The 115,343-nt window shown below is 31.4% G+C and carries 104 protein-coding genes, 1 tRNA gene and 1 pseudogene (2 of these 106 cut by a window edge); 79 read left to right on the forward strand and 27 right to left on the reverse strand.

Annotated elements, in window-relative coordinates:
• Both VDP25_RS08075 and VDP25_RS08080 read left to right on the forward strand, forming a co-directional pair.
• Positions 1 to 977: the 3' portion of a S8 family peptidase gene (locus VDP25_RS08075; protein WP_334468574.1), read on the forward strand. 628 nt of this gene lie to the left of the window's left edge; the window shows 977 of its 1,605 coding nt (coding positions 629-1,605); the start codon falls outside the window, past its left edge; the stop codon is at positions 975 to 977.
• Positions 978 to 979: 2 nt separating this feature from the next.
• Entirely contained in the window at positions 980 to 2,782 is a 1,803-nt protein-coding gene (locus tag VDP25_RS08080; RefSeq protein WP_334468576.1) for a M1 family metallopeptidase, read from the forward strand.
• Between the two features lie 92 nt (positions 2,783 to 2,874).
• On the opposite strand, the gene VDP25_RS08085 is transcribed toward VDP25_RS08080, so the two are convergent.
• Positions 2,875 to 7,770 carry a reprolysin-like metallopeptidase gene (locus VDP25_RS08085; RefSeq protein ID WP_334468578.1) on the reverse strand — a complete coding sequence of 1,632 codons (4,896 nt, stop codon included), beginning with the start codon at positions 7,768 to 7,770 and terminating at the stop codon, positions 2,875 to 2,877.
• A gap of 325 nt (positions 7,771 to 8,095) precedes the next feature.
• On the opposite strand from VDP25_RS08085, the gene rnpA reads away from it, so the two are divergent.
• The 3 genes from rnpA (at position 8,096) to VDP25_RS08100 (ending at position 11,001) form a co-directional block, all read left to right on the forward strand.
• Positions 8,096 to 8,473 (forward strand): ribonuclease P protein component, encoded by a 378-nt coding sequence (gene rnpA, locus VDP25_RS08090; RefSeq protein ID WP_334468580.1) that lies wholly within the window; start codon positions 8,096 to 8,098, stop codon positions 8,471 to 8,473.
• The gene (locus VDP25_RS08095) at positions 8,470 to 10,104 is read left to right on the forward strand and encodes a S41 family peptidase (RefSeq protein WP_334468582.1); all 1,635 of its coding nucleotides are present in this window, start codon (positions 8,470 to 8,472) and stop codon (positions 10,102 to 10,104) included. The genes rnpA and VDP25_RS08095 overlap by 4 nt, the downstream gene beginning before the upstream one ends.
• Before the next feature lie 123 nt (positions 10,105 to 10,227).
• Positions 10,228 to 11,001, forward strand: a complete 774-nt coding sequence (locus tag VDP25_RS08100; protein WP_252723659.1) for an OmpA family protein — start codon at positions 10,228 to 10,230, stop codon at positions 10,999 to 11,001.
• A 24-nt stretch (positions 11,002 to 11,025) separates the two neighbouring features.
• Here the strand turns inward: VDP25_RS08100 and VDP25_RS08105 are convergent, their stop codons facing one another.
• The 4 genes from VDP25_RS08105 to VDP25_RS08120 all read right to left on the reverse strand — a co-directional run bounded on the left by VDP25_RS08105 (position 11,026) and on the right by VDP25_RS08120 (position 14,475).
• A complete protein-coding gene (locus VDP25_RS08105) occupies positions 11,026 to 11,469 on the reverse strand; it encodes a GNAT family N-acetyltransferase (RefSeq protein WP_334468585.1) in 444 nt (147 codons plus the stop codon).
• 2 nt (positions 11,470 to 11,471) lie between these two features.
• On the reverse strand, positions 11,472 to 12,383 hold the full coding sequence (locus VDP25_RS08110) for a cation diffusion facilitator family transporter (protein WP_334468587.1): 912 nt from the start codon (positions 12,381 to 12,383) through the stop codon (positions 11,472 to 11,474).
• The gene (gene rpiB / locus VDP25_RS08115; RefSeq protein ID WP_115815480.1) at positions 12,384 to 12,818 is read right to left on the reverse strand and encodes a ribose 5-phosphate isomerase B; all 435 of its coding nucleotides are present in this window, start codon (positions 12,816 to 12,818) and stop codon (positions 12,384 to 12,386) included.
• A 226-nt stretch (positions 12,819 to 13,044) separates the two neighbouring features.
• Complete coding sequence (locus tag VDP25_RS08120; RefSeq protein WP_334468590.1) at positions 13,045 to 14,475, reverse strand: T9SS type A sorting domain-containing protein; 1,431 nt, start codon at positions 14,473 to 14,475, stop codon at positions 13,045 to 13,047.
• A gap of 1,340 nt (positions 14,476 to 15,815) precedes the next feature.
• Between VDP25_RS08120 and rnr the strand changes: the two genes are divergently transcribed.
• From rnr to VDP25_RS08145, 5 genes are all read left to right on the forward strand, one after another.
• Positions 15,816 to 18,062 carry a ribonuclease R gene (gene rnr, locus VDP25_RS08125; RefSeq protein ID WP_334468592.1) on the forward strand — a complete coding sequence of 749 codons (2,247 nt, stop codon included), beginning with the start codon at positions 15,816 to 15,818 and terminating at the stop codon, positions 18,060 to 18,062.
• Between the two features lie 104 nt (positions 18,063 to 18,166).
• Entirely contained in the window at positions 18,167 to 18,466 is a 300-nt protein-coding gene (locus VDP25_RS08130; RefSeq protein ID WP_334468594.1) for a YbjQ family protein, read from the forward strand.
• 2 nt (positions 18,467 to 18,468) lie between these two features.
• Entirely contained in the window at positions 18,469 to 18,705 is a 237-nt protein-coding gene (locus VDP25_RS08135; protein WP_334468596.1) for a hypothetical protein, read from the forward strand.
• A gap of 122 nt (positions 18,706 to 18,827) precedes the next feature.
• Entirely contained in the window at positions 18,828 to 19,511 is a 684-nt protein-coding gene (locus VDP25_RS08140; protein WP_215926363.1) for a LysE family translocator, read from the forward strand.
• Between the two features lie 396 nt (positions 19,512 to 19,907).
• Entirely contained in the window at positions 19,908 to 20,138 is a 231-nt protein-coding gene (locus tag VDP25_RS08145) for an ion channel (RefSeq protein ID WP_334468599.1), read from the forward strand.
• Positions 20,139 to 20,376: 238 nt separating this feature from the next.
• Here VDP25_RS08145 and VDP25_RS08150 read toward each other — a convergent pair.
• The 4 genes and pseudogenes from VDP25_RS08150 to VDP25_RS08165 all read right to left on the reverse strand — a co-directional run bounded on the left by VDP25_RS08150 (position 20,377) and on the right by VDP25_RS08165 (position 21,155).
• Positions 20,377 to 20,447: transfer RNA gene (locus tag VDP25_RS08150), tRNA-Cys, on the reverse strand.
• Between the two features lie 94 nt (positions 20,448 to 20,541).
• The gene (gene folB / locus VDP25_RS08155) at positions 20,542 to 20,904 is read right to left on the reverse strand and encodes a dihydroneopterin aldolase (protein ID WP_334468601.1); all 363 of its coding nucleotides are present in this window, start codon (positions 20,902 to 20,904) and stop codon (positions 20,542 to 20,544) included.
• A 51-nt stretch (positions 20,905 to 20,955) separates the two neighbouring features.
• Positions 20,956 to 21,012: pseudogene (locus VDP25_RS08160) on the reverse strand (zinc ribbon domain-containing protein); the annotation flags it as partial.
• 47 nt (positions 21,013 to 21,059) lie between these two features.
• Positions 21,060 to 21,155 carry a zinc ribbon domain-containing protein gene (locus VDP25_RS08165; protein WP_334468603.1) on the reverse strand — a complete coding sequence of 32 codons (96 nt, stop codon included), beginning with the start codon at positions 21,153 to 21,155 and terminating at the stop codon, positions 21,060 to 21,062.
• A 156-nt stretch (positions 21,156 to 21,311) separates the two neighbouring features.
• Here VDP25_RS08165 and VDP25_RS08170 point away from each other — a divergent pair, with 156 nt between their 5' ends.
• The 3 genes from VDP25_RS08170 to VDP25_RS08180 all read left to right on the forward strand — a co-directional run bounded on the left by VDP25_RS08170 (position 21,312) and on the right by VDP25_RS08180 (position 24,177).
• Positions 21,312 to 23,321, forward strand: coding sequence for a glutamine--tRNA ligase/YqeY domain fusion protein (locus VDP25_RS08170; protein WP_334468604.1), 2,010 nt, complete (start codon positions 21,312 to 21,314; stop codon positions 23,319 to 23,321).
• 60 nt (positions 23,322 to 23,381) lie between these two features.
• The gene (locus VDP25_RS08175; RefSeq protein ID WP_252723660.1) at positions 23,382 to 23,594 is read left to right on the forward strand and encodes a hypothetical protein; all 213 of its coding nucleotides are present in this window, start codon (positions 23,382 to 23,384) and stop codon (positions 23,592 to 23,594) included.
• 94 nt (positions 23,595 to 23,688) lie between these two features.
• A complete protein-coding gene (locus VDP25_RS08180; protein ID WP_334468606.1) occupies positions 23,689 to 24,177 on the forward strand; it encodes a DUF1761 domain-containing protein in 489 nt (162 codons plus the stop codon).
• Positions 24,178 to 24,241: 64 nt separating this feature from the next.
• Here the strand turns inward: VDP25_RS08180 and VDP25_RS08185 are convergent, their stop codons facing one another.
• A complete protein-coding gene (locus VDP25_RS08185; RefSeq protein ID WP_334468607.1) occupies positions 24,242 to 24,757 on the reverse strand; it encodes a hypothetical protein in 516 nt (171 codons plus the stop codon).
• Positions 24,750 to 25,682, reverse strand: a complete 933-nt coding sequence (locus VDP25_RS08190; protein WP_334468608.1) for an SPFH domain-containing protein — start codon at positions 25,680 to 25,682, stop codon at positions 24,750 to 24,752. Before VDP25_RS08190 ends, VDP25_RS08185 begins: the two co-directional genes overlap by 8 nt.
• A gap of 86 nt (positions 25,683 to 25,768) precedes the next feature.
• Between VDP25_RS08190 and VDP25_RS08195 the strand changes: the two genes are divergently transcribed.
• Entirely contained in the window at positions 25,769 to 26,446 is a 678-nt protein-coding gene (locus VDP25_RS08195) for a hypothetical protein (RefSeq protein ID WP_334468609.1), read from the forward strand.
• A gap of 49 nt (positions 26,447 to 26,495) precedes the next feature.
• On the opposite strand, the gene gltX is transcribed toward VDP25_RS08195, so the two are convergent.
• Positions 26,496 to 28,010, reverse strand: a complete 1,515-nt coding sequence (gltX, locus tag VDP25_RS08200; protein WP_334468610.1) for a glutamate--tRNA ligase — start codon at positions 28,008 to 28,010, stop codon at positions 26,496 to 26,498.
• Positions 28,011 to 28,512: 502 nt separating this feature from the next.
• Between gltX and VDP25_RS08205 the strand changes: the two genes are divergently transcribed.
• From VDP25_RS08205 to VDP25_RS08235, 7 genes are all read left to right on the forward strand, one after another.
• On the forward strand, positions 28,513 to 32,136 hold the full coding sequence (locus tag VDP25_RS08205) for a DUF4175 family protein (RefSeq protein WP_334468611.1): 3,624 nt from the start codon (positions 28,513 to 28,515) through the stop codon (positions 32,134 to 32,136).
• A gap of 61 nt (positions 32,137 to 32,197) precedes the next feature.
• Positions 32,198 to 33,607, forward strand: coding sequence for a hypothetical protein (locus VDP25_RS08210; RefSeq protein ID WP_334468613.1), 1,410 nt, complete (start codon positions 32,198 to 32,200; stop codon positions 33,605 to 33,607).
• Positions 33,608 to 34,018, forward strand: a complete 411-nt coding sequence (gene ybeY / locus VDP25_RS08215) for an rRNA maturation RNase YbeY (RefSeq protein WP_334468615.1) — start codon at positions 33,608 to 33,610, stop codon at positions 34,016 to 34,018.
• Positions 34,019 to 34,099: 81 nt separating this feature from the next.
• The gene (gene mnmG, locus VDP25_RS08220) at positions 34,100 to 35,971 is read left to right on the forward strand and encodes a tRNA uridine-5-carboxymethylaminomethyl(34) synthesis enzyme MnmG (protein ID WP_215926388.1); all 1,872 of its coding nucleotides are present in this window, start codon (positions 34,100 to 34,102) and stop codon (positions 35,969 to 35,971) included.
• 278 nt (positions 35,972 to 36,249) lie between these two features.
• Positions 36,250 to 36,750: a hypothetical protein gene (locus VDP25_RS08225; protein ID WP_215926390.1), complete on the forward strand. Its 501-nt coding sequence runs from the start codon at positions 36,250 to 36,252 to the stop codon at positions 36,748 to 36,750.
• 23 nt (positions 36,751 to 36,773) lie between these two features.
• Positions 36,774 to 37,634, forward strand: a complete 861-nt coding sequence (locus VDP25_RS08230; protein WP_334468620.1) for a class I SAM-dependent methyltransferase — start codon at positions 36,774 to 36,776, stop codon at positions 37,632 to 37,634.
• Positions 37,635 to 37,891: 257 nt separating this feature from the next.
• Positions 37,892 to 38,449: an OmpH family outer membrane protein gene (locus VDP25_RS08235; RefSeq protein WP_334468622.1), complete on the forward strand. Its 558-nt coding sequence runs from the start codon at positions 37,892 to 37,894 to the stop codon at positions 38,447 to 38,449.
• 35 nt (positions 38,450 to 38,484) lie between these two features.
• On the opposite strand, the gene VDP25_RS08240 is transcribed toward VDP25_RS08235, so the two are convergent.
• The gene (locus VDP25_RS08240; protein WP_334468624.1) at positions 38,485 to 39,645 is read right to left on the reverse strand and encodes a DNA polymerase III subunit; all 1,161 of its coding nucleotides are present in this window, start codon (positions 39,643 to 39,645) and stop codon (positions 38,485 to 38,487) included.
• Between the two features lie 64 nt (positions 39,646 to 39,709).
• On the opposite strand from VDP25_RS08240, the gene VDP25_RS08245 reads away from it, so the two are divergent.
• From VDP25_RS08245 to VDP25_RS08255, 3 genes are all read left to right on the forward strand, one after another.
• Positions 39,710 to 40,897 (forward strand): phosphoglycerate kinase, encoded by a 1,188-nt coding sequence (locus VDP25_RS08245; protein ID WP_334468627.1) that lies wholly within the window; start codon positions 39,710 to 39,712, stop codon positions 40,895 to 40,897.
• A 168-nt stretch (positions 40,898 to 41,065) separates the two neighbouring features.
• The gene (locus tag VDP25_RS08250; protein ID WP_334468629.1) at positions 41,066 to 42,625 is read left to right on the forward strand and encodes a LysM peptidoglycan-binding domain-containing protein; all 1,560 of its coding nucleotides are present in this window, start codon (positions 41,066 to 41,068) and stop codon (positions 42,623 to 42,625) included.
• A 22-nt stretch (positions 42,626 to 42,647) separates the two neighbouring features.
• The gene (locus VDP25_RS08255; protein ID WP_334468631.1) at positions 42,648 to 43,628 is read left to right on the forward strand and encodes a DUF4837 family protein; all 981 of its coding nucleotides are present in this window, start codon (positions 42,648 to 42,650) and stop codon (positions 43,626 to 43,628) included.
• Positions 43,629 to 43,683: 55 nt separating this feature from the next.
• On the opposite strand, the gene VDP25_RS08260 is transcribed toward VDP25_RS08255, so the two are convergent.
• Positions 43,684 to 43,860: a twin-arginine translocase TatA/TatE family subunit gene (locus tag VDP25_RS08260; RefSeq protein ID WP_215926404.1), complete on the reverse strand. Its 177-nt coding sequence runs from the start codon at positions 43,858 to 43,860 to the stop codon at positions 43,684 to 43,686.
• A 190-nt stretch (positions 43,861 to 44,050) separates the two neighbouring features.
• Here VDP25_RS08260 and VDP25_RS08265 point away from each other — a divergent pair, with 190 nt between their 5' ends.
• From VDP25_RS08265 to VDP25_RS08345, 17 genes are all read left to right on the forward strand, one after another.
• Positions 44,051 to 44,920, forward strand: coding sequence for a M23 family metallopeptidase (locus VDP25_RS08265; RefSeq protein WP_215926406.1), 870 nt, complete (start codon positions 44,051 to 44,053; stop codon positions 44,918 to 44,920).
• Complete coding sequence (locus tag VDP25_RS08270; RefSeq protein ID WP_334468635.1) at positions 44,920 to 46,422, forward strand: GH3 auxin-responsive promoter family protein; 1,503 nt, start codon at positions 44,920 to 44,922, stop codon at positions 46,420 to 46,422. The genes VDP25_RS08265 and VDP25_RS08270 overlap by 1 nt, the downstream gene beginning before the upstream one ends.
• Positions 46,423 to 46,449: 27 nt before the next feature.
• The gene (locus tag VDP25_RS08275) at positions 46,450 to 48,141 is read left to right on the forward strand and encodes a DUF6909 family protein (RefSeq protein WP_215926410.1); all 1,692 of its coding nucleotides are present in this window, start codon (positions 46,450 to 46,452) and stop codon (positions 48,139 to 48,141) included.
• A gap of 3 nt (positions 48,142 to 48,144) precedes the next feature.
• Positions 48,145 to 49,197, forward strand: coding sequence for a hypothetical protein (locus tag VDP25_RS08280; RefSeq protein ID WP_334468639.1), 1,053 nt, complete (start codon positions 48,145 to 48,147; stop codon positions 49,195 to 49,197).
• Positions 49,190 to 50,206, forward strand: coding sequence for a dTDP-glucose 4,6-dehydratase (gene rfbB, locus VDP25_RS08285; RefSeq protein WP_334468641.1), 1,017 nt, complete (start codon positions 49,190 to 49,192; stop codon positions 50,204 to 50,206). Before VDP25_RS08280 ends, rfbB begins: the two co-directional genes overlap by 8 nt.
• Positions 50,207 to 50,260: 54 nt before the next feature.
• Positions 50,261 to 51,124: a glucose-1-phosphate thymidylyltransferase RfbA gene (gene rfbA, locus VDP25_RS08290; protein ID WP_334468643.1), complete on the forward strand. Its 864-nt coding sequence runs from the start codon at positions 50,261 to 50,263 to the stop codon at positions 51,122 to 51,124.
• A 1-nt stretch (position 51,125) separates the two neighbouring features.
• Positions 51,126 to 51,671, forward strand: a complete 546-nt coding sequence (gene rfbC, locus VDP25_RS08295; RefSeq protein ID WP_334468645.1) for a dTDP-4-dehydrorhamnose 3,5-epimerase — start codon at positions 51,126 to 51,128, stop codon at positions 51,669 to 51,671.
• Positions 51,668 to 52,519: a dTDP-4-dehydrorhamnose reductase gene (rfbD, locus tag VDP25_RS08300; protein ID WP_334468647.1), complete on the forward strand. Its 852-nt coding sequence runs from the start codon at positions 51,668 to 51,670 to the stop codon at positions 52,517 to 52,519. The genes rfbC and rfbD overlap by 4 nt, the downstream gene beginning before the upstream one ends.
• A gap of 178 nt (positions 52,520 to 52,697) precedes the next feature.
• A complete protein-coding gene (locus tag VDP25_RS08305) occupies positions 52,698 to 54,170 on the forward strand; it encodes an MBOAT family O-acyltransferase (protein WP_334468649.1) in 1,473 nt (490 codons plus the stop codon).
• Between the two features lie 9 nt (positions 54,171 to 54,179).
• Positions 54,180 to 55,643 (forward strand): hypothetical protein, encoded by a 1,464-nt coding sequence (locus tag VDP25_RS08310; RefSeq protein WP_334468651.1) that lies wholly within the window; start codon positions 54,180 to 54,182, stop codon positions 55,641 to 55,643.
• A 337-nt stretch (positions 55,644 to 55,980) separates the two neighbouring features.
• The gene (locus tag VDP25_RS08315; RefSeq protein ID WP_334468653.1) at positions 55,981 to 57,285 is read left to right on the forward strand and encodes a flippase; all 1,305 of its coding nucleotides are present in this window, start codon (positions 55,981 to 55,983) and stop codon (positions 57,283 to 57,285) included.
• A 157-nt stretch (positions 57,286 to 57,442) separates the two neighbouring features.
• A complete protein-coding gene (locus tag VDP25_RS08320) occupies positions 57,443 to 58,843 on the forward strand; it encodes an O-antigen ligase family protein (protein WP_334468656.1) in 1,401 nt (466 codons plus the stop codon).
• Positions 58,830 to 59,633 (forward strand): glycosyltransferase, encoded by an 804-nt coding sequence (locus VDP25_RS08325; RefSeq protein ID WP_334468658.1) that lies wholly within the window; start codon positions 58,830 to 58,832, stop codon positions 59,631 to 59,633. Before VDP25_RS08320 ends, VDP25_RS08325 begins: the two co-directional genes overlap by 14 nt.
• Positions 59,630 to 60,835: an O-antigen ligase family protein gene (locus VDP25_RS08330; protein WP_334468660.1), complete on the forward strand. Its 1,206-nt coding sequence runs from the start codon at positions 59,630 to 59,632 to the stop codon at positions 60,833 to 60,835. Before VDP25_RS08325 ends, VDP25_RS08330 begins: the two co-directional genes overlap by 4 nt.
• Positions 60,828 to 61,964 (forward strand): glycosyltransferase, encoded by a 1,137-nt coding sequence (locus VDP25_RS08335; protein WP_334468662.1) that lies wholly within the window; start codon positions 60,828 to 60,830, stop codon positions 61,962 to 61,964. Before VDP25_RS08330 ends, VDP25_RS08335 begins: the two co-directional genes overlap by 8 nt.
• A gap of 198 nt (positions 61,965 to 62,162) precedes the next feature.
• Positions 62,163 to 63,509 (forward strand): exopolysaccharide biosynthesis polyprenyl glycosylphosphotransferase, encoded by a 1,347-nt coding sequence (locus tag VDP25_RS08340; RefSeq protein WP_334468665.1) that lies wholly within the window; start codon positions 62,163 to 62,165, stop codon positions 63,507 to 63,509.
• A gap of 88 nt (positions 63,510 to 63,597) precedes the next feature.
• Entirely contained in the window at positions 63,598 to 65,010 is a 1,413-nt protein-coding gene (locus tag VDP25_RS08345) for an exopolysaccharide biosynthesis polyprenyl glycosylphosphotransferase (RefSeq protein WP_334468667.1), read from the forward strand.
• Here the strand turns inward: VDP25_RS08345 and VDP25_RS08350 are convergent.
• The gene (locus VDP25_RS08350; protein ID WP_334468669.1) at positions 65,007 to 66,167 is read right to left on the reverse strand and encodes a glycosyltransferase family 4 protein; all 1,161 of its coding nucleotides are present in this window, start codon (positions 66,165 to 66,167) and stop codon (positions 65,007 to 65,009) included. The two genes, VDP25_RS08345 and VDP25_RS08350, sit on opposite strands and share 4 nt — an antisense overlap.
• Before the next feature lie 7 nt (positions 66,168 to 66,174).
• The gene (locus tag VDP25_RS08355) at positions 66,175 to 67,500 is read right to left on the reverse strand and encodes a phenylacetate--CoA ligase family protein (RefSeq protein ID WP_334468671.1); all 1,326 of its coding nucleotides are present in this window, start codon (positions 67,498 to 67,500) and stop codon (positions 66,175 to 66,177) included.
• Positions 67,501 to 67,592: 92 nt separating this feature from the next.
• Between VDP25_RS08355 and purD the strand changes: the two genes are divergently transcribed.
• Complete coding sequence (purD, locus tag VDP25_RS08360; RefSeq protein WP_334468673.1) at positions 67,593 to 68,864, forward strand: phosphoribosylamine--glycine ligase; 1,272 nt, start codon at positions 67,593 to 67,595, stop codon at positions 68,862 to 68,864.
• Here the strand turns inward: purD and VDP25_RS08365 are convergent.
• The gene (locus tag VDP25_RS08365) at positions 68,859 to 69,086 is read right to left on the reverse strand and encodes a DUF6341 family protein (RefSeq protein ID WP_215926449.1); all 228 of its coding nucleotides are present in this window, start codon (positions 69,084 to 69,086) and stop codon (positions 68,859 to 68,861) included. The two genes, purD and VDP25_RS08365, sit on opposite strands and share 6 nt — an antisense overlap.
• 69 nt (positions 69,087 to 69,155) lie before the next feature.
• On the opposite strand from VDP25_RS08365, the gene VDP25_RS08370 reads away from it, so the two are divergent.
• Positions 69,156 to 70,073: a DUF6427 family protein gene (locus tag VDP25_RS08370; RefSeq protein ID WP_334468676.1), complete on the forward strand. Its 918-nt coding sequence runs from the start codon at positions 69,156 to 69,158 to the stop codon at positions 70,071 to 70,073.
• Here the strand turns inward: VDP25_RS08370 and upp are convergent.
• A complete protein-coding gene (upp, locus tag VDP25_RS08375) occupies positions 70,062 to 70,721 on the reverse strand; it encodes a uracil phosphoribosyltransferase (protein ID WP_215926453.1) in 660 nt (219 codons plus the stop codon). The genes VDP25_RS08370 and upp overlap by 12 nt on opposite strands.
• Before the next feature lie 72 nt (positions 70,722 to 70,793).
• Between upp and VDP25_RS08380 the strand changes: the two genes are divergently transcribed.
• Both VDP25_RS08380 and VDP25_RS08385 read left to right on the forward strand, forming a co-directional pair.
• Entirely contained in the window at positions 70,794 to 71,402 is a 609-nt protein-coding gene (locus VDP25_RS08380; RefSeq protein ID WP_215926455.1) for a DUF4254 domain-containing protein, read from the forward strand.
• A 56-nt stretch (positions 71,403 to 71,458) separates the two neighbouring features.
• On the forward strand, positions 71,459 to 72,475 hold the full coding sequence (locus VDP25_RS08385) for a glycosyltransferase family 9 protein (protein ID WP_334468681.1): 1,017 nt from the start codon (positions 71,459 to 71,461) through the stop codon (positions 72,473 to 72,475).
• Positions 72,476 to 72,689: 214 nt separating this feature from the next.
• Here VDP25_RS08385 and VDP25_RS08390 read toward each other — a convergent pair whose 3' ends face one another.
• Positions 72,690 to 73,748, reverse strand: a complete 1,059-nt coding sequence (locus VDP25_RS08390; protein WP_334468683.1) for a ferredoxin--NADP reductase — start codon at positions 73,746 to 73,748, stop codon at positions 72,690 to 72,692.
• 139 nt (positions 73,749 to 73,887) lie between these two features.
• Here VDP25_RS08390 and VDP25_RS08395 point away from each other — a divergent pair, with 139 nt between their 5' ends.
• The 26 genes from VDP25_RS08395 to VDP25_RS08515 all read left to right on the forward strand — a co-directional run bounded on the left by VDP25_RS08395 (position 73,888) and on the right by VDP25_RS08515 (position 97,069).
• Entirely contained in the window at positions 73,888 to 74,220 is a 333-nt protein-coding gene (locus VDP25_RS08395) for a PadR family transcriptional regulator (protein ID WP_334468685.1), read from the forward strand.
• Between the two features lie 46 nt (positions 74,221 to 74,266).
• Entirely contained in the window at positions 74,267 to 74,914 is a 648-nt protein-coding gene (locus tag VDP25_RS08400) for a hypothetical protein (RefSeq protein WP_334468688.1), read from the forward strand.
• A gap of 61 nt (positions 74,915 to 74,975) precedes the next feature.
• Positions 74,976 to 75,695, forward strand: coding sequence for a hypothetical protein (locus VDP25_RS08405; RefSeq protein ID WP_334468690.1), 720 nt, complete (start codon positions 74,976 to 74,978; stop codon positions 75,693 to 75,695).
• Positions 75,692 to 76,381, forward strand: a complete 690-nt coding sequence (locus VDP25_RS08410; RefSeq protein WP_334468692.1) for a hypothetical protein — start codon at positions 75,692 to 75,694, stop codon at positions 76,379 to 76,381. The genes VDP25_RS08405 and VDP25_RS08410 overlap by 4 nt, the downstream gene beginning before the upstream one ends.
• A gap of 51 nt (positions 76,382 to 76,432) precedes the next feature.
• Entirely contained in the window at positions 76,433 to 77,911 is a 1,479-nt protein-coding gene (locus VDP25_RS08415; protein WP_334468694.1) for a DUF5687 family protein, read from the forward strand.
• Between the two features lie 22 nt (positions 77,912 to 77,933).
• Positions 77,934 to 78,656, forward strand: coding sequence for an ABC transporter ATP-binding protein (locus VDP25_RS08420; RefSeq protein ID WP_334468696.1), 723 nt, complete (start codon positions 77,934 to 77,936; stop codon positions 78,654 to 78,656).
• Between the two features lie 237 nt (positions 78,657 to 78,893).
• Positions 78,894 to 81,464: a type IX secretion system periplasmic lipoprotein PorW/SprE gene (porW, locus tag VDP25_RS08425; protein WP_443089856.1), complete on the forward strand. Its 2,571-nt coding sequence runs from the start codon at positions 78,894 to 78,896 to the stop codon at positions 81,462 to 81,464.
• Positions 81,465 to 81,481: 17 nt separating this feature from the next.
• Positions 81,482 to 81,913: a bactofilin family protein gene (locus VDP25_RS08430; protein WP_215926470.1), complete on the forward strand. Its 432-nt coding sequence runs from the start codon at positions 81,482 to 81,484 to the stop codon at positions 81,911 to 81,913.
• Entirely contained in the window at positions 81,867 to 82,118 is a 252-nt protein-coding gene (locus VDP25_RS08435; protein WP_334468701.1) for an AtpZ/AtpI family protein, read from the forward strand. The genes VDP25_RS08430 and VDP25_RS08435 overlap by 47 nt, the downstream gene beginning before the upstream one ends.
• 43 nt (positions 82,119 to 82,161) lie before the next feature.
• Complete coding sequence (locus VDP25_RS17790) at positions 82,162 to 82,509, forward strand: DUF6168 family protein (RefSeq protein ID WP_354667396.1); 348 nt, start codon at positions 82,162 to 82,164, stop codon at positions 82,507 to 82,509.
• An 81-nt stretch (positions 82,510 to 82,590) separates the two neighbouring features.
• Positions 82,591 to 83,757: a F0F1 ATP synthase subunit A gene (gene atpB / locus VDP25_RS08440; protein ID WP_334468703.1), complete on the forward strand. Its 1,167-nt coding sequence runs from the start codon at positions 82,591 to 82,593 to the stop codon at positions 83,755 to 83,757.
• Positions 83,758 to 83,795: 38 nt separating this feature from the next.
• Positions 83,796 to 83,996: an ATP synthase F0 subunit C gene (gene atpE, locus VDP25_RS08445; protein WP_020896353.1), complete on the forward strand. Its 201-nt coding sequence runs from the start codon at positions 83,796 to 83,798 to the stop codon at positions 83,994 to 83,996.
• Positions 83,997 to 84,095: 99 nt separating this feature from the next.
• Positions 84,096 to 84,596, forward strand: coding sequence for a F0F1 ATP synthase subunit B (locus VDP25_RS08450; protein WP_215926475.1), 501 nt, complete (start codon positions 84,096 to 84,098; stop codon positions 84,594 to 84,596).
• 6 nt (positions 84,597 to 84,602) lie between these two features.
• A complete protein-coding gene (atpH, locus tag VDP25_RS08455; RefSeq protein WP_334468715.1) occupies positions 84,603 to 85,139 on the forward strand; it encodes an ATP synthase F1 subunit delta in 537 nt (178 codons plus the stop codon).
• A gap of 57 nt (positions 85,140 to 85,196) precedes the next feature.
• On the forward strand, positions 85,197 to 86,777 hold the full coding sequence (gene atpA, locus VDP25_RS08460) for a F0F1 ATP synthase subunit alpha (RefSeq protein WP_215926479.1): 1,581 nt from the start codon (positions 85,197 to 85,199) through the stop codon (positions 86,775 to 86,777).
• Between the two features lie 105 nt (positions 86,778 to 86,882).
• Positions 86,883 to 87,743 carry an ATP synthase F1 subunit gamma gene (gene atpG / locus VDP25_RS08465; protein ID WP_215926480.1) on the forward strand — a complete coding sequence of 287 codons (861 nt, stop codon included), beginning with the start codon at positions 86,883 to 86,885 and terminating at the stop codon, positions 87,741 to 87,743.
• A 203-nt stretch (positions 87,744 to 87,946) separates the two neighbouring features.
• Positions 87,947 to 88,297: a hypothetical protein gene (locus tag VDP25_RS08470; protein ID WP_334468718.1), complete on the forward strand. Its 351-nt coding sequence runs from the start codon at positions 87,947 to 87,949 to the stop codon at positions 88,295 to 88,297.
• 130 nt (positions 88,298 to 88,427) lie between these two features.
• Positions 88,428 to 89,396: a hypothetical protein gene (locus tag VDP25_RS08475; RefSeq protein WP_334468720.1), complete on the forward strand. Its 969-nt coding sequence runs from the start codon at positions 88,428 to 88,430 to the stop codon at positions 89,394 to 89,396.
• 113 nt (positions 89,397 to 89,509) lie between these two features.
• Positions 89,510 to 90,040, forward strand: a complete 531-nt coding sequence (locus VDP25_RS08480) for a hypothetical protein (protein WP_334468722.1) — start codon at positions 89,510 to 89,512, stop codon at positions 90,038 to 90,040.
• 220 nt (positions 90,041 to 90,260) lie between these two features.
• Positions 90,261 to 91,721, forward strand: coding sequence for an oligosaccharide flippase family protein (locus VDP25_RS08485; RefSeq protein WP_334468724.1), 1,461 nt, complete (start codon positions 90,261 to 90,263; stop codon positions 91,719 to 91,721).
• 48 nt (positions 91,722 to 91,769) lie between these two features.
• Positions 91,770 to 92,204, forward strand: coding sequence for a dUTP diphosphatase (gene dut, locus VDP25_RS08490; RefSeq protein WP_215926490.1), 435 nt, complete (start codon positions 91,770 to 91,772; stop codon positions 92,202 to 92,204).
• Positions 92,205 to 92,321: 117 nt separating this feature from the next.
• Positions 92,322 to 93,341, forward strand: coding sequence for a sugar phosphate nucleotidyltransferase (locus VDP25_RS08495; protein ID WP_334468728.1), 1,020 nt, complete (start codon positions 92,322 to 92,324; stop codon positions 93,339 to 93,341).
• A gap of 41 nt (positions 93,342 to 93,382) precedes the next feature.
• The gene (locus VDP25_RS08500) at positions 93,383 to 93,697 is read left to right on the forward strand and encodes an antibiotic biosynthesis monooxygenase family protein (protein WP_215926494.1); all 315 of its coding nucleotides are present in this window, start codon (positions 93,383 to 93,385) and stop codon (positions 93,695 to 93,697) included.
• A complete protein-coding gene (locus VDP25_RS08505) occupies positions 93,690 to 95,051 on the forward strand; it encodes a tetratricopeptide repeat protein (protein WP_334468731.1) in 1,362 nt (453 codons plus the stop codon). The genes VDP25_RS08500 and VDP25_RS08505 overlap by 8 nt, the downstream gene beginning before the upstream one ends.
• A gap of 3 nt (positions 95,052 to 95,054) precedes the next feature.
• Complete coding sequence (locus tag VDP25_RS08510; RefSeq protein WP_215926496.1) at positions 95,055 to 95,846, forward strand: DUF4292 domain-containing protein; 792 nt, start codon at positions 95,055 to 95,057, stop codon at positions 95,844 to 95,846.
• A complete protein-coding gene (locus VDP25_RS08515; RefSeq protein WP_334468733.1) occupies positions 95,846 to 97,069 on the forward strand; it encodes a murein hydrolase activator EnvC family protein in 1,224 nt (407 codons plus the stop codon). The genes VDP25_RS08510 and VDP25_RS08515 overlap by 1 nt, the downstream gene beginning before the upstream one ends.
• Before the next feature lie 19 nt (positions 97,070 to 97,088).
• On the opposite strand, the gene VDP25_RS08520 is transcribed toward VDP25_RS08515, so the two are convergent.
• Positions 97,089 to 97,598 (reverse strand): acyl-CoA thioesterase, encoded by a 510-nt coding sequence (locus tag VDP25_RS08520; RefSeq protein ID WP_215926500.1) that lies wholly within the window; start codon positions 97,596 to 97,598, stop codon positions 97,089 to 97,091.
• Between the two features lie 157 nt (positions 97,599 to 97,755).
• Positions 97,756 to 98,694, reverse strand: coding sequence for an SPOR domain-containing protein (locus tag VDP25_RS08525; RefSeq protein WP_334468736.1), 939 nt, complete (start codon positions 98,692 to 98,694; stop codon positions 97,756 to 97,758).
• A 265-nt stretch (positions 98,695 to 98,959) separates the two neighbouring features.
• Between VDP25_RS08525 and dprA the strand changes: the two genes are divergently transcribed.
• A complete protein-coding gene (dprA, locus tag VDP25_RS08530; RefSeq protein WP_334468738.1) occupies positions 98,960 to 100,063 on the forward strand; it encodes a DNA-processing protein DprA in 1,104 nt (367 codons plus the stop codon).
• The gene (locus tag VDP25_RS08535) at positions 100,050 to 104,816 is read left to right on the forward strand and encodes a T9SS type A sorting domain-containing protein (RefSeq protein ID WP_334468741.1); all 4,767 of its coding nucleotides are present in this window, start codon (positions 100,050 to 100,052) and stop codon (positions 104,814 to 104,816) included. Before dprA ends, VDP25_RS08535 begins: the two co-directional genes overlap by 14 nt.
• A gap of 168 nt (positions 104,817 to 104,984) precedes the next feature.
• Here the strand turns inward: VDP25_RS08535 and VDP25_RS08540 are convergent, their stop codons facing one another.
• Together VDP25_RS08540 and trpS are read right to left on the reverse strand one after the other, a co-directional pair.
• Positions 104,985 to 105,110, reverse strand: a complete 126-nt coding sequence (locus VDP25_RS08540; RefSeq protein ID WP_334468743.1) for a hypothetical protein — start codon at positions 105,108 to 105,110, stop codon at positions 104,985 to 104,987.
• A gap of 53 nt (positions 105,111 to 105,163) precedes the next feature.
• Positions 105,164 to 106,132 carry a tryptophan--tRNA ligase gene (gene trpS, locus VDP25_RS08545; protein ID WP_215926510.1) on the reverse strand — a complete coding sequence of 323 codons (969 nt, stop codon included), beginning with the start codon at positions 106,130 to 106,132 and terminating at the stop codon, positions 105,164 to 105,166.
• A 115-nt stretch (positions 106,133 to 106,247) separates the two neighbouring features.
• Here trpS and VDP25_RS08550 point away from each other — a divergent pair, with 115 nt between their 5' ends.
• A complete protein-coding gene (locus VDP25_RS08550) occupies positions 106,248 to 107,012 on the forward strand; it encodes a lysophospholipid acyltransferase family protein (RefSeq protein ID WP_334468746.1) in 765 nt (254 codons plus the stop codon).
• A gap of 60 nt (positions 107,013 to 107,072) precedes the next feature.
• Here VDP25_RS08550 and VDP25_RS08555 read toward each other — a convergent pair whose 3' ends face one another.
• From VDP25_RS08555 to recA, 4 genes are all read right to left on the reverse strand, one after another.
• Positions 107,073 to 108,698, reverse strand: coding sequence for a hypothetical protein (locus tag VDP25_RS08555; RefSeq protein ID WP_334468748.1), 1,626 nt, complete (start codon positions 108,696 to 108,698; stop codon positions 107,073 to 107,075).
• Between the two features lie 3 nt (positions 108,699 to 108,701).
• Positions 108,702 to 109,247 carry an RNA polymerase sigma factor gene (locus VDP25_RS08560; RefSeq protein ID WP_334468750.1) on the reverse strand — a complete coding sequence of 182 codons (546 nt, stop codon included), beginning with the start codon at positions 109,245 to 109,247 and terminating at the stop codon, positions 108,702 to 108,704.
• Between the two features lie 49 nt (positions 109,248 to 109,296).
• On the reverse strand, positions 109,297 to 109,734 hold the full coding sequence (locus tag VDP25_RS08565; protein WP_334468751.1) for a hypothetical protein: 438 nt from the start codon (positions 109,732 to 109,734) through the stop codon (positions 109,297 to 109,299).
• A 104-nt stretch (positions 109,735 to 109,838) separates the two neighbouring features.
• Positions 109,839 to 110,843, reverse strand: coding sequence for a recombinase RecA (recA, locus tag VDP25_RS08570; RefSeq protein ID WP_334468752.1), 1,005 nt, complete (start codon positions 110,841 to 110,843; stop codon positions 109,839 to 109,841).
• Between the two features lie 448 nt (positions 110,844 to 111,291).
• On the opposite strand from recA, the gene trhO reads away from it, so the two are divergent.
• The 5 genes from trhO to VDP25_RS08595 form a co-directional block, all read left to right on the forward strand.
• Entirely contained in the window at positions 111,292 to 112,362 is a 1,071-nt protein-coding gene (gene trhO / locus VDP25_RS08575) for an oxygen-dependent tRNA uridine(34) hydroxylase TrhO (protein ID WP_334468754.1), read from the forward strand.
• Entirely contained in the window at positions 112,363 to 113,367 is a 1,005-nt protein-coding gene (locus VDP25_RS08580; RefSeq protein WP_215926525.1) for a radical SAM protein, read from the forward strand.
• A gap of 191 nt (positions 113,368 to 113,558) precedes the next feature.
• Positions 113,559 to 114,809 carry a PSP1 domain-containing protein gene (locus VDP25_RS08585; protein ID WP_334468758.1) on the forward strand — a complete coding sequence of 417 codons (1,251 nt, stop codon included), beginning with the start codon at positions 113,559 to 113,561 and terminating at the stop codon, positions 114,807 to 114,809.
• Positions 114,793 to 115,296 (forward strand): gliding motility lipoprotein GldH, encoded by a 504-nt coding sequence (locus VDP25_RS08590; RefSeq protein WP_215926529.1) that lies wholly within the window; start codon positions 114,793 to 114,795, stop codon positions 115,294 to 115,296. The genes VDP25_RS08585 and VDP25_RS08590 overlap by 17 nt, the downstream gene beginning before the upstream one ends.
• A 5-nt stretch (positions 115,297 to 115,301) precedes the next feature.
• Positions 115,302 to 115,343, forward strand: the start of a protein-coding gene (locus VDP25_RS08595; RefSeq protein ID WP_334468761.1) for a penicillin-binding protein 1A. It continues 2,316 nt past the right edge of the window; 42 of the gene's 2,358 nt are visible here — the first part of the coding sequence; the start codon lies at positions 115,302 to 115,304; its stop codon lies beyond the right edge, outside the window.

Genomic DNA, 115,343 nt, shown 5'->3' on the forward strand with positions numbered 1-115,343 from the left:
AAACAGAAGATCAAGCACTGTCTCAAGCGATTCAAATTGCAAATCAAATGAACAGTAATGGATTATCATTAGCTGAAGCAAAAAAAGAAATTAATAACGGTTTAGAAAGTATTAACGAACGTTTAAACTTTAATTTAAATAAAAACTTTTCGGGTCGTACAACAGGAGATGATATCAATGATTTTTCTGAAATAGGTTACGGAAACGGAAACGTAAAACCGGTAAAAAAATCAGAATCTCATGGTACTCACGTTGCTGGTATTATTGCTGCAGAACGCAACAATGGAAAAGGAGCTAATGGAGTAGCAAATAATGTAGAAATTATGTCTCTTAGAGCTGTACCTAATGGAGATGAATACGACAAAGATGTAGCTTTAGCTATACGATATGCTGTAGATAATGGCGCAAAAGTAATTAATGGTAGTTTTGGAAAGTCGTTTTCTCCACATGCAGATAAAGTGAGAGAAGCTATAAAATACGCATCAGATAATGATGTCATATTTGTACATGCAGCTGGTAACTCTAGTGAAAATGTAGACGTAGCACCTAATTTTCCAGATGATAATGTTGATTTTGTTGAAATATCAAATACTTATATTAGAGTTGGCTCTTTAACATCTAAATACGGATCTAAAATCGTTTCTGGTTTCTCTAATTATGGAAAAAAGAATGTAGATGTTTTTGCTCCTGGTTCTGACATTTATTCTACAACTCCAGAAAATGAATATGAGCCAAATAGTGGAACATCAATGGCATCTCCTGCGGTTGCTGGCGTTGCTGCTTTAGTACGTTCTTACTATCCAAAATTATCTGCTGCACAAGTTAAACAAGTGATTTTAGAGTCTGGATTACCATTAACAACTAAAGTCGTTGTGGGTGGAGATGCTTCTAACGTTAAGTCTTTTTCAGATATATCAAAATCTGGCAGAATAGTTAATGCTTACAATGCATTAATTATGGCTTCTAAATTAAAATAAACATGAAGAATTTTTTATTAAGCTTTTTTGTTATTGCATTAGTCTTTTCTTGTGGCGCCACAGGAAAAACAGTGCAAGATTCTAATCCAATAAAAGCTTCTACAAATAGCTATTGGCAACAACATGTAGATTATACTATGGAAATTGACATGAATGTCAATAACTATCAGTACAAAGGTAAGCAAAAGCTAGTGTACACTAATAACTCGCCAGATGTATTAAATCACGTGTATTACCATTTATATTTTAATGCCTTTCAACCTGGTAGTGAAATGGATGTTCGCTCACGTACTATTAACGATCCAGATCCTAGAGTTGGTGATCGTATTAGTAAACTTCAACCTAATGAAATTGGATATATAAAAGTCAATTCATTATTACAAAACGGAAAAGCTATTTCTTACGAAACTGTTGGTACTGTTTTAGAAGTAAAGTTAAATCAGCCTATTCAACCAGGAGAAAAAGTGACGTTTGATATGGATTTTGATGCCCAAGTCCCAGTTCAAATTCGTCGTTCTGGTAGAAATAATAAAGAAGGTGTTGCCTTATCCATGTCACAATGGTATCCTAAGTTAGCAGAATATGATGATGAAGGTTGGCATGCCGATCCTTACATAGGAAGAGAATTTCATGGTGTTTGGGGAGACTTTGATGTAAAGTTAACTATTGATGCAGCTTATGTCGTTGGTGGTACAGGGTATTTACAAGGTGAACCAACTTTAAAATCTGGAAAGAAAACCCATCATTTTAAAGCGCCAAAAGTGCATGATTTTACTTGGGCTGCAGATCCAGATTATATTCACGATACGTTACAAATGCCAAATGGGCCATTGCTTCATTTTTACTATAAGAAAACATTAGAGCAAAATTATTTAGACAACTGGAAAAAGTTACAATCTGATACTGCTTTATTAATGGATTTCTTTAACGAAAACATTGGAGACTATCCTTACGATCAGTATTCTGTAATCCAAGGTGGAGATGGAGGTATGGAATATGCTATGTGTACATTAATTACAGGCGAACGTAAATATGGAAGCTTATTAGGTGTAACAGCACACGAGTTAGCTCACAAATGGTTTCAATTTTTATTAGCTAGCAACGAATCTAAACACGAGTGGATGGATGAAGGTTTTACAAGTTATATTTCTAATTTAGCTATGAATTCTCTTAGTGAAAATAAGAAATCTAATCCGCTTTCTGGATCTTACAGAGGGTATTTAGCTTTAGCAAATTCTGGAGTTGAACAACCTTTAACAACACACTCTGATCGTTATGCATTAAATGGAGTTTATGGTGCGGCAGCTTATAGTAAAGGTGCTGTATTTTTAGCACAATTAGGCTATGTTATAGGAGAAGACAACTTAGATAAAACCATCAAAAAGTATTTTGAAGATTTTAAGTTTAAACACCCGAAACCATTTGATATTATAAGAACAGCCGAACGCATCACAGATTTAGAACTGGATTGGTATTTTATAGATTTTGCTCAAACTACAAATACAATAGATTATGGAGTAAAAGCTGTAGAAGGAAAAACAATCACTTTAGAGCGTATTGGTCTTATGCCAATGCCTATAGATCTTTCTGTAACTTATACAGATGGTTCAACAGAAGAATTTTATATTCCGCTACAAATGATGCGTGGAGAAAAGCCTACCTCAGCAACTATTATTAAAGATTGGGCCTGGGCAATACCAACCTATTCATTTGAAGCTAAAAAAGCCGTAAAATCGGTTGAGATTGATGCTTCTCAGATGATGGCAGATGTTAATCGTAAGAATAACACAATTACCAAGGAGTAACTTAAGTACTTTAGTGTAATAAACTATTATATACATTATAAAAAAAGCGCAACTTTCGTTGCGCTTTTTCTTTATAAATTAAGTTAGTGTACTTATTTTTTTATCACTTTATAAATATTAAATTGCTGGTTAGACCAAACTTTTACAAAATAAGTTCCAACGTCTAAAGGTGACATATCCAATTGATTTTTAGTGTTTTTTGAAGTGATAAACATTAATTTTTGTCCTAATATTGAGAAAACCTCAATAGACTCAATAGGTATTGCCGAATTAATGTTTAATACAGATTCTGTAGGATTAGGAAATATCTCAATTCCTTCAAGTTCATTCTCTTTCACATTTAAGTTTTCCCAAACAATGGTTTCAATATTAGAAGCTTCAGATTCTCCTTCACTAAATACAGAAGTAATATAGTAATCGTAAGTACCAAAACTTGGAAGCATATCTATGTATGTTGTTTCGGTTGTTGATGCTAAAAATTCGTTATTTCTATAAATGTTATACTCTAAAAAGCCAAATGCTGTTGATGTAATTGTTGATGTTATAGAAATATCCTCATTAACATTTGTATTAACCCATCCTAAACTAGATAAGTTTCCAATGACATAGCTAGTATAGTTAGAGTCTACTATTTTATCAGCATACCAACAACCATCGTTATCATTTGTTCCTTCCATATAATTTCCTGTTATAACACCTGAGTATTGAAAACCTTCATCATAAGTCCATATTACTTGATTATCAATCATTTCCCAAGTTCCATAGTTATCTTCTGATGGAATAAAAAACGTGTAATTCTCATAAAAAATAATTTCTATCTGAGAGTAACTACTATTACAATCGTGATTAAAGTTTAACAACCAACTGCCCGTAAAATTTGCAATTGCTCCCCAATTTAAAGTCACTTCACCTTGTAATTCATCTGTGAGTTCAGCAACTAAAATACCTGGACTTGTAATGTCTAGGGTTGTAAATGTTACTGGTCCAATCCAATTGCTATCTTCTTCACTTGAATTTATACCACAATTTCCACGAATATAAATATCGTAAGTAGTGTCTAGGTCTAAGTTATCTAAAGTATATGGACTTGCATTTAATATTAAACTAGTGCCATCGCCTTGGGTAAAACCTAATGGTCCATATTCTATTTCCCACGTTATTTCACTACCTCCAGCAATCCAACTTAGGTCTGCAGAACTCAAAGACACATTCTCTACTAAAAAGTCTGATACATCAGGACAAATAATAGTCTCACAAATCACCGTAGCATCCCAACCACTGCGCGTAACACTTCCATCTGAAGTAAATCTAAATGTTAAAGCTCCCGAAGGATTATTGGAAGTAAACGAATCTGGAATTGTAGAACCATTGTACTGACCAAGAAAAGGAGCATTAATGTCTAAGCCATCGTAAACTCTTAAATAGTCACAACAGTTTTCTAATTGAAATGAATTAAAACTAACTGTTACACTATTATAACCTTCAGAAGGAGCAATAACTGTTGTAATGTCTTCTCCACTTTGGTAGTTCAAATTTGCTCCTCCTGAATCATAAAAATGATCTCCACTACAAAAGTCTGACATCGTTGTAAAGGTTACTGGTCCTAACCAATTACTATCATCTTCTCCTGAGTTTGCACCACAATTGGCTCTAATATAAACATCATAACTAGTAGACGCATTTAAACCTGTTAAAGTTGTTGGATTAATACTTGTATTTATAAGAGTTCCTGTTCCTTGAGAGAAACCTGTTAAACCGTATTCAAGCTCCCAAGTTGTTTCATTACCAATAGCTGTCCAACTTAAATCGGCTGAATTGAACATCAAATTACTCACTATTAAGTCTATAGGATCTGGACATGTGATAAATTGACATGTAACCGTAGCATCCCAACCACTGCCTGTAACACTTCCATCTGAGAAAAACACAAATGTTAAAGCTCCTGAAGGATGTGACGAAGTAAAAGTTCCAGGGTTTGCAGTTCCTGTAAATTGCCCTAAAAATGATGCATTTATATCTGGGCCATCATAAATATATAAATAATCGTAACTATTTTCTAATTGAAACTCGTTAAAAGTAACGGTAACGCTATTATTTCCGGCAGAGGGTGCTATAACCGTAGTAATATATTCTCCACTTGAGTAATCACCATCTAAACCACCAGAATCATAAAAATGATCTCCATTACAAAAATTAGCTGCTGTAGTAAAACTTAAAGGACCTATCCAAGCACTATTATTATCACCTCCACATTCAGATCTTACATATATATCATAAGTTGTAAACGAGTTTAAACTACTTATGCTATATGGATTATTAGAAGTTAAAACACCAACACCTGTTGGTAAATCGCCATCCTCAACAATCTCTATTTCCCATGTGGTGGCATTACCGTTTTCTAGCCAGCTAACTTCAACAGAATCTGACATGATATCAGTTATAAGTATATTACTAGGGGCAACACAAAGCGTAATAAATTCATTAACATTAGAATAGTCGCTTATTCCACAATCATTTACACTTTTAACTCGCCAATAATAAACCGTACTGTAATCTAATCCTAAGACATTGTATGAATTAATTAGAGTAGTTTCGGATAAAACTATTGTATTAAAACTAGGATCTAAAGCTATATCAATGTTATAACTAGAGGCATTAATGTCTTCTTGCCACGTAAAAATGCTATTAACATCTACAGTGGTTTCATTATTCTCTGGAAATTGAAGCGAAGGTGCTAATAAATTAACATCATAGAGTTCTAATGTAATTATGGAGTTCTTTTGTGCAGAATCTGAAGTTCCGTTTATTGTTATATCATAAGAACCATTAGCAACTAACGCCGTATTACTTATAGTAATTTGTATATTAGTATTGTTACCTGATGCAGACGGTTGGCTAAAAGTAGCTGTTACACCTGCCGGAAGATTTAATGCTGAAAAAACAGTAGTTTCATTAAATCCTAGAAAGGTGTTATATGTAAAATTATAAACGGCATCGTTTGGTTTACAAACCGTCATATTTGATTCTGTAAAATTCATTACAAATTCAGATGCTTGTACTTCAAAATTAGAACTATTAATAGCATAAAAAATACTGTTTGCACCTCTAACCATAACTCTTGCCTCTGTTGTGGTTGGAACGTTTGGAATATTAATTATTTCTGACCCATCATTTGCTATCCCTGTTGCTATTGTGTAAGGATATGTAAAACCTCCATCAATAGATAAGAAAATATCAACTTCAGTAGCATTTACAGGAGCCACATTTGTATTAGCAACATCCCAAGTAACTGTTGTATTTTCTCCTACATTCCATACTTCGTTTGTCGTTTGAGACGTTACAATAAAAGGGCCTGCCGTATCGGTAACAGTAACTGTCATTTCATCTGAAGCGGTTTGTCCTACACTTGGATTATTATCTCTAACGGTAAGAACAAAATCCATTGTTCTTGCTACAGAAGGTACAACCTCCCAAGTTGGTGTTAAGTTACCATTAACGACATCTGATAATTGTGGCATATAACGGTTAGGACTTTCTACAGGAAGCTTTGAACGAAACATAGGGCCAAATTGCCTTGTTGGTTGTGGAGTATCACTACTAAAAGGGTTTTCTGGATCGTTTTCTTCCCAACAAAATGAAATTTGGTCTCCTTCAGGATCACTTCCTGTGCCTTCTAAAATAAATGCTGTTGACATAGGAATCGTAAAATCGTTACCTGCGCTAACAATAGGAGCAGTATTAGTTAATCCTGTAAGTTGTGCACAAGAACTATCATTTATAGTCCACTGCGCAACATCTCTAATATCTACATAATTAAAATAATCATCCGGATTATCTTGTACGCTAGGTGAACAGATACCAGCATATCCCATTATAGAACTCCCACTACCTGGTTCTACTTCTTGAAGTTCATTAGAACTTCTACAATTTAAGGTACTTTGCACATGCCAGCCACCATATTGATGTCCAAACTCATGACTTGCAATTAAATTAAAATGATCAGAATTAGGGTTGCTATGTACTGTATATGCACTTCCTTTAGAACCTGTTGTACATACACAAGCAATACAACCTGCGTTTCCGTATATAGAACCTTCATAGGCAAATAAATGACCTATATCATAATTAGAATCACCAATAATTGTATCTATTGTATTTTGAATTATTAAATTATCAACATTGTAAGGATCTGTAAAAGTATCTAAGAAAATTATCGCATCATTATTTGAAATTAACTGCATAGTCACTCCAAAATCTCTTTCAAAAATACCATTGATTCTCGTTAACGATTGGTTTATTGCAGCTAACACCTTTCCTTTTCGTTCTTCATCTGTTGTTTCAAAACCATCAAGATAGAATTGCGAATATTCTCCAGTTGTTGATATAGCCGCTCTGTAAAGTCTTAAATGACTATCATTTGCATTTCTATTTGTTAAACCAGATGATGTTATTTCTCTTCTTGCCGATTCTATGGTGGTACATTCAAAATCTGAACTTGACTCATCCAATTCATTTCTTGAAAAAACAGCATAAACACCATTATTATAATCTAATGGCTTTATAAGTGTTGTTGGTCTATCGAGATTAAAAATAGAAACGGATAATCCTAATGAAGGTGAATAACTAATACGCGCAGTAGCCCCATTATTTATACCTTTTCCAATATATGCTTTTATTTGAGGATATTTTGCTTCTAGTTCTGGATGAAAATTTGAAGCTTCAAATAGTTGATAGCTATTTAATTCTCCTTTTTCATTAGGTAAAGAAATCACTATTTGAGATCTTTTTTGTGTTAAGCGGTTAGGAGCCTTTTTAAAAAAATTAAGCAGAGATGCAGTATTTAAATTAAACTCTATATGCTCTAAAGGAACTTCATCTTTTGTAATATTTGAGTGTTTTGTTACGGTTTGAAACCAATAAGAATCTTGTGCGCTTATATTTATAGATAATACTATAAATACTATAAAAGCGAAGTAGTTTTTAGACATAAAAGTAGGAAAGGTTAGAATGGTGCGATTTAGTTTTCTCTCAAATATAGATGCTTTTGAAATAAAATGCTTTCAAAAAAAGTTTATTAGACGAAATGCTTTATAAACAGACCATGTGCATCTTTTATATACATTACCTTATAATTTAATAACTTACAAGGCCTAAGCACTACCTGTAGCTGTTAATTTATATCTATAATTGTCCTATGAGTTACAAATTAATCCCTAATAAGCACACCTTAGAGCTAATAAAAGCATTAATATGTGTATAAATTCGCATCAAATAGATGTGGTTTTCTATTTTTGCTAAATCGGATTTATATAAATGAGCTTTAAATATTCAAAAAAAGATAAATTAAAAAGCAAAAAGCTAATCGAACAGCTTTTTACAGAAGGAAAAGCAGTAACAGCTTACCCACTAAAATTGGTATATCTTAAAACCGAATTTGAAGATGGATCTCAACTTAAAACAGGTGTTTCTGTAAGTAAGCGTTTGCACAAAACAGCGGTTTCTAGAAACCAAATAAAACGTTTGTTACGCGAAGCTTACAGACTTAATAAACCATTATATTTTAACAATAGTTCTGCGTCTTTTGCGTTTATGATTTTGTACCTTAGTAAAGATGGAACAACTTTTGATAAACTAAATGATAGTATGAAATTATTGTTTAGGAAATTTACCGACAAAACTTCTAACAAATGAAAAAACTCCTACATAAAAAAATAATACTTCCAGTGTTGGCTGTGCTTATATTTACTAGCACTACAGCATTTAAAAACGATTTTTTTGAAATTGCTAAGCAAATAGAAATATTTACAACGCTTTTTAAAGAAATTAACATGAATTATGTAGATGATACTAATCCTGGCGACTTAATGGATACAGCCATTAAAAGCATGTTAGACGATTTAGATCCTTATACACAATTTTACAACGAACAAGATGTCGAGGCCTCTAGAATTAATAATGCAGGCGATTACACAGGTATTGGAGCAAAAGTATTAACCTTAAAAGATAAATTGGTAATCGTTGAACCTTACCAAGGTTATGCTGCAGATAAAGCTGGTCTTAAAGCTGGTGATGAAATTATTAAAGTAGATAAAGTTGCCGTAGCAGATTTTAAAGAAGATGCTGCAAATTTATTGCAAGGAGCTTCAGGTACTGAAGTTTCTTTAGTTTATAAACGTCAAGGAAAAACTAATACGGTAAAAATTATTAGAGAATCTTTAGAAATTAAAGCAGTCCCACACTACGCTATGGTAGATGAAAAAACGGGTTATGTTGTGTTAAGAAAATTTAATGATAAAGCGTCTTCCGAAACAATTAGAGCTATTAAAGCATTAAAAAACCAAGGAGCTACACAGTTAATTTTAGATTTAAGAGGAAATCCTGGTGGTTTACTTCACGAGGCTGTTAACGTGACTAATATTTTTGTTCCTAAAGATCAGTTGGTGGTAACAACTAAATCTAAAGTAAAAAAATATAATAAAACTTATTATACCAAACGCGAACCTATTGATACACAAATTCCATTAGTGGTTTTAATAGACGGAAGAAGTGCTTCTGCAAGTGAAATTGTATCTGGTGCTTTACAAGATATGGATCGTGCTGTGGTAGTTGGTACAAGAAGCTTTGGAAAAGGTCTTGTACAACGTCCAAAACCACTAACGTATGGTACACAAATGAAAATTACTATTTCTAGATATTATACTCCATCTGGCCGTTGTATTCAAGCATTAGATTATTGGAATAGAGATGAAAATGGAAAAGCTACAAGAACTCAAAAAGAAAATTACAATGCCTTTAAAACTAAAAATGGACGCGATGTTTTTGACGGTGGAGGTGTACAACCTGATATTGAAGTAGAATTTGCAAAACAAACACCAATTACTAAAGCAATATCAAATGAAAATTTAGTATTCAACTTTGCAACCAATTATTATTACAACAATAAAGTTGAAAATCTAAACAGCTTTGAGTTTTCCGATTCTGACTTCAAAAAATTTAAAAACTATATAAAAACAAGTGGTTTCAATTTTGAAACTAAAACTGAAAAAGCCTTAACAAACGCCATTAACGTAGCAAAAGAAGAAGAGCTTGATGCTGTAATTACATCAGAATATGCTAACTTAACTAAAGCATTACAAGCCTATAAATCTAATGCTATTGATGAAAACAAAACGCAATTAAAATCATTACTTACAGACGAAATTATTAAACGTTATTTCTACAGTGAAGGTTTATATACCTATTACACTGCTCACAATGCTGAAATTAAAAAAGCCATAAATATTCTTAATAATCCGCTACAATACGCAAGTATTTTGAGATAGAAATTTATTTTTTTTATATTTAACATCATAAATGTTTTCTGTAAGTAAGAAAATTATAATAAAATGAGACCCCTAATTATCCTTTTATGCCTATGCTTTCAATTCTCTTTTTCTCAAAAAGAAATGAAACACGAGGTTTATTTTGAAACTGATCAACACGATATACCAGAAACAGAACACAGTAGGTTATTACTTTTTCTATCTACAATTGAAGATATTGATATAGAAAAAGTTACAATTTATGGTTTTACAGATGATAGAGGTAGTGATAATTATAATCTCGTCTTATCTCAAAATCGTGCAGATGCCATAAAAGAAGTGTTTTCTAATAACGAATTTGATGAGTCTAAAATGACCAATGTTGATGGAAAAGGTAAAATTTTAGTCAATATTATTCGTGAAGATGACCTTAATAAAATACGAGGTTTAAATCGTAAAGTTGAAATCATTGTTACTCCTGTCTATCCTCCAAAGGAAAAAGAAGAAAAGCCTGAAAAAAATAATCCAGAAGACTTGTTAAAAGGAGATTTAAAAGAAGGAGATAAAATATTACTTGACAATTTACTATTTAGAACAGGCTATAGTTATTTAACAAAAGACTCGAAAAAAGTACTAGATAAAATTGCTGAAATATTAGCAGAACGTACTAACATTTACTTTACTATTGAAGGCCATGTATGTTGTACTCAAGGTAATAGAGATGCTGTAGATAGAAAAACAAAAAAACGTAATCTTTCTGTTGCGCGCGCTAAGTATATTTATGATTATTTAGCAGACAAAGGAGTAAAACATTACCGAATGAAATATGTTGGTATGCGACGTAAAGCTCCTTTGGGTGGTGAGCCTGAGTTAGATAGACGTGTAGAAATCTTAGTAACTAGAATTTACGATAAATAATAGTTTGTTTTCCTTAGTAAATAATTAAGAACGCAACATAGCAATATGAGGAATACCATCTTCGAGATATTCTTCTCCTACTTCCTTAAAATCTAAATTATTATAAAAACGTTTTAAATACGTTTGTGCAGAAATTCTAATGATGGTTTCATTATAATAAGTTTTAATAGCCTCTATAGAAGCGTTCATTATTGTATATCCATATTTATATTGCCGTTCTTTTTGTTCTACTACGACTCTACCAATACTAGCTTCTTTAAAATAATCTCCAGGTTTAAAAATTCTTGTATAAGCAACTAATTTTTCATTTTTATAACCTAAAACATGAAGTGCCTTTTGATCTTTACCATCAATGTCTTGATATACACAATCTTGTTCTACTACAAAGACTTCACTTCTTAATTGAAGTAAATCATATAACTCTACTATAGAAAGTTCGTTAAAAGCGCTTATTTTAGTTGTTATCATAGTTAATCTTGTACAATGACCTCTTTAGGGTCTTCTTTATTAAACTCTGGTTGAATGGTAACATGATTAATATTAAATTCATCATGTAAAACAGTTTCGATATCTAGAAGTAAATCATTAAACTCTGTAGTAGAAATGTCTTCTTTTAAGTCTAAATGGGCTTCTAAGTGCAACTCATCGTCACTCAAATTCCAAATATGTACATGATGTAATTTGCTAACTTTTGGTAGTTTATTAACTGTTCTTACAACCGCTTTAATATTAATATTATCTGGTGTAAACAGCATTAGCATTTTAGTAGATGTCTTTAACAAATCGTAACCTACCCAAATTAAATACAATGCAATTAATAAGGTTAGTAAACTATCTACCCAAAACAGTTGATAATATTTCATTAATAAACCACCAATGAGTACAGCTACACTAGCCAACATATCTGTAAGTAAATGCAGATAAGCAGAACGCATATTAATATTATTTTTAGCATCTTTTCTTAATAATAAAACACTAAGACCATTACCTATAATGGCGACAATGGCTAACCAAATAACTAAACCAGATTCTATTTCTTGTGGATTTTTAAAACGTTTTACAGCTTCAAAAATTAAGATTATTGCTACAATAATTAACGTACTAGCATTAATAAAGGCAGCTAAAATTTCGGCACGTTTATAACCAAAAGTTCTATCAATAGATGCTTTTTGCTTCGATAATTTAGCAGCTACATAACTAACTATTAAAGAAATAACATCGCTAAAATTATGTAAAGCATCGCTGAGTAATGAAAGACTACCAGAAACAAAACCACCAATAACTTGAGCTACAGTAATAACAATATTTAGAAGTATTGAAATTAAAAGCTTTTGACCCTTTAAGTCTTTAGAATTATGCGAATGGTTGTGTGAATGACTCATTTAACATGATAATGGAATCTTATCTACACGGTTTTGATGACGACCACCTTCAAATTTAGTTTCTAAAAAGGTATCTACCATTTTTATAGCTTGCGGAATTGATGTAAAACGTGCTGGAATACAAATAATATTAGCATTGTTATGCAAACGTGTTAATTCCGTTATTTCATTTGTCCAACAAACTCCAGCTCTTACATGCTGGTATTTATTAGCTGTCATTGCTACACCATTTGCACTGCCACAAATTAGTATCCCAAAATCTACTTTTTTAGCCTCAACATCTTTTGCTACAGGATGTACAAAATCTGGATAATCTACACTATCTAAAGTGTCTGTTCCATAGTTATTAATAGTATAACCTTTAGCTTCTAAATGCTTTACTATAGCAAATTTATAATCTGGTCCTGCGTGATCGTTTCCTATTGAGATTGTCATGTTGTATTGAATTAATTTAATACAACAAAGTTACGAATAAAAATAGCCCTATTGTTTTTGCTTTAAGACTTCTTTATAAAATTATCTTTCTCATTTTTTTTGCTATATATCTTAAATATTACACAGTTCCTAAACTATTAGTTTTATTTAGTATATGTATTATATAAAAAAACCTTGAGACATGTCTCAAGGTTTTTTAAGTATATTATTAATAGAGTGGTTATACTTATTTTATTAATTTTCTTGTAAAACTACCTTTATCCGTTGTAATTCTTACCAAGTACATACCAGATACTAAATGACTTGTTGCAATATTAGTACTCGTAGATTTTAGAATTAATTTTCCTGAAATATTGTATACACTTACGTCGTTTAGAACATCAGCATTGTTAAGTTTAATTTGTAATTGATCTTTTATTGGATTTGGTCCAACAAACACTTTAGTAGCATCAAATTCTATATCACTTAATGGAGCACTACAGTTTTCTCTATAACTACAAATTGCATCTTTTTGCCAATTAACATAAATACCAGAAACTGAAGTTGCATCTGCTTCATTTGCTACAGTAATACAATCTAAATTTGGAGTATTTAAGGCATTTAAAATATTTAAATTTGTATTTAAACTTACATTTAAATCACTAATTAAAGTGTTATTAACAAATAAGTCAGTTAATGCTATATTATTACTTACGTTTACATTAGTTACCGAAGTAAAAGAAACATCTAAAACAGTTAGTTCTACAAAATCTTCAATACCTGTTAAATCAGCTACACCAGTATTATTTAAATCTACAGAATTTACATGCTTTATATTAGCTGTAGGTACATAATTATCTATTGGTGCTACATCATAACCTTGATCAATTAAATACTGCTCAAAAACATTATCTGGTACATAAGTAAAATTACAGCTTTCACTATAATTACAAGCTTCATCTTTTTCCCATTGTAAATAAATTCCTGTACCTGCATTTGCTGCTGCTTCATCTGCTACAGTAATACAATATAAGTTATCAGTGCTTGTAGTTTTTAAAGTAGTTAAAACACTATTATTACTAACATCTAAACTACTTATTAATGTATTGTAAATAGATAAATAAGTTAAAGACGTATTATTACTTAAATCTAAACTAATTATTGGAGTATCAGAAACACCTAAAACCTCTAAAGACGTATTATTACTTACATCTAAACTATTAATTTCTGTATTAGTAATAAACAAAGTAGTTAATGCTGTATTTGCACTTACATCTAAACTATTTAAAAGTGTATTATCTGCATATAAATTAATTAATGCAGAATTATTACTAACATCTAAACTACTTATTGAAGTATCATAGATATTTAAAGTAGTTAATGCTGTATTTGCACTTACATCTATATTAAGTACTAAAGTACTAGAAATATTTAAATTAGTTAACGCTGCAAAATCTTCTATACCTGTTAAGTCTGTAACATTTTTATCATATAAGTTTACTGTATCTATGTTAGCAATATTAGCTGTTAATACATAATTGTCTAATACGGTATCATAACCTTCGTCTATTAAATATTGTTCAAAAACATCATCTGGGAGATATGTTTGTTGAGAATTAGAAAAGTTTAAAAATAATACACTAAATAAAAACGATAAATAAAATAATTTTAGTTTCATAATTGTAGGTTTTATAAATTAATAAATTTGGAATTTGGTACAATGATATATCAAGTTTTTCTATTTTGTATCAAATTAGTTTTTCATCGATTTTTTAAGCAAAAAAAAACATCAAATCGATAATTTTTGTATTTTATAGCTAGTAAAATACTAGCGTATAATGTGTTATGGAGATTGAAAATTTTAAAGAATAATTAAATTTTTATTAGACTTTTACTAATTATCTTCTAGAAATTCCTTTTTTGGTAAAACTATTTAATAGTTATAAATCTTACTTTTTATAGCTTGTAGAAATAATGGTATTTGAAGTTGTTAGAACTCATTTTCACGAAACATATAAAATGATTAATTCTGTTAAATTTTAAAGAATAATTTAATTACTAGCATCTAAATTACTTGGATCTATTAATAATGCTACTCATTATATAAGTATATAAAGTTCTATTCTAAACTTAATCTATTAAATACCACTCAAAAACATTATCTAGTATTTAGGTTTGTTAATAGTTATGATAACATATCTTATAACTTGTTAATAAGTGTTCACAAGTCTTTAAAACTAAAATTAGGTTTATTCATTAATTTTTTCAAACAAAAATAGAGATGAGATAACCAAATAAGTTAGTTGTTTTTTTCGCCGAAGTTATTAAACATCATTTGTAGTGAAATGAACAAGATTTTAAAATAAACATATCAGTCATTTCTATTAACATTCGTTATTAACAGTTGTTAATAGCTTTTTAATTTAGCTTAAAAATGAAGCGTTTAGATGTAAACTTAATGTTAACTAAAATGTTGTAAAATGTAAATTACGATTAATCAAAATAAAACTTCAAAAAGTTATACTAGCTATTAACAGACTATAATAACCATTATTTTATTTTTTAAATTTTAAAAGAAAAATGATAATATGTATATATATGTTGATAACATCGTTTTTTAGCAATAATGACTAATTATTAGAATTAAAAATCTAATAGATTTATACTTCTTAGATTTTCTTGTTTTGAAAAATAAATTTCCAACGTTTAAATTATCGCTATTTAAAAGTGTTTACTAAATACGTTAAAAATAAACTTCTGGTTTATATGCAGTAGAAATAGAAACTACCTAAAGAAAAAGGCGATAAAAAGTTGATTATAGACTAGTTTTAATACTATACTTTTAAAGCAAAGCTCTGTGAAATTTACAGTGCTTTTCCATTAATTTAACGTTCTATAAACATCATTAAAAAATTAAAACGTAACTTTGTAGCAAACTTAATAACCTCTCTTCGCCTTAATTAAGTTTTAAATTAGAATTCCTATCACTTATAGGAAATGAATATGATTACAAATTAAATGACAAAAAAGAAACACAGGAAACCTTCACATAACAAGATTTCCAACCTTACAAATACAATTCTTAGTATTTTAAAAAAAGAAAGAAACTCAACTTTTAACTATAAACAAATTGCAGCTAAACTAGGCGTTAATGATGCTAGTAGTCGCAACCAAATTATAAAGAAACTTCAACAACTTAAAGCAAAACAAGAGATTGAAGAAGTAGAACGTGGCAAATTTAAAGCTATAGTAAATACAGAATATCATACAGGTATTTTAGATTTAGCAGCTAAAGGAAACGGTTATATTATTTGCGATGATTTTGAAGAAGATATCTTCATCGCTTCAAACAATATTAATAAAGCTTTAAATGGAGACGAAGTAGAGTTCTATGCCTATAAACGAAAACATAGAGGCAAACAAGAAGGAGAAATTACTAACATTATAAAACGTGCAAAAACGGAATATGTTGGTACCATTCAAATTCATGAGAAAAAGAATTTTGCCTTTGTTGTAGCAGATAGCAATAAAATGTATACTGATATTTTTGTACCTATCAATAAAATTAATAAAGCCGAAGATGGTGATAAAGTATTGGTTGCTCTAGAAGATTGGCCAGAAAAATCAGATTCACCAAACGGTAAAGTTATTGAAGTACTTGGTAAACCAGGTGAACATGGTACTGAGATTAACTCTATTATGGCAGAATATGGATTACCAATGGAGTTTCCGCACGAAGTTGAAGCATATGCTAACAATATTGATTTAGAAATTAAACCTGAAGAAATAGCAAAACGTCGCGATATGCGTAAAGATTTAACCTTTACCATAGACCCTAAAGACGCTAAAGATTTTGATGATGCCTTATCCTTTAAAGTTCTAGATAATGGCTTATATGAGATTGGAATTCATATTGCAGACGTTTCTCACTATTTACAACCCGGAACTGTTTTAGATGATGAAGCTTACGAGCGTGCAACCTCTATTTATTTAGTAGATAGAGTAGTGCCTATGTTGCCAGAAGTTTTATCTAATGGAGCGTGTTCATTACGTCCACACGAAGAAAAATATACCTTTTCTGCAGTGTTTCAAATGAATGATAAATGCGAAATTAAAAACGAGTGGTTTGGTAGAACCGTAACCTACTCTGATGCGCGTTTTGCATACGAAGAAGCACAAGCTATTATTGAAAATAATGCAACAATTAATGAAGTTGATGTATTAAAACACAAAGAAAAAATTGATACAACTATTCCTGCTGAAGTATCGTTAACTGGAGAAGAATACCAAACTTCTGTAGAAGTAGCTCAAGCTACAATTAAAATGAACCAGCTGGCACGTAAAATGCGAAATGCACGTATGCGAGATGGTGCTATTTCTTTTGATAAGGTCGAAGTAAAATTCGATTTAGATGAAGAAGCAAATCCAGTAGGAGTATTTTTTAAGACTAGTAAGGATGCTAATAAAATGATTGAAGAGTTCATGTTATTAGCGAACAGAAAGGTGTCAGAATTTGTTGGAAAACAAAAGAAAACCTTTGTGTATCGTGTGCATGATGAACCAGATGAATCAAAATTAGCTCAGCTTCAAACTATTGTAGCGCGTTTTGGACATAAATTAAATTTTAAAGATAAAGGAAGTATTGCATCATCTTTAAATAACTTACTAAAAGATGTTGTTGGTAAAAAAGAACAAAATTTAGTAGATACACTTACTATAAGAACCATGTCTAAAGCCGAATATACCACACATAATATTGGTCATTACGGTTTGGCATTCGATTATTATAGTCACTTTACATCGCCAATTCGTCGTTATCCAGATGTGATGGCACATCGTTTATTACAACAGTATTTGGATGGCGAAAAATCTGCTAACGAAGAGATTTACGAAGAACGTTGTAAACATTCTAGTAATATGGAATATTTAGCTACAAAAGCAGAACGTGATTCTATTAAGTATATGCAAATTCGTTTTATGCAAGATCATCAAGACGAAGAGTTTTTAGGTGTAATTTCTGGAGTTACTGATTGGGGCATTTATATAGAAATAATTTCTAATAAATGTGAAGGTATGGTTAGTGTAAGGGATATGAAAGATGATCATTACCAATTTGATCAAGATCAATATGCTATGATTGGTAATAAATCAAAAACCATGTATCAACTCGGAGATGAAGTAATTGTAAAAGTTAAAAATGCAGATTTAACTAAAAAGCATTTAGATTTTTATATGGTTGGCAAACCAGAAATAAGCAATGAATAATTACAATTTTATACTGTTATGAAGAGGTTTTAAAAACTCATTAAAAACAATTAGAATTGTAACTTTACAGTATAAAACGTACTATTAAGAAAAATATTCAAATTATGATCCTGACCACAACCAATTCAATAGAAAACCATAACATAATAGATTACTTAGGCATAGTAACAGGAGTTGCAATTAATAAAGAAGCTATTTCAATGGGTTTTAGTATGTCTAAGTATTATACCAAACTGCAAAATAACATAGAAACTGTAAAAGAAGAAGCATTTCAAAGTTTACAAAATAATGCTGCAAAACTAAAAGCCAATGCAGTTGTTGGAATAAAAATAGAAATTGAACTCACAGCAAGTAATTATGCTATGGTTTCTGTAACAGGAACTGCTGTAAAAGTTGCCGTTTAATTATGCAAACAAGTACAAAAGCTAGTATTTATGTTTTCCTAATATTCTTAATCACTTATTTAATTTTAAGGTTTGGAATTCAAATGCTATTCGAAGATATTAACATCTATTTATTAACAGCTATTTCGGCTATATTAACTTTAATTTTATCACCACAAAGACGTATTGTAAGAAAGCGTTCTGGTGATGAAATTCAATTGAAATGGATATTTAGTAATAAGGTAATTGTCTTGAAATAAAATATTTAAGCACCTTCCTATATTTTTCGTTTAACCATTTATACCGTTTTACAAGGTGATGGACTAAAAACGTATGTAATATCAGTTGAGTTTCTTACATTTGTGTAAACCGCAAGTTTTACATGTTAGACGATATCTTAACAGCCATTCCCTTCGGAATAATCTTAGCCTTTACCATTGGTCCTGTGTTTTTTGTTTTATTAGAAACCAGTGTTACTAAGGGGTTTAGAAGCGCTATTGTATTTGATCTTGGTGTTATTTTTGCAGATATTGTTTTTATCCTCGTTATTTTTAAAAGTACAGATACCCTTTTAGATAAAATAAAAGACGATCCAAAATTATTGGTTTTTGGAGGAACTTTATTAGTTATTTACGGACTCATTAGTTTTGTAAAAACTTCAAAATCATTCCGATCTATAGTTAGAGAACATCACAAAATTGTACTTCCAAAGAAAGATTATGGTAAGCTTTTTATTAAAGGTTTTCTGCTCAATTTTATTAATATTGGTGTACTGTTAGGTTGGTTAGGTTTTATTGTTATTGGGACATCTATTACAACTTCAGATAATGGAGTTACCATATTTATTGTAACCATGTTAGTGTCTTATTTTTTAGCAGATCTTTTTAAGATTGCAGCTGCAAAACGTTTAAAAAGTAAATTAACACCTAGACGTATTTTTAAGACTAAAAAAATTGTATCTCTAATTATTTTAATTTTTGGTATTATACTTCTAAGTCAAGGCTTATTTCCCGAGCTTTATGAGAAAAGTATGGAACAAATTGAAAAGGTTAATCCTATAGATTAAGCATTTCCACAGATTTTGTTGGTGTATAAAATAAGTACTAAAGCTATTTTATAATATTATTAGTAAATTCAACGCCATTGTATTTCTGTTTTCTACTAATTCTTGGAATAAAATTAACCTCAATAGATATAATAAAGGCATCACACAATCCATCAATTATTTTACATCAGATGCTACTATTATTAAAGCGTATGAAATCGATGAAAATAAGCTACTTCAAAATGCCAACACAAAAGCAGCATTAGTTAAGAATAGCAATCATGTACCTAAAGTATTTTCATTTTTTCGCTGTTATTTATAAACACTCAAACGAAACTCATAGAAATTAAATTATCGTTTTGGAACTATCTTAATGTTGTAAAAAATAGCTGGCATGAGCTATCATCCTTCAAAAGGATGGTTTATAGTTTTTTAATAGGAGTCCTAATACTTGGGTATTTACTCATAAAAGTACTATCTATCCTGTTTAATGCGCTAACGCTTAGTATTAATTCATTTACAACCTTAGGTTTTGGGGAAATTCCTATTAAAGGAATCGGTAGATATTTAGCCATAGTAGAAGGCTTTATTGGTTGGATCTTTCTAACCTTATTCAGTGTGACTTTAATCTCTCAAATATTAAGTTAGATTAGTAAAACACCTTATAGAAGTTGAAGGTGTTTTGAGGTCATTAAAACGTTAGAATTCGAACCTCGTATCTATTAATCTAAGTTTCCTACTAAATTATAAATAGAAACGTCTCAACATAAATAGAAGGCTTTTTGAGGTCACTAAAGGTTAGGATTCGAATCGCGTATCTATTAATCTAAATTTTTTTAAAATTTAAAAATAAAAAAAGCTTCTAAGAAAACTTAGAAGCTTTTTGAGGTGTCGAGCGGATTCGAACCGCTGTAGATGGTGTTGCAGACCACTGCCTAGCCACTCGGCCACGACACCCTTTTTTTCCTTTGAAAAAGGAATCTCATCAATTTAAATTTGATTTAACGAGAGCGCAAATATAAAAATTATATATGTTTTAGCCTAAATAGCTTTACTTTTTTCGCTTCTGGCTCATTTTTATTGTAACCATTTCAACGTCACCACCTATTGGCGGATTAATTTTACTCACAGCAACTGTAGCTTTGGTAATTAATGCTTCTTCATTAAAAACACGATTCAAAATACGCTTAGCAACCGTTTCTAAAAGCTTAGATGGTTTAGCCATTTCTTCCCTCACAATTTTATTCAGTAATACATAATCTACAGTATCATTCAATTCATCAGATGCTGCGGAGGTTTGTAAATTAGCCTTTACTTCAATATCTACTCTGTAATCACTACCAATAGCGGTTTCTTCTTTTAAACAGCCATGATTAGCAAATACTCTTATATTTTCAACTTTTATAATTCCCATAAAGCAAAAATAATATAAAAGATAATAGAGCGAAGCAGTCTTTACGCTTTTCTAATTCGTAAACAAATCAAAAATATTACTCAATGCACCAGTTTTAGCTTTATAGAATTCAGTATACGTGCACTTTTTACAAGTAACAGATGTAAATTTTTGTTTTAAATATCAAAGATCTTTGAAAACGTGTCACCAGTGCTTTTCAATTGCTCTACTGTACAAATAGTATTATGACATTTCGGACATTTGTAATTCATAATGGTATTAGATTTTTGATTTATACTATCATTATAAAAACATAAATAAATGTTACAATTTGTTTAATTTTACCACCTGGAATAATGATGTTGAGAATTGTAGCTGTATAAGGGTTTTACCTAACAGCTAATACTTAACAGCTAACACCTAAAATAATGTCAGAAGAAATAAAGTCACTCAATTTTATTGAGCATATTATAGAAGAAGATTTAGCCAACGGTTTGTCAAAAGATAAATTGCGCTTTCGTTTTCCACCAGAGCCAAATGGGTATTTACACATTGGTCATACCAAAGCTATTGGTATTAGTTTTGGGTTAGGAGAGAAGTACAACGCACCTGTAAATTTAAGGTTCGATGATACCAATCCTGCCAAAGAAGAACAAGAATATGTAGATGCTATTAAAAAGGATGTTGCTTGGTTAGGTTATCAATGGGAAAATGAATTGTATTCTTCAGATTATTTTCAACAATTATACGATTGGGCTGTACAATTAATTAAAGATGGAAAGGCCTATGTAGATAGCCAGTCGTCTGAAGCTATGGCAGAACAAAAAGGGACACCAACACAACCTGGTGTAGATGGTCCATACAGAAATCGTTCTGTTGAAGAAAATTTAGACCTTTTTGAACGCATGAAAAATGGTGAGTTTGAAGAAGGTGCACATATTCTGCGTGCAAAAATAGACATGCAACATCCTAACATGTTAATGCGCGATCCTATTATGTATCGTGTTTTAAAGAAACATCATCACCGTACAGGTAATGATTGGTGTATTTATCCTATGTACGATTGGACACATGGAGAAAGCGATTATATAGAGCAAGTATCTCACAGTTTGTGTTCTTTAGAATTTAAGCCACATAGAGAACTTTATAACTGGTTTAAAGAGCATATCTATAGCTATGCTTCAGATACGCTTCCAATGTTACCTAAACAACGCGAATTTGCACGTCTTAACCTTAGTTATACTATAATGAGTAAGCGTAAATTACTTAAATTAGTAGAAGAAGGTATTGTGTCTGGTTGGGATGATCCGCGAATGCCTACGATTTCAGGTTTACGTCGCAGAGGTTATACACCAAATTCTATTAGAAAATTTATAGAAAAAGTTGGTGTAGCTAAACGCGAAAATGTCATTGATGTCTCACTTTTAGAATTCTGTATTCGCGAAGATTTAAACAAAACAGCCAATCGTGTAATGGCGGTTTTAGATCCTATAAAAGTAGTGATCACTAATTATCCTGAAGATAAAGAGGAATGGTTAGAAGCTGAAAATAATCAAGAAGATGATTCAGCAGGCTATAGAAAAGTACCATTTTCTAGAGAAGTTTATATAGAACGAGACGATTTTAAAGAAGAAGCCGGAAACAAGTATTTTAGGTTAAAACTTGGAGGAGAAGTCCGATTAAAAAATGCTTATATCATTAAAGCGAATAATGTGGTAAAAGATCAAAATGGAGCTATTCTTGAAGTGCATTGTACCTATGATGAAGATACATCTAAAAAGGTTAAAGGAACCTTACATTGGGTGTCTATAAAGCATGCTATTATAGCCGAAATTAGAGAGTATGATCGTTTGTTTAGTCATGAATCTCCTGATAGTGATAAAGACAAAGATTTTATGGAATTTATAAATCCGAAATCTTTAACCATTAAAACAGGTTATTTAGAACCAAGTTTAGCAACAGTTGAAGTAGGAGAGCAGTTTCAGTTTCAACGTTTAGGTTATTTTAATGTTGATGATGATTCTACAGCTGAAAAATTGGTATTTAATAAAACTGTAGGATTAAGAGATAGTTGGGCAAAGCAAAAACCAAAACCTCAGAATAATCAAAATCAGAATAAAGCAAAACCGCAACAACAAAAACGTTCGGCAATTAGTGTAATTCAACAGTTTGGAAAAAAATATACCAATTTATCTGAAGAAAAGCAGTTAAAAGTTAAATCTGAAATACAAGAGCTAGCTAAAGATGTTTCTTACGATGATTTAGAGCCTTTATTTGGCACTGCAGTAAAAAAAGCAGGTACTCGTATCGCAGTTTTAATTGCGTTAAAAGAGTTGCTTAAAAATGGCTTAGAGCGAAATGATGCAATTAACGAGTTTATTGAGAAGGCTAAAGCGGATAAAAATGAGGTGTTAGTTGCTGAAGCTTCTGAAATTTAACAATTTTTTGAGAGATATTTTGTCTTAAAATTCATAAATTTAGGGATATACCATATAATTATGAATATATCACAAAAATTACTTACAGAACTTTCAACAGTTACAAGAGACATTGAAGACAATTATCCTGAACTTCAAAAACATTTAGATGAAACTAGAAGTACATTGCCTCAAGGGGCTAATGGTACAGCAAGTATCAATGAAGAAGATTTGAAAAATTATTTAAATGAATTAAAAGAAATTCGAGATAAATATAAAGAAGAAGGGCATTAGCACTTTATATTATTTTAACTTTATTAGAAACCTCATAAGTCAAACTTATGAGGTTTTTTTGTACATTTAAATTCTAACTAACACACTAAAATTCATGGAATTACCAATTAACCCAATCGCTATTCCAATTGCAGCAGTAGCTGCTTTATTTGTAGGTGCTTTATGGTATAACCCAAAATTTGGATTCGGAATCGCTTGGATGCGAGAATCTGGAATGACAGAAGAGCGTATAAAAAGTGGAAATATTGCAATTATTTTTGGCTTAACACTTGTGTTTGCTACTATGTTGAGTTTTTTATTAATGCAATTTACTAATCATCAATGGGGAGCTTTAAGTATGGTAGGAGCAGAGCCAGAATTAGCAAAACCATCTTTTGAAGCGTTTATGGCCGATTATGGAAACACATTTAGAACGTTTAAGCATGGTGCCTTACATGGAGCTATGTTTGGAATACTAGGTGCACTTCCAATTATAGGAACTATCGCTTTATTTGAGCGTAAAAGCGCAAAATATATTTTTATAAATGCTGGTTACTGGATTGTAACGTTAGCAGTTATGGGAAGTATTATTTGCGGTATGTAATATGTGAATATAAAAAAACCTCTAAATATAATTTTAGAGGTTTTTTTAAGCTATAATACTCTATTTAGAGTTTTTCAACTTTTACATCATCTTCTGGGATGTCTAGTGCAGTTTCAAAATTTGGTAATATATTATCTGCTAAAGCCTTATTTTTAAGTTGCTTTGCTTCAATAAACCACCAATGTTTACCAGTTTCATTATAGATACCTAAAAGATAGCTTTTAGAAGAAATACGTTGTTCAGACATTTTCATCTGATTATAACCTTCAACGACACAACGAAATTGATCTTGTTCTTTTACAATTTCAGAAACACTAATGATATCAGCTTTTTCAAATACAAAACCTTGTGCTTTCATACCATCAAAAGTCGTTTTTAAAACTTGCATAGCACCATCTTTTCCTCCCATCATATCCAATACAGAAGGAAGTGTATAATTGAGAAGCGTTTCAAAATCCATATCTAATGTGGCTTTTGAAGTTGTTTTAGCATCCTTTAGAGCATCTGCTTTTGTTTGTGAAAACACATTTACACTTGCAGCTATTAAAACCAATAGCATTAATTTTTTTAATTTATTCATCGTTCTTTTTTTTGTTTTTAGCGGCTTTCATGGCTTCACCAATTTGGTTACTTGCAGTAAAACTAGCAACCATATCGTTTAGCATTTGACTTCCTGCTTGTGGTGAATTAGGTAATAATATTAAGTTACTATTGGTTTCTTGTCCAATAGCTTGTAATGTATCGTAATGTTGGGTAACAACAATTAGTGCAGAAGCTTCTTGTGAGTTAATACCAACTCTATTTAAAACATCTACAGATTCTTCTAATCCTCGAGCAATTTCACGACGCTGGTCTGCAATACCTTGACCTTGTAAGCGCTTACTTTCTGCTTCTGCTTTTGCTTTTTCTACAATTAAAATACGTTGCGCATCACCTTCATATTGTGCAGCAGTTTTTTCTCTATCGGCAGCATTAATACGATTCATTGCTATTTTTACTTGTGGATCAGGATCAATATCGGTAACTAAAGTTCTAATAATGTCAAACCCATAGTCCATCATTGCATCATTTAATTCTGCTTTTACCGCTAAGGCAATATCGTCTTTTTTAACAAAGACATCATCTAATTTCATTTTTGGTACTTCAGCACGTACCACATCAAAGACATAACTCGTAATCTGTTCATGTGGATAATCGAGTTTATAAAAAGCATCATAAACACTTTCCGTTACAACTTTGTATTGCACAGAAACTTTTAGTTTTACAAATACATCATCCAAAGTTTTAGTCTCAATAATAACATCTAATTGTTGAATCTTTAAACTTAATTTTCCAGCAATTTTATCTACTAACGGAATTTTAAGTTTTAATCCAGAATGTCTAATACTGTGAAATTTACCAAAACGCTCTATAATGGCTGCTGTTTGTTGTTTCACCACAAAAAATGATGAAACTAAAATGATAAGTCCAAAGAATATAATTGGAACGAAAATAAATTGACCCATAGCACGTTTTTTTAAGGTTAAACAATACGAGACTCTAAAAGTAAATTATTTTACTTAGGTTTGCCTCTATCAGCTTTAAAAATAGCATGAAAAACATACAATCTCTCTTATTAGTACTTATTTGTTTAACATTTGTTACAAATAGTTTTGCTCAGCGCAAAAATTATAAAATTCAAAATGGCATTGGTTTACAAGGTGGAATTACCCAATTTGATATTCAAACAGATAATTTTGAAACTAAAAAAAATTCAGGTTATATAGGTGGAATGTCAGCATCTGTAGATATTCCGCATCGATGGTATAATGTGAGCTATAACATTCAATTATCTGAAAATTATGTAGATATTAAAGCCTCAGCATTAGGAAACTTAACTGAAGAATTTGTTGAGTACAAACTATTTGTTGCTAACATTTCGTTTTTGTTTCATATAAAACTTATAAGTAATAATTTAACCTTAGATGTTGGTCCTATGTTACAATACAATAGTGAGTTAGAGCTTAAAGATGAAGCTAAAGAAGGATATTTTATTAAAGGTTACAACAATTTATTAACTGAAGATATAAGCGATATTTCAAACTTTAATGTTAATGGAGCTGTTGGTTTATCCTTAGGAGTAAGACGTTTATTGCTTAGAGCGCAGTATATGTATGGTTTTACCAATATGTTAGGTAATTTAAACAAGCAAGACCTTGATATTGGAACTAACAAAAAATTTAAAGGTAACCAGTCGCTATTAGCTATAACAGCTATGATTACCTTTTAAACTTTTTTTTAAAAAGTGTTATTAACAAAACGACGTATCGAAGTTGTTTTTAGATGTTTTTTATTAAAGCTTCAATACGATTAACCGTTTCTGTTTTCCCAATCATATACATAATATCAAAAACATCTGGTCCTTGTAATGCACCAACTAAAGCGAGTCTTAAAGGCATCATTACTTTTCCAAAACCAATGTCGTTATCTGTAATCCAACCTTTAATATTGGTCTGAAGGTTTTCAACTGTAAAGTCATCAGTGGCATTAACAAGCTCAATAACTTTAGTCATAATGTCTGCGGTTCCTTCTTTAAGTGCTTTTTTAGAGGCCTTTTCATCGTAAGCTGTTGGAGCTGTAAAAAAGAAATGACTCAAGTCCCAAAAATCATTAACAAACGTTGCACGCTCTTTTATTAAACCAATACTTAAAGCAATATAATTAACATCAATGTCTGCTAATTCGGGTCTAATGGCTTTAAACTGCTCAGCCAAATCTAAATCTAATTGCTGTTGCATATACTGATGGTTAAACCACTTGGTTTTATCTGGATCAAAACGTGCACCAGCTTTATTTACTCTCGCTAAATCAAAATCAGCAACTAATTGCTCTAAACTAAATAACTCTTGTTCGGTTCCAGGATTCCACCCTAAAAAAGCTAAGAAATTAACCACAGCTTCAGGGAAATAGCCATCTTCTTTATAACCTCTAGAAATGGTTCCATCAGGTGCTGTATATTCTAAAGGAAATACAGGAAAGCCCATCTTATCACCATCACGCTTGCTTAGTTTTCCTTTTCCTGTTGGTTTTAAAATCAATGGTAAATGCGCAAATTCTGGTGCTTCCCAACCAAAGGCATTATATAATAATTGGTGTAATGCTAAAGATGGTAACCATTCTTCACCACGAATGACGTGTGTAATTTCCATTAAATGGTCATCTACAATATTGGCTAGGTGATAGGTTGGCATACCATCACTCTTAAACAATATTTTATCGTCTAAAACATTGGTGTCAATTTTTATATTACCACGAATAATATCTGTAAGATGTAAGGTTTCATCTTGTGGAGATTTAAAACGAATTACAAAATCATCACCAGCTTCAATTTTAGCTTGTGTTTCTGCTTCAGTTAATACCAAAGAGTTTACTAAACGGCCTTTTTCACGGTTATGCCAGTTATAGATAAAAGTTTTACCATCGGCTTCATGACCTTTGCGTTCTGCATCTAATTGTTCAGCCGTATCAAAAGCATAATAAGCTTTACCATTGGCAATTAATTCATCAGCATATTGCTTGTATAAATTTTTACGTTCGCTTTGTCTGTAAGGACCAAATTTTTCGTTTTTATTTGGGCCTTCATCAAAAGAAATGCCACACCAATCTAATGATTTAACAATGTAATCTTCAGCACCTTCAACATAACGGTTTTGGTCTGTATCTTCAATTCTAAGAACAAAATCACCACCATGTTTTTTGGCAAATAAATAGTTGAATAAAGCGGTTCTTACACCACCAATATGTAATGGTCCTGTTGGACTTGGTGCAAAACGCACACGTACTTTTTTAGACATAATTGTATATTAAAGCGCAAAGATAGTTTGATAGAATTTTAGAACAAAGAAAATAAGCACTTGTTAAGTTTTACCGTATTTAACAGTAAATTCTTCTATATTAACAGAATCTTATTAGTTTTCAACTATTATCGATTAAAATAAATTTGTAGTTTAGTAAGTTAAAGGTAATATAGAGTGTAGTTTATCATTTTTAGAGGCCAATAAAGGTAACTCATAGATTGTTAGTGCCTTTAGTTCCGACAGCGTCGGACGCAACGATTTTCAGAAATAATGAGCAATAATCATTATTGAACTATAAAATCAAGGATTGAAAAAATAAGGTTTAAAGTGAAATAGAATTATCAATGTATCAGCGAATGGTGCTTGCAATTTCCTAATAAATCGTTTTGATTTTTTGGTTCGTTTTGTATCAAGACTACTGCGAAGCACATCATGAGTTCATCTATATATAATAGAAATAGACGAATAAAATGAACAGAAAAAATAGAATACATATTAAATGAGCAATTTCGAAACCATAAAACAAAAGCTAGAGCAATTCATTAAAAGGTATTACACCAATGAACTACTAAAAGGTGCTATCTTATTTTTCGCTATTGGTTTACTATATCTTATAATTACATTATTCGTAGAATATGTGTTATGGCTTAATCCAACAGCTAGAACGATATTATTTTGGACGTTTATCGCAGTAGAATTAGCACTCTTCGTAAAGTTTATAGCCATTCCGTTGTCACATTTATTCAAATTAAGACAAGGCATCAATTTTGAAACGGCTTCAAAACTTATAGGAAATCATTTTCCAGAAGTGAATGATAAATTATTAAATGTACTTCAACTTAATCAAAGCCCTCAACAATCGGATTTACTATTAGCAAGTATAGAGCAGAAGTCTCAAGAGTTACAACCCATTCCTTTTAAATCTGCGATTAACTTTAAGTCAAATACCAAATATTTAAAATATGCAGCTATTCCTATTGCAATTTTATTATTGTCGTTTGTAACAGGAAAAATAAATTGGTTTAGTGATAGTTACGAACGTGTTGTTAATTACAAAACGGCATACGAGCCACCAGCACCTTTTCAGTTTTTTGTATTGAATGAATCGCTTCAAGCTATTGAAAATAAAGATTTTAAGTTACAAGTTTCAACAGCAGGAAATGTGATTCCTGAGAATGCACAAATTAAATTTAATGGGCAATCGTATTTTTTACAACAAATAGCTGCTGGTGAATTTCAATACACATTCAATTTACCTAAAGAAGCTGTTGAGTTTACCTTATCAGCAAATGAAGTAACATCAAAGCCTTATAAGCTAAATGTAGTTAAAACACCAAATCTGGTTAATTTTGATATGGTTTTAGATTATCCTGCACATACTAAAAAGCAAGATGAGGTTTTAAAAAGTACAGGTTCTGCTGTGATTCCAGAAGGTACAAATGTGACCTGGAGAGCAAAAACAAAATCAACCACAGGAGTTCAAATTTATGCAGAAGATACTCTGAGTTTTAAACCAAGCCAAAATGGTAATTTTGAAGCCTCAAAACGCCTTTATAAAAACTATAATTACAGCATCACAACAAGCAACGATGATTTAAAAGATTACGAGAATTTAGCCTACAATATTAATGTGGTTAAAGATATTTATCCAGAAATAAATATCAAGGTTCAAAAAGACTCAATAGATCAACAAAGCTTGTATTTCTATGGTCAAGTGAGTGACGATTATGGTTTAACCAAATTACAATTGGTGTATTATCCAACTGAAGATGAGTCTAATAAAATGGTTGAACCCATCACTATTTCTAAATCTAATTTTAGTGAGTTTGTAAGTGCGTTTCCTAATCAATTCAACTTAGAAGATGGTGTAAGTTACCAATTGTATTTCGAGGTTTTTGATAACGATGCATTACATAATTACAAGCGCACCAAAAGTTCAACATTCAGTTACCGTAAACTAACAAAGGACGAAGAAGAGCAAAAACAGCTCAATGAGCAGAACGAAACGATAAAGGATATTAGTAAAACGTTCGATAAACTTAAAGAACAAGATAAAAAGCTCGAAGAATTATCTAAAACGCAAAAGGAAAAAGAAAGCCTCAATTTTAATGACAAAAAGAAATTTGAAGAGTTTCTAAAACGTCAGAAAAATCAGGAACAGTTGATGAAAAATTTCAACAAAAAACTACAAGATAATTTAGAAGAATTTCAAAAGGACGAAAAGAAAGACGATCAGTTTAAAGAAGATTTAAAGGAACGTTTAAAAGAGAATGAAGAACAATTAAAGAAAGACGAAGAATTACTTAAAGAGCTTGAAAAATTAAAGGATAAAATTAATAAAGAAGAATTTACACAAAAGCTTGAAGAATTAGCAAAGCAAAACAAAAATAAGAAGCGTAGCATGAAACAGCTATTGGAATTAACCAAGCGTTTTTATGTAATGAAGAAAGCTGAAAAGGTTTCTAATGCGTTAGAAAAACTATCTGAAAAGCAAGAAAAATTATCTGAAAAGGATAAAGAAAACACAAAAGAAGCTCAAGAACAATTGAATGAGGAGTTTGATAAACTTCAAAAAGATTTAGAAGATTTAAAGCGTGAAGATAGACAACTTCAAAAACCAATGAAGATTGCTAGAGATGAGTTTTTAGAAGATGAAATTAAATTTGACCAAAAAGAAGCCAAAGAAGCATTAGATAAAAAAGAAGAAAGCGAATCTAAAGCGCAAGAAAAAGAAGCTCAAGAGCATCAAAAAAAGGCTAAAGAAAAGCAAAAGAAAGCTGCTAAGAAGATGAAAGAAATGAGCAAAATGCTAAAAATGGCAGCTGCTGGAGGTGGAGGAGGTGGTGACCAAGCATCTGAAGATGCAGATGCATTACGTCAAATATTAGAGAATCTTTTACTTTATTCGTTTGACCAAGAAGCTCTTATGGAAACTTTTGAGAGTATTGGTATTAATAATAACAACTACGGAAAGTACATTATTGAGCAAAGTAATTTAAGAGAGCATTTTGAACATATAGACGATAGTTTATTTGCTTTATCATTAAGACAACCTAAAATATCTGAAAAAGTGAATTCACAAATTACTGAGGTTTATTTTAATATTGATAAAGCCTTAGATCAACTTTCAGAAAATAGATTATACTCAGGTGTTGGTGCACAGCAATACGCAGTAACTTCTACCAATGAATTAGCGAGCTTTTTGAGTGATGTTTTAGATGATATGGAAATGGAAATGAATCCGTCAGCTGGACAAGGTGAAGGAGATTCACAATTACCAGATATCATTAAATCTCAGGAAGAGATTAATAAAGAAATGGAAGAAGGCGTAAAGAAAGGTGAAGAAGGTAAAGAGGGAGAGGAAGGTAAAGAAGGTGAAAAACCTGGTAAAGATGGTAAGGAAGGAAAAGAGGGAGAAGGAGAAAAACCAGGGGAACAAGGTAAAGCTGGAAAAGAAGGACAAGATGGAAAGAGTGGAGAGAATGGACAAAGCGGCCAAGAGCAAGGAAAAGGTGGTAAAGGTGGTAAAGCCGGAGAAAATGGTCAGCAAAAAGGGGAAGGTAACCAAAGTGGACAAAAAGAAGGTGGCAAGAATGGTAAAGATGGTAAAGGTGGAAAAGGCGGAAAAAACGGTAAAAATGGAGATGATGGTACAGATGGTGATGGAGAAGGAGAGAAAAACGATGGTTATGGTGAAGGAGGAAGTGAAGAACAAAATGGCGAACTATTTAAAATTTATCAGAAACAACAGTTATTACGACAGGCATTAGAAGATAAATTAGCCAAGGAAGGAAAAATTGAATCTGCAGGACAATTAATCAAGCAAATGGAAGATATTGAACTCGATTTATTGAATACAGGGTTTACAAGACAGACGCTTCAAAAAATGATGGATGTACAACACCAATTATTAAAAATGGAGAATGCAACGTTTATGCAAGGTCAAGATACCAAACGTAAATCTGAAACAAATAAAGAAGAATTCAATCAAAATAATCCGAGTCAAATTCCTACGGCAAAACAATATTTTAATACTACTGAAATGTTAAATCGTCAAGCATTACCTTTGCAAAATCATTTTAAGAAAAAAATCAGAGAGTATTTTAAGAAGGATACTGAATAATATGATTTAATGCTTTCCTGTAATTTTCAGTACAAAGTAATAATTCTAACATCGTTTAGACATGAAAATATTAATGGCGTTTTTTATTTCGGTTTGTTCTTTTGCTAATCATCCCAGCTATGATCCTGTAAATAAAATTGAAATTGATGAAAAGTATAAAGTAGAAAGTACGTTCTCAGGTAATACAGTTGGTAATGATAGTTTTCATTTAATTATAGCTAAAAATGGAGATACCAAAGACTATGATGTTATTCCTTATCTGTTTAAAGACAATCACATTGTTAAACTAAAAACCTTTTCATTTGATAAACAGCCTGTAATCCTATCTTTTCACAATGCCAAAGATAAATTGTCATTACTCACGCAATCTAAAGTTGGTAGTTCTGAATTTATAAATATTATTGATGTTGATTTAATTTCAGGTAATTATGTTAAATCAGATAATATAGCAACGGAAGATTTTAAAGCATTAATTAGAAAAAAGGATAAAAACTTAATTGTATTTTCAGATAAGAAAAGTGTAAGAATTATAGAGGCTAAAGATGCAAATACAGTACAGACCATTACGGTGAGTTCTGACGCTTCTTCGGCTGAATTCTTAGCATCGCTTTCAGAAAATAGTGTTGAGGCTATAAACAACGATGAATTTGTTTCTAACGGCTCTATAAGTACTTTTAGAGCTTATAGCGATGGTGATAAAGTTATTATTACTGAAGAAAATACTAAAGAAGCAACAACTAATGCTCTTCAGATCCCCCTTAATCAAGGCAATGAAGTTAGTGCTCAATTTAAAACCTTTGGTGGTAAAACCAAGGATAGTAAAATAAAGAAAAGTACATCTTATATAAATAACGATAAATTATACCAACTTAAAATCGGTAAAGAAGAAGGGCAATTAAATGTTTTTGGTCTTAATGATGCGTATAATTCATCTGTAAATATTTTAGAGGTTAAACCTACAAAGCATGCAGAAGGATTTAAAAGTATTAAAGACTTTGTTAAAAACGCTTCTAAGAAGTTTAATGAACCTACAGTTACTATAAATAGTACTAAGAATGGTAAATTAAAGGTAAGGTTCGATTTTGTAAATAAAAACCTATACAATTACCACTATAATTGGTGGTGGCATCATCAATGGCACATGCAACAGATGCAGCATTTTCAAATGATTAATCAACAACAAATGCGGAACTCTATTCCTAGTTTTGGACCTTCTGAACCATTAGATTATTTTTTTGTAGCACAAGAGCATTCTTTTTTTGAAATTACTTTAGATCTTGCAGGTAAGATTGTAGAAGATAAAAATGATGAAAGTGTATACCCTTATTTAAACAAAAAGACCTACGTCAAGCCTTTAAATGATAACAAAAAGTTGAAGCATACGTCTACTGTATTTACACAAGATAATTTTCGATATATCGCTTATGATAAGCGTAACAAATCGTTTAATATAATTAATAAAGCATTATAAATGATTAGTTTTAATTACGAAACCGAGTTTATCATAAACGATGAAGCCAATTATTCTAAATGGATTTCAGAGACCATTTTAGAAGAAGATTGTAGAGAAGGAGAAATTAATTACATTTTTTGTTCTGATGATTATTTGCATAAATTGAATGTAGATTTTCTAAATCACGACACTTTAACTGACGTTATTAGTTTCGATTATTCCGTGGGAAAAGAACTACATGGCGAAATTTATATATCAGTAGACAGAGTCAAGGAAAATGCTTTAGATTTTAAAGTTTCTTTAGAAGAAGAAATGGCGCGTGTTATGATTCATGGTGTTTTACATTATTGTGGTTATAAGGATAAATCTGAAGCTGATGAAAAGCTTATGCGTTCAAAAGAAGATTACTACTTAGCCAAACGAAAGTAGACTTGTGTTTTCATTGTATATTTGCAGCCGCAAAAATTTTAATAGTATAATGTTCCACGTGGAACAAAAATAGATTTCAATATGTTTAATGAAGAGTATGATGTTATAGTTGTTGGTGCAGGTCACGCAGGAAGTGAAGCTGCAGCAGCTGCTGCAAATATGGGAAGCAAAACATTATTGATTACCATGAACCTTCAAAATATTGCACAGATGTCTTGCAATCCTGCAATGGGAGGTATTGCAAAAGGACAAATTGTAAGAGAAATTGATGCACTTGGAGGTTATAGTGGAATTGTATCAGATACTTCTGCAATTCAATTTAAGATGCTTAATAAATCTAAAGGACCTGCAATGTGGAGTCCAAGAGTGCAATCCGATAGAATGCGTTTTGCTGAAGATTGGAGAATGCTCTTAGAAGGGACTGAAAATCTCGATTTTTATCAAGAAATGGTTTCTGGGTTATTAGTGGAAAACCATAAAGTTGTAGGTGTAAAAACATCGCTTGGTGTAGAAGTAAAAGCGAAATCTGTAGTGCTTACTAACGGGACATTTTTAAATGGACTAATTCATATTGGAGATAAAAACTTTGGTGGAGGTAGAGCGGGTGAAAGAGCAGCAACCGGAATTACAGAACAACTCGTTAATTTAGGTTTTGAATCTGGCCGAATGAAAACAGGAACACCTCCAAGAGTCGATGGTCGTTCTTTAGATTTTTCTAAAATGATAGAACAACCTGGAGATGAAGATCCGCAAAAGTTTTCCTATTTAGATGTTACAAAACCACTAACTCATCAGCGTTCTTGTCATATGTCTTATACCAGTGAATTGGTTCATGATTTATTACGCGAAGGGTTTGATCGCTCACCAATGTTTAATGGACGAATTAAAAGTGTTGGACCAAGATATTGTCCATCTATTGAAGATAAGATTAATCGATTTGCAGATAAAGATAGGCACCAATTATTTGTAGAACCTGAAGGTTGGAATACTTGTGAATATTATATTAATGGTTTCTCAACTTCCTTGCCAGAAGATGTACAATTTAAAGCATTGCGTTCTGTAGTTGGTTTTGAAAATGTAAAGTTCTTTAGACCAGGTTATGCTATAGAATACGATTATTTTCCACCAACACAATTAAAACATACTTTAGAAACTAAGTTAGTAGAGGGCTTGTATTTTGCTGGACAAATTAATGGTACTACAGGTTATGAAGAAGCAGCATCTCAAGGTTTAATGGCTGGTATTAATGCAAGCTTAAAAGTACAAGAAAAAGAAGCGTTTACATTGCAACGTGACGAAGCTTATATAGGTGTTTTAATTGATGATTTAATTACTAAGGGTACAGAAGAGCCTTATAGAATGTTTACGTCACGTGCAGAGTATAGAACATTATTAAGGCAAGATAATGCAGATTTTAGATTAACACCTAAAGGTTATGCTTTAGGTTTAGCTTCTGAAAAACGATTAAAACGTATGGAAGAAAAGCAATCTAAATCTGAAGCCTTTGTTCAGTTTTTTAGAGATACTAGTGTTACTCCAGAAGAGGCAAATCCTGTTTTAGAATCTAAAAATTCAGCAGCTGTTAAACAACAAGATAAGATGTTTAAGTTGTATGCTAGACCAAATATTACTATAGATGATGTTCGTAAATTTGAGTCTGTAGAAAACTATATTCAGAATAATGATTTAGATACAGAGATTATTGAGCAGACTGAAATACAAGTTAAATATGCGGGTTATATTGAAAAGGAAAAGAACAACGCCGATAAATTAAATAGACTAGAAAACTTAAAAATCCCTGTTGGTTTTGATTATTCAAAACTAAAATCAATGAGTATAGAAGCACGACAAAAATTAGAAAAAATACAACCTGTAACTATTTCTCAAGCATCTCGAATTAGTGGTGTAAATCCAAATGATATTTCTGTTTTGTTGGTTTATTTAGGACGTTAATTCTTAAGAAAATTGAAATCTCACAATGAATATTGTAATGTTCCACGTGAAACAATTGTATAAAACGCCCACTTGGTGCTTCGCTCGTTAGTTGCGAAACATGAATTATTTTGTTTCGAAACTAATCTTTGAGGGGTAATTTAAATATTCAAAATTGAACTAACTGAATATAAAAAATGGATTTATGGCAAATTGTTTGTTATTAGAAATCCGAAAAATAGTGATAAAACCATTGTTCTCTTGAGGGGGTTTTAAGGGTGTAAAATTAGATAAGGTTAATGGCAGATCTTAATACTGAAAACATTGTTGATATAGAACCCTATAGTTTTACTAATTATTTGGTGAATTCCTTTCTTAGTATTTTTGGTTGGATGTTTGTTGCTTTTGTTCTTTCAATTTTTATTTCAGGTAATGCATCAAATCAAGTAACTATATTGTTGTTTTATATTGGTGTCGTTTTTGTATTACTAGCTTTAAATTTAATAGCTGGTTTTAGGAGACCTTATATTTACATATATAGTATGGTAATTGATAATGACATTGTCACAATAAAATATCTAAGACTTTTTAAAAGGCAATTAATGACTGTTAATATTAATGACCTAGAAGTAAGGTTAGAAAAACAAGGACAGAAAAATTTCGCTTTAATTATAGTTGGTTTAATAGGTGAACATACCTTTCATATCAAACAAACTGAAGTACATCAATGGAAAAAAAAGTTATTAAGTACTACTTTTGAAAAATTATCTGACATAATTACACCAAGAACAATACACTAATTATTATATCATATTCTTAAATTGTGCCCAAAACAACAAGAACATATCTTACTCTAAAAGATCATTCTGTCTCTAAAGAAACGTTCCAATTATTATATAATAAGGAGCTCGATATGCTAGAAACATATCCACAGCCAGAAGGTGAAAAATTATCCGAATATTATAAAAGTGAAGACTATATTTCGCATACAGATACGAAGCGAAATCTATTGGAATTTGCTTATCACAAAGTGAGAGAAATTTCTTTAAAACGAAAATTGAAATTAATCAATTCGTTTCAATCCGAAACTAAAGTACTTTTAGATATTGGATGCGGAACTGGGGATTTTTTGCAAACGGCTTTAAATAATAATTGGAAGGTTACAGGAATTGAACCCAACGAAAGTGCGCGGCAAATTGCAAATTCTAAAACCAACAATTCTGTTTTTAGTACAGAAGAATTATTAAAATTGAAACCTCAGAGTTTTGATGTTATTACACTTTGGCATGTTTTAGAACATTTGCCAAATTTAGAAATGCATACGGCATTGTTAAAATCACTTTTAAAACCAAATGGTACTTTGGTCATTGCTGTTCCTAATTATAAAAGTTACGATGCGGAGTATTATAAAAACTTTTGGGCAGCATATGATGTGCCAAGACACCTTTGGCATTTTTCTAAAAATTCGATTTCAAAATTATTTAGCAAAGAACATATGGCATTGGTGAAACTGTTGCCAATGAAATTTGATGCCTATTATGTATGTCTACTTTCAGAAAAATATAAATCTGGTGTTATGAACCCAATCAAAGCATTTTGGATTGGATGGCAATCAAATCGTAAAGCAAATCGATCTAAAGAGTATTCTTCGCACATTTATGTCTTAAAGAACGCTAATTCTTAATATAAGCAACGCTATTTTTGTATCGCAGCTATAAATGTGTAATTATATTGTAAAATCTTAAAGTGTGCTTAAAACGCTTTATTTAGCTTCGTTTTTAATTGATTTTTAAAATAACAAGCAGAAAGTTCTATAGAAAACATCAATACATAAAAAATAGAGGAAATCACTAACTAACTTTTATACATTTGCAAAAATTAAATTAAAGTAGAAAAATGAAAGTTTGATACTTTCACAAACAATTAAACAATAAAAATAAAATGAAGAAGTTAATTTTAGGCTTAACAGTTTTAGTTGCATTTGCATCTTGTCAAGAACAACAAAAAATTGCATTCATAGATAACGGTAAAGTTATTAATGAATATCAAATGAAAATTGATATTGAAGATAAATTCAAACTTAAAGACGAAGCTTTTAAAGCGAGAATGGATAGTATTGGTAAAGCTTTTCAGGCCGAAGCTCAAGCGTTTCAAGCAAAAGAGCAAACCTTATCTGCAAAAGCAAGACAAGAGATGTACCAAAGTCTAACTCAAAAACAACAAGGCTTACAACAACAATTTCAATACGAGCAGCAACAAATGCAACAAATGTTTAGTGTAGAAATGGATTCTGTAATTTCTAAAGTAAATACGTTTGTTAGTGATTATGGTAAAAAGAATGGTTATACATACATTTTAGGTAAAAATGAAGCTGGAAGCGTTATGTACGGAAGTGAGACTAATGATATTTCTGAAGCGGTAACTACAGCAATTAATGCTGCCTATAATGCTAAAGATTCTAAAAAAGAAGCAACAGAAACAGCTGAAGAGGTTAAATAAAAATAAAAAAAAGTATTTTTTTTTAAAAGCCAAGCCTAAGACGCTTGGCTTTTTTTATGTAGTAAACGTGTTAATTTAATAGATAAATCGGTAAGCACAATTTTAGAGTTTCCGTTACGCTCAATATGGTAAATGGCATCTTGTAATTCGTCTGAAATTTCTAAAATATTTGAATCGTGAACAAAAGGAGCAAAATTTTCAAGTTTAAAGTTGTCTGATTTTGGCTCTAAATACACTAATTCGTCAGCTTTATAATTTAGTAATAAAGCTTGTCTAAAATAGTTTAAGCAAAAGCTTAAAAACTTCTTTTGCGTTTCACGTCCTGTTTTGGCAATTTCTTCGGACCATGAAATTAAATCGTGAATAGCTGCCTTATTTCCTCTAGCTTTAAAAGCAGAACGTACCCAGAGTACAAACCATTTTTCAAACTGAATATCTTCACTATCTTGATAAATTAAATCACAAGCTTTGTTATAGTTACCATTGGCTTGATGTGCAATTTTAGTTGCAACTGACTGCTCAATATGATAGTTTTTAATTAAAGCTTCAGAAATAGCTTCTTCTGCTAAAGGAGGAAAATGTAAAATCTGACAACGCGATCTAATGGTGTTAATGATCTGTTCTTCGTCTTCAGCAATGAGAATAAAGATTGTTTTTTCTGGTGGCTCTTCAATTAATTTTAATAATTTATTGGCACTAGATGTGTGCATTCTTTCAGCCATCCAAATTATCATGACCTTGTATCCGCCTTCATAAGACTTTAGTGTTAAGGATTTTACAATCTCTAAAGCTTCGTCAACACCAATTTGTCCTTGTTTATTGTCTACGCCTAAAAGTTTGTACCAATCAAAGAGGTTTCCATAAGGTTGCTGTTCTAAAAGTTGTCTCCATTCTTCGAGATAATATTTAGAAACCGGTTTGCTTTTTACTTTATCACTAGTTGTTACAGGAAAAGCAAAATGTAAATCGGGATGCGAATAATTCTTAAATTTTAAATTACAAGAGTCGTTTCCTCCTGTATTTTCACCGTTCTTGTTACTACATAGTATATACTGTGCATAAGCTAAAGCCATTGGTAACGTGCCAGAACCCTCTGGACCAACAAATAATTGCGCGTGTGCAATCCTACCAGCATCAACACTTGTAGTAAGGTGATTTTTTATGTGTTTTTGACCTAAAACTTCTGAAAATAACATAAAGCAAAACTATATAAAAAAATTATGTTTCTAATCTTTATATTTGTGTTTCAAAATTTATAAAATGAAGACACTAAACGATTTTAATTTTCAAAATAAAAAAGCATTAATCAGAGTAGATTTTAATGTGCCATTAAATGATGATTTCGAAGTAACAGATGCTACTAGAATTGTATCTGCAAAGCCTACAATTATTAAAATTTTAGAAGATGGCGGAAGTTGTGTTTTAATGTCGCATTTAGGGCGTCCAAAAGGTGTTCAAGAAGAGTTTTCTCTAAAACACATTATTCCAAAAATTGAAGATATATTAGGAGTTGAAGTCAAATTTGCTAGCAACTGTGTTGGCGCAGAAGCAGAAGAAAAAGCAAAAGCTTTAGAACCAGGTGAAATATTATTACTTGAAAATTTACGTTTTCACGAAGAAGAGAAAGAAGGTAATAGAGATTTTGCAGAACAATTATCTAGATTAGGTGATATTTATGTAAATGATGCGTTTGGTACAGCACACAGAGCACATGCTTCTACAACAATTGTCGCTGAGTTTTTTCCAGAAAATAAATGTTTTGGAAGTCTTTTGGCTCAAGAAATAGAGAGTATTAAAAAAGTTTTAGAAGATGGTGAAAAACCTGTTTTAGCAGTTCTTGGAGGTGCAAAAGTATCTTCAAAAATTACAGTTATAGAGAACATCTTAGATAAAGTAGATCATTTAATCATTGGAGGTGGAATGACATTTACTTTTATTAAAGCACAAGGAGGAAAAATTGGAGATTCCATTTGTGAAGATGATAAAATGGAATTAGCCTTAGATATTTTAAAACAAGCCGAAGCTAAAGGTGTAAAAATTCACTTACCAGTAGACGTCGTTGCTGCAGATGCATTTAGTGATACTGCAAACACACAAATTTGTGATGTAAAAGCTATTCCTGATGGATGGCAAGGTTTAGATGCTGGTCCAAAATCTATAGAAAATTTTGATGCCGTTGTAAACCAATGTAAAACGATTCTTTGGAATGGTCCTTTAGGTGTTTTTGAATTACAAAGTTTTGCTAATGGTACAATTGAACTTGGAAACTCCATAGCAAATGCAACTAAAAATGGAGCGTTTTCTTTAGTTGGCGGAGGTGATTCTGTAGCTGCTGTAAAACAGTTTGGTTTCGAAAATAAAGTTAGCTATGTTAGTACAGGTGGAGGAGCAATGCTAGAAAGCCTTGAAGGTAAAACCTTACCTGGAATAGCTGCTATATTAGATTAGTAGTAAAAAAACACTATTTTTAGCAGTTCCAGCGTTTATGATACGCTGAGCTTTTACGAATTAATTTTTCAATGTATATTGAAACGAGCTTGTTCAAAATTTTATCAGTTAGAGCACAGATAGAATATGAACAGTGTTTAACCATTCAAAAACATAAGATATAAACACATGACATTAAAAACGTTTTTATTAGCTTGTTTATGCTTGTCTGTTTGTAGTGGATATTCCCAAACTAAAACTGATAGTATTTCAAAAAAGTCGTCTGACGTTGTTTCAAATAAAGATTCGGTTATAGATGGTAAGCTTTTCGCTTCTGAAAAAAAGATTGACGTAGAAGTTGATACATTAGGAGTTAAAAATCTTAAAGATTTACCTCAGGTTGCAGAACTCGATAAAAAATGGTTAGATGAACTGTATAATAACTCTCTTTTTGATACCATATATAAATCGGTTACAGAGTTAGAGTATGAGCCTGTTTATTATCCAGAACTTTCTACAGATACTTTAAAAGCAAGATTAGAGCGGCTTAATGCGCGAACACCTTTTAATGTAGAATACAATCCATCATTAGAAAGTGTGATTAAAAGTTATCTTAAGCATAGACGGAATTCTTTGGAACGTTTAATGGGTTTAAGTCATTTTTATTTTCCAATGTTTGAGCAAGAATTTGACAATCAAAATATACCTTTAGAGATGAAGTATTTGGCGATTGTAGAATCAGCTTTAAAACCAAGAGCACGTTCACGAGTTGGAGCAACAGGTATTTGGCAGTTTATGTATGGCACCGGAAAGGAGCATGATTTAAATGTAAGCAGTTATGTAGATGATCGTAGCGATCCTATAAAATCTACAAAAGCAGCTGCAGAATATTTAAATAGAGTGTATCGTATTTTTAACGATTGGGATTTGGCTTTAGCCGCATATAATTCAGGACCCGGAAATGTAAATAAAGCCATTAGACGTTCTGGAGGATCTAAAAATTATTGGAATATCCGTCAGAATTTACCAAGAGAAACGGCAGGTTATGTACCAGCGTTTTTAGCAACAATGTATATTTTTGAATATGCAAAAGAGCATGGTTTTAAGCCTGAACGTCCTGCATTTCAGCTAATTCAAACCGATACAGTACACGTGAAACAAATGATTTCTTTAAATCATGTTTCTGAAGCTACAGGAATTAAAATTGAAGAATTACAGTTTTTAAACCCGGCTTATAAATTAGATATAATCCCTAAAGTTAAAGGGAAGACATATGCTTTAAGATTGCCTAGAGAAGCAATAGGGACTTTTGTCACTAATGAAGATAAAATCTACGCTTTTGCTAATGCCGAATTTAATCAGCGTGAAAAACCATTACCAGAAATTGTTAGTGATGACACTAAAATTAGATATCGTGTTCAAAATGGAGATTATCTAGGTAAAATTGCAAGAAAATATGGCGTTAGAGTTAGCCAATTAAAACAATGGAATGGTCTAAGAAGTAATAACCTTAAAATAGGGCAACGATTAACTATTTATCCTAGAAATCATGGTGCTTCAAGCAGTTCAAAGCCTGTAAAAAAAGTTGTTAATACAGCAGGAAAACAAACTTACAAAGTAAAGTCTGGAGATTCGCTTTGGACCATTGCACAAAAATTTTCAGGAGTTTCTGTTCAAAATATTAAAGATTGGAACGATATTAGTGGTAATAAACTCAAGATAGGAATGACACTCGTTGTGTCTAAATAAAAACCAACAAAAACTTAAGCTTATGAGAGCGTTTTATACCGTGTTCTTTTGTGCGTTGCTATTAGCGTGTGGAGATTCAAAAAAAGAGGATAAACAATTGTACTTACCCGCTTCTAATGGGAATTTAAACACAATTTCGGTTGTTGTAGATAATATCTTATGGGAAGATAAAGTAGGGGAAAGCATAAGACATATTTTTGCTGCACCCTTAAATGGTTTACCTACAGAGGAACCAATGTTTAACATGAAACAAATTCCAACTCAGGTATTTGATGGTTTCGCAGCACGAAGTAGAATTGTACTTAAAATTGAAAAAGGCGATGTTGAAGCAACAACTAAAATTGTGAATAATGCCTATGCTAAATCACAAACTGTTGCTGTTGTTGCTGGTAAAACAGATAATGATATTATTGCGCAATTACAGGAAAATAAAGCTAAAATAATTGATGCATTTAATAAAGAAGAAGTAAAAGAGAAGCTAAGAAGAATTAACTTGTCATTATTGGAAGATAAAGACATGGAAAATAAGTTTGGAATAACTATAGATATGCCTTCAGCTTATAAAATTGGTAAAGCAGACGATGATTTCTTTTGGATTAGAAAAAGTCTTAGTAATACCAAAACCATAGATTTAATGGTTTATGAAGTGCCTATGGAAACGATTTCTAAAGGAGATAGCACAATTATAGATATTATAAAAATGCGTGATAACATTACAAAAACTAAAATACCAGGAGAAGATGGTATTTATATGGCTGTAGAAGATGCTTACGCTCCTTCAATGTTCAAAACTATTATTGATAATAAACCCGCTTACGAAGTAAGAGGTATGTGGGAAATGAAAGGTTTTACAATGGCAGGACCTTTTATTACATATGCTATTGAAGATAAAATAAACAATCGTTATTTAGTTGCAGATGGCTATGTATATGCACCGTCATTACCAAAACGAGACTATATTTTTGAGCTAGAAGCTATGATTAAATCAATCACTATTAAGTAACAAAAAAGCCAACTTTTTAAAGTTGGCTTTTTTTATGTTTCTTGTTTTGAGGTCTCTATTCTTTATCGTCAGCAGACTCGTCTTTGTTTGCTTTTTTAAATTCTTTTAAACCACTACCTAAACCTTTCATTAGTTCAGGAATCTTTTTACCACCAAATAGTAATAAAACAACTACAGCAATTAGAATTACTTGAGGCCATCCAATCATTAAAGGTATAATGCTTAAACTCATAACTTATAATTTAGACCGCAAAGTTAGTAATTATAGTTTAATTATAGCGTTGTTCATTCTATTTTAACTTTGAGCTTATAATAAAGGCAAATGAGTGTTTTATTATTGTTATTATTATGTTATAATAAGCTTAGCTAACTTTAATATTTTATCATGGCGCTATTTAAGTATTTTAACTAATTTTGTTTTAATGGCAAAGAATAAAAAAAAGGAAAAGAAATTCACTAAAAAGTTACTTCACAAGTATCGTTTGGTCATACTAAATGAAGACACTTTTGAGGAGCGTTTTGCTATAAAGCTAACACGTCTCAACGTTTTTATTTTAACATCGCTTTCTGCTATATCACTCGTATTTTTCACGGTTTTATTAATTGCATTCACACCTTTAAGAGAATATATTCCAGGATATTCCTCTGCTAAGCTAAAAAAGAAAGCAACCATGTTAAATTATAAAACCGATTCTTTGGTACAAGAATTAGAGTTAAACAAACGCTATTATGCCTCTATAAGAAAAGTACTCACAGGAGATGTTGCTACTTTAGAATTTAATAGAGATTCAGTTATAGAAGCAGCTAAAAATGATCTTGATATTTTACAAGTACCTACAAATAGGGAAGATTCGTTGTTAAGAGAAAAAGTTGCTAAAGAAGATAAGTATAATTTGTTTGAAGTTTCTGGAGATCAGTCTAATTATGTGTTGTTTCCGCCAGTAAACGGTACCATTTCAGAAGGTTATAATTTAGAAGAAAAACATTATGCGGTAGATGTTGTTGTTGCAGTTAATACTCCTGTAAAAGCAACAGCAGATGGCACTGTTATTTTTGCAGAATGGACGGTAGAAACGGGCTATGTGGTCATTATAGAACATAATAGAGAGTTAATCTCTGTTTATAAGCACAACTCAGCAATTACAAAAGCTCAAGGAGATATTGTAAAATCTGGAGAAGTTATTGCCATGTCTGGTAATGCTGGTGAATTAACCACAGGACCACACCTTCATTTTGAACTTTGGAGTAAAGGTTACCCAGTAAACCCAACTAACTTTATTAATTTCGAATAATGGCATCATTAAAAGCTGCGCTTTCAAAACCCTTTGCTAAATACGTCGCAAAGCGAATTAAAAAATGGTCATCTAAGCCTGTTGAAACGCAACAAAACGTTTTTCAAAATTTAATTGCTCAGGCCAAGCAAACGGCTTTTGGAAAAGACCATAATTTTAGTGCTATAGCTACTTATGAAGATTTTCAAGCTAATGTTCCTATTAGAGATTATGAAGAATTAAAGCCTTATGTAGAACGTGTTGTTGGTGGTGAAGAAGATGTTCTGTGGAAGGGTAAACCTATTTACTTTGCTAAAACTTCAGGAACAACCTCTGGAGCTAAATATATTCCAATTACAAAAGAAAGTATGCCAACGCATGTTGAAGCCGCTAGAAATGCGATTTTAATGTATATCTATGAAACAGGACATTCTAAATTTGTAGATGGCAAAATGATTTTTCTTCAAGGCAGTCCTATTTTAGAAGAAAAGAATGGTATAAAACTGGGGAGATTATCAGGGATTGTAGCGCATTATGTACCTAAATATCTTCAAAAAAATAGAATGCCAAGTTTAGAAACGAATTGTATTGATGATTGGGAAACTAAAGTTGAAGCTATTGTAGATGAGACCATAAATGAAGATATGAGTATCATTTCGGGAATTCCGTCTTGGGTACAAATGTATTTTGAAAAACTGATTGAAAAGTCAGGTAAAAATGTTGGAGATCTCTTTAAAAACTTTAATCTTTTCATTTTTGGAGGTGTCAATTATGAGCCTTATCGCGCAAAATTTGAAAACTTAATAGGAAGAAAAGTAGATAGTATAGAATTGTATCCCGCAAGTGAAGGTTTTTTCGCTTTTCAAGATAAACAGAATGAACGAGGTATGTTACTTCAATTAAATTCAGGTATATTTTATGAGTTTGTTGAAGCAGAACATTTTTTTGAAGATAATCCTAAACGGATCACTATTGGAGAAGTAAAGTTAAATGTAAATTATGTAATGATTATTTCTACTACAGCAGGACTTTGGGCATACAATATTGGAGACACTGTAGAGTTTACATCATTAAAACCCTATCGCGTGATTGTAAGTGGACGCATAAAACATTTTATTTCAGCATTTGGAGAGCATGTTATAGGAAAAGAAGTAGAGCAAGCTTTAAAAGAAGCTACAGCAAATACATCGATATCTGTAAATGAGTTTACGGTTGCACCTCAAATAAATCCAGAGGAAGGCTTACCATATCACGAATGGTTAATTGAGTTTGAAAATGAACCAGAAAATTTGCAAGATTTTATTATAGCTTTAGAGCAGTCTTTACAACAACAAAACAGTTATTATTTAGATTTAATTGAAGGAAAGGTACTTAGACCTTTAAAAATCACTAAAATTGTGACTAATGGATTTCAGATGTATATGAAATCTATTGGGAAATTAGGAGGGCAAAATAAAATCCCTAGACTTTCTAACGATAGAAAGATAGCAGACATGATGTATCAACTAAATTTAGCGAAATAACGCTATATTTGTAGGTTAAAATAGAGTATGAGTACAACTAAGAAAAAACACGAAAGAACTAGAGCACAAGAAAGTTCTAGCGCTATAGAACGCATGTATATTACAATGCGTCACCTTTTTAATAGAGGATTTTATAAACCTATGGGTGTTTCTGGAGAAACATTACGAGAAGCGTTATTGCTTTTGCGTCCAGAAATATATGGTTCTATTGGGGATGAAAAAGCAGAATTAGAGGGTTTGCTTTATGTTGTAGACCGCTTACCACAAGGTATTGAAGAGTGTACGTTTATCAATCTTACCAGTGATGAAGGTTATGCTAATTCGCATTTTAAAGCTATAATTCCACCTAAAAGAAGGCGTAATTGCTATCGTATAGACAATGAGCAAATGAATATCGAAATCACGAGAGGTCGCTCTGAGATTTATGATATTTTAACGCATCTTACGTTTTTGTTTGTAGAGTCTCATAAAATCAGTAAACGCGTTATTATCGATGAAGATGGTTCTACAGTTAGAGACTGGCAAAAACTAGAAAATGCTGTTAACTCTACTAAGAAACTAACCCAAAAAGAACGCGAAATTGCCATTACACATACCGCTAATATATTAGGTAGAACGTTTAATGAATTAACAGAAGCGTATCCAAAATTTGCTACTGAAAATCAACCAGAACGTTTATTACAAATTGTATATTGGTTGGGTAAATTGGCCATAGAAGAAACCATTAATAACAATAAGCGTACAATAACCTTTAGTCCTGTTTTAAGAGAACGATTAGGACACCATATTCACGGAGAAATTTGGGCAGATACGATTAAAGCTACGTTACACAAAAACGGTTTGTTAGAGCGCCCAATTCATATCATTAGTGCTAATATGCACAGTGTAATGAATTCCTTATTTGCTAAAGGAGCACTTAAGGGCGCTGATGCTAAAAAAGACATTTTTCAAACTTATGAAGCTTTAAGTGATTCTAAAAATTCTGCATTACGCAATAAAGTAGAAAAATCTGCGTTGCAGAACGGCATGATTTATATAAAAGACACGTCTGGAACCAACATAGATGTTCAAATTTTTGATACGGATAAAATTGATTTTTCTAAATCAGAATTTAAATACTTAGAAGAGGTAAAGGATAATAAAGCTGTAATATTTGTAATGGATTATGCTTTTGGAGAGCAAGCTTATGAGACTTTAGATGAGTTTTTAAAACCTATAAAAGTTGATGATAAAAATGTACACTTAGATGTGAAGTCTATTTCAATAATGGGAAAAGCGGGCATTTTAGAAGGAGGTAAAGGTGATGTTATGATTCCTAATGCACATATTTTTGAAGGTACAGCAGATAATTATCCCTTTAAAAATGAGTTGAGTAAGGATGATTTATCAGATTGTGGCGTTTCTGTTTATGAAGGTACAATGGTTACCGTTTTGGGAACTTCACTTCAAAATAAAGAGATTTTAAAATTCTTTAAAAAATCAACATGGAATGTTATTGGTTTAGAGATGGAAGGTGCACATTACCAAAAAGCAATACAAGCAGCTTCTAGAGTAAGAGGAAGCATTAATGAAGATGTAAAGGTAAGATATGCTTACTACGCTAGTGATAATCCATTAGAAACTGGTGGCACATTAGCCTCTGGAGGGTTAGGAACTTCTGGTGTAAAACCAACTTACGTGATTACAAAAAAAATACTAGAACAAATATTTAATTCATAACCAATGAGTGAAAAATTACCACAACAAAACGATAGTGAAGAGATAGATTTAGGACAATTTTTTAGTGCTATAGGAAATTTATTTCAAAGATTATTTAATTTTATAGGTAGCATATTCAAGGGGATTTTTTCTGCTATTATCTACACAATAAAGCCTCTTGTAGTACATTTTAAAGTGGTTGTAGTTATATTAACAGTAACGGTAATACTAGGTTACATTTATGAAAAGACAAATGATCCTGTTTATTATTCAGAGATGTTGGTAAAACCGTACTTTGATTCTAAATATCAATTATCTAGTAATATCAATTATTTTAATGCATTAATTAGTTCTAAAAACGTAAAAGAATTGTCTAGTATTTTTGAAATAGACACTCTAAGCGCTAAAGAATTAATAGGTTTTGATTTAGAAGCTGGTCCTGAGACGCAAAATGATTTATTTATTGAATATGATGAATATATTAAGTCTATTGATACATCTCTTGTAGATGAACTTACTTATAAAGATTATATAGATAAAAGAGATTTTATGTCAGGAAGAGTGTTTGCTATAAAAGCAAAATCGAATGATATCTCTATTTTTCCAAGACTACAAGAAGGGTTTAGAAAGACTTTTGAGAATGAGTTTTCAAAGCATCAAAAGCGTGTAAGAGACACAATGGCCTATATAGATCGTTTATCTTTAACAACAGAATTATCACGTTTAGATAGCATTCAAAAAACATATTTGGCAGCGATAAGAGAGGAATCTAAAAATAGAAATCTAGTTTTTGGAACAGGAAGTATGCTTCCGCTTCAAGAAGAGAAAAGAGCGACTAAAGAATATGAGCTGTTTTTAAGAGAGCAAGGGATACGATATAAGTTAAATGAATTAAACCGAACGATAGCAGAGGAAAATACTTTTTTCGATATCCTAGCACCTTTTGATAAATTAGGGAAAAAAGATAAGAGTTTTGAGTACAGTTATCGTCTTTTATTTCCTGCGATAGCTTTAGTTCTTTTTATCCTATGGTTTTTAGCATTAAAAGCATTCAAATATATTAAAGACTATGAATAAAACAGTTTTAATAACAGGTGGAGCGGGCTTTATAGGATCTAATTTTATAGTCTATTTTTTAGAACGTTATAAAAACATTAAAGTTGTTAATTTAGATAAGCTCACTTATGCAGGTGAGCTTTCTAATTTAGAAAAACTAGAAGGAAATAGTAATTACGAGTTTATTAAGGGAGATATTTGCGATACAACGCTTGTAAACGATCTTTTTATTAAACACCAATTTACTGATGTTATTCATTTTGCAGCAGAATCTCATGTAGATAATTCTATAAAACATCCAGATGCCTTTATTAATACTAATGTTTATGGCACGTTTAATTTATTAAATATAGCCAAAAACCATTGGATGGATGCTCCTTTTTCATTTAAAAAGGCATGCGAAACTAACAGATTTCATCATATTTCTACAGATGAGGTCTATGGTACTTTAGGTGAAACAGGTTTGTTTACAGAGGATACTCCTTATGCGCCTAATAGTCCGTATAGCGCCTCAAAAGCATCGTCTGATTTTATTGTAAGAAGCTATTTTCATACTTACGGAATGAATGTTGTAACCACCAACTGCAGTAATAATTATGGTCCTAAACAACACGATGAAAAGCTTATACCAACCATTATTAGAAAAGCCTTGAATAGCGAACCTATTCCAATCTATGGTGATGGAAAGAATATTAGAGATTGGTTGTATGTAGAAGATCATTGTAAAGGAATAGATATAGCGTTTCAGAATGGTAAAGCTGGAGAAACCTATAATATTGGTGGGAAAAATGAACGCGACAACTTATATATAGCACATAAAATTTGTGATATTTTAGATGATTTAAAACCCAAAAACAAAGCCTATTCGGAACAAATTACCTTTGTAAAGGACAGGCCGGGACATGATTTTAGGTATGCTATTGATGCCTCTAAAATTGAAACAGAATTAGGTTGGCAAGCTGATGAAAATTTTGAAACAGGAATCGTTAAAACCATTGAGTGGTACTTAAATAAATATAAAAACGAATAGAATTAGTACTCAGTTTTTTAAACTGAATGGTAATTTTTCAAAAATACACTGAGGATGAAAGGAATAATTTTAGCAGGAGGATCTGGTACAAGATTGCATCCATTAACTTTGGCGGTAAGTAAGCAGTTAATGCCTATTTATGATAAACCCATGATTTATTATCCTATTTCTACTTTGATGTGGTCTGGTATAAAGGATATTTTAATTATTTCTACACCTCAAGATTTACCTTTATTTAAAAAGCTGTTAGGAGATGGAAAGTCCTATGGTTGTAATTTTGAGTATGCCGTTCAAGAGTCACCAAACGGATTAGCAGAAGCCTTTATTATTGGAGAAGAATTTATTGGAGACGATAAGGTGGCGTTAATTCTTGGTGATAATATTTTTTATGGTACGGGTTTAGCAGATTTATTGCAACAAAATAATAATCCAGATGGAGGTATTATTTACGCTTATCATGTGCACGATCCCGAACGATACGGAGTTGTAGAGTTTGATGAAAATGACATAGCTGTTTCTATTGAAGAGAAGCCTAAAAAACCAAAATCAAATTATGCGGTTCCAGGTATTTATTTTTATGATAACTCAGTTGTAGACATCGCTAAAAATATAAAGCCTAGTAAACGTGGAGAATTAGAGATAACAGACGTTAATAAAACCTATTTAACCCAAGGAAAATTAAAAGTTAGTGTATTAGATAAAGGCACAGCGTGGCTAGATACTGGTACCTTTAAATCTTTAATGCAAGCATCTCAATTTGTACAAGTTATAGAAGAACGTCAAGGTTTAAAGATAGGGTCGATAGAAGAAGCCGCATATAGCATGGGTTATATTGATAAAAAACAATTTATAAAAGTGGTGAAACCATTAACAAAAAGTGGTTATGGAAAACACTTATTAAGTTTAGTCTCAGAATAAAATGATTGTAAAAGAAACCAAATTAAAAGGGTGTTTTATAATAGAACCTCAAGTATTTTCCGATAAACGTGGTTATTTTGTTGAAAATTACAACCAAAAAGCCTTTAATAAGGCGCTAGGTTTAGATATTAATTTTGTTCAAGATAATGAGTCAAAATCTTCAAAAGGAGTGCTTAGAGGCCTGCATTATCAATTAGGCGAGTATGCGCAAGCCAAGTTAGTAAGAGTTGTTAAAGGTGCTGTATTAGATATTGCGGTAGATCTCAGAGAAGGTTCTAAAACGTTTGGGGAACATATTTCTATAGAGCTTTCAGAAAACAATAAAACCCAATTATTTGTACCAAGAGGTTTTGGACATGGTTTTATTGTTTTAGAAGATGAAACCATTTTTAGCTACAAATGTGATAATTACTATCATAAAGCATCAGAAGCTGGCGTCATATATAATGATAAAGATTTAAATATCAATTGGCAACTGCCTAGTTCAGATTTTATACTTTCAGAAAAAGACCTCATATTACCGACTTTAAAAGACGCTAAATTATGATACATGTACTTGTGACTGCGAAAGACGGTCAATTAGGACAATGCTTTCAAAGTTTGGCTGTTAAACATCCCAATATTCAATTTGTTTTTAAATCGTCATCTGATTTAGATATTACAAACACAGCCAATATCGAAGATGCACTTAAAGACCATACGTTTGACTATTGTATTAATTGTGCCGCTTATACAGCTGTAGATAAGGCCGAAGAAGCAATAGAGTTAGCAGATAAGGTAAATCATATAGGAGCAAAGCTATTAGCAGAATCTTGTAAGAAATTTAATGTCACTTTAATTCATGTCTCTACAGATTTTGTGTTTGATGGTAAAGCAACAGTACCGTATTTAGAAGATGATATTACGAATCCCTTGGGTGTGTATGGTAAAACGAAATTAGCAGGAGAACAAGCCATTTCTAATGTATTGGAAAACTATTTTATAATTAGAACATCGTGGTTGTACTCAGAATATGGTAATAATTTTTTAAAAACCATGTTGAGGTTATCTAAAGAGCGCAATGAAATAGGTGTTGTAGGTGACCAAGTAGGAAGCCCTACTTACGCAAGAGATTTAGCAGATATGATTCTAAGACTTATTGAGTCTAAAAATACTAGCTATGGTGTCTATCATTACAGTAATAAAGGTGTGGTAAGTTGGTATGATTTTGCTAAAGAAATTTTTAAACTAAGTGATAGCTCTATTACACTCAATAAAATTGAAACGAAAGATTACCCAACTCCCGCTGTACGACCTAAGTATAGTGTATTACATACTGAAAGAATAAGTAAACTATTAGATCTTAAAATTCCGAATTGGAAAGTTAGTTTAACACAAGCCATTTCTAATCTTTAACTGATTACAAAATATTTGATAAAAAATAATTGAGGAGCTTAATAACAAATTAAAGCTATTCATTATTTTATAATTATTAAGATTAGTATTATTGTATTCTTTTTATAAATACTGTCTTGTTGCTTTACTATAAGAAGGTTAATAAATATAATTTTATTAAGAAACCACCTTATTTCATATGTTATTTAATTCGCTAGATTTTGCTATATTTTTCCCAATCGTTTTTGCGCTCTATTGGCTTGTAGCTAGAAACCTTACCTTAAGAAATGTTCTAATTTTAGTTGCTAGTTATACCTTTTATGGTTGGTGGGATTGGCGTTTTTTATTTTTAATTGCGGTAAGTACTTTAGTAGATTTTTATGTAGGTAAAAAAATGCATAAAATAGAAAACAAGAAGAAGCGAAAACAATTACTGTTTGTTAGTTTATTGGTCAATCTAGGGTTTTTAGTTTATTTTAAGTACACCAACTTTTTTATTGAATCATTTGTAGATTCGTTTCGGTTGTTTGGTAAAGAACTTGAAGTTTCAACACTAAATATAATATTACCTGTAGGGATTAGTTTCTATACATTTCAAACGTTAAGCTACACCATAGACATTTATAGAAAACAGTTAAAGCCTACAAACGATATTATTGCGTTTAGTGCATTTGTGTCGTTTTTTCCACAATTAGTAGCTGGTCCAATTGAAAGAGCATCTCATTTATTACCTCAATTTTATAAAACGTATACGTTTAATTACAAACTTGTAAAGTCTGGTCTTCTACTTATGGCTTTTGGTTTATTTAAGAAAATGGTTATTGCAGATAGGGCTGCGCTTTACGTTAATCAGGTTTATAATAATGTAGATGATTATGGAGGTGTGGGCTACATTTATGCAACAGTACTCTTTGCATTTCAAATTTATTGTGATTTTTCTGGATACTCAGATATTGCTATTGGGTTAGGGAGAACAATGGGCTTTGATTTAATGAAGAATTTTGATAGTCCATATATTTCAAAATCTCTTACAGAGTTTTGGAGGCGTTGGCACATATCGTTATCAACTTGGTTTAGAGATTATTTATATATCCCTTTAGGTGGAAGTAAAAAAGGAAAGTACAGAACTTATGCCAATCTTTTTATTGTTTTTGTCGTGAGTGGTTTATGGCACGGTGCTGCAATGACGTTTATTATTTGGGGAGCGATACATGGTATTATTCTTATGATAGAAAAAGGAACCTTTACATTTAGAAAAAGGTTGTTTAATAAAATAGGTTTGGACAAAAACAATTTTTCAAATCATCTTTTCTTCGGTTTCATTATTTTTACTATTGTTTGTTTTGGATGGGTATTTTTTAGAGCAAACTCACTAAGTGATTCTCTTCAAATAGTTTCGGGATTTTTTAGTGATTTTAATTTAGGAGATATGTTTAAAAAAGAAACCTATTTAATAGGTTTTAAACCGAATGAATTTAAGGTCATTACAATAGCTATTTTAATGTTGTTTGCATTTGAATACTTTCATAAAAAACATAACAGTATAAAGTTTTTAAATAACCAATCAACATTATTTAGATGGTCATTTTACTTAAGTATTGTAATATTAATAATGCTCTTTGGTATTTATGGTGATAGAAATATTCAGGAATTTATTTATTTTCAATTTTAGAAATTTCATATGAAAAAATTAATTTTAAAGCTTTTGATATTCGTTGCTATTTTTGCTTTTTTGTTACTGTACTTCGATTCGTTTTTCATAGATAATGACCACTCATCTGTTAGTTCGTATCAAACATTATATGAGGAGGATAGGGAGTCTGTAAGTGTGGTCTTTTTAGGTAATTCTCACCAAGGTAAAGGGGTAGATGCAAATATTATAAATGCTAAGTGTAAGACAAATTCATTAAAAATTAATGGAGCAGGTATAAGTATAGCTCAAATTTACTTTAACCTATTAGAAACATTACAATATCAATCTCCTCAAATTGTTGCTATAGAAACTTGGGCACTTATTGATAAAGGAGTGAGATATAATAAGATTGCAGACTCAAGTGGAAATTTAATGGCTTCACCATTTAAAATGGAATACAATAAAAGATTTGGTAAAGTCAAGTACGAGGAGATCTCAAGTATTTATCCAGATAATAAATGGTTTCATATGTTTAACGCGTTTAGATTTCATAACAATTGGCAAGATAGCGAAATGTGGTCTAAGTCATTACAAGCAAAATTTAGCTTTTCAGCTAAAGAACGAAGCCACAATAAAAAAACAAACTGGCATTTATCTTCGGCAAGCATAAAAGCATTTAACGAAAAAAGCTTTAATACTCAAAATTTGGAGCTTACAAAACATGAAGAGGAATACATAAATAAGATTATTGATTTGTCAATAAGTCATGATTTTAAAATATTATTTTACACTGTTCCTGTATATAGAACTTATTACAATAAAACTAAAGAAGGATTTGATGTTGTAAACAAAGAGATTGAACGAATTACTAATGCACATAAAAATATAGATTTTCTTGATATAAATAAGAAAGTTTCAGGTTTTGATTACACCTGTGTTGTAAATGAAAAAGTATCATCTAATCAACATGCTAATTATAAAGGCCAAATTAAAACAAGTTCTACTTTGGCAAATTATCTAATGAATAACTACAACATAGACGAAAGTGATGTCTTTAAAAAAACATTCTTATCAACACCTGAAAACTTACTCTATAACGCAAATAAAGTTATAGAAGCTAAGACCTTTATTGGCTCTATAAATAAAATAAATGGTCAGTTTTATAAAGATATAGAAGGGGATAAAGTTGTCACTATTGCTGAAAGCGTACAAACAATAAATTTGGAAGGCTGGATGCATAAAGAAGGTGTCTCTAACTTGGCAGGAAATAAAGTAGTTGCCTTGAAGAAAAATACTAATTTTGTTTATATTGTATCAGGAAATCAAATAAAAGAAAGAAAAGATTATAAGTTGGTTGAAAAGTATGGTAAAGATTTTAAAAACAGTGGATATCGGGTAGAGTTGTCAAAAAACTTATTAGAAAAGGGTACGTATACTGTTTTTCATATTATTAGAGATAAAGAAAAAAAATATCATTTGAAGAATACCCACAAGCGTATAGTCATTGAATAATAGAACTATTTAATTCTGATTAATTTACTTTAACTTACCCCAAAAAAAATAGGTAAATACGCTGCTTTTATTCGTGTAATCAGATATTACTAATTTTAATTATATTAAAAAAGTCTATCGACTTTCTGCTTATAGTGGTTTAGTTTTAAGTCATTTAAACGTAATGACATTTTTTGAAAATCAAATAAAAGATTATTTTTACGGATATTAAGTCGGTTTTATCTAGCTCTAATCTTAATTTATTACATTAAATAATAAAGAAATATGGTAAAAAGCTATTTTAAAAAAGAGACCAATTTATTTACTTACAAATCAATGATTGCCCCTTCATTAGATTATGAAATTTAATTCTATCACTTCAAAACTATTAAACTCTAGTCTTTTAGGGAGTAGTTTAAAGGTTCTTTTTATTAAAATTCTTGGTGTTTTGCTTCTTTTTGCTGTTTCACTATTTTTAACCAATTACTTTCCGCCAGAATTAGTTGGACAATATGACTTTGTCCGAACTCTTTTAATGATAATTGGAGGGCTATCCGTTTTAGGAATGGATCAATCTATAATTTATTACTCAGGTTTTTTTAAATCTCAAAATTCAATGGGCTCTTTGAGAGCCACTTATTTTAAAATGCTTACTCTCGTTTTACTTGCTAGCAGTATACTTTGGGTACTAAACAGTTTAATCCCTAATGATTTTATTAATGAACTATTTAATAAGCCAAAAGCATCATTACTTTTTAATAAAGTTATTTTAGCACTGTCTTTTTATGCTATTACATTTTTAAATATAGACATGTTAAGAGCTTTAAATAAAACTATTTTATCTGAGTTGTTTAGAAATATTTTTAGACACCTACCATTTTTGTTTTTAGCAGTTTATTTAGTTTATAACTCAAACGAAGCTTATTTAATTGATGCTTATTTATGGAGTTTTGCAAGTTTAGCTCTAGTCTCTTTTATTATTATTTACAGAAAATTTTTAAAATCGAAATTTGAGATTAAAATAGATAATTTAAGTTATAAGACTATTTTCTTAAAATCATATCCAATGGCTATAAGTGCGTTATCTTATTTTTTAATGCAGAGTATTGATGTTTTGTTATTAGCTAAATATAGTACGTTTGATAACGTTGCATTTTATGCTATAGCGGTGAAATTATCAACAATATCAACATTAGCGCTTTTGTCAATAAATATTATTGCAGGACCAAAGATAGCTGAATTCTATTCTAGCAACAGTATTGAAAAGTTAAGGCGCTTATTACAAAATAGTAATAGACTTATTTTAGTTTTAACATTGCCAGTATTAATTGTACTATCATTATTTTCAGAATGGATTTTAGGCTTATTTGGCAAGGAATATATTGTTGCTCAGAGTGCGTTATTAATATTATTAGGCGGACAATGTTTTAATTTTTTATTGGGGCCATTAGGGGTGTATATGAACATGACAGGTAAGCAAAACAAACTACAAAGAATTCTTATTTTAGGTTTATTAATCAATGTTGTTTTAAACATTATTTATATCCCTAAGTATGGAATGATTGGTGCTGCTTCATCAACTGTTGTAAGTATGATTATTTGGAAAATTCTAGCAACTATAATTATATATAGACAGGATAAAACAAAAACATTTATTTCATAAGATTAAAATTGTAGATAAAAAAAATAGTTAACTTTGAATTTATATGTAGCAAAGTGATTATAGGCTATAAATCAAGAAAAATATAAGGGAAAAGCGTAAAATAACTTTTAAAGTTATAGAGAAATATTAATGAAACAAGAATTCTTAACAACCAAATATGAATATTGCAATTAAGCTAAAAAATCTAATTTTAGTTATTTTTTTGTTAGGTGTATTTTTTATTCCATTTAATTCATTTAAGGGTTTTGCTATATTTGGTGTTTTAGGAGAATATAATAGAGATTCTTGTGTGCTTTTTTTTTTATTATGCTCGGTAATATTATTTACTACAGGAAAAATAAAAATACCTTATCATAATATTATTTTTCAGCTGCTAATTTTATTTATATTTTGGGTTATACTTTCTGTAGTTTTTAATAGTTATGATATGTTTGGCTATTATTACAAGCAAAGAACAGGTTTTGAGCGTTTTATAAGACAATTTGTTTCCTTACTTATTTCAGCTATTATTCTGTTTATAACCTTCTATAATATTATTGAAAAGTTTGATCTTAAGACTATTATCCTTAAAATAAGAACAATATTTCTTTATTCATTAGTTATAGTAGTTGTATATGGTAGTATAGAGTTTTTAATCATTAAATTCCATATGGATGGATTAAGAAGTACTTTACACCTATTTGATTATTTTCCTTTTACATCAGTTAATATAGATAAATGGACTCGCAGAATTTCCTCTGTTACTTTTGAACCTCCAGCGTTAGCAACATATTTATTAAGTATTGCAGGATGGATGTTTAGTTACATACTTACAGGAAAAGGGTTTAAGCGTTTTTTACCTGGAATATTTGTCATTCTTTTTGCTTTTTTGTCAGAATCAAGGGCAGTATTTTTTATAATAATTATTCAAGTTTTTGTTTTTATTCTTTTTTTAATTAGAAAAAGAAAATTCAATAGTTTATTTGCTAAAATATTTCTTGTATCTGTATTTGCTGGTGCTGCAGTTGTAACATTCTTTCTCAAATCCACAGTAGAATATGTCTATGATGAATTAACATCTTTTAAAATTGATGACAGTGTACATTCTACATCTAATAAAACTCGATTTGGGATACAAACAGCTATGTTTGAGGTTTTTAAAGAGAGTCCAATCGTAGGTGCAGGATATGGCTTACAGGCTTTTGAGTCAACAAAGAAATACCCAAAATGGGCAACCGAAGATAATTGGGAGTTTAGACTTAAACATTTAAATGAAAATCATCCATCATTTCCACCAGGATTTAACTTATATCTTAGAATTTTAGCAGAAACAGGAATTATAGGATTTTTTATATTAATTACTTTTTTTATAAGTATTTTAATGTGGTGTTACAATAAAACGTTTAAAAACCCTAGTGGTAGCACTGTTATTCCTCTTATATTAATGATTTCAATGGTAGGATATATTTTTAATTGGTTAAAAACAGACACATTTAGGGTTTATGGTTTTTGGTTATGTTTAGCAATTATAATGGTAATGATAAAACAAAACAAACAATTAATTAATGAATCAAAGTAGAATTATCCTTGTAATGGCACATTACAATAACCCTAAAGGGTTAGAAGAATCATTGGTCTCGATAAATGAGAAAATTGATATTGATATTCTTGTAGTTGATGATGGAAGTGAGCATAAGCCAAATGAAGAAAGATTAAATCAAATTTATAATTCTGGTAAAATTTACTTTGAGTATTTAAAAGAAAATAAAGGAGTAGGCGTCGCAGCAAATCGTGGATTAGAAGTAGCTTTAAATAAGAACTATGAATTTATTGGTCGTTTTGATTGTGGGGATATTTTTATGAAAGATAAATGCTCTAAACAAATTAATTATTTAGACCAAAATAAAGAGGTGAAACTCATAGGTACTTGGGCAAATGTTATTGATGAGCATGGAAATTTTTTACACGAATTAAAGCCCCCAACAGATTATGAAACGTTAAAGAAAAAAATGTACTTAAATAGTATGTTTTTAAATCCATCAGTAATATTCTATTCTAAAATTTTAGACAAGGTTGGTAATTATCCTTTTAAGTACAGGAGAGCATCACAGGATTATGCGTTTTTTTTCAAAGCACTTAAGCATTATAAGGTTGAAAATTACCCAGAAATATTAATGTATTATGTTTCTGATCCTAATTCCATTTCAACAAAGAAAAGAAGGCTTCAAGTGTTTAATAGAATTCGTATAATTTTAGATAATTTCCACTTTGGTTTCTATCCCATTTATGGATTATTTAGAAATATTCTATTACTATTTGTATCTAGAAAAGTGACAACAGAATTGAAGAAAAAATTTAAACTGAATTGAAGTTCTTACATAAAATATATCATTATCTGTTTTACGCATTGGTGTTTACCATTCCGTTTGAAGATGATATTAGAGCTGTCCCAAATATTCTTATTGGAATATTATTTGTCTTACTTCCTTTTGTAGAGAAACAGTTTGTTAAAAAACTCCTAGCAAACAAGGTATACATAATAGTTATAGCATTAATACTTTTTACTGTATTATCATCTTTAATTATAGGTACAATTTCAGAGGATATGTACGTTATAAAAAAACTGTTTATTTCAATTGCAGTTTTAGTTTTATCGATCCCTATAAAAAAGAGTTTTAAGATACAGTTGTTCTTTATACTATCAGTAACCTTAGGTAATTTTATTTCTGTATTTAGCCTTGTAAACTATGCGTCGGAAGTTGGAGCGTTTGAAATTGCATCAGGACAACATATTAATGATTTGCTATTTATAGAGCGCTTATATTTTGGATTTATTAACTCTTTAAGTATTGCTTTTTCTTTAAAAATATGGTCTAAAGTACCTAAGAAATATAGATTATTTCTTGTGTTTAATATGTTATTAAGTGCTTGTATGCTGTTTCTAGTGGTTTCTAGAATGGCAATTATAACTGTTTTATTAATATTTATGATAAAGGTTTTTTATGAGACTAATTTAAAAAAATCACTAATTACAGTTGCACTTATATTAGGTACAGTTGCTGCGTTTTTCTTATTCAATGATAATTTAGCTAAACGCTTTTTATATGTTGATAAGAAAAATGATTTCTTTTATAAAATAAGGGAATGGGAGCCAAGATATGTCATTTGGAATTGTGCTTTCTCGCATTTGGTGAATAGTTCTGAACATAAATTACTTATAGGTGACGGTTTTGGTATGACACAAGAAAACCTTAATAACTGCTATATTAATTCGATGACCAAAAAAGAGCGTATAGCGTATTTTCTTGAAACGCGATTTAATACACATAATCAGTATTTAGATTTATTGTTAAGTAAAGGACTTATTGGGTTAGCTATTTTTTTGTTTTTAATTTTTAGCCTTATAAGGTTAAACAATAAGGATATTAATCAATTAAATATTCTTTTGGTATTGGTATTATTTGCTTTAATTGAAAATTTATTTCATAGACAAATAGGAGTATATTTGTTCGCGCTAATTTTAATAGTGTTAACCCCAAATAAATCAGAAGATAATTTATTAGATGAGTAGAAAAAAAATTGTACATATTCTTCATTCAATAGGTGGAGTAGATACCTCCTTGAGAGTGCTAATAAAATCTATTGACTCTTCAAAATTCGAGAATATTGTAATTCATGGTACAAAAGATAATTCTAACTTTTTAGATGATTCTAATAATTATGTAAAGGAATATAAAATACCTATAGAGCGAGATATAAACGTATTAAAAGATTTTAAGTCAATTATTAAGGCTTACAAAATAATTAGAAAAGAAAAACCAGATTTAATTCACGCTCATAGTGCCAAAGGCGGACTCGTAGGAAACACAATAGGCTTTTTATTAAACACTATTAATGTTTTGCACACTCCACAGGCTTATTCTTTTTTAAGTGCCAGTAATAGTCTTAAACGCCGTTTTCTAGTGTTAATAGAAAGGATTCTTAAAAACAAAAAGTCAATTTTGTTGGCTTCATCTAATTCTGAATTAGAAAGAGGTATTATGGAAATAAAATATAAGAAATCTGAAACGGCACTTTTTAATAATTGTATTTCTCCAATCACGCTAGATCCTGAGTTTAGTGATATATCAAGTTATAATCTTCCTGATGAATATATCTGTACTGTTGGAAGACCATCATATCAAAAAAACATTGAGTTGATGATTGAGGTATTAAAGGAGGTTAAAAAAGAGATTCCTAAGATCCATTTGGTAATTATGGGAATAGGTGTTGTAAGTCCCAATACAGAAAATGTAAAACGTTTAATAAAAGCATATGATTTAGAAGCCAATACTACGTTGATTGAGTGGACAGAACGCGAGAGAATTTTTCATATCGTTTCCAAATCTAAATTATATATTACCACGGCCAGATACGAAGGCTTGCCATATGCGGTTATTGAGAGTCTAGCCTTATCTAAATCAATTATCGCAACAGATTGTGACGGCAATAGAGATTTGGTTTTTGATGGTGAAAATGGATTTTTAGTTGATGCAGATGATATTAGTTTAATGAGCAAGAGAACGATAGAATTATTTCAAAATGAGTCTAAAAGATTAGAATTTCAAAAGAAGTCGCTAGAGATTTTTAATCAAAACTTTAATTTAGAAACTAATATTAAAAATTTAGAAGCACTGTATTCTAAATATTGTATTAAATAACTAAGCGTTTTTATTAATGGTAATAACGTAAACGGACGATTTAAAGAATCGGTTTTTTTTATAAGGAAGTTTTGTTAAGTTATTGATTTATACATTTTTTTTAGCATTTGAAATATATACTCAAATTTATTTATATTACGTAGATTCAATTATATTTGCCGCATAAATATCAGTTGCTACACAGATTAGAGGATTATTATGAATGATAGATTTTATACACAATTATTAAGACCTGTCCTGTATATTATCGATTTGCTATTTGTATGTTTTTTGTTAGTTACGTTTTTAACGTCAGACATCAACATTATAATTATACCAATTCTTTTTTGGATTATACTTTCTTTGTTTTCACCTTTTAAAAATGGAAACAAAACCTTAAGAATTATCAGAATTATATCTGTAACTCTAATTGTTAGGATTTCTTTGTTTATATTGTTAATTCTATCTTATTTCTATATAATTGATTATAAGGTAGATATTGTAAAAATAATTAAGTTTTACTTTTTATTATTTTTTGTTCTCTGTTTTTGGCGAATACTCACCTTTGTTTTAATCAAGCGATATTTACACTATAAAGGCATTTACTATAATAATGTTGTTATTATTGGTTACAACGATTCAACTAAAAAGTTAGAAGATTTTTTTGAGAATAATAAAGATCATAATTATAAATACAAAGGGTTCTTTACAAATAAAGAGACAAACAAAAAATTAGGAGATATAGCAAAATCGTTTAATTATATAATTGAGAATAATATAGACGAAATATACTGTTCTGTAAAAGAATTGTCTGATGAGCAAATGAGTGAATTGGTTTATTTTGCCGACAATAACTTAAAAACATTAAAGCTTATTCCTAACAATAAATACGTTTTTTCAAAAAAATTAAAGTTCGAAAATCATGACCTTATTCCAATATTCTCATTAAGCAATATACCTCTTAAGGATAACTTAAATATAGTTATTAAAAGGACTTTTGATATTGTATTTTCACTCATAGTTATAGTCGGTTTTCTATCATGGTTTACCCCTCTTATTGCATTAATGATCTTATTAGAATCAAGAGGAGATGTTTTCTTTAGGCAATTGAGATACGGAGCCGATTTTAAACTTTTTGCTTGTTATAAATTTCGCTCAATGAGTGCCAATAGAGAATCTGACAGTCTTCAGGCGTCAAAAAATGACATGAGAATAACAAAGGTTGGAAGATTTATAAGAAAAACAAGTATTGATGAGTTGCCTCAATTTTATAATGTATTGTTTGGAAGCATGTCTGTTGTTGGGCCAAGACCACTCTTATTAAGTCATACAAACGATTATAAAAATAAAATAAATAAATTCATGGTTAGGCATACTGTTAAACCAGGTATAACAGGCTTAGCTCAAGTTAGTGGCTATAGAGGAAATATTGAAAAGGATTCTGATATGCAAAATAGAGTGAAATACGATATTTTTTATATAGAAAACTGGTCCATGTTTTTAGATATTAAAATTATTATTAAAACGGTTATAAATGTAATTAAAGGTGAAGAAAAAGCCTATTAAATAAGGCACATCATTAACATTGTAGATATACTACCAAGATTAACTTCAATAACAAATCCTAAGAGACTTATTAATACAATGAAAAAATATGGAGTTTAAACGCGGAAGATATTCATGGGTATTGAGGCCAATATTAATAGTATACGACCTTATAATTATAAATACATTTGCTTTTATCTTTTTAGATTTTAATAGTGAAAAATTATACTTTTTCTCTTATGAATTGCTCAATGATAAGAACATACTCTATCTTTTATACTCTGTAGTATTTTGGCTTTTATCTACCTATTTACTTAAATTTTATAAAGTGTATAGGTACACTTCTGTAATAAATATTCTGTCGCTTATTATAAAGCAATTCTTTGCTTATACGCTTCTTGTTTATGCCTTTGAAGGTTTTTTTAGAAGTATTAATATTGAGATAACCTTAACGTTAAAATATTTAGCCTATGCCTTTATTGCAATAAGTTTTGTTAAGCTGTTAAGCTATTATATTTTAAAGTCATTTAGGATATATTTAAAAGGTAATTTAAGAAATATTATCCTAATAGGTAGTGGTGATAATGTACACGAGTTAAAGAAAATATTTAAAGAAAAGAAAGAGTTAGGCTATAACATAAATGCAATTTTTAGCGATTCTGAAGGTGATGATACGTCTGGCTCTATTGCAGATAGTTTTGACTATTTAGAAAACAATAACGATCATATAGATGAGATTTATTGCTCAATTTATGATTTATCAGAAAAAGAGATAAACGAATACGTTAGGTATGCAAATTTGAATCATTGTAATATTAAGTTCATACCTAATACCAAAAAATTATTCACCAAACGATTTAAAACAGACTATTATAACTACATACCAGTTTTATCTATTCAAGAAGTAGCACTTAACAATGAAATAAATAAATTTTTAAAACGAACGTTTGATGTTGTGTTTTCGTTGTTAATCATAGTTTTTATACTGTCTTGGCTTTCTGTTATTTTATTTATTTTAATTAAGTTAGAGTCTAAAGGGCCGTTATTTTATAAACATAAAAGAACGGGAATAAACTATAAAGCCTTCTACTGTTACAAGTATAGGTCGCTTACCGTAACAAAGGAGTCCAGAGGAACTTATGTAAGTCCAGACGATAAGCGCCTAACAGTTATAGGAAAGTTTATTAGGAGAACAAGTATAGACGAATTACCTCAGTTTATAAATGTTTTAAAGGGAGATATGTCTGTTGTAGGACCAAGACCACATATGCTATCATATACCGATGATTATTCAAAGAAGATTAATAAATATAATTTTATTTATAGACACAATGTGAAACCAGGTGTAACCGGTTTAGCACAAATTAAAGGGTATAGAGGCGAAATTAAATACGATAAGGATATCATAAACAGAGTGAAATACGATATTTTTTATATAGAGAACTGGTCACTTTTACTAGATTTAAAAATCATTGCCCAAACGATTATTAACGTTATTAAAGGCGATGAAAAAGCGTATTAAATGACATTTTTAAGTGCCATAAGCTGTTTTTTGAAATCAAATTGAAGTCGAGCTGTTTCTTGAATAGATACGCTTAGCGCATAGTTGAGCTCTTCAGAGGTGATAGAGGCCAATATTTTATTTAAATGACTGTAATCGCCTTCATTTGCAATCCAGCCAAGCTTATGTTTTGTAATCACATCCTCGCCTTCACCACCTCCAAAATATAACATTGGCAAGCCTAATTTAGCGTATTCAAAAATCTTAGACGGTACAGATCCGTAAATTCTATTTAACAACGGAATAATGGTAATATCATATTTTAAAAGGACTTGGTGTAACTCCGCTCGGTTTACTCTACCATGAAAATAAAGAGGTAAGTCTTTATTAGAGTCAATTAAGTTTTTAATAGCTTCCTCTTCTGCACCAGACCCGTAAATATGAAATTCAATAGTCTCATAATTAATTTCTTTACAGAGCTTATGGATACCTTGAGCCACACCTAAAAGGCCTGCATAAACCATTTTTATTTTACCCTTAGAAGAGGTGTTTTCTATAAGTTTAGGGTATTTAATTTCTGGGAAATTTCGGTATAGAAATAGCTCTGGCTTTGTGGTTATAGTTTTAATATGGGTTAGTATTTCATTACTTTGTCCTAAGATGAGGTCTGCTTTTTTGTAGTTAAAGGCTTCAAGTTTTTTTAGAAGCCGATATGCAAAACCTTCTTTTAAAGCTCCTAATTCTAATCCTGCGCTTGGCCATAAATCACTTACATTTAAAATTAGTTTTCTTTTCTTAGATCTCAAAAAGAACATACAAGTAAAGGACACTAAAAGCGGTGGAGACTGTACTATAACTTTATTCGGAATCTTATGCCATATAAAAAACCAAATCAAACTAAAGCTGTAAGATAACATGGCTATTAAACGCAGAAATTTATTTTTAGAAACTGAAGCATAAATCCATAAACGATTAATTGTAATGCCATTTTCTTCAGTTTTTAAACTGAATTTTCCCTTGTAAGCTGCAAAAATTTTTCCGGTTGGGTAATTAGGTAACGGAGTAACAATATTGACATCATAATCATTTTTTAAGCCTTCTGCCAAATGATAAATACGATTAGAAGCTGCACCAATCTCTGGCGGAAAGTAACTCGTTATAATCATTAATTTTTTCACTAATACTCTATTTTAAATGTGATGTGAACTGTTTTAACTTACCAGACTTTGAGCGCTTTAGTTTTTTAACACGTTCAAAATTAATAGTTATATTAGGCTCTAAATAACGAATCACTTCATTCTTAATCGTTGTTTTTTCAGCTTCAGAAAGTTCAATTTTACTAACGTAACTAATTTTAAAGCTATCTAAAAGCGCCTGCTCTACAACAAATTCTGAAACATTGCCATCGTTTTCAATGACGCTTTTGGTAATGTAATAAAACGTGAGACCTGCTGCTTTTTTGCCACTAGGCAAAACAATAATGTCATTGGTTCTTCCAATAAGCTTCTTTAAAATGGGTTTCTTAATGGTACTCTTTTCAGATAATATACCTATATCACCAATATCGTAGCGTATAAAGGGGTGTGCTTTGTTGTAAAGCGATGTAATTACAATTCTCCCTTCTTCTCCGTACGGTAAAACAACATCATTCTCATCTAAAATTTCTACATAAAGCGTTTCGCTATTAAGTTGCCATTCATCAGTCGTATTCTGAAATGCAATAAGGTCTAATTCAGAAGCTCCATATTCATTTATAACTGGCAGTCCAAATTGTGTTTCAAGTAGCAATTTATCATCATCAAATAACATTTCGGAAGTTACAATACAAGCTCGTAAAGTCGGGCATACAGATTTTAACAGAATGTTTTTACGCTTTAAATACTTTGCAAATTGTACAATTGAGCTCGTATAACCATTAATATAATCGAATTGGGTAGTTTTAAATTTTGCTAAAGTATTTTCAAATGCAGTATCACTTAAATCAAATACCGAAAACCGAAAACGATTACTAAAATAATCTTTCAAACGTTCCTTGTAATACCCCTTTTTATCTAAAGGAATACCATAAAAACGGGCTTGCATAGATCTGTTAAAATCAATATTGTACCAACCAAACCGATTTATTATTTCAGCCCAAGTTAGTGCATGGCACCATTTATCTTTCGCAAAAATAAAAGGGTCACCAGAGCTACCAGACGTTTTATTTACATAGACGTTTTTAGTCGTATACCCATCACTTAAACGCTGCTCTAAAGGCTGTTGCAAATGCTTCTTTGTAATAATTGGTACAGAATTCCAAACGTTAAGATCAATTGTTTTTCCAAGCGTTTTATAAAAAGAGTTATGTTTTAAATGGTAAGAAATAATGGCTTTTTTCTGTTCTTCAACATAAGTTTCAAATTCAGAATTAGTTTTAGCCTGAATTTCAGACAAAGTCAATTTTGCCTTGTCAATTTTAAAGCCATTTATTTTTAAAGAAAAATCAAATAATCGCAAGATGTTTTTTTGCATTTAAGGTTTTGAATTCATCAAAGTGAGTTCTTTGGTAAAATAATTGTTTTTTAAACTTAAAACCAATTATTTTTGTCTAAACAATTTTAAGCATGAATATTTTAGTACTTGGCTCTGGAGGAAGAGAACACGCATTTGCATGGAAATTAGCAAAAAGTAATCGTTGTAAGGCGCTTTTTGTAGCACCAGGAAACTCAGGAACCAACGCCATTGCAACAAATTTAAATATTGGTGTTACTGATTTTGAGGCCATTAAAGCAGCCGTTTTAGAACATCAAGTTGATTTAGTTGTAGTTGGACCAGAAGACCCATTAGTACAAGGTATTCATGATTTCTTTTTAGAAGATGAGGCCTTAAAAAATGTAGCAGTTATTGGGCCCCAACAGGCAGCCGCTGAACTAGAAGGAAGTAAAGAGTTTGCTAAAGAATTTATGGTACGTCATAATATTCCAACGGCAGCATATGAAAGTTTTACTAAGGATAATGTTGACGATGGTTACAAATTTTTAGAAACTTTAAAACCTCCTTATGTTTTAAAAGCAGATGGTTTAGCAGCAGGAAAAGGTGTTTTAATCTTAAATGATTTACAGGAGGCTAAAGACGAACTAAAAAGTATGCTTGTTGATGCTAAATTTGGAGAGGCTAGTACTAAAGTGGTTATCGAAGAATTTTTAGATGGTATTGAGTTGAGTTGTTTTGTCTTAACAGACGGAAAAGATTATAAAATTCTACCAACAGCAAAAGATTACAAACGTGTAGGAGAAGGTGATACTGGTTTAAATACAGGAGGTATGGGAGCCGTTTCTCCTGTGCCATTTGCAACGCAAGAATTTTTAGATAAAATAGAAAATCAAGTTGTAAAACCTACAGTTGAAGGGTTAAAGAAAGATAAATTACCTTATGTTGGCTTTATTTTTATTGGTTTAATCAAAGTTGGAGATAATCCTAAAGTAATAGAGTATAACGTTAGAATGGGAGATCCTGAAACTGAAGTAGTCTTACCAAGATTAAAAACAGATTTAGTTGATATTTTTGAAGCTATGGCTAATCAAACTTTATCTAAAGTGAATATTGAAATTGATGAGCGTGCAGCAACAACTGTAATGTTGGTTTCTGGTGGCTATCCTGAAGCTTATGAGAAAGGTAAAGAAATTTCAGGATTAGAAAATGTTACAGATTCTATAGCATTTCATGCAGGAGCAATAGAAAAAGATGGTAAAGTGGTGACCTCAGGAGGTCGTGTTATGGCAATTACATCGTACGGAAATACGTACAATGAAGCCATAAAAAAATCTTATCAAAGTATAGATAAACTACATTTTGATAAGATGAATTATCGTAAAGATATTGGTTTCGATTTATAGATAAGAGTGAGAAGAAATACTTTTATCTTCTTCGTTGTTATCATTGTACTTTTTGAGTTCTAGCATCCAATAAACAAATGCAACAAAGCCAATAGCTATAAAAATCCATGAGAATATATTAGCAGAAAACCAGCTTTCTAACTCTAATGCTCTTAAGGCATCAAAAGGTGCAAATAACACATTAACAAATAAATCAGCTATTCCGTTAAAGAAATCATTCATAACTTTATAAATTTACACCAATTCTAATTTTGAATTGGTTTCTAAATAACAAAAATACAAAAAGAGTTAATGATTACAAGCATTTTTAGTAAATCTAAGCCGATAAATTTCGTAATAATTGCGCTTTATATCATTTTGCTTTTTGTAATTACAAATTATACCTTTCTGTTTTCAGACTTAAATAGTTCTCTTACAGCATTTTTTAAATTAGGAATTACTCTGTTTTTAGTCTTTTTACTCGATTTTATTGTAGCAAAAAACAACCTAACTCAGGGTAATAGCTATGCCATAATGACTTTTGGTTTGCTTTTTGGAATGTTACCACAAACGATGACAAATTTAGATTTACTATTGTCTAATTTGTTTGTGCTTTTGGCTTTAAGGCGCTTAATAAGTTTGCATTCTAAATTAAGTGTTAAAAAGAAATTGTTTGATGCCGCGTTTTGGATTGCTGTTGCTGCTTTGTTTTACTTTTGGGCAATACTCTTTTTTGCGCTAGTGATTGTCGCTCTGATTTACCATTCTCAAAATGACTTTAAAAATGTAATCATTCCATTTGTTGGTATTGCAACTGTTTTTGTTTTACTATTGGTGTATAATATTGTAATCTATGATGAATTTATAAGGTCTTCAGACTTTATAAGATATGCAAGTTTAGATTTTACAGCTTATAACAGTAAGGAAAGTATACTTAAATTTACGGTGTTATTTTCCTCTTTTATTTGGACGCTTATTTATTATTTTAGAACCTTACCAGACAAAAATAAAAAGTTAAAACCGTCTTATTTTATCATAGCTTATGCTTCAATAATAGCTGTTTTAGTGGCTATTATTGCGCCATTAAAAGACGGAAGTGAATATCTGTTTTTGTTTATGCCATTTTCTATCATCATGGCAAAATACATTGAAATTATTACAGAGCGTTGGTTTAAGGAGGTATTTGTGGCGCTTTTAATACTAACTCCAATTATCAGTCTATTGCTGTAGTTTATTGCCAAAAGCTAAATCACCAGCATCACCCAATCCCGGAATAATATATCCTTTATCATTAAGCTTCTCATCAATAGTTGCAATCCAAAGGTTAACGTTATCATCAAAAGCTTCATTAACAAAATCAATACCTGGTTGTGCACCAATAACACTTACCAAATGAATTTCCTTTGGAGTGCCAAATGGCTTTAAGGCTTCAAAAGTAGCTACCATAGATTGTCCCGTGGCTAGCATAGGATCTGCTAAAATTAAAGTTTTACCTTCCAAACTTGGGCAAGCTAAATACTCAACAACGATCTCAAAACTTTCAGGATGGTGTTTGTGTTGTCTATAAGCCGAAATAAAAGCATTCTCAGCAGCATCAAAATAATTGAGTAAGCCATTATGAAGCGGTACACCTGCTCTTAAAATAGAACATAATACAATATCATTGTGATGTAAAACTGTTTCAGAAGTGCCAAGAGGAGTTTCTATAGTGCACGTCTCAAATTGAAGAGATTTGCTTAATTCATAGCCAATAATCTCACCAATACGTTCAATATTTCTTCGGAAACGCATACTGTCTTTCTGGATAGTTTTATCTCTTAATTCAGACATAAACGTGTTTAAAATTGAAGGCGTATCAGAAAGGTTGTGAATTTGCATATTATGAGAATTAGTTCAGTCGTTAAAGTTAATAATTCCTACTATATTTGTAAACATTAAATCAATTTCATTATGTTTTCACAAAAAGCAAACGCTATATTTCAAGAGGTTATTAAAACGTATAAAGTTTTAAATACAGTAGATCAACCTTTTACAAATAAGTACGATAAAAATGACGATCTCATAGCGCATTTATTATATAGAAAATCTTGGATAGATACTGTTCAATGGGCATACGAGGATATTATTAGAGACCCAAATATAGATCCAGTGGCAGCTTTAAAGTTGAAACGAATGATTGATGCTTCTAACCAAGATAGAACAGATACGGTTGAATATATCGATAGTTATTTTCTAGATAAATATAAAGATGTAACTGTAAAACCAAATGCCAAAATCAACTCTGAAAGTCCAGCTTGGGCCATAGATCGTTTGTCTATTTTAGCATTAAAAATTTACCATATGCACCTTGAAACGGTTAGAGATGATGCCAGTGATGCGCATAAAGCAGCCTGCCAAAAGAAACTAGACGTGTTACTAGACCAACGTGTAGATTTAAGTACAGCAATTGATGATTTGCTTAATGATATTTCAAATGGAGACAAATACATGAAAGTGTACAAGCAAATGAAAATGTACAACGACGATGAATTAAACCCTGTTTTGCGAGGACAGAAATAAATCGTACCTAAGACCTTGCAGATTTCTGTGTCTAAAATCTTATAGGTCTATTAACAATGCCAAAACCAAAACACATACTCGTCCTTAGGTTTTCTGCCATGGGAGACGTAGCCATGACAGTACCTGTGTTGCGAGCTTTGACGGCACAACATCCCGAATTAAAGATAACAGTAGTTACCAGAGCCTTTTTTAAACCTTTTTTTCAAGATTTAGAAAATGTAAGGTTCTATGAAGCGGATTTAAAAGGTAAACACAAAGGGGTTTTAGGACTTTATAAACTATCTAAAGCATTAAGAAAACTTCATTTTGATGCGGTTGCCGATCTGCACAACGTTTTACGAAGTAAAATTTTAAAATTCTTTTTCTCAGGAAAAAAAGTGGTGCAATTAGATAAAGGTAGAGCCGAAAAGAAAGCTCTGACTTCAGGTGTGTCTTTTAAGCAATTAAAAACCACACACCAACGTTATGCTGATGTTTTTGAAGACCTAGGTTTCACAGTAGATTTATCTAATCCAGTATTCCCAAAACCAAAAGTCTTAACGGAACAACTAAGTGCTTTTATTTCAAACAAAAGTTTCAAAACTATTGGTATTGCTCCTTTTGCGGCATACCGCAGTAAAATGTATCCTTTAGAACAAATGGAAAGCACCATTGAGACGCTTTCTAAAGACTATAATATAGTTTTATTTGGAGGTGGTGCTAAAGAAATAGCGCTTTTAAATCAGCTTGAAGCTAAATACTCTAACGTAAAATCTGTTGCAGGACAATTGAATTTAGAGGAAGAATTAATGCTTATTTCAAATTTAGACCTCATGCTAGCTATGGATTCTGGTAATGCACATTTGGCGGCAATGTTGGGTAAAAAAGTGATTACAATCTGGGGAGTAACACATCCTTTTGCTGGATTTGCACCATTTAATCAACCTGTAGATTTTGCACTTACTGCAGACAGAACACAGTTTCCATTACTACCAACGTCTATTTACGGTAATAAATTTCCAGAAGGTTACGAAAAAGCGGCAAGTAGTGTTTCTGAAGCGGTAATCATTTCTAAGATAAAAGAAGTTATTTAACGTTAAAACTTCTCAATACTATGTTTTTGTACCAAAAAAATCACTCGAAGAGATAAAACGATATAGAACTAAGTTTACGTCAATTCGAGTCAAATTCATTTCTAAAATTTCGTATTAAGAACGTCTTGAAAACCAAAAGACCTTTCGTGTTATTAAAACATGAAAGGTCTGTATATCTAATGATCCAAAAACCTAACGAATCTAATAATCTAGATTAAACATCATCATAATCTACCGCAATAGTAGCAGATGTTGGATGTGCTTGGCAAGTTAATATCAATCCTTCTGCAACTTCGCTATCTGTCAAAATATTATTCTGACGCATTTCTGCTGTACCTTCAGTTACTTTAGCAATACAACTACTGCAAATGCCACCTTGACAAGAATAAGGTGCATCAATGTCTTGTTTTAAAGCGGCTTCAAGAATGGTTTGTTTTTGAGGCATGCTAAATTCAAATTCCTCTTCATCTACCACAACTTTAATTTTGGTTTCGCCAGATGGTAAATCAGTAGTAGCATCAGAACTAGCTTCAACAGGAGCTGTAAACAATTCAAACTTAATGGCTTTTTCTTTTACGCCATTTTCAATTAATACATCTTTTACCGTATGTATCATTTGTTCTGGTCCACAGAGGTAGAAGTTTTCAATGGTAACTCCTTTATATTTATTCTTAACGATGAGGTTTACCGTGCTTTTTTCAATACGTCCAAATAAGGCGTCGGTTTCTTGAGACTGACTGTATATAAAATGCGCATGAAAACGGTTATCGTATTGTTTTTTTAGTTGCAATAATTCATCAACAAACATCGCGTCAGCTAAGGTTTTATTACCATAAACCAATATAAAATTGCTAAATGGTTCTTCTTCTAAAAGTGTTTTAGCAATACTAAGCACTGGAGTAATTCCACTTCCTGCAGCAAAGGCAGCAATAGTTCTGGTTTTGGCAGCATTAGCTTCAAATATAAAACGACCATTTGGTTCTGCAACCTCTAATGCGTCGCCTGCTTTTAAGGTGTTGTTGGCATAAACAGAAAATGTTCCGTTTTCAACTGCTTTTACAGCTACAGTAACGTTTCCGCTATTTTGAGACGCACAAATAGAATAATCTCTACGGATGTCTTCGCCATTAATAGTGGTTTTTAAGGTAATGTATTGTCCGGCTTTAAAGCTGAACTTTTCTTTAAGATTTTCTGGGATATCAAAGGTTATAGCAACAGAATTGTCTGTTACTTTAGCAACTGATTTTATAGTGAGTGAATGAAATTGTGCCATTAAAAATAATTTTTTGCAAAGATAAACAAACTCTTACAGACCTAGCAGGTTTTTAAAACCTAGCAGGTCTAAAATTTTAATAAAATACAATGCATAAGTTTCTTATACATAAGAAAATTATGTATATATTTGTACTACGATGAGCAATTCAAAATTATATAAAGGGAGTTTAACCACTATCATTTTAAAGTTATTAAATGAGCACGATAAAATGTATGGTTACGAAATTACCCAAAAGGTAAAGGAATTAACTAAAGGAGAGTTGAAAATCACAGAAGGTGCATTATATCCTGCGTTACACAAATTAGAAGCTGAAGGTTTGTTAGATGTTGAAGTAGCAAAAGTAGACAACCGATTGCGTAAATATTATAAACTCACCGAAACCGGAACTAAAGAAACCGTTAATAAATTGGAAGAATTAGCTGAGTATATTAAAACAATGCAAACCTTAGTGAATCCAAAGCTAGCTTAGACCTAGCAGGTTTTAAAAACCTAGCAGGTCTTCATTTAAAATGACAATGAAACTAACCAAAGAACAAATACAATTTATAGACACGTATCTAGAGAATTCTGATGTGGTTTTTGCAGACATAAGAATGGAAATGGTAGATCATGTCGCCTCAGATATTGAAGATAGAATGCGGGCGAGTACGACTAGCGATTTCTATAATGTGTTTAAAGGTTACATGGTTCAGAACAAGGCTCAACTTTTAAAAGAGAATAAACAGTTTTTAAAATCTGCCGATAGAAAAATTTGGAAGGCATTTTTAAAAGAAGTTTTAAATCCATTAACACTGCTGATTTTTTTAGCGTCTTTTGGCGGGTTTTACTTTTTGTATTCAAATTTCAATATAGAAACGTTTAGGTTAATTATTTCTTATGTTCCATTAATTGGATTATCGGGGTTTCTGTTAACTTATGTTGTTTATCACAAAGTGAAAAATCTAAAACGATTTTCGGTCGTAGAACGTTTAGCGATGCCTTTTTTGGTGTTTTATCAAATACCCAATATTATTTTTAATTTTAGCTACCAAGCTAAAGATTTAATGACTGTACTTTGGATTCTCGGAATTGTAAGTATAGTTTTAACTTTAATGTTGGTCTTGGTTCGTGTTAGCATAAAATTATTTAAGAGTTACGAAAAGCAATATAAAACCCTAGCATAACCTAAATAGAAGGAGACCTAGCGGGTTTTTAAAACTTAGCAGGTCTAAAAGTGAATTAACAATGAAACTAACCAAAGAAGAAATACAATTCGTAGACAATTATCTCATTAAAAACGAGGTAAAATACTGGGATGTGCGTTTAGAATTGTTAGATCATATTGTTTCTGCGGTTGAAGATAAAATGACTAACGATGGTATTTCTTTTAATGAAGCTTTACTTGACGTTCATAGAGGTTTTGGAAACCAGTGTATAGAATTTGGAGTTCCTAAGGGTAAAATATTTGAAAGTGGCTTATACCAAAGTAATATTGGGTTTAAGAAGTTTACAAAAAACAAGCAAAAGGAAATCAGTAGAAAAAATAGAAAACGGTATTGGGTGCTTTTAAAACAAACGCTGTTGTCTTATAGCTTTATGTTAGAGTATCTTCTATTTGTTATGATGATATTTGTCTCTTATCAATACAAACCAAAAACAGCATTATTGGTGGCATTAATTACGCTGGCAATTCCAGAATTACTGAAATTTAAATATGTGTTTAGAAAAGGGGTTAGGCACTCATTAAACGCTAATATGGTGGGTTTGCTTAATTCTTCTTTTTTGTGCTTTCAAGGTGCTATTCTAAATTTTTATAAAGATGAGTTTACTTATAATGGCATCGTAGATTATAGATATATTATAGGCTTTTATGTCCTTATTTATCCTTTAACTAGAGTCAGTTTTATGCTTTATAAAGAAGTATTAAATACCACCAAAGAACGTTATCAGCTTTTAACATCATGAAACTTACCGAACCTCAAATACAAGACCTCTACGCGTTTACAAGACAACATTTTGTAGAGCATTACGACTTGCAAACCGAACTCGTAGATCATTTAGCCAACGATATAGAGCAACAATGGCAACAGCAACCTAAACTCAGTTTTGAAGATGCTAAAAATAAAGCCTTCAAAAAATTTGGAATTTTTGGTTTTATGGATGCCATTGAGCAAAAACAAAAGGCGATGAATAAGCGTTACAGAGGTTATTTGTGGAATGAAATTAAAAAATGGTTTGAGATGCCACAAATCGTTGCAACGATAGCATTGTATGCGTTTTTTTATATAACGTTTTCTTCAAAGTTTACCGCCATCTTTTCCCTCATTTTTTATATTATAATTTCAGGGTGGTGTATTTATAAAAGCACACAATTAAACAGGCAATTTAGAAAACGAAAAGAAATCTCTAATAAAAAATGGATGTTAGAAGAGCTAATTTTTAAGCAAGCTGGCGGTGCATCTTTAATCTTTATGTCGCAACTCTATAATGTGTTTACAATTCCCGATAAGTTTGAAATAAACACGTTGTTTTTGCTGCTCTTTTCTTTAGCTTTTACCGTCTTAACATTAATAAATTATATCAGTTTAGAAGTGATTCCGAACAAAGCCGAAAAATTACTAAATGAAACCTACCCAGAATTTAGTTTGTAACAAATTTCTGTTTTTTCATACTTACTACATAAACCAACCCATCATTACACTATGATAAAACACTTTCTCAATCTCGAATGGAAACAATATTTTCGTTCGTCGTATTGGCAGAAAAATATAGCTATCAATATCTTAATGGTATTTTTTGCACTTTATTTTGTTGCCATGTTTTTAGGCTTAGGATTCGGCCTTCTTTTTATCCTTAAAGAAATGTATCCTGAGCAGGACCCATTTGTAGTAGCCAATGGATTTTTGTTTTACTGGATTATTGGCGATTTATTAATGCGTTTCTTTTTGCAAAAATTACCAGTAATGAGTGTAAAACCATTATTAACGTTGCCTATTAAGCGGTCAACTGTAGTTAATTATGTGTTAGGAAAATCAGCATTGTCATTTTTTAATTTTTTACCATTATTTGCTATCATACCCTTTAGTATAATGCTAATAGGAGATGGTTATGCTGTTTCTGAAATTATAACCTGGCTGTTTGCGTTAATTATAACAGTGCTCATTATTAATTTCTTGAATTTTATAATCGAAGCGTTTTCGGCAGAATCAGAATTGTCATTTCTACCTATAATCGTTGTAGTAAGTGTTTTATTTGGTTTAAATTATTTTGAAATTGTACCAATGACTTCGTTAATAGGAAGTGGATTCTTGGCCATTGCACATCATCCAATGCTTATTTTAATTCCAATCGCAATTTTAGCATTGTGCTATGGTTTCAATTTTAAAACCTTAAGAAAGAAACTGTATTTAGACAGCTCATTAAAAGCTAAGGTCACCGAAGTTAATGCTTCCGACTTATCATGGACAGAGCGTTTTGGAGACATTGCACCATTCATGAAACTCGATTTAAAACTGATTTGGAGAAATAAACGAACCAAATCAATGGCCATGCTATTATTGGTTGGTGTGCTTTACGGTTTGTTTTTCTATCCACAACCTATGTATAGAGAAATGACCTTTATGTCTGCTTTTATTGGGATTTTCTCAACCGGATTTTTCCTTATCAACTTCGGACAATTTATTCCGGCTTGGGATAGTGGTTATTATAAACTTTTAATGAGCCAGAATATTAAATACGAGCAGTATCTACGTTCAAAGTTTATCCTTATGGTTATAAGTGTTGTGTTGCTTTTTGTTTTGGGAATTCCGTACGTGTATTTTGGTTATAAAATCTTAATAGCGCATTTTGCAGCTGCCATTTATAACATTGGTGTCAATACTCATGTGATACTTTGGGGAGGCTCTTTTAACCGAAAAAAAATAGATTTAGATAAAAAAGCTGCCTTTAATTATCAAGGTACAGGTGCTGTACAGTGGCTCATAGGTATTCCATTAATGTTGGTGCCAATGGCTCTGTTTGGACTTGTAAATTGGCTGGCTGGATTTAGTGCCGCAATAGCCTTATTAATTGTTCTTGGGGTTTTAGGAATAGTTTTTCATAAAAAATTAATGAAAGGTATTACTAAAAAATATCTCGATTCAAAATACAAAATGATTGACGCTTTTAGTCAAGATAATTAATTAACACTTAAGATTATACATCATGATATATACTAAAGACCTTTCAAAAACATATAACGGAACAACTGTTCTTAATATTGAAGAATTAACCATTCCTAAAGGCCAAAGTTTTGGTTTAGTAGGAAATAATGGAGCTGGAAAAACAACGTATTTCAGTTTGTTACTTGATTTAATAAAGCCAACCACTGGAAACATTACCAGCAACAATGTTGTTGTAGATGAAAGTGAAGATTGGAAACCATTTACGTCATCGTTTATAGATGAAAGTTTTTTAATAGGCTATTTAACACCAGAAGAGTATTTTTATTTTATAGGAGAATTGCGAGGGCAAAACAAAGCAGATGTTGATGCTTTAACAGCTAAGTTTGAAGACTTCTTTAACGGAGAAATCATAGGAAAGAAAAAATACCTCAGAGATTTAAGTAAAGGAAATCAAAAGAAAGCCGGTATTGTAGCAGCACTTATTGGTCAGCCTGAAGTTATTATTTTAGATGAACCTTTTGCTAATTTAGATCCTACAACCCAAATTCGTTTAAAGCAAATCATTAAAGATTTAGCCGAAAAACAAGGTGTTACTGTTCTAGTCTCTAGTCACGATTTAACACATGTTACAGACGTTTGTGAGCGTATTGTTGTGTTAGAAAAAGGAAACGTTATTAAGGATCTAGAAACCAATCCTGCGACATTGAAGGAATTGGAAGCGCATTTTGCAGGTGGAGCAGTTGTTTCGCAAGAAGAAGAATAGCAATTCGTTTTAATATAATTTAGGGCTCGTGATTATTAAATTAATGACGGGCTTTTTTTGTGCTTTTACATAGTGTACTACCTCGAAAAACCATGAAATAACATCAAAAATTCAAAAAGATGCTTATTTTTACCACAGAACACACTAAACAGGGTGTTTTTAAGTTATCTATTAACCAAATAGAACCAACGTTTGAAAACCTATTATAAAATCATACTATTACTTTTTTGTGCAATGATGCTAGCGCAAAGCTGTTCGACCAAAAAAGATAAATTCATTAACAGGCAATTTCATGCCTTGGGCACTAAGTACAATGTGCTTTATAATGGTAATATTGCTTTGGAGCGTGGCAAAGACGGAGTAAATAATGAATTTACAGAGAATTTCTGGGAGCTTTTACCTGTAGAGCGTATGAAGGTTGATGAAGATGATATTTTTTTACCAGGGCAAACCAAAAATGCAGACTTTGAGCGTGCTGAAGAAAAAGCCATTAAAGCCATACAGGTACATGGTATGAATTTTCATGGTAAAGAAAAAAATCCTCAGATAGATGAAGCTTATTTGCTTTTAGGGCAAGCGCGATATTTTGATAAACGTTTTGTTCCAGCTATGGCAGCTTTCAACAATATTTTAAATAAATATCCAACAAGCGATAAAATTAACCAAGTTAAAATCTGGCGCGAAAAAACAAGCATGCGTTTAGATAACAACGAAGGTGCTATTGAGAAACTTAAGCGGTTACTTAATGAAGAAGAAATAGAGGGACAAGATTTGGCAGATGCGTCAGCAGCATTGGCTCAGGCTTATCTCAATACAAAATCTAAGGATAGTGCAATTGCGCAACTTACTATTGCTGCAGAAAATACAGAGATAAAAAGAGAAAAAGCACGATACCATTATATTAAAGGACAACTCTATAATGAGTTTGGAAAAAAGGATAGCGCAAACATGGAATTTGATGCTATAATTGATATGCATCGTAAAATTCCAAGATCTTTCTACATTAATGCACACATTGAAAAATCAAATAATTTTGATATTGCCAATGGAAACGATATTGAATTTCAAGAATACCTTACAGAGCTTGAAGAAAATAGAGAAAATAGACCGTTTTTAGATAAAATCTATTATCGCATTGCAGAATATCATCGTGCTAAGGCTTCAGATAGTCTTTCAGAAGTATATTATAATAAGTCATTAAGAAAAATAAGATCAGATCAATATCTAAGGTCCTTAAACTATGAAACTTTAGGTAATATGTATTTTGACAAAAACAGTTATAAAACTGCAGGAGCATATTACGATTCTACACTTACAGCTATGGTTAAAAACACCAAGCCGTACAGAATTATAAAAAAGAAGCGCGAAAACCTTGATGATGTAATTTACTATGAAGGTATTGCGCAAACTAACGATAGTATTCTTAGAATAATTGGGCTTTCAAAAGCTGAGCAGTTAGCTATTTATACAAAATTTGCTGAAGACCAACGCTTAAAAGCTTTAGAAGAAAAAGAACTACAAGAAAAAGCCGTACAGCAGCAGAAAAATCAAACGGTAGCAGCTAATAATTTCGATAAAAGAAACCCAAAAAGCCTAGGTAATCCACCAGGTTTGTCTCGAGATCTTAAAACGCTAAGTGGAAACAAGAATAATAGTAGTTTTTATTTTTACAATGCAACAACGGTTGCTTACGGTAAAAACGAATTTCTAAAACTATGGGGAAATCGTAAACTTCAGGATAATTGGAGGCATTCAAGTCAGAGTGCTAATATTGCAAATACAATACAAGGGGATAGTTTGACAGATGCCACTATTGAAGATAAGCTATTTAACCCTGAGACCTATTTAGCATCATTGCCAACAGAACAAGTAGAAATAGATAGCATTGCTAAAGAACGCAATTTTGCGTATTACCAATTGGGAATTATATATAAAGAGAAATTTAAAGAGCTTGAATTGGCAAAATCAAGATTTGAAGATCTTTTAGAAAACAATCCAGAAGACCGATTAATATTGCCTTCAAAATATAATTTATATCGTATTTATTTAGAATTAGGTTTAAATCTAAAGGCCGAAACGATGAAATTGGCAATTATTAATGAATATCCAGATTCTCGTTATGCCGAAATTCTATTAAACCCACAATCAGAATTGTCTAAGGACGAAAACAGTCCAGAGTATATTTATACCAATCTCTATAAGCAATTTGCTAACGAAGAATATGCGGCTGTAATTGCAGAAGCCGAAACCCAAATTAAACGACTAGAGGGTGATGATTTTGTTCCTAAGTTTGAAATTTTAAAAGCATCAGCTAAAGGGAGACTTTATGGTTTTGAAGCTTATAAAGCGGGTATTAATTATATAGCTTTAACTTATGTTAATACAGAAGAAGGTAAAAAAGCCCAAGACATTATTACAAATGCGTTTCCAGTTTTAGCAAAAAAGGAATTTATATCAGATGATAATGCTGAAAAATTTAATGTTATTTTTCAATTCGAAAATAATGCAGGAGAAGATATAGATGCATTTATAAAGATTTTAGATGAGGAAGTGGCTAAAATAGACTACTTTGACCTTAAGACGTCAAAGGATGTTTACGATGAAAACACTACCTTTGTTGTTGTTCATGGATTAAAAAGTATAGGAGGAGCAAAAGGATTTGCCGAATTGCTTAAATCTGAAGAAAAAGATAAAAGAGGTCGCGTGGTGAAACCAAAAATAACACGACCTTATTTTGCTATTTCTTCCCCAAACTATGCAATTATTCAAAGACATAAAAATTTAAATGCTTATTTAGAGTTACAGTAATTTAAAACCAAATCAACATGTTTTCTTCAGATAGAAAAAAACCAAAACACAAATCAATCATGGAAACAAGTACTCAGCAAAACATAATAGCGCAAGGCACTAAAATTGTAGGTGACATTGCAAGTCAAGGACCATTTAGAATTGACGGAACCGTTGAGGGTAATGTAAAAACATCGGGAAAAGTCGTTGTTGGTAAATCAGGCTTTATTAAAGGCACCTTACAAGGTGAAAATGCCGATTTTGAAGGTAAATTTTCAGGAAAACTTATTTTGTCAGGTACGCTGTCATTAAAATCTACGGCACATATAGAAGGCGAAGTTCATATTACCAAATTAGCGGTTGAGCCAGGAGCAACATTTAATGCTACATGTAGTATGAAAGGTACTGTTAAATCAATTTCTAATGAGCCAAGCCGACCGCAGCAAGCCGCAGCAGCCCAAAGCAAATAAAAAAGGACCCAATAAATTTATACGGTTTACATCTGTCGCATTTCAAATGGGAGGCACTATTTTTCTTGGAAATTATTTAGGACAATGGTTAGATGTAACATACGATAAAGATTATTTAGAGACTACAATAACACTTATCTCTATCTTTATTTCAATGTATTTGGTGATTTCTCAAGTTATAAAAGTGTCTAAAGAAGATGATTAAATCACTTATAATATATGTAATATCCTTTGCGGTATTATTTCTAATGGTTCATTTTTCGCAAGAATTTATTCTTAACCAATTACATAGTACTGTTAGATTTAGTCTTTGGGATACTAACTTGTTTTTTGCGGTAGCTTCTTTGCTAATCTGTGTTCATTTTCAATTTTTCTCTCTTATTAAAGGCCTAGAGACCCAACTAGGATTTATCTATTTGCCTACGCTTTTTATAAAAGGCATACTGTTTTATGTCGCGTTTAAGGATACCATTTTCAATATTGAAATTTTAAATACAACCGAACAATTAAACATTCTAATTCCAATACTCTTATTTCTAGGATTGGAGGTGTTTTTTATCGTTAAAATAATATCAAAAATGGGGTTTAAATATTAGATACAAAAAAGACATTGTTATTTTAATAAATTGCGTACTTTTGCACGGAATTTGAGAAGAGGTTTTTTTTATTTTATTAGAATGAAGATAGTTAAACAAAGTTTTAAGTTTTTAGTATTAGCAGTTTTGATGTTTTTACCAACATCTATTTTAGCGATTAATGCTGGAGGAGATGGTGGTCAAATTTCTGGTAAACAAGAGGTAGAAGAGTATATAGTTCACCACCTTAAAGACTCTCACGATTTTAATCTGTTTTCGTATACCGATGATGCAGGAGAACGTCAGCATTTTGGTGTAGCGTTACCTGTAATACTTTGGTCTTCTGAAGGATTGGTAACTTTTATGTCTTCAGAATTTCACCATGATGATAACGGACAAGTTATTGTAGAAAAAGATGGTCTTAAGTTTACAAAGATTCACTCTAAAATTTACGAATTAGAAAAAGGAGCTACTGCTGTTGCGTTTGATGCAGATCATCATGCGACTAATGCTTCAAAGGTTTTAGATTTTTCAATTACTAAAAGTGTAGTTGGAATCTTATTAATAGGACTTTTAATGTTATTCTGGTTCTCTAGATTAGCAAAACAATACAAGAAAAAACAAATCCCTACAGGTTTCGGTCGAATTTTAGAGCCGTTAGTGCTTTACGTAAGAGACGAAATTGCAAGACCAAATATTGGAGAAAAGCACTACCGTAAATTTACAGGGTACCTTTTAACGGTATTCTTCTTTATATGGATTTTAAACTTAGCAGGTTTAACGCCATTAGGTTTTAACGTTACAGGTCAATTAGCTGTTACAGCATGTTTAGCAATATTTACTTTAATTATTTATACTATAAGTGGTAATAAAGATTACTGGATGCACATATTATGGATGCCAGGTGTACCAATCTTTGTAAAACCAATATTAGCTGTAATTGAATTGGTAGGTGCATTTATTATTAAGCCTTTCTCATTACTAGTACGTTTATTCGCAAACATTTCTGCAGGACATATTGTATTAATGAGTTTAATTGCAATTATGTTTACACTTAAAGAGTCTTTAGGTGTAGTTGGAGCAACAAGCTTATCGTTTGTATTGTCATTTTTCCTTTTATTAATCGAATTACTAGTAGCGTTTTTACAAGCGTATATTTTTACAATGCTTTCAGCTTTATTTATTGGTATGGCTGTAGCAGAACACGATCATGAACATGATCACGAAGTTTCTTCTGACGTAGAGGACGTGAGAGGAGATTTCATTTAAGAAGAATTTTTTTAATTTAATTTTATATATCAATTTTTATGGAACCAGTAACTTACAATTTAATTGGAGCAGGATTAATCGTAATCGGAGCAGGTATTGGACTTGGTCAAATCGGTGGAAAAGCAATGGAAGGTATTGCTCGTCAACCAGAAGCAGCAGGTAAGATCCAAACAGCAATGATTATTGTTGCCGCACTTTTAGAAGGTTTAGCATTTGGTGCTTTATTCTTAGGAAAATAAGAACCAAATCAAATGTACAAGAACACAAAGCCTGCAACGGTTGGTTGCAGGATGTGTTTTTAAATTAAAAAAAGACAAAACATTTAATTATTTAATAGTATGGAAACATTATTAAACGATTTTTCACCAGGATTATTTGTAGTATCAACAATATTAATGTTGGCATTAATAGCCCTTATGGTGAAGTTTGCGTGGAAACCAATTCTTAGTTCTTTAAACGAGAGAGAAGAAGGAATTCAAAGCGCTTTAGATGCTGCTGAAAAGGCAAAGCGTGAGATGGCAAACCTTCAGGCAGATAACGAAAGGTTATTGCAAGAAGCACGTTTAGAAAGAGAAACGATGCTTAAAGAAGCACGTGAGCTTAAAACTAAAATGATTGCTGACGCAGAAGAAGAGGCGAAAACGCAAGCCAATAAAATGATAACACAAGCGCAAGAAGCAATTGTAAGTGAAAAGAAAGCAGCTATGGCAGAATTAAAAAGTCATGTTGCTGGATTATCATTAGATATCGCAGAAAAAGTAGTGCGTAATGAATTATCTAACAAAGACAAACAACTAGAATTAGTAGAGTCTATGTTAGGTGAAGCAACTTTAAACTAGTAAGAGATGTCAGGATCAAGAGCGGCAATACGATATGCTAAAGCGGTTTTAAGCTTAGCTACAGATCAAAAATCTACTGAGGTAGTAAATAGTGATATGAAATCAATTACTAATGCTATCGCTGGGAATGAAGATTTAAATCAGATGCTTCAAAGTCCTGTTGTAAGGTCTTCAGATAAAAAAGCGGTTTTATTAGCTATCTTTAAAGATGCTAATGTAGCAACCACTAATTTAATTGATGTCTTAATTGCTAATAAGAGATTACCTTTATTAAATGATGTAGCTTCAAGTTATGTTCATTTATATGATCAATTAAAAGGTCGCCAAATAGCATCTGTTACAACAGCAATTCCTTTAACAGAAGAGTTAAAAACGAAAGTATTAACTAAGGTTAAGGAACTTACAGGAAAAGAAGCAGAAGTAAAAAGTATTATAGATGAAAGCATCATAGGTGGTTTCATATTACGAGTAGGTGATATTCAGTACAATGCTAGTATTGCTAATAAGCTCGATAAATTAAAAAGAGAATTTACATTAAATTAATATAGTTTTAGGTTAGTTCTAAAAAAACTAAAAGCTAAAAGCTAAAGACTAAAAGAGATGGCAGAAGTAAAACCAGCTGAAATATCAGCAATCTTAAAACAACAACTTTCAGGTTTTGAAGCAGGTGCTTCATTAGACGAAGTAGGAACGGTATTAACTGTAGGTGATGGTATTGTACGTGCTTACGGATTAGCTAATACACAATATGGTGAATTAGTTGAATTTGAAGGTGGTGCAGAAGGTATCGTACTTAACCTTGAAGAAGATAATGTAGGTATAGTACTTTTAGGAACTTCAATAGGAATTAAAGAAGGTTCTACAGTAAAACGTACAGGACGTATCGCATCTGTAAAAGTAGGTGAAGGTATTGTTGGACGTGTTGTAGATACTTTAGGTAACCCAATTGATGGTAAAGGACCAATTGTTGGTGATACTTATGAAATGCCTCTAGAGCGTAAAGCACCAGGTGTTATTTACAGAGAGCCAGTAACTGAGCCATTACAAACAGGTATTAAGGCTATTGATGCTATGATCCCTGTAGGTAGAGGTCAACGTGAGTTGGTTATTGGTGACCGTCAAACTGGTAAAACTGCCGTTTGTATTGATGCTATCTTAAATCAAAAAGAATTTTACGATGCAGGTGAGCCTGTATATTGTATATATGTTGCTGTAGGTCAAAAGGCTTCAACAGTAGCTTTAATTGCTAAAACTTTAGAAGAAAAAGGAGCTTTAGCATACACCACTATAGTAGCTGCAAATGCATCAGATCCTGCTGCAATGCAAGTTTGGGCACCTATGACAGGAGCATCTATTGGTGAATATTTTAGAGATACTGGTCGTCCAGCTTTAATTGTATTTGATGATTTATCAAAACAAGCTGTTGCTTACCGTGAAGTATCTTTATTATTAAGACGTCCTCCAGGACGTGAGGCATATCCTGGTGATGTATTTTATTTACACTCAAGATTATTAGAGCGTTCTGCTAAGATTATCAATAACGATGAGATTGCTAAAGAAATGAATGACCTTCCAGATGTTTTAAAACCAATGGTAAAAGGTGGTGGTTCATTAACAGCATTACCAATTATTGAAACGCAAGCAGGTGACGTTTCTGCTTATATCCCAACCAACGTAATTTCTATTACAGATGGTCAGATTTTCTTAGATGGTGATTTATTTAACTCTGGTGTTCGTCCAGCAATTAACGTAGGTATTTCTGTATCTCGTGTGGGTGGTAATGCACAGATAAAGTCTATGAAAAAAGTATCTGGTACATTAAAATTAGATCAAGCTCAGTACCGTGAATTAGAAGCGTTTGCTAAGTTTGGTTCAGATTTAGATGCTGTGACTTTAAATGTAATTAATAAAGGAAAGCGTAACGTTGAGATTTTAAAACAAGCGCAAAATGATCCTTTTAAAGTAGAAGATCAGGTAGCAATTATTTATGCAGGTTCTAAGAACTTATTAAAAGATGTTCCTGTAGAGAAAGTAAAAGAGTTTGAAAGAGATTATATCGAATTCTTAAATGCAAAGCATAGAGATACTTTAGATTTACTAAAAGCAGGTAAATTAACTGATGAGGTTATTGATACGCTAACAAGTGTAGCAAAAGACCTTTCAGGAAAGTACAGATCATAAAGTTATAAGTTTAGAGTTATGAGTCAACCAACTCATAACTCTAAATTTTAAGTATTAAACTAATGTCACTCTGAGCTTAGGCAAAGAGTCTTTATCATATAAAGAATGGCGAATTTAAAGGAAATTAGAAACAGAATATCATCGGTGTCATCAACGATGCAGATTACCAGTGCCATGAAAATGGTATCTGCTGCTAAGTTAAAGAAAGCCCAAGATGCTATTACAGCGATGCGTCCTTATTCTAATAAGTTAACGGAATTGCTTCAGAGTTTAAGTGCAACTTTAGATGCAGATTCTGGAAGTAAGTATGCAGAACAACGTGAGATAAAAAACGTACTTATTGTAGCTGTTACATCTAACAGAGGGCTATGTGGTGCTTTTAATTCTAATATTATTAAGCAAACTAATATTTTGATTAATGATGTTTATGCAACTAAAAATGTTTCAGTATTAGCTATTGGTAAAAAAGCTAATGATGCATTTGCAAAACAAAATAGAGTTATTGGAAATAAAAGTGAAATTTTTGACGATTTAACCTTTGATAATGTTTCTGTTATAGCAGAAATGCTGATGGATAAATTTGTATCAGGTGAGTTTGATAAAATTGAAGTTGTTTACAACCACTTTAAGAACGCTGCAACACAAATTATAATGACAGAGCAGTTCTTACCTATAGTGCCTGTAGAAAGTGACGATAACATTAATTTAGACTACGTATTTGAGCCATCTAAATTAGAAATTGTTGAAGAGTTAATTCCTAAGTCTTTAAAAACGCAATTATACAAAGGTATTAGAGATTCTTTTGCCTCAGAACATGGTGCACGTATGACAGCAATGCATAAGGCAACAGATAATGCTACAGAATTAAGAGATCAGCTTAAATTAACATATAACAAAGCACGTCAGGCAGCAATTACTAACGAAATCTTAGAGATTGTTGGTGGAGCAGAAGCTTTGAATAATTAATATATGTGTTATTAAATAGTAATTAGTAGCTATAAATTATATAAACCTAACTTTAACGAGTTAGGTTTTTTTATGGAAATATATTTCCAAAATCTTATATTTATAATATGAAAATATTCGGAAACATATTGGTTTTTAGTTTATTACTTGTTTGCGTTGTTACTTTAGTGCAATGTTCAAGTATACCAAAACTCGAAAAAAACATGCCCTTAACTTTTGAAACAGTTTATTATCAAAAATGGAATGCTGGAACACAAGAAGGTGGCTCTGGAATTAACGTTTATTTACAGTCAAAAAAATCATCCGTACAGTTAGATAGCCTTTATTTTCGTGGTCATAAAGCTAAATTACAGCCCGATGCGAATAACAGTTTGTTATATGTTGGACGATTCAAATCTAATGATAACACATCTAATTTGCCATTTAAATTAGAGGACGACGAGTGTGTTGTTAGTTATGTAAAAGCTAATAAAGTGCGTTATTTTAAAATTTCAAATCTAAATGAGCGTAAGTCCTTAAATTATCCTAGTGCATCTCCAAAGCCTTTCCCTTAAGAGCATATAGTGTTAAAATTATCTTTTGTTTCTGACTAAAAATTACCGTTTATCGAATAAATAGTACACTTTATGGGTAAAATTGGTTTTTTATCGTATATTGCGATTCCAAATCTTAACCTACAATAAAATGAAACTATTAAAGAAGGTAACTTATACCATTGTTTTAGCTGTTCTTTTTTCTTTGACTTTTCAATGTGCAGGATCAAAAGTAAATACTGCATTAGAGGCCACTACATCTTTTAAAGTTAAAACAATATCTTATCAAGAATGGCATGCTGGTGGTGATGAAGGAGGTACAGGAATTAATCTTTATGTACCAATCGTAAATAAAGATGATAACATATTAATAGATAGCATCTATTTTAGAAGTTCTAAGGGCCAGCTGGTTCGAAACTATAGTAGATATACTTCAGTTATAAAAAATAATTCACCAGAATACACTTTTGAAAATTCAGATAAATCTAATGACTATCCATTTTCTTTAGCTAATAATGAATGTGCTATTAGGTATGTAGAAAAAGGTGAAGTGAAATACCTAAAAGTAAATGATGTTGTTAAAAGAGAAAAAATTTATTATGAAGAAGGTCCTCCTTTAACTTATCAAAGGAGACGAGAAGCAATGATCATATCTGAAGAAAGTCCAAGTATAAAACCTATACCAACGTTTCAAATACCTTCTACGTTTAAAGTTAAAACAATAGCTTTTCAAGAATGGTATGCAGGTATAAAAGTTGGTGGTACTGGTATGAATGTTTTTGTACCAATCGTAAATAAAGATGATCATATCAAAATAGATAGTGTTTATTTTAGAAACCTTAAAGGTAAATTGGTAGAGAATTATGGCCGATATGAAGCGGTTTTAAAAAACAAATCGCCTTATTACACCTTTAAAAAGGCTGAAAAAGATGATGATTTTCCATTTACATTAGCTGATAATGAATGTGCTATTAGTTATGTTGAAAATGGTGAAATTAAATATCTAAAAGTGACGGACATTAGTGAAAAAGCAGGTGTATATTATGAAAATGGACCACCTTCAATTTACGAAAATAGCGCAACAACTTTAGTCGCATCTAATGATGAAGAAACAGAATAGGGCTTTGTTTTAATTTTGGTGCAGTGTGTAGTTCATCGATAAAATAGGTTTTTTGTGGAGGTAATTGAATTTTTTATTTATATTGGCTCTTCCAAATCTTAACCTACACTACAATGAAACTACTAAAAAAGGCAACTTTAGCCATAGTTTTTGCTTTCATTTACGCCTTTTCTTTTCAGAGCGTAGCCCAAGAAGGTAAATTTAGACCCGTTTTTGAAGAGCAATTACCATTTAAAGTCAAACCAGCTGCTTTCCAAGAATGGTATGCGGGAATTAAAGTTGGAGGAACAGGAATAAATATATTCATTCCTATTACCGACTTGGATGAAAACATTGAAATAGATCGTGTTTATTTCAGAAATCTCACATCAGAATTAAGAAAGAAAGATGATAAGTACTTTGCTGTACTTGAGAACAAATCTCGTAATTACACATTTAAGAAGCCTGAAGCAGATAAGGATTACCCATTTAAACTAAAGGATAATGAATGTGTTGTTAGTTATATTGAAAATGGTATAACTAAGTATTTAAAAATAGGAACGGTGAATGAATTCGCTGGCGTTTATTATGAAAACGGTCATCCTTCAATTTACACAAATGAGTCGGCTACTGCTATTGCTACAGTAGATGACGATGATGAGTAAAATTTTTAATTGAAAAATTTAGAAGAACCTTGTTTATTAACAAGGTTTTTTGCTTTGAATTTATTTTGACTTGTACTGTTTTGTGAAATATGAATAAATGGTAGCCGTTTCTAACGAAATAGAAAAAGTTAAGAAGAGTTCTTTATAATTAATTGTTTTAACTAGTTAAGTATGGCAAGTATTAATTTAATACTTTTGAAGTTTACTGTAAACAATACTTTTGAGCGGATTTAAATCACTTTTTAAACAAACATTCATTTATGGTTTAGCGACTGTATTACCAAGAATGTTGAGTTTTATTTTGGTACCACTTTACACAGACCCATCTGTACTCTCTATTGAAGAATATGGTCGTGTATCCTTTATATTTGCTTACTTTGTGCTTTTTAATGTTGTTTTGGCTTACGGAATGGAAACCGCATTTTTTAGGTTTTTCAACAAAGAAGAAAATCAAGAAAAAGTAACAAGTACATCTGCAATCTCATTAATCATAAGTTCTTTTGCATTATTGGGCATTGCTTTTCTGTTTAGACATCAGATTTCAAATCTTATAAATATAGAGCTTAAGTATCTCAATTTAGTCTTTGTCATTTTGTTATTAGATGCTTTGGTCATTATACCATTTGCTTGGCTAAGAGCCACGGCAAAGCCTATGCGCTACGCGGTTATTAAAATATTTAATGTAGCCATTAACTTAGGACTCAATGTTTTCTTATTACTGTATTTAAAAGATTTGGCTCAAGGGAATTCGCTTTTTGAGAGCATTTATAAACCCGATTTTGAAATCAGTTATATTTTTATTTCTAACGTAATAGCAAGCGGACTAACATTACTGCTGTTAATTCCTTTTTACACTAAAATCAGGTTTACATTCGATACCGTTTTATGGAAAAAAATGATGCGTTATGCTATGCCAGTTCTTGTTGCAGGAATTGCGTATTCCGTTAATGAAACTTTTGACCGCATTTTATTAGAATATTTGTTGCCACCAGATGTTGCAGACGAAAAAATAGGGATGTATTCAGCCTGCTACAAACTCGCTTTATTTATGACTTTATTTGCAACAGCCTTTCGTTTAGGTATAGAACCTTACTTTTTTAGCCATTCTAAAGCAGATAATCCGCAAAAAAATTATGCTAAAATTTTAGAATATTTTGTGGCTTTTGGATCTGTGATTTTATTAAGTGTTGTGGTTTTTGCAGATGTTTTAAAGCCTTTTATTATACGAAGTGAAGCCTATTATGAAGCCATGTGGATTGTGCCATTTATTCTGTTAGCTAATTTTTGTTTAGGTATTTATCACAACCTTTCTGTTTGGTATAAAATAACAGATCGCACTAAGTTTGGAGCCTATATTTCAATATTTGGAGCTGTGGTTACTTTGGTCTTAAATTATGTTTTAATTCCTGTTATAGGTTTTAAAGGCTCAGCAATAGCAACTCTTTCAGCATATACTCTTATGATGCTATTGTCGTTTTATTTCGGAAAAAAATACTATCCAATTCCTTATAATTTGAAGAAAATAAGTTTATATCTTGTGGTATCAATCTTGTTTTCATTTGTGTTTTTCTATAACTATCGCGAGAATTATATTATTGGAATTGCAATGTTAATTGTATTTTTGGGACTGGTTATTCTACTTGAAAAGAAGGAATTAAAACAACTTTTAAAACAAAATTAATGTGTCATTCATAGCCGTAGCAAAGCATCTCATTAGATAAAATTTAAAATGAAAATTAAAATAATAAATAAATCAAATCATCAATTACCACATTACGAAACTATTGCTTCTGCAGGTATGGATTTGCGTGCTAACTTATCGGAGTCTAGAATTTTAAAGCCTTTAGAGCGCAGTATTGTTGGTACAGGTTTATATATAGAATTGCCTGTTGGTATTGAAGCACAAGTAAGACCAAGAAGCGGATTGGCTGCAAAAAAAGGGATTACAGTATTAAATGCACCTGGAACTATAGATGCAGATTATAGAGGAGAAATAGGTGTCATTTTAGTAAATCTTTCTAATGAGGATTTTGAAATTCAGAATGGTGAACGTATCGCACAACTAGTCATAGCAAAACACGAACGTGCCGAATGGGTAGACTCCATAGAATTGTCTGAAACCGATAGAGGTGAAGGTGGTTTTGGGAGTACTGGAACAAAATAGATAAAGCATATCCTGCAAGGTTTCAAAAACCTTGTAGGTATTCGTAACCAAAAAACGTAAATAAAGTTTAACAGTAAAAGATTTCCACTATTGTGGAAACGAAAAATAAATTTTCCGATGAAAATAATAGTACCAATGGCAGGTCGAGGATCTCGCCTAAGACCACATAGTTTAACCGTACCAAAACCTTTAATACCTGTTGCAGGTCAGCCGATAGTACATCGCTTGGTTAAAGATATTGCTAAAGTTTTAAAGCAACCTATTGAAGAAATAGCTTTTGTTCTTGGTGACCCAGCATTTTTTGGTGAAGAGGTCGTAGAAAGTTTAAAAGAATTGGCAGAAGGTTTGGGAGCAAAAGCATCTATTTACAGACAAGATCAGCCTTTAGGAACAGGTCATGCTATTATGAGTGCAAAACCTTCACTTTCTGGCCCTGCTGTAATAGCTTATGCAGATACATTAATTAGAGCAGAATTTGATTTAGATCCTACAGCAGATAGTGTTATCTGGACAAAATGCGTTGCAAATCCTGAAGCTTATGGTGTTGTAAAACTTAATGATGATAAAAATATCGTTGAATTAGTTGAAAAGCCAGAAACTTTTGTAAGTGACCAAGCCGTTATAGGTATCTATTACTTTAAAGATGTGGCTGTTTTAAAGGAGAAGTTACAAGAGATTTTAGATGAAAACATAATGAATGGAGGCGAATACCAAATTAATGATGGTATTAAACGCATGATGGCAGATGGAAGAATCTTCAAAACAGGAACTGTTGATGAGTGGATGGATTGTGGAAACAAAGCTGTTACTTTAGAGACCAACGCTAAAATGTTAGGCTTCTTAACGTCTGACAATGAAGAGCAATTAATTGATGATTCTGTTGTTTTAGAAAATTCAAAAGTGATAGAGCCTTGTTACATTGGAAAAGGAACGGTTTTAAAAAATACAACTGTAGGACCTTATGTTTCTATTGGTAAAGATTGTGTCATAGAAAATTCAACCGTTAAAAATAGCTTAATACAAAACCAAACTACTATTAAAAACGCTAATTTAGACGAAGCAATGATTGGTAACCACGTTAAATATAACGGCGAGTTTACAAAGATTAGTATTGGTGATTATACCATTATGGAATAATTATTGAAATAGAATAATCGTGCTATTTAAATTTAGCAACTATGTATATCGTATTGTACACAATTAAAATAAAACCTAATCAAGAAGATAAATTCATTGAATCTTGGAAAGGATTAACAACGTTGATTTACAAATACGAAGGAAGTTTGGGCTCTCGATTACATAAAAAAGATGCACTAAACTTTTTTGCATATGCACAGTGGCCAGATAAAAATACATTTGATAACGCTGGAGGAAACTTACCAGAAGAAGCCAATTATTTTAGAAATACAATGAAGGCATCTTGTGAAAAATTTGAAGTGTTAGAAAAATTTGAAATGATTGAAGACTTGCTAAAGCAACAACAAAGTGAATAAGACATTTATCTTAATATTCGTTTTTCTTTTCGGAATGGTAATCGTTCCGCAGACGACTTATGCTCAAGTTGATTTTAACAAGCGTCCAGATGACGATTTAGGAAATGTTGAAGACGAATTTCAAGAACACTTTTTTGAAGCTTTAAAGCAAAAAGGTATTGAGAATTATGATAGAGCCGTAGACGCACTTCATAAATGCTTAAATCTTAATAGTAAACTTCCTGTAATCTATTTTGAGCTTGGTAAAAACTACAATAAGCTAAAAAACTTTGGAGCTGCAGAAGAGAACCTAAAGAAAGCCATTAGTATGCAGCCAGACAATGTTTGGTTTTTAGATGAGCTTTACGATGTGTATTTTCAGCAAGATGATATTAAAAATGCTTTAAAAACCATTAGGCAATTGGTAAAATATCATCCAGATTATAAAGAGGATTTGGCAGCACTTTACGTTAGAGAAGAAAAGTATAAACAAGCATTAGATTTATTAGATGAATTAGATGCCGAATATGGTTTAAGCGATTCTAGAGACGCCATGCGTAACGATATTTATAGCATTACAGGCAATGCAGACGATCGTATTGAAAATTTAGAACAACGTATTGCAAACAATCCTAATAACGAAGATAACCACTTAAAACTCATCTACAGGTATAGTCAAACAGGCGATCAGAAAAACGCTTACAAAGCTGCCAAAAATTTACTAGAAGTAAAGCCAGATTCAAAATTTGCGCATTTGGCATTGTATAAGTTTTATCTTCAAGATAATAAGATAGATGAAGCCATCAACTCTGTAAGAACTGTTTTAACAAGTCCAGAAATAAATGCAGATGCCAAAGCCAAAGTGCTTAAAGATTTTGTGGCTTTTGTGGCTAGAAATCCCGACTACGAATCAGATTTAATAGATATAACAGCACTTATAGACGATAACAAAGACGCACAAACCCATAGCGATTTAGGACATTATTACTTAAAAGCAGGCGATAAGGTTAAAGCGCTTACAAATTTTAAAGAAGCTTTAAAACAGAGCCCTAACGACTTTAAATTAATAAAAGACGTATTACTACTTCAATTAGATATTAAGGACTATAATGCGGTTAAAATAGATAGTGAGCGTGCTCTAGAATTATATCCTGCACAACCAATTTTATATTTGGTAAACGGTGTCGCAAATAATAATTTGGGAGCATATAAAAAAGCTATCGATAATTTAGAAATGGGACTAGACTTCTTAATCGATAATCCAAGTATGGAAGCCGATTTTTATTCGGAATTAAGTTTAGCCTACAAAGCCTTAAATAATATTAGTAAATCTGAAACGTTTGCTAAAAAGGCAAAAGCCTTAAAAGCCCAATAATTAATGAAGTTACCTCAAGTATATAATAATTTGAAACTTATACTAAGTGTCATTTTAATAGCATTTGCATTCAGCTGTGGTTCCACCAAAAGCGTTATAGCTTCTGGAGTAGCTAGTGATAAACTCTCGGCTAAGCAAGTGATAAAACAGCACAAAAAGAACGATGCTGATTTTAAAACAATGAATGCTAGAGTTAAGATTGAATTAATCCAAGGAGATAGCGAGCAAGGATTTACTTTTAGTTTTAGAATGGAAAAGGATAAAGTGATTTGGTTAAGTGCACCAATTGGTATGGCACGTATGATGATTACTCCGGATAAAGTAAAGTTTTATAACAAGTTAGATAACGAATATTTTGATGGTGATTATAAACTATTAAGTGATGTTGTAGGTATAGATCTCGATTTTATGAAAGTACAAAACATCCTTTTAGGTCAGACGATCTATGACCTTAATGACGAGCCTCACCAAGTTTTTGTTAATAATAATTCTTATGCTTTAAGTCCAAAAGACCAGCATGCATTGATAGAGTTATTCTACCTTATAAATCCATCACATTTTAAAATGGATAGCTTGCAATTACAGCAACAGTTTGAAAAAAGAATGCTTCAGGTAGATTATTCATCTTATCAAGAAGTGAAAAAACAAATACTACCACAGCATATAAGAATAGTAGCAGTTGACGATTCTGACCAAGTTACTATTACCATGGAATTTAAATCGGTATCTTTGAATGAAGAGGTTCGTTTTCCGTTTAATATTCCTTCAGGCTATAAAGAAATTGAAATTAAATAATGACTAAATATCGTTTCTATACTACACTAATAATAGGACTTTTACTATCCTGTTCGTCGTTATTCGCACAAAGCGATAAGCAAAAAAAATTAGAGCTTCAACGTCAACAAGTTTTAAGAGAAATGAAGCAAATAAATGCTTTGTTATTTACTAAAAAGAAGGAAGAAAAATCAGCAATTACACTTATTGAGGATATTAACTACAAAGTAAACGTTAGAAAAAATTTAATTAGAATTACTAACGAGCAAGCCAATTTACTTACTAGAGAAATTAATACGAATCAAAAAGAAATTACAAGTCTTAGAACGCAGTTGCAAGAGTTAAAAGACGACTATGCTGCTATGGTTGTAAAATCATATAAAAGCAAATCAGAGCAAAGTAAAGTGATGTTTTTATTGTCGTCAAGCAATTTTCAACAAGCTTATAAACGCCTTCAATATATAAGACAGTATAGAGATTATCAGAAAGAGCAAGGAGAAGCTATAAAAATAAAAACAAAGGAACTTCAAGATTTAAATATTCAATTATCTAAACAAAAAGAAGATAAGAAAAAACTTATTGAAGAAAACCGAATTGCTAAACGCGAATTAGAAAGCGAACTAAAACAACGTGAAACCTTGATGGCTTCTATTAAATCTGACATGAGCAAATTTGCTGCTCAGATAAAAGCTAAAAAACAAGAAGCAGACCGTTTAGATAAAGAAATAGATCGTTTAATTGCTGAAGCTATTGCTGCAGCCAATAAAAAAACGGGTAAAAAATCATCTACCGGAAAGTTTATTTTAACACCTGAAGCTAAAAAATTAGCAGCAAATTTTGCTTCTAATAAAGGTAAATTAGGTTGGCCAGTAGCTAGAGGTGTTGTGAAAGCTAAGTTTGGAAAAGGACGATCATTAACAGACAGTTCAGTTGAGGTAAACCATTCGGGAATTAAGATTGCCACGGAGGTAAATGCCGATGTTAAAGCAATTTTTAATGGTGTAGTATCTTCTATCCATGTTATGAAAAGAGGAAACCCAACCATTTTAATTAGACATGGTGATTACATAACAATCTATCATAACCTTTCTAAACTCTATGTAAAAAAAGGGGATCAGATTACAACAGGACAAGTTATAGGTAAGGTTTTTAGCAATAAGATTACAGGTGAAACGCTTCTCGATTTTAGAATTTACAAAAACAATCTAAAGCTGAATCCAGAATCTTGGTTAGCTAGACAATAAATAAAAGAGGTTACTTTTATTACTCAAAAAGCGCCTTTAACTCAGTCGCTTCAGAAGGTTTCATTTTGCCAGCCAAAACTAAACTCAATTGTTTACGACGTAACGCAGCATCAAAACGCTGTTTTTCTAATTTGGTTTCTGGGACCAGCTCAGGCACTTTTACAGGTCGTCCTGTTTCGTCTACAGCAACAAAAGTATAAATAGCTTCATTAGCCTTTACACATTCGCCAGACTCTCTGTCTTCAATCCAAACGTCCATATACACTTCCATAGAAGAGGTGAACGCTCGTGACACTTTAGCTTCTATCATCACAACGCTACCTAAAGGTATAGATCTGTTAAAGGCAACATGATTAACCGAAGCTGTCACGACAATACGTCTAGAGTGTCGTCTAGCAGCAATACTAGCTGCTCTATCCATACGAGCCAACAATTCGCCACCAAAAAGATTATTGATAGGGTTAGTTTCGCTTGGTAATACCAAATCGGTAACAATGGTTTTAGACTGAAATGCGGTTCTAGATGGCATAGATTTTTAAAATTTGTGCAAAGATAGAACGAATTTAGGATGAAGGTAGCATTATTATAACTAAAAAGTAATATCACTGAAGACTAATTGATAATCTCCGTGTAAATATGTTTTACCTAAAGTTAAAAAGTAGAGTAGTAAAATGGGCCTTAAAAATCTATTTAAGCTTTTTTATCAATAACCAAGCATCTCGGTTATGTTCACGACGAATCTTATATAGTTCGCGTTGTGCTTCCTCTCTAGTTTCAAAACTAGCATAAACTACTTCGTGTAAACCATAGCGGTTTGTACCAATTTTTCGAGCTTTAAAGCCATTGTCTCTTAGTTGCTTAACTTTCTTTTCTGAATTAGCTTCTACTCTAAAAGCACCAGCAACAATATGGTAATTACCACTTTGCTTTTCTAAAGATAATGTTGCTGCAGGTAATGGGTTACTAATTACAAAAGTTGCTTCTTGTACTTTAGCATCAAGTTGCTCATTAGCTTGCTCTTGTGCTAATTGATTGTGGTTTTCAATAGTACTATTGTAGTAAGTTGCAGCACCAAAGCCACCTAAGCCTAAAAATAGGACAGCTGCAGCAGCATATTTTAACCAGTTACGATTAGAACGTTTTTGAGGAGTTAACGCAATAGGTGCAGTTTCTTCAACAGCCTCTGCCGTTTCTCTATAAACTTCACGATTTACATCTGTAGATGTAAAGTGAGATAAACCAAAAGCATCTGTAAGATAATTGATGTGATCAGATGGATTAAACTCAATTTTACCATCAGCATTCAACTTTAACTCACCAATATTTTTAAATTGAATCGTTTCTCCTTCATTTAAAAAGGATTTAATAGACTTTATATGCTTAGAAATTTTATTTAAAGCTGTTGTGTAAGGTATCTTTTCAACCTCAGCAATATAGTTTGCTAATAAACCATCATTTTGTTGTAGCTGCTCATTAAAAGACAAAGCTTTTTTTGGAGGATAAAACGTATGAGTGGTTTCGTGAATTTTTGCCGAAACACGTTGCGTTAAGAATGCTCCAAACTCAGGAATGGTAACACAATCGTAACGGTATAATAGGTCGCTAATGTAAGTCTCTAACTGCATATAGACGCAAAGTTAAAAATTTTTATTTCTGAATGAAATTAAGTGCAGCATAGTTATTAACATCAAAATAAATAGTTGCCTATGTGATTGATTTTCTTGGAATTTACAATGACTTTTTTTTTTGAAATAATTTTGTTTTTTTTTGATTGGGATTATCCAAATGGTTTTCATTATGCTTTCTGTTTAGGAAGATTTCAAATCCATTCAGAATTAAATAATTATATTCGTGTAAAGACGGTTAATTTTCTTAAGTATTTAGTTTTCAATGACAGACCAACAATTAATTTATGCTTTAGCTTTACAACATGTACCCAAAATTGGAGCTACAACGGCTAAGAAATTGATTAATCATTGCGGATCTGCTGAAGCGGTTTTAAAAGAAAAGAAAACAAAGCTTTTAAAGATTGATGGTATTGGTAGCATTACTATTCAAGGCCTTTTTGATAAGATTCATTTGGAAGAAGCTGAGGAAGAATTAAAGTTTATAAAAGACAATAATATTATTGTGCATTATTTTACTCAGGACACTTATCCAGAACGTTTAAAGCATTGTATCGATGGTCCGATTTTACTATTTCAATCAGGTAATATTAATTTAAAAGAACAACGTATTATTAGTATTGTTGGTGCCCGAAAAATTACCACTAGCGGTATCGCCTTCTGTGAAAAATTAGTAGAAGCGTTATCTCCATTTAACCCCATAATTGTTTCTGGATTTGCTTATGGTACAGACATTACAGCTCATAAGGCAGCTGTAAAACAGAATTTACAAACCATAGGGTGTTTAGCACACGGCCTCAATCAAATTTATCCAAAAGCACATATAAAGTACGTGGCAGATGTTGAAAAATACGGAGGGTTTTATACCGATTTTTGGAGTTCAGATACCTTTGATAGAAATAACTTTTTAAAACGAAACCGAATTATAGCAGGACTTAGTGAAGCTACAATAGTTATAGAATCTGCCGAAAAAGGAGGCAGCTTAGTCACAGCAGATATTGCTAATTCTTATAACAGAGAAGTCTTTGCTGTACCAGGAAGAACTACTGATAGTCAAAGTGTGGGTTGTAATAACTTAATAAAATTTCAGAAAGCCCATTTGTTATCTCATCCTTTAGATGTACCATATATGCTAAATTGGGAATTAGAACCTAATAAGAAGCAACCTGTACAACAACAACTATTTGTAGAACTAGAACCCGATGAAAAAATTATTTACAACTTTCTAAAAGAAAATAACAAAGAGTTGTTGGATGTCATTGCCATTAAATGTGAAATGCCAACGTATAAAATAGCAGGTATTTTATTGAACATGGAATTGAAAGGTGTTGTAAGACCTTTACCAGGAAAACTGTTTGAGGTTATTTAACAATACAACGATAAAAACCACTTTTGATACAGAAAAAGCTTACAAGATAATGTCGTTTTTATACTTTTGTGAGCTTATAGTAGTGTTTGGGTTTATGAAGTATTTTTATGTTATCTGTTTTTTCTTATTTCAGTTTAATTTAGTTGCACAACATCAAGAATTATCAGTTTTTACTTGTGGTGAGTTAGAGGATACTAGTCAGACGGCTCAATCAAGAAGCTCTTTTCATACAACGGAGAATCCAGATAATATTTTTGTAGATCGTTTTGGTAATGAAAAACAAAAAAATATAAACCCTAATATTGCTGGTCAACAAAGGGCAATACCCTTAGCACCAGATTATATTAGTCCAGAAGGTTTGTTTGCCATTTATTTAACGGATCAAATATCTGATAATAGCATTCAAGATTTTGATAACAATTCAGCCTATAGAAATGTCATTGCACAGATTTTTGCGGATTTAGAGCAGTTAATTATAGAAAGTCCATCAACAGGTGTCGTAGAACCTGTAAAGATAGAGCTGCAATCCATGTCTGTTAACAGTGGTGTGTTAGCATCAGCATCTTCATATTATGATTACTCAGGTGTTGCAGTAGGTACTATTGTAGAAGGTGAAGTTTGGAAAGCCATAAATTCTGGATCTAATGATCCCGATAATTGGGATGGTTTAATACGCGTTAACTTTTTTCATGATTGGTACAGTGATTTCAATAATCCCACTGGAATTACTGGAACAAATGCATTTGACATGTATGCTGTTTTATTACACGAAATTATGCATGCATTGGGTTTTGCTTCAGGTATAGACGAATTCGGAAACCCCAAAAATGGAAGAGCTTTTTTTAAATATGATAATTTACTGCATACAGACACAAATGATAATTTAATTGTACCTCTTGGTCTAGACTGGAGTTTTAATAGTGCGGTCCCTATTAACACCATAACAAATGGCTGTCCAAGCACCTCGGAAATTAGATTAGGAGATAATAATTTACCAGTGCATTCACCACAGGTTTTTTCTAATGGATCAAGTTTAAGTCATGTAGATTTAAATAATGACTGTAACTATCCACTTAATGATTTTATAATGGCATATGCCATTGCTGCTGAAACTTCAAGAAGACCGCTCTCACAAGAGTTTGATATATTATGTAGTTTAAATTATAATTTATCTACTCAATTTGGTAACAATAATATTATTGAGTTTGCTAATCCTGCAATTATAACTTCTGTAAGCAATAACAGCAGTAATATTATAGCTTATTCTGGTTGTCAGCCACCTGTTTTTGGAATTGATGATTTTAAAGACCCAATTGCGCAACCAACAATTGAAAACTGTCCAAGTAATACTTTAAATATATTAGAACAAGATTTATTGAATAATGATATATCTAATCTTGGCTTGGCACTAGAGGTTGCCAATTTAAGTTTAAACGGTGATTTAATTACAACTTTCACAGGTGTAGCACCTAATAGAACTTTTATAATTACACCAAATTTTGTTGGAGATCTTCAGCTTATGTATCAACCAAAAGATACTAGTGGTAATTTGGGAAACAACACTTTGGCAAACATTAAAGTAACGATGTGTCCAAATTTTGGATGTATAAATACAAATGATTGTAATTTAATTTGTAATCCAGAAATTGATTTTATTGCTAATACTAATACAAATTGTTTTGTTGAAGGCAACATAGCTGCTAATGGTGTAAATACAATTCCAGGATGGCGCTTTAAATTTTCTACTCCAGATTGGTTCGATGATGATAACAGTACGTGTAGTCCAACAAATCGAAGTGCTTATTCAAACAGTGTTTCTTTACCAAATACAGGCGCATCTAGTGGAAGATTTCATTTTTTCTCTACTCAGAACTATCAAACCTCTTATTCTAGAAATGATTTTTCAAGTGAGGCAATAATGACAAATGTAGCGCTAAAGCCAAATACAAAGTATATTTTGTCCTATCATAAAAGCGATGGGTTAGATCCAAGTTACGTTGGTACAATGCCTGTAGGTAATGGTTCGTCTATTGTTCAACCAAATATAGGTTTAGATGTTAGTTTAAGTACCATAAATTCTACTACGAGTTTGTTATATTATAAACATGAGTTTGGGCCAACACTTGTTAGTTCCCCTTTTGCCCATTCTACTAACTTTTTAAATAATAGTTTATTAATTTTTAATGACAATAATATAGGTTTTGATTGGTCTCAAACCGTCACAGTATTTAACTCGCCTTCAGTAATTGATAATTCGAATGCAGTCTTGGTTTTTAGTCATGCCATAGGTAATAGTTTTGTTAACTCAGGAAGACCATATAGTACGACTTTTGAATCGTATTTTTTAGCATTAGATAGAATAGAATTAATTGAAGATCGTTTGCAAGATACACCTGATAATTATACTATAAATTGTGGGGCAACCCAAGTAATTGGAATAGACTTATGTTCAGTCGCTAATATGCAATACGAATGGTGGGATATTACTAACGGAATACAGTTAACGGACTTAGATAATACCACTACGACTTATACTGATGGTATAATTACAACGCTTCCTTTATCAGTAAATTATACAATTAATTCAATCAATGATAATGGCTCTACTATTACACTAAGTAATGTTGAGAATTCAATAGAATTAGAACTGCGACGTAATTTTCCAACAACCTTTATTAATAATAGCGTTACACCTTCAACTACAGCTGCAAATAATATTCATATTACCGATAATACTGCTACAGTTAGTATAACCGTTTTAAATGAAGCTCCAACGGATGCTACATTTAGTTTTTCACGTTTAAATTGTTTAGAATATACTTTTCAAGCTACTGAAACTTACGAAACCCATGAATGGGATTTTGACAATGATGGTGTAGTAGATGTTTCAGGTTCTGGTACTGATTTAGCAAACACCAACCCAAGCTATACCTTTCCTGGATTAGGCACTTATGTCGTAACACATATGGTATCTAATGAGTGTGGTAGTTTATCTTATCAAGAAAGTATTGTGCTTGCTTGTGGTTGTTCTAGTAGTACCACTTGGAACGGCACAACATGGAGCAATGGTAATCCAGATATTAATACAGAAGCCATAATTAATGGCAATTATGATACTCTACTTAACGGAAGTTTTAGTGCCTGTGAATTAGTTGTAAATGCCAGTGCAACACTTTTTATTCAAAATGCAACATTCGTAGAAGTAGAAAGTAATACAACTGTAAATGGTAATCTTTGGGTAGAAACTCATGGAGCATTTGTTCAGAATTTAGATTTAGAAAATGCATTTATTCTTAATCCTGGAGGTAATGCGCTTGTAAATAAACAGACCACTGTTGTTAATAATTGGTATGATTATACCTATTGGAGTTCTCCAATTGTGGATGAAACCGTAGGTGATGCCTTAGATATTGCACCTGCAAACCGACGTTTTTGGTACAATGCACAAAACTATTTAGATCAATATTTAGATAGTTCTAATAACACAATTCTTGGTAGCGATGATATTGATGATGATGGTAATGACTGGCAAATAGCAACTGCAGCATCCATTATGACTCCAGGAGTAGGCTATGCAGCAACGGTTTCTCCTATTGGTGTTTTCCCAGGTGCTTATCTAGCCACTTTTGAAGGTGTATTTAATAATGGTATTATAGAAACACCCATTTATGTTAATGGCTTAGCCACTGACAATGATTGGAATTTAATTGGTAATCCCTATCCTAGTGCTATAGATTTTGATAATCTATATGCATTAAACTCTAGTCTTATTGGTGGGTCTGCGTATTTATGGTCTCATGCTAGTCCTCCAGATAACAACAACGATGGTAATCAAGGTTTAAACTTTAATGCAAACGATTATGCCATTATTACTGTTGGCAGTGGTAATATTGCTGGTAGTGGTACTTTAACAGACAATAATATTCCTAACACTGATAACACAATTCCTTCTGGTCAAGGGTTTTTTGTAAAAGGCTTATCTAACGGAACATTAAGGTTTAATAATAGTATGCGTAAAGCGGATTTAATAAGTAATAATCAGTTTTTTAGAAATTCTAATACAACAAATACTAATAGATTGTGGTTAAACCTTACTACTGAAAGTGGTATTTTCAACCAAATACTTATCGCTTATGTTGATGGTGCTACTAGCGGTTTTGATGGTTTTTCTTTTGATGCCACTCGAAGTCTGCATGGTGGGAACACCTCAATTTTATTTACTGAAATTGAAAATGATACCAGAAGATTTGCGATTCAAGGGAAAAACCCAAATGACTTAAATCTTAATGAAATTATACCGTTTGCGTATTATTCGGGAGTAGATGATACTACCGTTTACACTATTTCTATTCCACAATTAGAAGGAGATTTCTTAACAAATAATACCATTTATCTACGTGATAAATTATTAAACGTAGTCCATAACTTAAATGCTGAACACTACAGTTTTTATTCACAAATGGGAGAATTTAAAGATAGGTTTGAAATCGTTTTCAATTCAGAGAATTTATCGATTAAAGATAAAGACATTGAAGCTTTAGAGGTGTATCCAAACCCAACAACAGGTATTATTCATGTAAAGTCTGAAACAACCTTAAAATCATTACAGTTGTTTAATAATTTAGGGCAGTTAATTTTATCTAAATCTGAGGCCAATCATTTAGACCTTTCTAGAATTAGTGAAGGTATATACTTTTTAAAAGTGATGGACTTATATGGAAATATTAAAAATGTATCTATTATAAAAAAATAGGTACGAAGTTTTGTTACTGTATATTGCCAACAAATATAGTTACTAGATTATTTTATAATATGAGATTGAAAGGAGTTATTAGACCTTTGCTAGGTAAGCTTTTTGAGGTTATTTAATAAATTCCTAAGCGGGTAGAAATCTTATTAATTGGAATAATATTGATTTCAATTATTTAGATTCTCTATACATCATAATAAGGCTTACAATTGCAACAACAATTACTGCAATAGCTAAATAACCTAGCCAATCCATAGATTTTTCGCTTATTAATTGTGAAATTAATAACAGTAACATTGCGAAAATAGTAAGGATTGGGCTAAGAGCTTGCTTTTTGAAATTCATTTTTTTTAATATCCTACTTTCTCTCTAACACGTTTCAAAACGTCGTCTGCAACCAATTTTGCTTTAGCGGCACCTTTTGCTAATGCTGAATCAACTTCATCAAGATTATTCATATAATAATTATAACGTTCTCTTTGTTTAGAAAAACGCTCTAAGATTAATTCGTACAAGGCTTGTTTAGCGTGGCCATAACCGTAATTTCCTCCTTCGTAATTAGCCTTCATTTCTGCAATTTGAGCTTCAGAAGCTAATAAACTATAAATAGCAAAACAGTTACATGTTGTCCAGTCTTTTGGTTCTTCAAGAGGTGTACTATCGGTTTCAATAGACATTATTTTTTTACGTAATTGTTTTTCAGGTAAAAAGATATTAATAAAATTACCGCGACTTTTACTCATTTTTTCGCCATCTGTACCAGGAATAAGCATGCCGTTTTCTTGTATTTTTCCTTCAGGTAAAACAAAAGCTTCTCCCATTTTAGCATGAAAACGAGAGGCGACATCACGTGTCATTTCAATATGTTGTAATTGGTCTTTTCCAACCGGAATGATTTCTGCATCATACAACAGAATATCCGCAGCCATAAGCATTGGATAGGTGAATAAGCCAGAGTTAACGTCTTCTAAACGATCGGCTTTATCTTTAAATCCATGCGCTAATGTTAAACGTTGGTAAGGAAAGAAACAACTTAAATACCAAGAGAGTTCCGTTACTTGCGGAATATCACTTTGTCTATAAAATACGGTTTTTTCAATATCTAACCCAAACGCTAGCCAAGTTGCAGCAACAGAATAAGTGTGATTTCTTAATTCTTCAGCATCTTTAATTTGTGTTAGCGTATGCAAATTTGCGATAAATAAAAATGAATCGTTTTTAGCATCATTAGCCATTTCTATTGCTGGTAAAATTGCACCTAATATATTTCCTAAATGCGGTGTGCCTGTGCTTTGTACTCCTGTTAGTATTCTTGCCATAACATTACCTGTGTAAGCAGGTATCTCTTTAAATTAAACTTAAATTATAAACAAAGGTAAATTTTTTAGTAGAACTATAAGAAGTCATTTAATTTAATTAATTAGTTTTGATGCTATGGCATTTTTGAAATATCCATTTTGGCTTTTATATCGCATTTGGTTCTACATTTTGGTAGCTATCCCAATTATTGTATTGTTTCCTTTATTAATTATCTCTATTTCTAGAGAGGAATGGTATCGGTATTTTTTTAAACTAGCACGTATTTGGTCTAAGTTTATTTTAATAGGTATGGGTTTTGGGTATAAAATCATAAGAGAAGAAATGCCTGATCCTAATAAAAGTTACATGTTTGTAGCTAATCATACTTCTATGGCAGATATTATGCTAATGCTGGTGGCTGTTAAGAATCCTTTTGTCTTTGTAGGAAAACAAGAACTCGCAAAAATTCCATTGTTTGGATTCTTTTATAAACGTACCTGTATTTTAGTAGATAGAAGTAGTGCTCAAAGCAGACAAGCTGTTTTTTTAAGAGCACAACGACGCTTAAAACAGGGCGTAAGTATTTGTATTTTTCCTGAAGGTGGTGTACCAGAAGAGCATATTTTATTAGATGAATTTAAAGATGGAGCGTTTCGCTTGGCAATTAACCATCAAATACCTGTAGTACCAATAACTTTCTATGATAATAAAAAGCGATTTTCATATACTTTTTTTAGTGGAGGTCCTGGTAAAATGCGAGCCAAAATTCATCATTTTTTGCCAACAAATGGTTTAAAGGCTACAGATACTAAAGCATTAAATGAAAAAACACGGACTTTAATTTGGGATGAATTAAGTCGTCATCAAATAACAAAAAAAAGCTACTCTAACCAAGAGTAGCTTTTGTTATCATTGCATTTATCATAGCTTACTTGCTGCAATAACCTAAATTAAATTAACCTAAAACTTAAAACTTAATCCTGTATACACACCGATAAAAAACGGTTTAAAATCTCCCGTTGTATTATTAAATGTGTTTATTTGATACTTTAATGTGGGTTCAAGATTTATATGCCATTGTTTAGACAGATTGTAATTCATTCCTAAACCAAAATTGGCACTAAAACTGGTAGTATTAATATTGTTGGCTTCTCCAATTAAGGTCGAACTTCCATTGATATCTGCGTAGATTTCATTTTCATTTAAAATAAACGTGCTAAATCCACCAATAACATTAATTCCGAATTTTTTATCTAATAAGCTATACTCTAATTCTAAAGGCACTTCAATAAAACCAAATTTTTGATCAATTTTACCTGCAATTTTAGTGTTGAATAGTTCTGGAGTAGAAGCTTTATTCATCATTGTAGAGCTTATAAGTGATACGTGTTGCTCCCCTCCTTTAAAGGAAATATTACTGAACTCAGCGTCTACACCTCTAGCAGCTGTTTCAGCTCCTGTATAAGCATAAACATCTGAGGTCGTTTGACTAAGGTTTACACGATGGACACCTGCTCTAATTTTTAATTTCTTAGAAATGGCATAGCTACCAGCAATACCATAGCTCATGGTAATATCAGAACTTTTGGAGTTTTCATTAAATTGCTGATCTAAAGGAGACCCAGCTCCTAAAGAGCTAAAATAAACAGGCGCAACATTTGGGGCAATGCTCCACCTGTTTTGGTCATCTTCTTTTTCTTCTTCTTCAATAGTTGTGTTCTGTTCTGCAATAGCATCTTCAATAGACGCTTTTTCTGGAATTTCAATAAGTGAATTCTCGGCTTCTGGCTTATTTGTTTTGCTTAAATCTGTATGAGGTGTTTCTGATTTTGTGTTTTCAGATGATTTATTTGCAGCAATACTTGTGTTACTGTTTTCTAAGGCCTCTTTAATGGTAGATTTTATTTCTGTTTCAGATGCTAATTGAGTGTTATCGTTTTTCTTTAAATTAGAATTTGATGTTTTAGTTTGGTTAGCAATCTTGGTGCTTTTGTCTTTATTTGATGATAAGCGATGTTGCTTTTGAGACGATTTATGTCGTTTTACAACTTTAGAGTTATTAGCAACCGAATTTAACTTTTGATTATAATTATTAGGGGTTGTTAATTGTTTTGAAGTAGACGTTTTTTGAGATGTATCCTCTTTAGAATCGTTTAAATTTGATTCTTGTTCAGAGTCTATATTTGAATTAACTATTTGGGTTTTATTATTAGATCCAACTGTATTTAGCTCGTTTGGACTTTTTTTAGTTGATGTATTTGTGTTGTTGTTGTTGTTGTTGTTGTTGTTGTTGTTGTTGTTGTTGTTGTTGTTGTTGTTGTTTAGGTCATTGGTGCTATTTTCTGTATTAACAATAGGAAATTTCTGATTATCATCAGTATTAAATACAGAAACACCAACAGTTAGTAATAAAGTAACCATAGCTGCAACACCACCAATTTGCCACCACAGGGCAATAACTCTACGTTTTTTCTTTTTCTTAGGAAGACTTTCGCTTATGCGTTCCCAAACGGCATCGTTAGGCGCAACTTCAAAATCTTTGAACTTTTCCTGAAAAAGTCTATCTATGTTTTTTTTATCGTTCATTATTTATAAGCTTCGCGAATTTGAGGTTGCGTTATAAGCTTCAATTTTATCTTTTAAAATCATCCTTGCTCTTGCTAGGTTAGATTTTGAGGTACCTACTGAAATATTAATCAATTCACTAATTTCAACATGAGAATAGCCATCTAAAACGTATAAGTTGAATACCAACCTATATCTATCTGGTAATTCTTGGATAATTTGTAGTAAATAATTAATACTTACGTCGTTTTCATTAAGATCTACTGAAACGTCTTTAATATTATCTTCATTCATAATATCGTAAACGCCTACATCTTCTCTATAGCGTTGCAAAGATGTGTTTATGGCAATTCTTTTAAGCCAACCTTCAAAAGACCCTTTGTTATTATACTGTTCTATTTTATTAAAAATAGTTATAAATGCGTCGTGCAGATTATCTTCTGCTTCTGCATAGTTTTTTGAGTACTTAAGACAAAGCGAAAATAATTTACTTGCAAATTGCTTGTATAATTGGCTTTGAGCTTGAGCATCTTTGTTAATACAATTTTTTATGAGTTGGTCTAAACTCACATTTGTTATAGGGTTAGTTAATAATTAAAGTTTTAAATGTCCGTATGTTTTAATCGTCAGATAGCACAACAGGAACTTCTACAATATAGTATTGGTCAACAGTTACTCCGTTTGTTTCAACTTCTCCTTGGAAAAACTTAAATACATAGGTTTCACTTCCAGTGGCATGAAAATTAAAATGAACGGTTACTTCTTCAGGGGCATCAATACATGTTGTGTTGTTTATAGTATATACTGTATTTACAACTGCAACGGTTCTTTGTTGTCCATCTATTTCATAAAAAAAATCATTAAAATAGTAACATGAACTTGGCTGTGTATACGTTATATCTATTTGGTAAACTTCGCCTTTTACAAAATATTCAGGCATTACTACGCTATCAATAGGTACAACTTCCAAATAAAAATCATGGTTATTGACATCGTCAACATTACACGAAGTTAATATTGAGGCAAGTAAAAAGGCGATTAGGACAAATTTCTTCATACATTAATTAATCAATTTCTATAATATAGATGTAAAAAGTGCAAAATGGTTGCGTCTAAAATTAAAAAAATCCTGATTTTGTGTCAGGATTTTTTTAATTCAATTTATTTAGATTCATTAATGAGTGCTCTCACTTTTTCTTCTAATTCGTCCATCAGGTCTGGATTATCCTGTATTAAAAGTTTAACAGCATCACGACCTTGACCTAGCTTGGTGTCTCCATAGCTAAACCAAGAACCACTCTTTTTAACAATTTCGTGTTCTACGGCTAAATCTAAAACTTCTCCTACCTTAGAGATACCTGCGCCATACATAATATCAAATTCTGCCAATCTAAATGGTGGAGCAACTTTGTTTTTAACAACCTTAACTCGCGTTTTATTACCCATTACATTACTGTCGCTATCTTTAATCTGTGTAGAACGTCTAATGTCTAAACGCACAGAAGCGTAGAATTTTAAGGCATTACCACCTGTTGTAGTTTCAGGGTTACCAAACATGACACCAATTTTTTCACGTAACTGGTTAATAAAAATTACGGTACAATTGGTCTTGCTAATAGAAGCTGTTAATTTTCTTAAAGCCTGAGACATTAAACGCGCATGTAAGCCCATTTTAGAATCTCCCATTTCACCTTCAATTTCACTTTTAGGTGTTAAGGCAGCCACAGAGTCAATTACAACAATATCAATAGCACCAGACCTAATTAAGTTATCAGCAATTTCTAAAGCTTGCTCTCCGTTATCTGGTTGAGAAATAATTAAATTGTCAATGTCTACTCCTAATTTTTCGGCATAGAAACGATCAAAAGCATGCTCTGCATCAATAAATGCGGCAATACCTCCCGCTTTTTGCGCTTCTGCAATGGCATGAAGTGTTAATGTTGTTTTACCAGAAGATTCTGGACCATATATTTCAATAACACGTCCTCTAGGATATCCACCAACGCCTAAAGCAATATCTAAACCTAAAGAACCAGAGGAAATAGCATCTACATCTACAACCGCCTGATCGCTCATTTTCATCACAGTCCCTTTACCATAAGCTTTATCTAATTTATCTAACGTTAGTTTTAAAGCTTTTAATTTTGCATCTTTTTCGCTACTCATTTGTTCTTTTTCTTAAAATTAATTGTCTTCAAAAATACCACTTATTTTATTTATTTCATTTTTTGTTTTAAAATAACTGTAAAAGAAAATAACGTTTTTTTCACTTTTATAACGCAACCCTTTTGCACTTTTTACATCTACTAAATGAAAAAGGAATTAATTGCTATGAAAAAGTTTTAGAAAGCAGAGGTAAATCTTTTGATTTCTCTGTTTTATAAACAACACAATTAGTAAAGCATTAGGTGTTTCAGTTACTGTTTAACTCTCAGTAATTGTAAAGCCGGTGTAGATTAACTTTTTAAGTTGTTTTAAGTTGGTAAGTTAATCTGTAAAAGCACTTTGAAATATTCAGAGTGCTTTTTTTTGTGCTTATTTTGAAGCTTTTGTACTAAAAATAATACCTTTGTCGCTTATTATTTTATTCTTTAACCTTAAAAATTAGTATAGCATGCAACTGTACAATAACTTAAGTGCCAAAGAAAGAGCAGAACTTATTGCACAAGCGGGAAAAGAACGCTTAACCATCTCTTTCTACAAGTACGCTAAAATTAACAATACCGAAATTTTTAGAAACCACATGTTTCTCGCTTGGGATGAATTAGAAGTCTTAGGAAGAATCTACGTGGCCACTGAAGGAATTAATGCGCAACTTTCTGTACCTGCAGAAAACTTTGATGCTTTTAAGAAACATCTGGATACCATTTCGTTTTTAGAAAATGTAAGATTAAATATTGCTATAGAGCACGATAATTTTGCCTTTTTAAAACTAAAAGTTAAAGTGCGTAAAAAAATTGTAGCAGACGGATTAAATGATGCGTCTTTTGATGTGACTAATAAAGGTGTTCATGTTAATGCTAAAAAATTCAACGAGCTTATTGAAGACCCAAATACGGTTCTGGTAGATATGCGAAACCATTACGAAAGTGAAATTGGTCATTTTAAAAATGCCGTAACACCAGATGTAGATACTTTTAGAGAGTCTTTAGATTTAATTGAAGAAGATTTAAGAGCACACAAAGAAGACAAGAAGCTAGTGATGTATTGCACCGGAGGTATTAGATGTGAAAAAGCAAGTGCATATTATAAGCATAAGGGCTTTAAAAACGTATTTCAGCTTGAAGGTGGTATCATTAACTATGTTAGACAGATTGAGGCTGAAGGCTTAGAAAATAAATTCTTAGGTAAAAACTTTGTCTTCGACGAAAGACGATCAGAACGTATCAGTGATGATGTTATTGCCAATTGTCACCAATGTGGAAAACCAGCAGATATGCACACAAATTGTGCTAATGAAGCTTGTCATTTATTATTTATTCAGTGTGATGAATGCAAGGAAAAAATGGAAAATTGTTGTTCTTCAAACTGTATGGAAATAAATAGATTACCATACGAAGAGCAAAAAGCATTACGCAAAGGACAGGGCAATAGTAATGATATTTTTAAAAAAGGACGTGCAGATCATTTGCCATATAAAAAGGACTTGCGTAATATTTTTGATACCTTAGGCAAAACAATTTAAATGAACATTTACAAGCTATTACAACTTAACAGAAAAATTAAGAGCCATAGGATTAAGTTCTTTGGGCTTTTTCTGTTGCATAAACTTAATAAGCGGTATTTAGCCGTTAATTTAGATCCTGTAATGGCTTGTAATTTGCGTTGTAAAATGTGTTATTTTACGGATGAAGATTATGTAAAAACACTAAAAGGACAATTTAAAGATGAAGAATTAAATTTAGTAGCAAAAACTATTTTTAAACGTGCCTTAAAGCTTCAAATAGGTTGCGGTACTGAGCCTACATTGTATAAAAATCTTGTAAAAATTGTAGAATTAGGCAAGCAGTATAAAGTACCCTATATTTCTATAACGACAAATGCTAATTTATTAACTGAAGAAAAGATTGAAGCACTTTTAAAAGCAGGTTTAAATGAGTTTACAATTTCACTTCATGGCGTTACAAAAGAAAGCTACGAAGGCTTTATGAAAAAAGCTAATTATGAGAAATTTCATAATGCGTTTAATGTTTTTAAGAAGCTTAAAGAAACTTATGATTTTAAAGTTAGAATAAACTATACCTTTAATAAGGATAATTTTTACGAGCTTAGTGAGTTTTTTAACCATTTTGATGCCAAAAGCTTTGATATATTGCAAATTCGTCCAATTCAGAAAATTGGAAATACAGAATATAACGATTTTGATATCTCTTCGTTAGCTAATGATTACCCTGATCTTATACAAACAATAAGAGCAACTTGCGCAAGTAATAATATAACGCTTATGGCTCCTAATACAATTTCTAAATTAGATTCAGAAAACCAATCGAGTTTTATTTTTGATTATACATTTTGCTATGTATCACCAAACAAATTTTGGAAAGAAGGCTTTAATTGGAAAGAGGAAAGCTTTAATAAATACTCAAAACGAATTGGCTGGAGCAATACATTGTTTTCTAATATATTTAAGTCTAAAACACAGTTAAAATCGCTGTCTAATAAATTGAATTACGAAATAGAATTCACCTAGATGTCACACTTAATAATTGAAATTATTAATAATATGAACACTTAGCTTTTTAGTGTCATATAAGAATGACGTGCAGCAATAACAATTTGACTTTAGATAACTAGAGAAATAATCTTATCTTTACTCATTAATTATTTACGAATCCTATATCTAGATTTTTTTTATTTCTAGATTTAATATATAAAATTTTTATGGCTTGTAACAGTTGCTCAACTGGTAAAGATGGCCAACCAAAAGGATGCAAAAACAATGGGACTTGTGGCACAGATAGCTGCAATAAACTTACTGTTTTTGATTGGTTAGCTAATATGTCGCTTCCAAACGGACAAGACCCATTTATTGGTGTTGAAGTGCGTTTTAAAAACGGCAGAAAACACTATTATAAAAACACAGAAAACCTCACATTAAGCATTGGAGATATAGTGGCAACACAGGCAAAGTCTGGCCACGATATAGGTATGGTTACACTTACAGGAGAATTGGTAAGGGTACAAATGAAACGCAAAAAAGTAAGACTTGATGACACTGAAAATGTTTTAAAAATATACCGAAAAGCGTCACAAAAAGACATCGATATTTGGTCTGCAGCTAGAGACAGAGAGGAACCAATGAAGGTTAAAGCACGTCAATTTGCTATAGACTTAAAGCTGAAAATGAAAATTTCAGATATAGAATTTCAAGGAGATGGCAGCAAAGCAACCTTTTATTATACCGCTGAAGAGCGCGTAGATTTTAGAGAATTAATTAAGGTTTTTGCACGTGAGTTTAGAACACGTATTGAAATGAAGCAAGTTGGCTTTAGACAAGAAGCTGCACGATTAGGAGGTATTGGATCCTGTGGTAGAGAATTGTGCTGTTCTACATGGTTAACAGATTTTAGATCTGTTAGTACATCTGCAGCACGTTATCAGCAATTGTCTTTAAACCCTTTAAAGCTTGCCGGACAATGTGGAAAATTAAAATGTTGTCTTAATTATGAGTTAGATGCCTATTTAGATGCTTTAAAAGCTTTTCCTAAATCAGACACTAAATTATATACAGAAAAAGGAAATGCAGTTTGCCAAAAAACAGACATTTTTAAAGGATTAATGTGGTATGCCTATGAAGGAGAATGGATGAATTGGCATATTATTACTACAGATCAAGCGAACGAAATTATTGAAAAAAACAAAAGAAAAGAAAAAGTCGCAAGCCTTGAAGAATATGCGGTAGAGCACATTCAAGACACTAAAAATGAGTTTGAGAACGTTGTAGGTCAAGATAGTTTAACGCGTTTTGATAGTCCAAAACCGAATAAGAAACGTAAAAATAATAGGAACAACAGAAATAACAAGAATAGAAAGAGCAACAATAAGAGTAATAACAGTAAAAATAAAACTCAAAATCGAAGCCGTAATCAAAAACCAAAAGCCAAAACAAATACAAATGCGAAGAAAGACTAATGGATTATTTTTGGTTATAATCAGTTGTTTTTTATTGGCGAGTTGTGACTCAGAAGCTGTGTTTGACCAATATAAATCAGTTCCAAATCAATGGCATAAGGATTCTGTTGCTAGTTTTAATTTTAAAGCACCTGATACTTTAAAAAATTACAATTTGTTTGTTAATTTAAGAAATACAGATGCTTATAAATTTAGTAACTTATTTCTTATAGTAGAATTAAATTATCCAAACGGAAAAGCAGTAAAAGACACTTTAGAATATAAAATGGCAGCTCCAAATGGAGAATTGTTAGGAACAGGTTTTTCAGACTTAAAAGAGAATAAATTGTGGTTTAGAGGTTATAAAGAACCCTTTAGGTTTAATGAAGAAGGAGATTACACCGTAAATATTCAACATGCCATGAGACATAATGGCGATGTTAATGGAGTTAAAAATTTAGAAGGTATAACAGATATTGGTTTTAGAGTAGAACAGGCTCAAAAGTAGTAATTATGGCAAAAAAGAAAACAACGAAATCTAAACCAGAAACTTTA

Origin of the sequence: Winogradskyella sp. ECml5-4 (assembly GCF_036903175.1) — a bacterium.
Lineage (GTDB): Bacteria > Bacteroidota > Bacteroidia > Flavobacteriales > Flavobacteriaceae > Winogradskyella > Winogradskyella damuponensis.

Coding starts and splice junctions, on each gene's coding strand:
- VDP25_RS08185 (WP_334468607.1), bottom strand. CDS start 24,757: ATGAATAAATTAAAAAAATTAATGCTATTGGTTTTAATAGCTGCAAGT.
- gltX (WP_334468610.1), bottom strand. CDS start 28,010: ATGTCTAAAAAAGTACGTGTGCGTTTTGCACCAAGTCCAACAGGACCA.
- trpS (WP_215926510.1), bottom strand. CDS start 106,132: ATGGCAAGAATACTAACAGGAGTACAAAGCACAGGCACACCGCATTTA.
- VDP25_RS08100 (WP_252723659.1), top strand. CDS start 10,228: ATGAAACACGAGGTTTATTTTGAAACTGATCAACACGATATACCAGAA.
- VDP25_RS08315 (WP_334468653.1), top strand. CDS start 55,981: ATGAAATTTAATTCTATCACTTCAAAACTATTAAACTCTAGTCTTTTA.
- folB (WP_334468601.1), bottom strand. CDS start 20,904: ATGGGAATTATAAAAGTTGAAAATATAAGAGTATTTGCTAATCATGGC.
- VDP25_RS08410 (WP_334468692.1), top strand. CDS start 75,692: ATGAAACTTACCGAACCTCAAATACAAGACCTCTACGCGTTTACAAGA.
- atpH (WP_334468715.1), top strand. CDS start 84,603: ATGTCAGGATCAAGAGCGGCAATACGATATGCTAAAGCGGTTTTAAGC.
- VDP25_RS08325 (WP_334468658.1), top strand. CDS start 58,830: ATGAATCAAAGTAGAATTATCCTTGTAATGGCACATTACAATAACCCT.
- VDP25_RS08540 (WP_334468743.1), bottom strand. CDS start 105,110: ATGTTACTGTTATTAATTTCACAATTAATAAGCGAAAAATCTATGGAT.
- VDP25_RS08195 (WP_334468609.1), top strand. CDS start 25,769: ATGAAAAACATACAATCTCTCTTATTAGTACTTATTTGTTTAACATTT.
- VDP25_RS08345 (WP_334468667.1), top strand. CDS start 63,598: ATGGAGTTTAAACGCGGAAGATATTCATGGGTATTGAGGCCAATATTA.
- porW (WP_443089856.1), top strand. CDS start 78,894: ATGCTAGCGCAAAGCTGTTCGACCAAAAAAGATAAATTCATTAACAGG.
- VDP25_RS08590 (WP_215926529.1), top strand. CDS start 114,793: ATGCGAAGAAAGACTAATGGATTATTTTTGGTTATAATCAGTTGTTTT.
- dut (WP_215926490.1), top strand. CDS start 91,770: ATGAAAATTAAAATAATAAATAAATCAAATCATCAATTACCACATTAC.
- VDP25_RS08405 (WP_334468690.1), top strand. CDS start 74,976: ATGAAACTAACCAAAGAAGAAATACAATTCGTAGACAATTATCTCATT.
- VDP25_RS08165 (WP_334468603.1), bottom strand. CDS start 21,155: ATGAATTACAAATGTCCGAAATGTCATAATACTATTTGTACAGTAGAG.
- rnpA (WP_334468580.1), top strand. CDS start 8,096: ATGAGCTTTAAATATTCAAAAAAAGATAAATTAAAAAGCAAAAAGCTA.
- VDP25_RS08355 (WP_334468671.1), bottom strand. CDS start 67,500: ATGCAAAAAAACATCTTGCGATTATTTGATTTTTCTTTAAAAATAAAT.
- VDP25_RS08145 (WP_334468599.1), top strand. CDS start 19,908: ATGGTTTATAGTTTTTTAATAGGAGTCCTAATACTTGGGTATTTACTC.
- VDP25_RS08175 (WP_252723660.1), top strand. CDS start 23,382: ATGAATATATCACAAAAATTACTTACAGAACTTTCAACAGTTACAAGA.
- VDP25_RS08495 (WP_334468728.1), top strand. CDS start 92,322: ATGAAAATAATAGTACCAATGGCAGGTCGAGGATCTCGCCTAAGACCA.
- VDP25_RS08415 (WP_334468694.1), top strand. CDS start 76,433: ATGATAAAACACTTTCTCAATCTCGAATGGAAACAATATTTTCGTTCG.
- VDP25_RS08390 (WP_334468683.1), bottom strand. CDS start 73,748: ATGGCACAATTTCATTCACTCACTATAAAATCAGTTGCTAAAGTAACA.
- VDP25_RS08525 (WP_334468736.1), bottom strand. CDS start 98,694: ATGCAGTTAGAGACTTACATTAGCGACCTATTATACCGTTACGATTGT.
- VDP25_RS08475 (WP_334468720.1), top strand. CDS start 88,428: ATGAAACTATTAAAGAAGGTAACTTATACCATTGTTTTAGCTGTTCTT.
- VDP25_RS08550 (WP_334468746.1), top strand. CDS start 106,248: ATGGCATTTTTGAAATATCCATTTTGGCTTTTATATCGCATTTGGTTC.
- VDP25_RS08520 (WP_215926500.1), bottom strand. CDS start 97,598: ATGCCATCTAGAACCGCATTTCAGTCTAAAACCATTGTTACCGATTTG.
- rpiB (WP_115815480.1), bottom strand. CDS start 12,818: ATGACAATCTCAATAGGAAACGATCACGCAGGACCAGATTATAAATTT.
- VDP25_RS08385 (WP_334468681.1), top strand. CDS start 71,459: ATGCCAAAACCAAAACACATACTCGTCCTTAGGTTTTCTGCCATGGGA.
- VDP25_RS08420 (WP_334468696.1), top strand. CDS start 77,934: ATGATATATACTAAAGACCTTTCAAAAACATATAACGGAACAACTGTT.
- VDP25_RS08450 (WP_215926475.1), top strand. CDS start 84,096: ATGGAAACATTATTAAACGATTTTTCACCAGGATTATTTGTAGTATCA.
- VDP25_RS08585 (WP_334468758.1), top strand. CDS start 113,559: ATGGCTTGTAACAGTTGCTCAACTGGTAAAGATGGCCAACCAAAAGGA.
- rfbD (WP_334468647.1), top strand. CDS start 51,668: ATGATACATGTACTTGTGACTGCGAAAGACGGTCAATTAGGACAATGC.
- mnmG (WP_215926388.1), top strand. CDS start 34,100: ATGTTTAATGAAGAGTATGATGTTATAGTTGTTGGTGCAGGTCACGCA.
- VDP25_RS08225 (WP_215926390.1), top strand. CDS start 36,250: ATGGCAGATCTTAATACTGAAAACATTGTTGATATAGAACCCTATAGT.
- VDP25_RS08515 (WP_334468733.1), top strand. CDS start 95,846: ATGACTAAATATCGTTTCTATACTACACTAATAATAGGACTTTTACTA.
- VDP25_RS08205 (WP_334468611.1), top strand. CDS start 28,513: ATGAGCAATTTCGAAACCATAAAACAAAAGCTAGAGCAATTCATTAAA.
- VDP25_RS08555 (WP_334468748.1), bottom strand. CDS start 108,698: ATGAACGATAAAAAAAACATAGATAGACTTTTTCAGGAAAAGTTCAAA.
- VDP25_RS08435 (WP_334468701.1), top strand. CDS start 81,867: ATGAGCCAAGCCGACCGCAGCAAGCCGCAGCAGCCCAAAGCAAATAAA.
- VDP25_RS08240 (WP_334468624.1), bottom strand. CDS start 39,645: ATGTTATTTTCAGAAGTTTTAGGTCAAAAACACATAAAAAATCACCTT.
- VDP25_RS08170 (WP_334468604.1), top strand. CDS start 21,312: ATGTCAGAAGAAATAAAGTCACTCAATTTTATTGAGCATATTATAGAA.
- VDP25_RS08085 (WP_334468578.1), bottom strand. CDS start 7,770: ATGTCTAAAAACTACTTCGCTTTTATAGTATTTATAGTATTATCTATA.
- VDP25_RS08400 (WP_334468688.1), top strand. CDS start 74,267: ATGAAACTAACCAAAGAACAAATACAATTTATAGACACGTATCTAGAG.
- VDP25_RS08365 (WP_215926449.1), bottom strand. CDS start 69,086: ATGAATGATTTCTTTAACGGAATAGCTGATTTATTTGTTAATGTGTTA.
- VDP25_RS08305 (WP_334468649.1), top strand. CDS start 52,698: ATGTTATTTAATTCGCTAGATTTTGCTATATTTTTCCCAATCGTTTTT.
- VDP25_RS08480 (WP_334468722.1), top strand. CDS start 89,510: ATGAAACTACTAAAAAAGGCAACTTTAGCCATAGTTTTTGCTTTCATT.
- VDP25_RS08255 (WP_334468631.1), top strand. CDS start 42,648: ATGAGAGCGTTTTATACCGTGTTCTTTTGTGCGTTGCTATTAGCGTGT.
- upp (WP_215926453.1), bottom strand. CDS start 70,721: ATGCAAATTCACAACCTTTCTGATACGCCTTCAATTTTAAACACGTTT.
- VDP25_RS08370 (WP_334468676.1), top strand. CDS start 69,156: ATGATTACAAGCATTTTTAGTAAATCTAAGCCGATAAATTTCGTAATA.
- rfbA (WP_334468643.1), top strand. CDS start 50,261: ATGAAAGGAATAATTTTAGCAGGAGGATCTGGTACAAGATTGCATCCA.
- VDP25_RS08395 (WP_334468685.1), top strand. CDS start 73,888: ATGAGCAATTCAAAATTATATAAAGGGAGTTTAACCACTATCATTTTA.
- atpG (WP_215926480.1), top strand. CDS start 86,883: ATGGCGAATTTAAAGGAAATTAGAAACAGAATATCATCGGTGTCATCA.
- VDP25_RS08380 (WP_215926455.1), top strand. CDS start 70,794: ATGTTTTCACAAAAAGCAAACGCTATATTTCAAGAGGTTATTAAAACG.
- trhO (WP_334468754.1), top strand. CDS start 111,292: ATGCAACTGTACAATAACTTAAGTGCCAAAGAAAGAGCAGAACTTATT.
- VDP25_RS08120 (WP_334468590.1), bottom strand. CDS start 14,475: ATGAAACTAAAATTATTTTATTTATCGTTTTTATTTAGTGTATTATTT.
- VDP25_RS08265 (WP_215926406.1), top strand. CDS start 44,051: ATGGCAAAGAATAAAAAAAAGGAAAAGAAATTCACTAAAAAGTTACTT.
- VDP25_RS08180 (WP_334468606.1), top strand. CDS start 23,689: ATGGAATTACCAATTAACCCAATCGCTATTCCAATTGCAGCAGTAGCT.
- VDP25_RS08190 (WP_334468608.1), bottom strand. CDS start 25,682: ATGGGTCAATTTATTTTCGTTCCAATTATATTCTTTGGACTTATCATT.
- VDP25_RS08270 (WP_334468635.1), top strand. CDS start 44,920: ATGGCATCATTAAAAGCTGCGCTTTCAAAACCCTTTGCTAAATACGTC.
- VDP25_RS08320 (WP_334468656.1), top strand. CDS start 57,443: ATGAATATTGCAATTAAGCTAAAAAATCTAATTTTAGTTATTTTTTTG.
- dprA (WP_334468738.1), top strand. CDS start 98,960: ATGACAGACCAACAATTAATTTATGCTTTAGCTTTACAACATGTACCC.
- VDP25_RS08250 (WP_334468629.1), top strand. CDS start 41,066: ATGACATTAAAAACGTTTTTATTAGCTTGTTTATGCTTGTCTGTTTGT.
- recA (WP_334468752.1), bottom strand. CDS start 110,843: ATGAGTAGCGAAAAAGATGCAAAATTAAAAGCTTTAAAACTAACGTTA.
- VDP25_RS08310 (WP_334468651.1), top strand. CDS start 54,180: ATGAAAAAATTAATTTTAAAGCTTTTGATATTCGTTGCTATTTTTGCT.
- VDP25_RS08130 (WP_334468594.1), top strand. CDS start 18,167: ATGATCCTGACCACAACCAATTCAATAGAAAACCATAACATAATAGAT.
- VDP25_RS08105 (WP_334468585.1), bottom strand. CDS start 11,469: ATGATAACAACTAAAATAAGCGCTTTTAACGAACTTTCTATAGTAGAG.
- VDP25_RS08470 (WP_334468718.1), top strand. CDS start 87,947: ATGCCCTTAACTTTTGAAACAGTTTATTATCAAAAATGGAATGCTGGA.
- VDP25_RS08430 (WP_215926470.1), top strand. CDS start 81,482: ATGTTTTCTTCAGATAGAAAAAAACCAAAACACAAATCAATCATGGAA.
- VDP25_RS08580 (WP_215926525.1), top strand. CDS start 112,363: ATGAACATTTACAAGCTATTACAACTTAACAGAAAAATTAAGAGCCAT.
- atpE (WP_020896353.1), top strand. CDS start 83,796: ATGGAACCAGTAACTTACAATTTAATTGGAGCAGGATTAATCGTAATC.
- VDP25_RS08110 (WP_334468587.1), bottom strand. CDS start 12,383: ATGAGTCATTCACACAACCATTCGCATAATTCTAAAGACTTAAAGGGT.
- VDP25_RS08275 (WP_215926410.1), top strand. CDS start 46,450: ATGAGTACAACTAAGAAAAAACACGAAAGAACTAGAGCACAAGAAAGT.
- ybeY (WP_334468615.1), top strand. CDS start 33,608: ATGATTAGTTTTAATTACGAAACCGAGTTTATCATAAACGATGAAGCC.
- rfbC (WP_334468645.1), top strand. CDS start 51,126: ATGATTGTAAAAGAAACCAAATTAAAAGGGTGTTTTATAATAGAACCT.
- VDP25_RS08340 (WP_334468665.1), top strand. CDS start 62,163: ATGAATGATAGATTTTATACACAATTATTAAGACCTGTCCTGTATATT.
- VDP25_RS08500 (WP_215926494.1), top strand. CDS start 93,383: ATGTATATCGTATTGTACACAATTAAAATAAAACCTAATCAAGAAGAT.
- purD (WP_334468673.1), top strand. CDS start 67,593: ATGAATATTTTAGTACTTGGCTCTGGAGGAAGAGAACACGCATTTGCA.
- rnr (WP_334468592.1), top strand. CDS start 15,816: ATGACAAAAAAGAAACACAGGAAACCTTCACATAACAAGATTTCCAAC.
- atpB (WP_334468703.1), top strand. CDS start 82,591: ATGAAGATAGTTAAACAAAGTTTTAAGTTTTTAGTATTAGCAGTTTTG.
- VDP25_RS08335 (WP_334468662.1), top strand. CDS start 60,828: ATGAGTAGAAAAAAAATTGTACATATTCTTCATTCAATAGGTGGAGTA.
- VDP25_RS08095 (WP_334468582.1), top strand. CDS start 8,470: ATGAAAAAACTCCTACATAAAAAAATAATACTTCCAGTGTTGGCTGTG.
- VDP25_RS08140 (WP_215926363.1), top strand. CDS start 18,828: ATGTTAGACGATATCTTAACAGCCATTCCCTTCGGAATAATCTTAGCC.
- VDP25_RS08280 (WP_334468639.1), top strand. CDS start 48,145: ATGAGTGAAAAATTACCACAACAAAACGATAGTGAAGAGATAGATTTA.
- VDP25_RS08510 (WP_215926496.1), top strand. CDS start 95,055: ATGAAGTTACCTCAAGTATATAATAATTTGAAACTTATACTAAGTGTC.
- VDP25_RS08135 (WP_334468596.1), top strand. CDS start 18,469: ATGCAAACAAGTACAAAAGCTAGTATTTATGTTTTCCTAATATTCTTA.
- VDP25_RS08210 (WP_334468613.1), top strand. CDS start 32,198: ATGAAAATATTAATGGCGTTTTTTATTTCGGTTTGTTCTTTTGCTAAT.
- VDP25_RS08245 (WP_334468627.1), top strand. CDS start 39,710: ATGAAGACACTAAACGATTTTAATTTTCAAAATAAAAAAGCATTAATC.
- VDP25_RS08260 (WP_215926404.1), bottom strand. CDS start 43,860: ATGAGTTTAAGCATTATACCTTTAATGATTGGATGGCCTCAAGTAATT.
- VDP25_RS08235 (WP_334468622.1), top strand. CDS start 37,892: ATGAAGAAGTTAATTTTAGGCTTAACAGTTTTAGTTGCATTTGCATCT.
- VDP25_RS08080 (WP_334468576.1), top strand. CDS start 980: ATGAAGAATTTTTTATTAAGCTTTTTTGTTATTGCATTAGTCTTTTCT.
- atpA (WP_215926479.1), top strand. CDS start 85,197: ATGGCAGAAGTAAAACCAGCTGAAATATCAGCAATCTTAAAACAACAA.
- VDP25_RS08565 (WP_334468751.1), bottom strand. CDS start 109,734: ATGAAGAAATTTGTCCTAATCGCCTTTTTACTTGCCTCAATATTAACT.
- VDP25_RS17790 (WP_354667396.1), top strand. CDS start 82,162: ATGGTTCATTTTTCGCAAGAATTTATTCTTAACCAATTACATAGTACT.
- rfbB (WP_334468641.1), top strand. CDS start 49,190: ATGAATAAAACAGTTTTAATAACAGGTGGAGCGGGCTTTATAGGATCT.